This window comes from Faecalicatena orotica (assembly GCF_003149245.1).
Taxonomy (GTDB): domain Bacteria; phylum Bacillota; class Clostridia; order Lachnospirales; family Lachnospiraceae; genus Faecalicatena_A; species Faecalicatena_A orotica.
The window spans coordinates 115,344-213,078 of record NZ_QGDL01000001.1 but is presented as its reverse complement, the minus strand read 5'-3'; the positions used below and the strand labels follow the sequence as shown (position 1 = coordinate 213,078).

Here is a 97,735-nt window from a genome sequence, read left to right as displayed (position 1 = left end):
ATTATATCATTTTATCTTCCGGAAAAACAGTATGATGTTAAAAATCCAACACATACTAATATAAAAATGAAAGGAGATTTCAAAATGATAAATAATGAAGAACTTCCGATTGGTTTCACGATGGCCCTTGCACAACATTCAGATGCACTGAATCATTTTTCCCATCTTTCCAAATCAGAACAGGAAAAAGTCATTGACGGCGCAAAAGAAAAACACAGCAGGGAAGCAATGCGTGACTACGTGGAAAACATGTTCCAGGGATAGGAACAAAGGACTTCCGCCTGTGCAGGCAGTGCGGGAGTTTTTTTCTTGATTTTTCCTGATTCATATCGTAATATAATACGTGGGAAGTATAAATAATGGAAATTTATAAGGAGGACGCTATGGGAACCCGTACATATTATGACATTCTCGGTGTATCCAGAGAAGCAACTCTTGACGAGATTACGAGCGCTAAGAATGCTCTGGCTAAGGTATATCATCCGGATGCTAATATACATTCTAATATAGATACCACTGCTTATATGCAGGAAATTCTTGAGGCTTACCGGATTCTTTCAAACCCGGACAAGCGTAAAAAGTATAATCTAAAGCTTTCAGGCGGCAGAGAACGTGTTTTTAGGACTTATACAGTGGGGCCCGAGCCCGGGGAGGAGAAATCCACTTCATTTGTCACCTATTGGAATGCAGCCTGTAGACTGAATGAGATCGTATCAAAAAGCAGCAGTCTGATGGAACAGAATTCTAAACGGGAAGGACTTCCCCTTAAGATCTTTAAGAGGCTGGGGAGGCCGGACAAGATGGATGAAGATGTAACCGGGCAGTTGAACGCCCTCTCGCTTAAAGCGATCCAGTACATAACAACACTAAAAATGGCTGATATCCCTATGGCATACTGGCATCCGGATGCGATGAACTGGATTCTGGTACGCTGGGGGCAGAAACAGAATATGGACTACCGAACACTTTTTGCAAAGTATGACGCGCACATCGAGCATACGATGAGCAGTGCGGAAAAGATGAAGCTCCGCTCCCAGAGCAGGCAGTTTCACAACAGCTTAAAAAAACTGCTGAATTATGCCATTCAGTAGATAAATCTGATGAAAAAAGGATGAAATCTTGTATGAAAAGATTTCATCCTTTTTTGACCTGTTATTCTTCCACCTCGTGGTTTCTCAGACGGATATAATATATCCTGAGTTTTCCGACCAACGCCGTCAGATAACGAAGCACAGGTTCAGTCGCGATTGAGAATACGACAAACAGCATAATACATTTCGTTGACATTCCTGTAATGGCAAAGAGCTGGTGCAGGAAGATACTGCAGAAAAGAAGCCCTATGATACTTCCGCCAACCACTGCTGTGCGGAGCACATTCATCGGGGCGCTGATCTTATACAGGATCATAAATCCTACAATCGCCAGCAGCATGGTTGCAGCCGTTGATATATCTGCCGCCTGAACGCCAAATGTCTGACCAAATACAACCAGTGCGCCTACCGCCAGAACATCTGTCAGTGCCGCAGGGAGTGCCTTAAGGAATACATTCGTCAGGAAGTGCCCCTTGATGATATTCTTGTTCGGCTCCAGTGCCAGGAAGAACGCCGGAATACCGATAGTAAACATACTAATCAGTGAAACCTGTGACGGCTCCAGAGGATAGGTTGTCACAAAGAAGACTGAGAACAGGGAAAGCAGGAAGGAAAAAATATTCTTCACGAGGAACAGGCTTGCAGAACGCTGGATATTATTAACAACTCTCCTGCCTTCGAGCACAACCTGAGGCATGCATGAAAAATCTGATTCAAGCAGTACAAGCTGCGATGCCTGTGCAGCCGCCTCACTTCCTGATGCCATTGCAATACTGCAGTCCGCGTCTTTCAGTGCCAGTACATCATTGACACCATCCCCTGTCATGGCAACCGTTCTGCCTTCCTCCTTCAGAACCTGGACAAACTGACGCTTCTGGTTCGGGGTCACCCGGCCAAATACAGTATGTTCAAGTACCGCACTGCGCAGTTCCTCTTCGGATTTAAGTGTGGATGCATCTATATAATTCTCTGCATTCGCTATCCCGGCCTTTTTCGCAACTTCTGAAACTGTAACAGGGTTATCTCCTGATATGACTTTCACTTCCACGCCCTGTTCTTTGAAATAAGTAAAGGTTTCCTTCGCTTCCTTTCTGACCGGATTCGCAAGAAGAATATATCCGAGCGGTGTCACGGCATTTTCCAGCGCTTTACCATCGATCTCGCCATCATATGTTCCGAATACAAGTACACGGGCACCTTTCGAAGCATATTCCGTAATTTCTTCCTCATATTCTTCATACTGGTCACGGAGTACAAACTCCGGTGCCCCCATCACGTAGACTACATCCTCAAAGGTAACGCTGCTATATTTTGTCGCAGATGAGAAGCCGGTCTTACTCACGTACTTCTTCCCCGTCGTGGTCTGGAAATATTCCTTCACCGCCGCCATTGTAATGTTATCCTGGTCCATTGCCGCGGCGAAATCACCGATCAGCATGCTCAGAGGTTCCATCTTCTCACTGTCATAGCCGTCTGCCCTGACCACTTCCTGCACCTTCATCGTATTTTCCGTGATCGTCCCCGTCTTATCTACACAGAGCACATCCACACGGGCCAGTGTCTCAATACACTTCATATCATGCAGCAGTACCTTCTTCTGGGCAAGACGCACGGAACTCACCGCAAGCGCCACACTCGCCAGCAGATACAGGCCTTCCGGGATCATGCCGATTACCGCTGCGACCATAGAAGTAATGCTGGACTGAAAACCTTCCTGCTGGAAGAAAAATGCCTGAACAAAAAGCACGATCCCGATCGGGATAATCGCGATACCCACACATTTGACAAGCTTGTCCAGAGAACGGATCATCTCTGACTGTTCTCCCTCCTGCATCTCCTTCGCTTCTATGGTAAGCTTGGAAATATAAGAATCCATCCCTACTTTTTCCAGCCTTGCATGGCATTTTCCGGAAACAATAAAGCTGCCGGACATCAGTGAATCGCCTTTACGTTTGGTAATCTCATCGGCCTCTCCTGTCAGGAGTGACTCATTCACCTGCACTTCCCCTGCGCATACTTCTGCATCGGCACAGACCTGATTACCGGCCTTAAAGATAACGATATCATCCAAAACCAGTTCTTCCGCATCAATTACTGATTTTTTCCCGTCTCTGATAACCGCCGCATGCGGGGCATTCAGCATCGTCAGATTATCCAGAACCTTCTTGGCACGTACCTCCTGTATGATACCAATCAATGTATTCAGAATAATAACAGGCAAAAATGTCAGGTTCCTAAAAGACCCCGCAATGCATAAAAGCAGCGCCAGAATCGAAAATATTAAGTTAAAGTATGTGAATACATTATCGTGAATGATCTCCTTCGTGGACTTAGCCGGCGGATCCACCGCCTTATTGGTCCACCCGTGCAGCCTGTGTTCCTGCACCTGCTGGCTCGTAAGCCCTGCCTTATAATCCGGCTGGTACCTTGTGGTCGGAAGCCTCTTATCTTTCTTCTCCTCGACCACCTGTTGTCTTCTTTTTCTCTGCATATAATTTCATCCACCTCATTTTCAGCTGCTTGTCTTATGCAGTTGTTATATCTTACCAGAATCTTCTTCCGGTTTCTTTATTTTAACACACTGCTGTTTAATTTCCAGAGGCTTCATCAAATCTTTATAAATTCTTTTATAATTCGATATTTTTATGCCCGGTATCCTTGTTTTCTTACGCTTTTTCCATTATAATGATACGAGTATTTTAGAAAAGGATAAGTGTAGAATTAAAATTATGAGATTAAGAACTGTACTTGCAATTAAATGTGCCAAATGCACAAGCTATCTGATTAAAAAACTGAATAGGGGAAGCGGTGTGACTCTGCCGGGATATGTTGCCCGCATCATCGACCCGAAGATCCTCTCTGCCATGTCGGAGATGGTCCGGGAAAAGACAATTGTTACAATGGGGACAAACGGCAAGACTACGACTAATGCAATCCTGTACCACGCACTGAAGGCAGAAGGCAAAAAGGTTATCATTAACCGGACCGGCGCCAACATGCTCAACGGCATCATTTCTGCATTTGTTCTGTCGACAGACAAGCACTGCCGTCTGGATGCAGATTATGCATGTATTGAGGTGGACGAGATCGCGTCCGTAGGCGTACTGCCCCAGTTGAAGCCGGACTGCGCCCTGCTCACCAACATTTCCAGAGACCAGCTTGACCGTTTCGGGGAAGTCGACATCACATTCAATAAATTAAAGACAGCGGTCACAAGTGTCCCTGAGACTACCCTTGTCATCAATTGTGATGACGTCCTTTCCTATACGCTGGCGGCTGAAAGCAAGAATCGTTTTGTGACTTACGGTATCAGCGAGGAAATTTTTGACGATATTTCCCGTTCCGAAATCCGGGAAAGCATCTTTTGCCGGTCATGTGGCCAAAAACTGGAATATGAGTTTTTCCACTACGGGCAGCTCGGGATTTACCACTGTCCGAACTGCGGACTGAAGCGCCCTGAGCCGGATTTTACAGCCACCGGGATTGAACTTCACGACGAATTGTATACCTTTATGATGGATGGGATGCTGATCCATTCAACGGCCCGCACGCCATATAATATTTACAATACATTATCCGCTTACGCAGCCCTGAACGCCCTGCAGGCTCAGCGGACTCATTTTCAGGAAATGATCGAGTCCTTCGATTATGGCAATAACAGGGAAAGCATTTTCACAATCAACGGAGCCCGGGTACAGCTCCACCTCGCCAAGAACCCGATCGGGTTCCAGCAGAAGATTTCGCTGGTGCTAAAGGATAAAAAGCCGAAGGATATCATCATCCAGATCAATGACACCTACCAGGACGGCGAGGACATTTCCTGGCTCTGGGATGTGGACTTCCAGTATCTTGCAGATGCCCAGGCTGAATCAATTACAACCAATGGCACACGCCGGCACGACATGGGGCTGCGTCTGAAATACGAAGATATCCCCTGTGAGTCCACGACAGATATGCGTTCCACAATCATCGGACTTACCAAAAATGGCACAAAAAACCTGTACGTGATCGTAAATTATTCCGGTCTGTACAGAACCAACCACCTTTTGGCGGGTCTGGAAAAAGAAACACAAGGAGGGACACAGGCATGAAATTAACAATTGGACATTTATATCCCGACCTTCTCAACTTATATGGTGACCGTGGGAATATCCAGTGTTTCCGCAAGCGTCTCGAGTGGCGCGGCATGGAAGCGGAAGTCATTCCGTTTCTTTCCGGGGATTCCATTGACTTTTCAAAGCTGGATATCGTTCTGCTTGGAGGTGGTTCTGATCGTGAGCAGGAACTTGTCTGTGGACATTTAAAGAACATACAGCAGGATTTCAAGGAATATGTAGAAAATGACGGTGTTGTGCTTGCCGTCTGCGGAGGTTACCAGCTTCTAGGAAAGTATTATAAAACCGACAAAAAGCTGATCGAAGGGCTTTCCATCCTGAATATCACTACGGAATGGGAACCGGAACGGCTGATTCGTAACATCGTATTGAACAGCCCGCTTTTTGATACACCGGTCGTTGGATTTGAGAATCACGGCGGACGTACCATGATTGGGGACCACACGCCATTTGGAAAGGTATTTTATGGTCTGGGCAATACCGGTAAGTCCGGTTACGAAGGAGTTGTATATAAGAATGTGATCGGCACATACCTGCACGGCCCACTCCTCCCAAAGAACCCACACGTATGTGATTACCTGCTTGAGCGGGCACTGAAAAAGAAATACGGGGATGATATAGCACTTGCCCCCCTGCCTGATGAACTGGAACATCAGGCAAACAGCTACATCGTGGACAGATACAGTGATAAAAAATACATCCTCAAAGAAACAATCAAGAGACACACCTAAAGAGGGCACACAGGAGCATAGGAAGAATATGTTTCTGTGTGTCCTTGTCTGTCTTTCGCCTCATTTTATCCATTTTAGCCTGATTCTGGCTGCACAATTGAGCGATTTTAACATTTGGACTGAAATTAATACTAGAGTCTAAGAGTGATTTTGTGTATAATAGAACAATATTGTTGTATAAGTTGGATTTATACCCCGATCAGTCCCACTTATACAGCAATATATCTGGGGGATAAAAAATATTGATTGGAGTGATTAAATGAGTAGTCCCAAAACTCAAAAGAGTAAGTTTGACCGGGTCCTTGGCAAAAAAGATGTATTTTCCATAGCTTTCGGCGCAATGATTGGCTGGAGCTGGGTGGTCATGGCAGGACAGTGGATCATGAAAGCCGGTACGGCAGGCGCCATGCTCGCTTTCGTAATGGGTGGTATTATGATCATGTTCGTAGGCCTGACCTACGCGGAGCTGACTTCAGCAATGCCCCAGTGCGGCGGTGAACAGATCTTCAGTCTCCGCGCACTTGGCCCCAACTGGTCCTTTCTCTGTACCTGGGCAATTATCCTTGGTTATGTAGGCGTTGTTGCATTTGAAGCGTGTGCACTTCCTACCGTGCTGGAATATATAGCCCCGGGAATCATGAAAGGCTACATGTATTCAGTCGAAGGTTTCGAGATCTATGGCACCTGGGTAGCCATAGGTGTCGTAAGTTCCATCATCATTACGATTGTGAACTATATCGGGGTAAAACCGGCGGCTTTCATGCAGGGTGTATTTACATTTGTTATCGTAGGAATCGGTATTGTCCTGATGTTCGGCTCTGCCCTTAAAGGAGATATCACACACACGAAGCCTTTGTTTGACAACGGATTTGGCGGCCTGCTCTCCGTAGCAGTCATGACGCCGTTCATGTTTGTGGGTTTTGATGTAATCCCGCAGGCAGCGGAAGAAATCGCCATCCCGTTCAGGCAAATCGGCAAGGTAATCCTGATTTCCATCGCTTCTGCAGTCGCATGGTATGCATTAATCATCCTTGCAGTATCTTTGATGATGTCAAAAGGTGAAATGCAGAACAGCGTACTTGTAACTGCAGATGCCATGAAAAAAGCTTACGGCGGTTACAATATCATGGCAAATATTCTGATTATCGGGGGAATGGCCGGAATCCTTTCCAGCTGGAATTCATTCTTTATGGGTGGCAGCCGCGCCATATATGCCCTGGCCGAAGCAAAATGCCTGCCGGACTTTCTGACTAAGATCCATCCAAAATACAAAACGCCTTCCAATGCAGTCCTTCTAATCGGAACAATCTCCTGCATCGCCCCATTCTTTGGACGTGCCATGATGGAATGGCTGACCAACGCCGGAGGGGTAGGTGCCGTAACCGCTTATCTGATGGTATCTGTTTCTTTCCTTGTACTCAGGAGAAAGGAACCCCGCCTGAGCCGTCCTTATAAGGTCAGGACACCCCGTTTTGTAGGATTCATGGCAATTGCATTAAGCGGACTGATGCTGGTCCTCTATATGCCGGGAATGCCGTCAGGACTCAACGTCCCTGAATGGATTATCATCGGGATATGGGCCCTGCTTGGTATTGTATTCTATGCTTACGCCAAACGTAAATTCCCGGAATTCGGCCGTGTACTGAACATAGACCTGAAAGAAGTACAAACCGGCGATGATTAAGCACACGGCGTCTGAGGGCATATATTCATTTATCAGCTATCATACAGCCGCATAAAAAAAGACGTATGGATTCCTGCCCGGCAGGCAGTCCATACGTCTTTTTTATTTCGATGTAGGTTCTGATCTTATTTTCTTTTTCTATATGCCTGTTTTACAGCCTTTATGAGCTGTATAACCGGCAGGTTTACTACTGCCAGACCATACACAGTAAATAACTGTCCGATCGAAAGAGACTGTACTTTAAAGATACTGTGAAGCCCCGGAACCATCATCACACCGGTAATAAGCACCAGCCCGAGGACAAATGCCCCGATGAGGTAAATATTGTTGAAAAACCTCTTCTGAAACAGGACCGGATAATCCGATTTACAGTTAAACCCATGCACAAGCCTTGCCGTACACAGCGTTCCGAAAGCCATCGTGCTGGCCAGCAGGGCGTTCTGCCGGTATCCGATCATAAAAGCAATCATTGTTGTAATACCGATCGAAAGCCCCTCTGTACCGATCTTCAACAGAAAATCTTTCGTCAGGATGGATTCATTCATCGGACGCGGCTTCTCTTCCATCACATCCTCCGAATGAGGTTCCAGTCCCAGTGCAATCGCTGGCAGGCTGTCAGTCAAAAGATTGATAAACAGCAGGTGTACTGGTGCAAACGGAACCGGGAGTCCTGCGATTGATGCATACAGTACTGCCAGAATCGCACCAAAGTTACCAGATAGAAGAAACTGAATCGAATTTTTAATATTACGGTATACATTCCTTCCGTTTTCAACAGCCTTTACAATCGTTGCAAAATTATCGTCTGTCAGAACCATAGATGCGGCATCCTTTGACACTTCGCTTCCGGTAATTCCCATAGCAACACCGATATCGGCCTGCTTCAGGGCCGGAGCATCATTTACGCCGTCACCGGTCATGGATACGATATTCCCTTTTTCCTGCCATGCACGTACAATTCTGATCTTATGTTCCGGCGATACACGGGCATAGACTGAGATTCCTTCCACGAAATCTTTCAGTTGTTCATCTGACATATGGTCAATCTCGGCACCTTCACATGCCTCGGAGTCCTGTTCCAGTATGCCGATTCTCTTCGCTATTGCCGCAGCAGTGACCTTGTGGTCGCCGGTAATCATAATCGGCCGGATTCCTGCCTTCTTACATTCGGCAACTGCTGCTTTTGACTCCTCACGCGGCGGGTCCATCATGGAAATTAATCCTACGAATACCAAATCTGTTTCATCCTCAAGGGTCAGGTCACACCTGTCACCCGTCTCCTTATATGCAAATCCAAGCACGCGCAGGCCGCCCTTCGAAAACTCCTGATTCTGTGCTTCTATAATCCGGCGGTCTTCCTCTGTAAAGTCACGCACCTGATCGTGAATCTGAATAGACTTCATTCTGTTGAGAAGTACATCTACCGCCCCTTTTACGATCATAACATGGTTTCCGTCGATCGTGTGCAGGGTGGACATTAATTTCCTGTCACTGTCGAAGGGATTCTCGCTCTCCCTCGGGTATTTTTCTCTGGCATCCTGTGCAAATACGCCAAGTCTGCTTCCCAGATTAATCAATGCAGTTTCTGTAGGGTCACCAATTTCAACCCCATCCACATTTGTAGAATCATTACACAGCACACTGCATAAAAGCAGCATACTCTGTGCCGGACGCTTGATGTCGATCTGATCAACCGGTACTCTTGTCTCATTCACATAGTAATCTTCTACAGTCATCTTGTTCTGTGTCAGAGTCCCTGTCTTATCTGAACAGATAATGGACACACTTCCTAAACCTTCCACTGCCTGAAGCTTCCTGATAATTGCATGTTCTTTCGCCATCTTCTGTGTACCAAATGATAAGACGATCGTCACGATGGAACTCAGTGCCTCCGGTATCGCCGCTACAGCCAGTGCAACTGCAAAAAGGAAGGCATCGCCGATATTACCGCCGCGCAGTACATTGACGCCAAACAAAATAGCACAGAACACAAGGATAATAATAGATAATTTCTGTCCAAACTGGTCAAGGTTAATCTGGAGCGGTGTACGCTTTTCCGAGGTACTCTTCAGAAGGCTTGCAATCTTTCCTACCTCTGTCTCCATCCCAATCCCTGTTACAAGGAAAGAGCCTCTGCCGTAGGTAACAAAGCTGCCTGAATACACCATGTTAATCCGGTCCCCAAGTGGTACCTCGCCACAGATCGTCTCTGTATTTTTTTCAACACCCAGGCTCTCTCCGGTCAGTGCACTCTCATCTACCTTCAGGCTCGCGCTCTCCAGCAGGCGTCCGTCGGCAGGGATATAGTCTCCGGCATCGAGCATGACGATGTCCCCCACTGTCACTTTCGCCGATGGAATCGGTATAATATTTCCGCCACGCAGTACTTTTGCCTCCGGGCCGGACAGTTTTTTCAGGCTGGAAAGAGACTGCTCAGCCTTTACTGTCTGTACAGTTCCCAGAATCGCATTGATAGTGATCACAATCAGAATAACCGCTGCACTCTCTGCATCACCAAGGAAACCTGAAACGACAGCGGCCACAATCAGGATAATCACGAGAAAATCCTTGAACTGCTCAAGGAAAATCTGTATGGTCGTCTTCTTTTTACCCTCGACCAGTTCATTCGGGCCGTACTTTTCCTGATGTTTTTTCACTTCCTCCATTGTCAGCGGCTCGAGAGTCCCATTCACCCTCTGCTTGCTCTCTTCACCGGAAATCTGATAAAATTCCTTCATGTATAATCCTCCATTTCTTTTGCGCAATTCTGATTCTCCCGGCAGAAACATTATCTGCATAAAAAAAGAGACTCTTATTGCACTTTATGTAATGCAATAAAAGTCTCACCAATTTAATCACGATACGGATGGACGGCCATCGTACTGACGACATCGCGAACGCTGTATAAAAGCGCTAGTTACTCCCTTTTATTAAGCTTAACTATAATACACGTGGAAATTTATGTCAAGGGGAAATCCTTTATTTATCCTTTATTAGTCTTTATTTACCAAGGCGTTCCGAGATTTCCTTTGCTTTTGGCGTATTTGCAACACCGCCCTCGCCTGTCTCGCGCAGGGAAACATGCATGGATTCACCGACTTCTCTCATGGCGTCAATCACCTGGTCCGGCGGGATCCTGCTTGTAATTCCGGCCAGCGCCATATCTGCCGAGGATAAGGCATTCACGGCCCCGATCACGTTTCTCTTCACACAGGGAACCTCAACCAGTCCGGCCACTGGATCACATACAAGGCCGAGCAGGTTCTTCAGTGCCATCGCTGCAGCGTGTACAATCGCCTCGTTATCCCCGCCTTTTAAATAAACGAGTGCACCGGCAGCCATTGAAGACGCCGTACCGATCTCTGCCTGACAGCCTCCTGCCGCCCCTGCAATAAACGCACGAGAAGCAATCACCTGTCCGATACCGGCCGTCACATAAAGTGCTTCGATAATCTTATCTGCATTTATGTGTCCCTCCCTGTATAACGGCACCAGCACTGCCGGAATCACACCGCATGCCCCGGCCGTCGGTGCCGCAACGATACGTTTCATGCATGCATTAGACTCACCCATCTGGAGTGCCTGTACAATTACCCTTGAGACAAAATCCCCGCAGAGGGTGTCGCCCTTCTTCCTGTATTCTTCCATTTTCCCGCCCATGCCGCCTACCAGGCCACTGCCGGAAGATAACTTTTCGTCATAGTTATCACTGGCCCGCAGCATAGCGTCCCACATACCACGCATAGCCGAAAGGGATTCTTCCTCAGTAACCGTCCTCTCATTCATATCATCCAACAGCACGGCACGCCAGAACGGAAGCTTCTGTTCCCTGCAAAACTCATTGATTTCCTCCAAAGACTGATAAGCCATCTTAAGCGCCCTCCCCATCTATATACGTTACCCTCTGAATGCCCTCCTGCGTCTCCAGCCATCTTACTGCGTCCTCTGGCACCCTCTGGTCGATCTCAATCACCATAACGGCATGTCCGCCCTTCTTACCCCTGTACAACTGAAGTGTCGCAATATTGATTGACGCCTCCGCCAGCATAGATGTCACGGCAGCCACATACCCGGGCTGGTCCTGATTATAAATAATCAATGTCGGGCTCTCTCCTGTACAGTTTACCATGATTCCGTCCAGTTTATTCACCATAATTCGTCCGCCGCCCAGAGACGATGCCTGTACTTCCAAAGTCTTCCCATCTTCTCCCGTCACGTTCAGAAGCGCCGTATTCGGATGGGCCCCGACAATCTGTGTATTCTGAATGGTAAATTCCAGTCCTTCTTCACGGGCCGCCGAAAAACTGTCCGGTATCCGCATATCATCCGGCTTCATCCCCAGAAGCCCTGCGACAATCGCCCTGTCCGTCCCATGTCCTTTTCCCGTGGCCGCAAAAGACCCGTGCAGCCCGATAGAAGCCTTTACAGGCCTGCTCCCCAGCAGAGTCCTGGTAATATACCCGATCCGCACAGCACCAGCGGTATGCGAACTCGACGGCCCAACCATGACCGGCCCTAAAATATCAAAAATATTCATACAAAAACCTCCAAAAATACCTGTATTCTCTCTCACGATTCAGTATACCAGACTTCCCGGAAATTAACCACTGTGAAATTCCATCCAGACTCAAACCAGACTCAAAACGAAACTTAAAGCTGAAATCGAAAGGCTTTGAAGGACAGTACATTATTCATTTTTACTATTGAATAAAATATCAATAAGCCCATCCTTCGTAATAATGTCTATGCTTTTATTGCTGCCAGTTTTTATGTTTGTACGATTGTCTATATTCTTAGATTTCGTTTTAACGGTATATTCTGATTCTGTTCCACATAATGTTCCTTTTACTTCTCCATCCTTTGTTTTACACGATAAACTTTGTGTGACAGTCGTATCGTAAAAAAACACGTCCCCATCATTTGTATTTATAATCAGGTTTTTTAAAGTTATATCTTCAATTACTATACTTCCATCCATTGTCTGAATGGACAAATTACCATTATAATCATTAGGCAGAAACAATGTCAGCTTTACCTTCTTATACGAATCAGAAGAATATTGGTCACCAAAAATAAAAATCCCCTGATTCCTTTTTGACTCTTTTTCGACTGCCAGTACTCCTTTGCTTTCTTTGATTTTATATTTCTCATTCCCATCATCTGCGGAATAATAAGAAAGATATAGCTTTCCATTGTCAGAATTACAAATTTCAACAGGAACATCCTCATCCTGTAAAACAATATCCTTAACTTTTGAAGAGGTAATATATGTTTCTTCTTTATAATCCGGAATTGTACCTCTTAAAAGAACCCCCTCGCAGCCGCTTAACAGAACAGCGAAACCTAAACTCAATAGTAAAATTGCGTTTCTTTTCATAGTTATGTCTCCGTTTCTTATTAATACACCACTTTTGGATGCTTACATTATACAGAAACAACCGGTTAAGAACTTCCTCTTTGTAGTAATCAATAAGATTTTTGAAGTGTTTAAATTGGATTTCATAATTTTAATGATGTATAATAGAAAACGGAAGAGGTGACAGCATGGTCAAAATTGCAATATGTGATGATGAAATAAAAATAGCACATGAAATAGAATCTGCCATTCGACAGATGCCATTCAATGATATTGAAACAGAAGTCTTTTTGTCCGGCAGTGAATTAATTGAACATTACACATCCGCTGACAGATTCCATATTGTCCTGTTAGATATTGAAATGCCCTCTGCCAATGGAATTGAAACAGCTATGAGAATAAGAAAACTAGATTCCAATTTTATATTAGTTTTTGTTACCGCGTACAGGGAATACGTATATCAGGTCTTTGAGTCTCTTCCTTTTCGATTCTTAGAGAAGCCATTATCTTATGAAAAATTATTTGCTGTAATCAAAGATGCCCTTTATTATATAGAGGACACGAAAAGCTATTTCTTTTTTAAAAAAAGTGCCACTGTTCATCAATTATCTACAAAAGAGATTTTATATTTTGAAGCCGCAAACAGAAAAGTTAAAATATATACAGCAAACAGCGAAGAAGTCTATTATGGCAGGTTCAAAAATGTAATAGGGCAGTTAAACCCAAATTATTTTTTGCAAATCCATACTTCTTATATAGTTAATATGGAGTATATATCATCTTTTAGTGACAAAGCTGTAATTTTAACAAATCATATTTTGCTTCCTGTCAGCCTGAAGTATAAAGAAAATGCTCATTTAGGGCATCTTAAGTTCATAGAAAGGAGATGCGGGGAATGGTAGTATTTTTGCTGTTTTGTTATGACCTCTTATTATACTGCATCGATTTTCTTATCCTGGCAAAATTTATGGATGCTCAGTACGGAGAGCCACGATGTACACATACACAGAGAAATATCTTGCTGATCTTAATTGCCGGGGTATCTGCTGCATTATTATGGAACAGCCCGTTTGGCGGAACTTATCCATTTTTCAGTGTTATTTTTAGTTTTGCGTTTTTAATTTTTTACGAAGGAAACCAACAAAACAAACTATTATTTTCAGCAATCCAACTTGTAATATCCGGTTATTTGGTTATGCTTACCATTGCCTTATTGAGAAGTTTTGATGTAAATCTCAAATATATAAATATTAATTATTATATTTCTCTGGGTAGTATGCATCTTATTTTCTGGCTGCTCATTTTGCTGCTATGGAAATTAAGCCCACGAAATCCCACTATACTGCCAAACAGATTTTTAAGTGTCGTATTGGCAATACCTGTTTCCAGTCTGCTTGTACTTTTCTTTTTCTTAATTCGGATAAACAATAATGCTGATATATTGTTTTCCCTTGAAGTTCCGCTTCTTTGTGTTTTTATTTTTATAAACATTACGACTGCATTTATTTACTCTAAATTTTGTAATTTATTAAGCCAAAATAATGAAATCCTTTTATTGAAACAGCAATTAAATCTATCTGCACAGCATTTTCAGAATTTAACCGATTCTCAAGAAAAGCTGAAAGGGGTCCGGCATGATATGAAGAACCACCTACAGGCATTATTACTGATGTCAAAACAAACCCCTTTGCAGACAAGCGACATGCAGGTGTATATTAAAAAGCTCCTGTCAAATGTTAACGATACCTCACAAATCATTTCAACCGGAAATCTTGGAGTAGATTCAATTCTATCATTAAAAATTACACAAATAAAGGAAAAGCAAATCCCAATAAGCAGCAAAATCATACTGCCTAAAGGGATTCATATGTCTTTTGATGAAAGCATTATAGTGTTAGGTAATATTTTAGATAATGCATTAGAAGCCTGTGAAAAACTACCACCCGAAAACAGATGGATTCGTCTAGAAATTAATTATGTACAACAGGCTCTTTTCATTCGTATATCTAACCCACTTCCAACATGGAATCAAAAGATTCCCGTAGATGAATCCGGACATGGTTTTGGACTAAAAAATGTCCATACTGTTGTTCGAAACCATAATGGCACTATGAATATCAACCGTGATAATGAAGTATTTTCCATAAAAATTGTAATGTACAATATATGAATAAAAACAGAAACACAGAGAGCAAATTTTTGCCCTGAGAGTGAACTAGGATCGCTTTTTGCAAAACAGCCATAGCAGTGCCCTCCTCGAATTAATACGCTGCCCCGGCTGAGAACTTACTGGATGGGAATCTTTTCATCTGACTGGATGAACCAGCTTACCTGAGAAGGGGGATGGCCTCACACGGATGCGTCTTTTCGGGATTACTGCTCCTTGATTAAAATAAAAGCCAACACATGAACGTTCCGAAGGACTTCCAGTCCTGAGGATCAGCCGACTTAGCAAGAATGCATCAGTCATTCTTGCGTTTGTCGGCGGTGTTCATTGTGTTGACTTTTATTTTAATTTAGGAGCAGTTTTCCCGAAAAACCGTATCCGTGTGAGGCCATCCCCCTTCTCAGGTAAGCGTCCCTTTATCTATTACTGCAAAGATTCCGTTCTAAACTACCCCCTGTGCCATCATTGCATCTACTACTTTTTCAAATCCGGCAATGTTAGCCCCTACAACGTAGTTTCCTTTCACGTCATATCTCTCTGCAGCATCAGCCATGTTATGACAGATGTCTACCATGATTCTCTGGAGTCTGCTGTCTACTTCTTCAAATGACCAGCTCAGTCTTTCGCTGTTCTGTGACATCTCCAGTGCAGAGGTTGCAACTCCGCCTGCATTTGCAGCTTTTCCTGGAGCAAATAGAACTCCGTTTGCCTGCAGATATTCAGTTGCCTCTAATGTCGTCGGCATGTTTGCGCCTTCTGCTACTGCTAAACATCCGTTAGCTACCAGTGCTTTCGCATCATCAAGCAGCAGTTCGTTCTGTGTCGCACACGGGAGGGCAATATCGACTTTTACAGACCATAAGCCTCTTCCCTCATGATATTCTGAATTCGGGCGGTACATCTTGTATTCTGTCAGCCTTGCACGTCTTACTTCTTTGATTTCCTTTAATGTCTCTACATCGATTCCGTCCGGATCGTATACCCAGCCGTTGGAATCACTGACTGTTACCACCTTTGCACCTAACTGCTGTGCTTTCTGTGTCGCATAGATTGCCACATTTCCTGATCCGGAAACAGCTACCGTCTTGCCTGCAAGCTCGATTCCATTCAGTTTCAGCATTTCCTGTGTCAGGTAAAGAAGGCCATATCCTGTCGCTTCTGTACGTGCCAGGGAACCGCCGTAGCTTAATCCTTTTCCTGTCAGCACGCCTTCGGAAAGGCCGCGAATCCTCTTATACTGTCCATACATATAGCCAATCTCTCTTGCACCTGTTCCGATATCTCCGGCCGGTACGTCGGTATCCGCTCCAATGTATTTACATAATTCTGTCATAAAGCTCTGGCAGAATGCCATCACTTCCCTGTCTGATTTTCCCTTAGGATCGAAGTCGGAACCACCTTTTCCTCCGCCGATCGGAAGTCCTGTCAGAGAATTCTTGAAAATCTGCTCAAATCCTAAAAACTTTATAATCCCAAGGTTTACGGATGGATGAAGACGAAGTCCGCCTTTGTAAGGCCCGATCGCACTGTTAAACTGAACACGGTATCCTGTGTTAACCTGTACCTGGCCGTTGTCATCAACCCACGGCACACGGAACTTTAACTGTCTCTCTGGCTCTACAAGTCTTTCAAGAAGGGCATCCCTGCGGAATTTCTCCTCATTTGCCTCAACTACCACTCTTAAGGATTCCAGTACTTCCTTAACTGCCTGATGGAATTCAGGCTCTGCCGGGTTCTTCTTTACTACCAATTCGATTACTTCATCAACATATGACATCTTTCTTTACCTCCTGGAAAATAAAATCGGAAGGACAATGCCTACCGTAATTTGACTACATTGTCTACTCGTTATATTTTATATACTCAATGCAGTTTTGTCAATCAGGAATTTCATATTTTTTACAGCTTTATCACTTTATTCCAATAAACGCACTAATTATATTATGGAATGCCGTCAAATCCAACACATTGCTTTATCTGGACTTTTTCACTGAAATATGCTTAAAAAAAGACAGATCAATATCCTGATAAACGAAATTTCTTTTATGATATAAAAAATCCATTTTGCAGGAAATGTCTTTCAATTATTCATTTTCACTTTTTAGACTATTGAAAAAAATAAATCTGTACCGTACTTTTCCATTCCTGACCGGCCTGTCATCCGGGTCAGCGTGGTCTCTTCCCGGAGTTTTTATGACACCGCTCCTCCCGTATCACAAAAAGGCGCCATGAACCCTCGTTCATGACGCCTTTGCCATTACAGTTATATAGTATAAACCAGTTTATTCCTGCAGTCAAGAATTATTTTCCAGTTTATTCTCGCTTTCCATTGCTCTGTCTATTTCCTGTTTTTCCCTTTTTTCGCGGACAACTGTCCACATAAAATCCATTAGGTAAAGTATAATTAGCAGTGTTCCTGCAATGCGGCCAATACGGAACGGTATTGCATTTACTATCCGTACAACAAAACCGTGAAGGACTCCAAACAGCAGAACTGTATACAATCCCCATGCGAGTGTACTTTCCAGACAAAGAATGCCTTTATAATTGAAAGGCTTGTCCGTATAATCCCACCAGATCTCGCCAAATATCCTCTCCATAATCCTTGCTGTAATCCATTCTATCATTGTTGCCAGAACAGCTCCCAGTAAAAACAAAAGAAACTTGTTATGGCTATATGGACTCAGGAGCAGATACACAGTCAGGGCACCCACACCGTATATCGGGCAGATCGGCCCTCTTGAAAAGCCACGGTTCGTCAGCTTCCTGTTACAGATTGACATATAGACAGATTCTACAACCCATCCCAGGATGCTGTATGCAAGGAACCAAAGCACTATATGATACATGTCATATCCCAAAATCATCTTGTCCCACATTTTCATCACTCCATTTTATCGTTCTATATCATCCAGCTCTCTTACACGCATTATCATAGCACAGCTTTTTCTACATTGCTACGGACTTTGGAAAGTCTTAAGTAAATCTTAAAAAAATTGGGGAAAGTTCCCTGATACTCCCTATAGGGTATGAACATAAAAATAGAGTGTTTTTCAACACTCTATTTGTCTGCACATATTAATTATACTTACGTTTTCTAGCAGCTTCAGATTTCTTTTTACGTCTTACGCTTGGTTTTTCGTAATGTTCTCTTTTACGAATCTCCTGCTGAATACCAGCTTTGGCACAGTTTCTTTTGAATCTGCGTAAAGCGCTATCTAACGTCTCGTTTTCTTTAACGATTACATTTGACATAGTCTCACACCTAACCTCCCCTCCAGCCTTGTATTGTGCATCATACGACTGTTCGGGTATATTTATTGCACTACAAAAGATTATATCATATTTTCGCTAAACGTCAACTGTTTCCGGGAAAAAAACTAAGAAAGTTGTCCTTCAAGCGTCTCTTTTGCCTTTACAAGTGCATCTTTTATACCAGCCGGGTTCTTTCCGCCTGCCTGAGCCATGTTTGGGCGTCCGCCGCCGCCACCGCCTACCAGGCCGGCAATTGCTTTTACAAGATTTCCCGCATGTGCACCCTGCTTCATGGCGCCTTCTGTCGCCGTAACCATCAGGCTTACTTTGCCGTCATTGCCGGAAGCAAGGACCACGACACCTTCGCCAATCTTTTCTTTTAACTGGTCTCCCAGATCGCGCAGTCCGTTCATGTCTACACCGTCCACCTCTGTAGCAAGGAGCTTTATGCCTTTTACGTCCTGTACCTGATCCATCACATCGCCCATCGCATCCTGGGCCAGTTTACTCTTTAAGCTCTCCACTTCTGAATGCAGGGCCTTGTTTTCATTCATCATATGTGTAATCTTCTCTGTCAGGTTCTCTGGTGACGCTTTCAGAACCTTAGATGCCTCATTCAGCTTCTTTTCGAGCGCATCATAATACTTCAGAAGGCCCGCCGATGTGAGTGCCTCAATACGGCGCACACCTGCTGCTACCCCTGTCTCAGATATGATCTTAAGCGCCATGATCTCGCTTGTATTCTTTACATGGGTGCCTCCGCAGAATTCAATTGAAAAACCACCCATGTTGACAACACGCACGATATCACCATATTTTTCACCGAACAGCGCCTGAGCACCGGTCTTTCTCGCTTCTTCGATCGGCATGTTCTTTATCTCGACAGGAAGTGCTTTTGTGATATTCTCGTTCACGATTGCTTCTACTTTTTTTAGTTCCTCTTCTGTTAATGCTGAAAAATGAGTAAAGTCAAAGCGCAGACGGTCTTCATTCACACTGGAACCTGCCTGTTCAACATGCGTTCCGAGTACGGTTCTCAATGCCTTTTGAAGCAGATGTGTCGCACTGTGGTTACGTGCAGACAGAGCTCTCTTTTCAGCGTCCACGGTAAGTTCAGCCTTATCCCCGGTCTTGATCATTCCCTTTACAACATGGCCTACATGGCCGATTTTGCCCCCTAGGAGCTTAATGGTATCTTCTACCTTGAATTCCCCTTCTGCGGTACGGATGGTCCCTTTATCAGCCTCCTGACCGCCGCTGGTTGCATAGAACGGTGTCTCCTTTACAATGACAGTCCCGTTTTCGCCGTCGGAAAGAGCTTCTGTAATTTCTGTTTCTGTCGTCAGTACAATAATCTCAGACTCACAGCTTAATGTATCATAACCGACAAACGTACTTGTTATACCCGGGTCAATGGATTCATAAACAGTAACATCGGCTCCCATGTAGTTTGTCACGCCGCGGGCCGCCCTTGCGGTTTTACGCTGCACTTCCATTGCTGCATGGAATCCCTCTTCATCCACATCCATTCCTTTTTCTTCCAGTATCTCTTTCGTCAGGTCGATCGGGAAACCGTAAGTATCATAAAGTTTAAATGCGTCCTCACCGGATAAAGTCTTTGTTTTCTTTGCTTCCATATCAGCAATCATATCGGAAAGGATTCCGAGCCCCTGATCAATGGTCTTATTGAACTGCTCTTCTTCCTTTGCAATGACATTCAGGATAAAGTCTTTCTTTTCTTCCAGTTCCGGATATCCATCCTTCGATTCAGCAATAACAGTCAGGACGAGTTCCGGCAGGAAATTTCCTTCTATATTCAGCAGTCTTCCATGACGACATGCCCTTCTTAAAAGACGGCGCAGTACATAGCCGCGGCCTTCATTGGACGGCATAATACCGTCTGAGATCATAAAAGTCACGGAACGGACATGGTCTGTAATTACACGGATTGAAACGTCCCTCTGCTCGTCTTTGCCGTACTCTGCCCCTGCAAGGCGGCAGACATGGTCTCTGAGTGCCTTAATCGTATCCACATCAAAAATGGAGTCAACATCCTGAACGACAGATGCCAGCCTCTCGAGTCCCATACCGGTATCAATATTCTTTTGTTCCAGTTCTTCATAATGACCTTTTCCGTCATTGTCAAACTGTGTAAATACGTTATTCCAAATTTCCATATAACGGTCGCATTCGCAGCCGACTGTACAGTCCGGGCTGCCACATCCGTACTTTTCGCCTCTGTCATAATAAATTTCAGAGCAGGGACCGCACGGGCCTGAGCCATGCTCCCAGAAATTATCTTCTTTACCAAACTTAAAGATCCTTTCTGCCGGTATCCCCATCTTTTTATTCCAGATATCAAACGCCTCATCATCCTCCAGATATACGGAAGGATACAGCCTGTCCGGATCAAGTCCGACAACCTCTGTCAGGAATTCCCATGACCATTTGATTGCATCTTCTTTAAAATAATCTCCAAAAGAGAAGTTTCCGAGCATCTCAAAAAATGTACCGTGGCGTGCAGTCTTACCGACATTCTCGATATCACCTGTACGGATACACTTCTGGCAGGTTGTCACTCTTTTTCTCGGCGGAATCTCCTGTCCCGTAAAATAAGGCTTTAAAGGCGCCATTCCTGAATTGATGAGCAGAAGGCTCTTATCATTGTGCGGCACTAAAGAGAAGCTCTTCATCGCCAGATGCCCTTTGCTTTCAAAAAACTCTAAAAACATCTTTCTTAGTTGGTTCACTCCATATGGTTGCATAACCTTTATCCTCCCGGTTTCTTGCATTATACATTCAACAGAAACAGAGTGGATATATATCCACTCTGTGTGTCTAACCTATCATATCATAGCTGTAATGGTTTTTCAATATTATTTCAGTTCGATTTCAGCCAGTTCACTCGGCGGAATGTTGTTGGTTGAGTTCTTGACGTAATTTGCGAGAGCCTTCTTCGCCTTCGCTACCGGGATGTTCGTTCCCGCACCCGCAATGCATCCTCCCGGGCAGCCCATACCCTCGATCAGACAGCCGTTCATTCTGCCTGCTTTTGCAAGGGTCAGGATCTTCTTACATTCGGCAAGCCCCTCTGCGTGCTCAATGTTGACATCCACACCCGGATAATATTCATTGACACACTTTTCAATTGCTTCCGCAACACCTCCGGCGCATGCATAACCACGTCCGGCCCCCGTTGCATCATGGAAGGAAGACTCTGCGGAATATTTGGTCAGGTCAATCTCCTTCGCATCAAACATTGCCTGCAGTTCTTCGTAAGTCACAACAAAATCAACATCACTGCGCACGGTCCTTCTGGAAGCTTCCAGTTTCTTGGCTGCACATGGTCCAATGAAAACGACTCTTGCATTCGGATGCTCTTGTTTTATCGTTCTTGCCGTTGCAACCATAGGTGTCAGTTCCTGTGAAATCTGGTCGATCAGGTCCGGGAAGAACTTTTTCGCCATCATCGCCCAGGACGGACAACAGGATGTCAATAGGAACGGAAGCTCGCCGGACACCACCTTTTCCACATAATGGTGGGCCTCTGAAATTGCACCGATATCTGCACCCAGAGCCACCTCATAGACCTCTGAGAAGCCGAGTTCCTGCAGGGCAGCCTTGATGTTTCTCGGTGTGATATTGTCTCCGAACTGTCCTACAAATGCTGGTGCGATCTCGGCTACAATCTCTCCGCCTTCCTGAAGGGCACGTGTCAGCTGGAAGATCTGTGACTTGTCAGAAATCGCCCCAAACGGACAACTGACCATGCACATACCGCAGGATACACACTTATCCGTATCAATGTAGGCCCTTCCATACTTATCAGACACAATCGCACCGACTCCGCAGGCATTCTTACACGGTCTTTCTTTTTTCGCAATGGCGTCATACGGACAGACAGATTTACACTTCCCACACTTAATACACTTTTCCTGATCGATGAATGACTTCCCATTCACCATAGAAATCGCGCCCTTTGGACAGACCTCCTGGCATGGATGTGCCAGACATCCTTTACACATATTACTCACTTCATACTTATTCTCTTCACAGCGCTCACATGCAGATGGTATTACCTGCATAAGCGGCGGCTCATAATATTTTTCAGATATATTACTGGCTTCCACTCCGGCAGTCAGGTGCACCGGTTTATTCTCCGGGCGCAGGGACAGCCCCATCGCAAGCCTTAACCGCTCTCTTACAATCGCGCGCGCGCGGTATGTACTCTCGCGGTACTTCTCTTCTGTATCATCATTCACAATTTCATAAGGTATTGCTTCCATATCCGTCAGCAGTGTATCTGCGTCCGCTTTAAATCCCAGTTTTGCAACCTCTGTAAATACACGTCTCCTAATCGCCCTGACCGGTGTCTGCAGTCCTCTCATCATAGGTTCTCATCCTCCTGAATTCATAAAAAACAGCACATAATGCGCCATATCTTCTCTTTGCACTATCACTATACCCTTATGTTAAAAAATAGTCAATACAGTTCCTTGTATAAAAAGAAGTACATTATTTGCCCTGAAGCAGTTCCTGTGCATAGTAAACGGACTGCATTGCATCCCTGCCGTAAAAGTCTGCCCCGATCATATCCGCATACTCCTGGTTCAGCACGGCGCCCCCGACCATAACCCTGCAGGAAGGAGCCTGCTTTCTGAGCTGTTTGATTGTCTCTTCCATGCTTACAACCGTTGTTGTCATAAGGGCACTTAAACCAACCAGACGGACATCTTTCTTAAGCACCGTATCCACAATTAGTTCCGGTGCGACATCTTTTCCGAGGTCTATGACATCGAAACCGTAGTTCTCAAGGAGTACTTTTACGATATTCTTTCCGATATCATGAATGTCCCCCTTAACCGTTGCCAGTACAATTTTTTCTTTCTTTTCTTCTACCTCTCCATCAGATGCAAAAGCATCTTTCAATATGGCAAACGATGCCTTTGCAGCCTCCGCGCTCATCAAAAGCTGCGGGAGGAAGACCGTACCATTCTCAAACCCTTTGCCAACCTTATCCAGTGCAGGAATCAGGAATTCATTGATAATATCAAGGGGCTTTCTGTCTTTCACAAGCCCTGATGTAATATGATGGGCCTCTTCTTTCAGCCCTTTTTCAATGGCAGTATCAAGAAGCATACTCTGTCCGGCTGATGGTGCCGCCTGTGCCGGGGCTGCCATCTGCGCATATTGGGATATATAAGTTTCGCAGTTTTTATCCAGATTCATCAGTGCGTGATAAGCATAATAAGACTTCATCATGTCCTCGGAAGAAGGATTGATAATGCCTGCGCTCAGGCCGTTAAACATTGCCATCGTATAAAAATTCGCGTTCACAACCGGACGGCTTGGCAGGCCAAAGGAGATATTGGAAACTCCCAGAACTGTATTCACTCCCAGCCCTTCCCTTACTTTCTTTAATGCCTCCAGCGTGACTTTAGCCCCCTCAGGTTCGGAACTGATCGTCATGGCAAGAACATCAATGACAATATCCTTCTTCTGAATCCCATACTTTCCGGCTTCTTCGATGATGCGGCGGGCTACCTTGACCCTGCCGTCTGCTGTTGGAGGAATGCCGTCTTCATCGAGGGCAAGTCCGATTACGACTCCTCCATATTTTTGAATCAGGGGGAATACGGCATCCATCGACTCCTGCTTGCCGCTGACTGAATTCACCATTGGTTTTCCGTTGTAAATACGAAGCGCCGTTTCCATCGCTTTTACATCCACCGTATCAATCTGCAGCGGCAGGCTCGTCACACTCTGAAGTTCTGTCACTACCTCTTTCATCATAGCCGCCTCGTCAATATCGGGGAGTCCGACATTGACATCCAGAATATGCGCACCCTTGTCCTGCTGGGTAATTCCCTCTTTCAGAATATAATCCATATCATGCTCTTTTAAAGCCTGTTTAAACTTCTTCTTTCCGGTAGGGTTGATACGCTCCCCTATAATTTTGGAGCCTTCTCCCAGAAATACAGCCTGCCCATAGGAAGAAACAACCGTCCATTCCTTCGGCTTTAAAGCCACCGGTTCCATTCCCCGGCAAAGTCCGGTCATCGCACGGATATGATCCGGGGTTGTACCGCAGCATCCCCCGATGACAACAGCACCTTTTCTGACAATTTCCTGCATCGTAGAAGCAAACGCTTCGGGAAGAACATCATAAACGGTTTTCCCATTTACCTGTTTGGGAAGACCCGCATTCGGCTTTACAATCACAGGCAGGGAAGAATATCTCAGAATCTGTTCCAGAATCGGCATCATCTGTTCCGGACCCAGACCACAGTTAATCCCGAGTGCATCTACCCTGAGCCCTTCCAGAAGTGCCGTGACCGACGGAACATCTGCTCCGGTCAGCAGTTTCGCACGCTCATCAAAGATCGTAGTTACAAAGACCGGAAGGGAGGTATTCTCCTTAGCTGCCAGCACTGCAGCCTTCAGCTCGTAGGTATCACTCATCGTCTCAATATGGATCAGGTCAGCCCCTGCTTCCTCGCCATATATCACCACTTCTTTGAATGCTTCATAGGCCTCCTCGAAATCCAGATCCCCCATAGGCTTTAAAAGCTTTCCGGTCGGACCGATATCCAGGGCCGTATATACTTCACGGTCCACATCCGCAAGTCCTGCCGCCCTCTTCACATGCCCCACGGCTTTCTCAACAATCTCTTTCAGAGACATGCTGCCGTCATGAAACTTCAAGGCATTTGCACCGAATGTATTGGTCAGTATGATGTCGCTTCCAGCTTCTATATACTTTTTATGTATCCCTGTTACAATCTCTGCATGAGTAATATTCCATGTTTCAGGGAGTTCTCCGGGCTTCAGCCCCTCCGCCTGCAAAAGAGTTCCCATTCCGCCGTCAAAAAACAGCAGTTCTTTTCCTAATCTGTCTAAAATCATATGATGTCCTTTCCGCTTATTATCTTCTGTATATGCAATCCTTTTTTTCACAAACTTCACAGCCCTTTATATGGCATTTCTCCGCCGTATCACTTGCCCCAATCACGGCAGTTACAGATTTCGTCGGCGTCATCATGTAACTGTCCGTCATCGTAAGCCCGATCGTCTTCGCACAATTCAGCATCTGTATGAGCGGGGCCTGAAAGCGAATGTCGAAATCTCCATATCCGGGACTGAATCTCGGCCTTAAGTGAAGCCCTTCTTTTTCCATTTCCATGCCAATCTCAGTCTGGCACCTGTCACAGTATTCCTCAAGCAAAGCGGCCGCGCATGCCTGAAGTACAACAGCCCCCGCCATATCTGTGACAGATGCACGTGTAATCAGCCTGTCAACACCGGCACCAAGCGTAGCGCCAAACAGAATAACTTTCCTGCATCCTTTGAGATTCCTGCCGAGACTTGAACTCTGTATCGCACTCGTTCCTATTGTAAACTCATCATCCGCCGTCTGATTGAAATCAAAGATGCGATAGATGGATTTCCTGCCTGCCGTCTCCTCCAGATTCCGAAAAGAATCTGAAATCAAAGCAAGAGTTCTTTCATCTACCGCATGCTTTCCATACCCCAGATAACGGATGGCCTCTTTTGTCATATCATCCATCTGTTATAACTCCTAGCATTTTATTATTTCTGATAAATTGCGCATAATTGCTTCTGCTGTCTCTGGCTTATTCATGGAATAAATATGAATATTCTTCACACCATTCGCAAGCAGGTCGATAATCTGATCCGTTGCATATGCGATCCCGGCCTGTTCCATCGCATTCGGATAATCACCGAACCTGTCCAGAATTGCCTGAAATCTTCTTGGGAAAACTGTCCCGGATAATTCTAAGCTGCGCTTCATCTGCTTTGCACTCGTAATAGGCATGATACCCGGCAGCACCGGTACCGTGATTCCGGCTTCACGGATACGGTATAAAAAATTGTAATGAATATCATTGTCGAAAAACATCTGGGTCGTCAGAAAATCAACACCGCTGTCCACTTTCTGCTTCAGAAACTTGATATCATCTTCCTTGTGCTCATTCTCAACATGGCCCTCCGGATAACAGGCTGCGCCGATACAGAAATCACCTGACCTGCGAATCTCCTCAACCAATTCGTAAGCATAATGGAACCTGTCTTCTGTCGGGAACGGCTGGTCTGCAGGGATGTCCCCGCGGAGCGCCAGAATGTTCTCTATTCCCAGTTCTTTCAGATTCGAGATTACACCCCTCACCTCATCCTTTGTGGATGATGCACATGTAAGGTGTGCCAGACTCTCGACCCCCAGATCCTCTTTGATATGCTTCGCGATCTTCGCTGTATTCCTGCTGGTTCCGCCGCCGGCACCGTATGTTACGCTGATGAAATCAGGCCTAAGTTCAGCAATCCTGTCTGTAGCCCTCATTACATTATCAACCCCCGCGTCTGTCTTTGGCGGAAATACTTCAAACGATATATGTATCCTGTCTTCTTTCAGTCTGTCTATAATCTTCATGCCTTTACTCTCCTGTGTATCGTTTTCACGCAGCAGCCCCTTCTATTCACCGATCAGGCTCTTATATAAATCATTGTACTGCCTTGCAGAATTCTTCCATGAAAAGTCCATATTCATGGCGCGCTCTACAATTTTATTCCAGTCACGTTTCTTATCATAATAGATACGTTCTGCGTAACGGACGGTATTCAGCATCTCCTGCGCATTGTAATTGCTGAAGCTGAAACCAGTTCCGGTCTTTTCAAATTCGTTATAGGGTTCTACAGTATCTTTCAAACCGCCGGTCTCCCTTACGATCGGGATTGTTCCGTAGCGGAGGCTCATAAGCTGGCTTAACCCGCATGGTTCAAATAAGGAAGGCATAAGGAACGCATCACATGATGCATAAATTTTATGCGATAACTCCTCCGAATAAAAGATATTGGCAGAAACCTTTCCTGAGTATTTCCATGCAAAATGTCTGAACATGTTCTCGTATTTTGCATCTCCTGTGCCAAGTACGACAATCTGAACCGCATCCTGGCAAAGTTCATCCATAACATAGTCTATCAGGTCAAACCCCTTCTGGTCCGTCAGTCTGGATACCATTCCGATCAACATTACTTTATTGTCTTTCTCCAGCCCGAGTTCTTCCTGAAGAGCCGCCTTATTAAAAGGTTTGTTCTTTCTGAAAGTCTCTACGGTAAACTTTCTCGCAATCCTGGTATCTGAAAACGGACAATACTCTTCATAATCCAGCCCGTTCACAATACCGCATAAATCATTGGCTCTCGCCCTCATCAATCCATCAAGTGCCTCCCCGTAGAACGGAGTCTTAATCTCCTCCGCATAGGTCTGGCTGACGGTCGTTACTTTATCTGCATATACGATTCCGCCTTTGAGCAGATTCGCATCTTTGTATGCTTCCATCTTATCCGGAGCGAAATAATATTCCGGCAGCCCGGTGATCTGGCGTACAGTCTTCGTGTCCCATACTCCCTGGAATTTTAAGTTATGTATTGTCATTACAGACTTGATCCCCCGGTAATACTCCCCAAGATAACGGAAGTTATCCAGATAAACAGGAATCAGCCCTGTCTGCCAGTCATGACAGTGGATCAGATCCGGGCGGAAACCGATCACCGGAAGAATACTAAGCACTGCCTTTGAGAAAAATGCAAACTTCTCAATATTCCACTTAGGATCCCCGTCATACGGTGCAAAACCGCCAAAATAAAATTCATTGTCAATAAAATAAAAGGTGATCTTGTCATATACACACTTCAAGATTCCGACATACTGGTCGACTCCAGCGATGTCCATATAAAAATGACTTTCATACTCCAGCATATCTTTCCACTTCTGGTTCATGCATGTATACTTTGGCAGAACAACCCTGACATCATATTCCTTCTTGTCGAAATACTTTGGCAATGAGCCGACAACATCTGCCAATCCACCTGTTTTAATAAAAGGTACACATTCTGAAGATGCAAATAAAATGTTTTTCATAAATACATCCCTCCACTTTCCTTGAGTTCTCTTCGAAGCCTTATTACTGACTATTATACCTCATTTTCTGAGCAAAGGGAAGAATTATCTGTGCTTATACTCCAATTGGATCGTATCCGCAATCAAAGCTATGAATTCAGAGTTCGTCGGTTTCCCCTTTCCTGTGCTGACAGTATAACCAAACAATTCATCCAGCGTATCCAGTTTCCCGCGGTTCCACGCCACTTCAATTGCATGGCGGATTGCGCGCTCCACACGGCTGGATGTTGTCTGATATTTCTTTGCCACTGTCGGATATAGTACTTTTGTAATAGCATTCAGTACATCCATATCTTCAACAGCCATCATTATTGCATCTCTTAAATAATGGTACCCTTTGATATGTGCAGGAATCCCAATCTCATGAAGCATGTTAGTGACACGGTTTTCCAGGTCTTCTTCTCTGATATTGGTATTTCCAGTAATTTCATCATTTTTCTTATCGTGATTCCGGAACACTTTTCTTACAGTTTTTATACGATTCAACAACATCTCGTTATTAAAAGGTTTCATGATGTAGTAATTTGCGCCTTTGTTGAAAGCATCTTCTGTAATTTTTTCCTGTCCAACCGCTGTTACGACAATAAAATCAGGGCGTTTTGTCATAGTTTTATCCTGATTAATCTGCTCCATAACGGTTAATCCGTCCATTTTCGGCATAATCAGATCAAGTAAAACCACGTCTGGCTGTTGATTTCTGATGATTTGACACATCTCCTCACCGTTTTTAGCCTTTCCCACCACATTCAGTTCCTTGTCCATGTTGATAATTTCTTCCAGTAAATCCAGAATTCTCTCATTATCATCAGCGATGGCCACGTTTAAATGTTCCATAATCCCTCTCTCCTCTTAAGGACCCGGACTGAGAAACGCCACTCGATTATTATATCTGTCAATGATTGCAGAATCAAGGGTAATTTGTTGCTCTAATTCGACAAACTATGACTTGCAACATTCTCCAGCATATTTTCGATAAAAATGCCGTAACCTTTTGTGGAATCCTGCACGAATACATGGGTCACAGCACCGATCAGTTTCCCATTCTGGAGGATGGGGCTCCCGCTCATCCCCTGTATGATTCCCCCCGTCTTTTCAAGGAGTCCGGGGTCTGTCACCTGGATCACCAGTCCCTTGTTGGCTTCCCGTCCGGAATAGTCGATATCTGTCACCTTAATGTTATATTCCTTGACCTCATTGTCGACAAAGCAACGTATTGTCGCGTCGCCCACTTCCACCTCTTCTTTGGCCGCAGTCTGTACAGGAATCTGGTCGGTAAACAGTTCGTCGATTTTGTCAACCTTTCCATATATTCCTTCGTCTGTATTTTTTTCAATAGTGCCTAATTTGTTGTAGCCGTTATAGACAATGATGCCTTCCATGCTTCCCGGAATTCCATTTTCACCCTTTTTTATGGAATGGATGCTCGTCTTGTACAGGGTTCCGTCTGCAATTGACAGCAGGACATTCGTATCTGTGTCATGGATCCCATGCCCCAGAGCACCGAATTCACTGTTCCCTGTCAAAAACGTTACGGTTCCCAGCCCCTGTACATTGTCCCTCACCCAGATTCCCAGCTTGTACTCATCCGGTTCACATTCTACAGGCTTAACCTTCACATCAATCGTCTCATCATCTCTTCTTAACTGCAGTACGACTTCATCCTCATCGAGTTCTTTCAGTGATTCCATCAATTCTTTCTTATTATCAATCTTTTTCCCGTTAAATCCGGTAATATAATCCCCGCATTTTACCAGATGGCCTGCCGGTTCATAATCCACACCGTCTATTCCTTTGATATGGTCTGTATCCAGCACCATCACCCCGTCTGTCTCCATATAGATACCAACCGGCATTCCGCCAACCAGCACAGTATCTTCGCTGATTGCTTCTGTGCTGACCTCAGTCTGCTCCACAGCATCAGCCGCCATCCACCCAAAATATCCCGCCGCCGAAGACAAAAAAACAGCAGAAAATAAAACAAGCAGTCGATTCTGCCAGCGCTTATCCATGCATCCACACCCTTCCCGTGCTTCTGTCAATTAACTGACATGCACTTTTTAAAATGGAGTTTCCCTTATTAGAAAGAAAAACGGATACCATCTCTGGTATCCGTTTTAGTATGTGTACACATAGCAGTTTTCACTCTGGTATTATATTTCACGCTTTGCCATTTCTTTCATCTCCGCGGCGCTCTCCAGAATCTTGCCGGTAACTTTTGCACCGCCTAAGAGTCTCGCAAGCTCCTCGACAGACTCCTGTTCTCCAAGACAGGAGATTTCTGTTTTTGTGATATTAGACTTTGCTTCTTTCTGAATCAGATAATGGGCATCTGCCATTGCTGCAATCTGGGGAAGGTGTGTGATACAGATCACCTGCCGGCTGTTTCCGATCACGTGCATCTTCTCCGCGACTTTACCGGCCGTTATCCCGCTTATTCCTGTGTCAATCTCATCAAAAATCAGGGTCGGCGTATCCTCTTTATCCGCAAGCACCGTCTTGATTGCAAGCATAATTCTGGAAAGTTCACCGCCGGATGCCACATTTCCCAGCGGTTTTAGGTCTTCTCCCGGATTTGTCGAGATGTAAAATTCACCATCGTCCACTCCATTGGAAGAATAGGTTTCAAGACGGTTAAGCCGCATTTCAAACTTCACATCGAGAAAATTCAGGTCTTTCAGCCCCTGCGTGATTTCTTTCACAAAAGAAACGGATGCCTTTTGCCTCTCTTTACTTAATGCAACAGAATGCTTCTCCAATTCTTTTTCGCATTTTTTAAGGTTCTCTTCCAATTCAGCAATATAATTTTCATAATCTTTCAGTTCGTTTAGTCTTTCCTTCCTGATCTGGCAATATTCCTGGATTTCACTGACACTGTTCCCATATTTTGCCTTTAAATGGTTGATCAGGTTCAGGCGGTTCTCTGTCTCGTAAAAATCTTCCTCTGAAAAATCAAAGCTCTTTTCATATTCGGAAAGTTCCCGGTTAAAATCATTCAGAAGGCTGTCAATCTCTACAAGCTGTTCATACAGGGCAGCGCCCTTGTCATCACACTCACTGACATCCTGGAATGCACGTATTGCACGGCTTAGCAGGTCGCTGGCGTTCCCTGCGGCAGATTCACTTGTATACTGGTAAGTCTCCGAGATTCCTTCCGTAAAGCGTCTGCTCTCTGTCATACGCTGATAGAGTGATTCCAGTTCCTCATCTTCATTCATCCGAAGGCCTGCTTCTTCAATCTCCCTCACTTCAAACTCTGTCAGAGAAATTTCTTTCTGCCTGCTTTGTTCATCCATACCGGATTCTTCCACTGCCTTTTTACATTTCTGGTACTCCCTGTAAGCTCTGGAAATAGAAGCCTTCATCGGCTCTATTTTGTCCTTTGCGTAAACGTCCAGAAGGGCCAGATGGTTCTTTTTATGTAACAGCGCCTGGTGCTCGTGCTGCCCGTGAATGTCAATCAGAATACTGGCTACATCTTTCAACACACTCATATTGACCGTCTCGCCGTTAATCTTGCTTACAGAACGTCCTTCCATTAGTTTTCTGGACAGCACCAGCATCCCGTCTTCCGGGAAAATATCCAGAGCCTCCAGTTGTTTTACAACAGACTCATCCTCTGCGGTAAAGATCAACTCCACAAGGCCGAACTGTGCGCCGCTGCGAAGCATATCTGCGTTATACCTGCCGCCGAGGGCAAGGTTCACAGAGCCCAGAATAATAGATTTCCCGGCTCCTGTCTCTCCGGTCAGGATATTTAACCCCTGCCGGAATTCTACTTCAATTTCATCAATCAATGCTAAGTTTTTTACATGCAGATATTGTAACATATTTTTTTCCTAATTCCCTTTTGACACAATCTTCCGAATCTTGTCCATAACAGCTACTGTCTCATCTACACTGCGAATCGCACACATAATCGTGTCATCCCCTGCGATACAGCCCACTACTTCTTTCCATTTCATAGCGTCGATTGCCGCTGCAACTGCCATTGCCATGCCTGAGACCGTTTTAATTACAAGAATATTCTGTGCCATATCCATTGAAATATACCCGTCTTTCAGTACACGGATATACTTCTCACTCATCCCGTCTTCTTCGGGCCTCAGCACTACATATTTTTGCTTTCCGCCATCCACTGATACCTTGGTAAGCTTCAGGTCACGGATGTCTCTGGAAACGGTTGCCTGAGTTACTTTGAATCCCGCATTATTCAGACGCTCCGCCAGTTCCTCCTGTGTTTCAATATCATTCTGGCTAATTAATTCGATTATTTTTGCATGACGACTGACCTTCATTGTTCTAGTTTCCTTTCATTTTCTTGCGCATAGTCTTCATAAAACTCTCTTTACTCAGTTTTATCAGCTTTGTTGTCTCACGTGCCTTCCTGATCAGAATCTTGTCGCCTGTCACAAGTGGTATTGTACTTGCCCCGTCAAACGTCACGCTGGCATGTTCTGTCCTTCCGTAACGGCCTTCGCATATTTCCACTTCTATCGTATCCTCTGCGGAAAGAACGATGCTGCTCGTATTGAGCGCATGTGAACAGATTGGTGTAATCACAAACATGCTTGCAGTCGGTTCCACAATCGGGCCGCCCGCCGACAGGTTATATCCTGTAGTCCCTGTCGGTGTGGATATGATTACACCATCTGCCAGATAACTGTTCAGCATCTCCCCGTTGACATAGACATTGAAATGCACGACACGCAGACTTCCTTCCCTCGTCACCACGATATCGTTCATCGCCACATCATCTATGAGTCCCTCTACCGTACCATGCATCATCATACGCTGTTCAATATCCGGTACCGTAGTAAATAACCGGTCCAGTGCTTTTTGATAATCTCTAAGCTCTACTTCTGTAAGATACCCCAGCGTCCCAAGATTAATTCCAAGCAGCGGTATATTATGACCTTCCAGTTCCCGTGCGGCGCGGATCAGTGTACCGTCACCGCCAAGCACAAGTGCACACTCCATGCCCTTCGGCACCGTACCGGGGATGATATGGCCTTCCTCATCCTTTTCCGATAAAATGCACTTCCTGTTATTCCTTTCGATATAGCCCATGATCTCTTTTGTAATTTTGAGGTCACCGTCCTTGAGCATATTCGTTATCATATAAAAATTATCCATTCCCCACCTCTTACTTTGCCAGTGTTTCAAACGCCCTGTCCACTACAGACTGAAGATCAACTGCAATCTCAGGTGCACCTTCTGCACACTTTTTTAAATGAATCAGGTACTCGATGTTTCCCTCGGGTCCCTTGATAGGTGAAAAGTCGATATTTAAGATCTCAAATCCTATGGAATTTGCATAGGACGCCACTTTTTCTATGACCTCATGGTGCGTACTGCGTTCCCTCACGACACCCTTTTTTCCGACCTTCTCACGGCCTGCTTCGAACTGAGGTTTGATCAGCGCCACGATTTCCCCATCCTCTGTCAGATAATTGCGGATCGGTTCCAGTACCTTTGTCAGGGAGATAAAGGAGACATCAATGGATGAAAAATCCACCGGCTCGCCGATGTCCTCAGGTGTCACATAACGGATATTCGTCTTCTCCATACAGACCACCCGCTCATCCTGCCGCAGTTTCCAATCCAGCTGCCCTCTTCCCACATCTATGGCAAATACTTTCACTGCACCGTTCTGAAGCATGCAGTCTGTAAAACCGCCCGTGGAGGAGCCCACATCCGTACATACCTTTCCTTCCACTGTAACGTCAAAATTAGCAAGTGCCTTCTCCAGCTTCAGCCCGCCGCGGCTAACATAGGGCAGCGTATGCCCCTTCACCTCGATCCGGACTTCTTCCGGGAAGGAGGAACCCGCCTTGTCCTCTCTCTGCCCGTCCACGAATACATTGCCGGACATAATGATTGCCTTTGCTTTTTCTCTGGATTCTGCAAGGTTTCGTTTTACCAGCAGAACATCTAATCGTTCCTTCATGTCTATTCTTTCCTTATCGTCAAGTATTCTGTAATAATCTGTTTTACGATGGTCTCCTCGTCCAGGCCGACTTCCCTGCGCAACACATCTACATTGCCGTGCTCTACATAATCATCGGGTATCCCGATATTCAGCATATGCACACCCAGACGCGCCCTTGAGACATATTCCAGAACCTGTTCGCCATATCCGCCTGTTAGGACGTTTTCCTCGATTGTGACGAAAAGCTCATGTTCCGCAGCCAGCTGTTCCAGTACATCCTGATCCAGCGGCTTGACAAACCTTGCATTGACCAGACTGCAGCTGTACCCGATATCTTTTAACCGGATCCGCACCTTCTCAGCGATAGAAGCCATATGCCCTACAAAAAAGATTGCAATATCTTCTTCCTCATACAAGATCTCACTTCGGCCATACTGCAGCTTTTCACGGAACTCTTTCAGTCCCTCGTACGCTTCCCCGCGAGGATACCTCAGAGCAACCGGATAACCGAAGTCAACCGCAAAACGTACCATATCCGCCATCTCCCAGCGGTTCTTGGGAGACATAACCGTCATATTCGGGATGGTGGATAAAAATGAAAGGTCGAACAGTCCCTGATGGGTCTCCCCGTCACTTCCCACCAGGCCCGCACGGTCCACGGCAAGCACAACAGGAAGCTTCTGCAGGCAGATATCGTGGATCGTCTGGTCATATGCCCTCTGCAGGAACGAGGAGTACAGGGCAACCACCGGTTTCATTCCGCCTGCCGCCAGTCCTGCCGCAAAGGTAAGTGCATGTTCCTCCGCGATCCCCACATCAAAAAACCGGTCAGGGAAATACTTCTGGAAACGGTCCAGCCCGGTTCCCCCTGCCATTGCTGCAGTGATTGCAGTGACCTTTTCATCATGTCTGCCAATATCGCACAAAACCTTTGAAAATACATCCGTATAGCTGTCTTTTCCGCCGGAGGACTTAGCCTCCCCCGTTTCTATCACGAAAGGACCTGTCCCGTGGAATCTGGAAGGATTCTTCTCCGCTGGTTCATAGCCTTTGCCCTTTTTTGTCAGCACATGGACAAGGACCGCATGGTCAACACGCTTGGCCTCATTTAAGATTTTGTAAAGTTTTCTCACGTCATGTCCGTCCACAGGACCGAGATACGTGATCCCCATATCCTCGAAAAACATACCGGGAACGATTAGCTGCTTTAATCCGCTCTTCGTCTTTTTCATCTGGTGCACGATCTTCTCTCCCTGCACGGGAATTTTCATAAGCGTATCTTCCACGCCTTTTTTCAAGCCGACATATGCCTCTGCCGTACGCAGGCCGTTCAGATATCTGGACATGCCTCCCACATTCTCAGAAATAGACATATTGTTGTCATTGAGAACGATGATAAAATTACTTTTCAGGCGTGCGGCATTATTCAATGCCTCATAAGCCATCCCACCCGTCATGGAACCGTCCCCAATGATGGACACGACATGGTGTTCTTCTCCCAGAATGTCTCTGGCAGCCACATATCCGAGTCCCGCCGAGATGGATGTAGAACTGTGGCCCGTATCAAAGGCATCGCAGTCACTTTCCTTGCGCTTTGGGAACCCGCTCATGCCGCCATACTTCCGAAGATCATCAAACCCGGCCCTCCGGCCTGTCAGAAGCTTATGGGTATATGCCTGATGCCCCACATCCCAGATCAGCTTGTCGTCAGGCAGGTCGAATACCAGATGCAGGGCCATAGTAAGCTCCACCACGCCCAGGTTCGACGCTAGATGGCCCCCCGTATTACTAATTTTTTCGATTAGAAATTCCCTGATCTCTTCCGCCAGCGGCCCCAGTTCTTCCGGCTCCAGTTCTTTTATATCGTTTTCCTTTTGAATTTTCTCCAGTATCATAAGGAATCCCTCTCTCTTACTTAGTTTCAGCCCTAAAGCAGTCTGCCTGCTCTTTACGGTACTTTTTTATTTGTCACGGCTAATCAGTGACACCAGCAGTTCCTTTAGGTAGTCATCCTTTGGATTCAGGCCATCCAGCTTTAGTACTGCCTCTTGTGAAATCTGTTCCACAAGTTTTTTAGCCTCCTCAAGCCCTTTCCATGTGACGTAAGTAGTCTTCTCGTTCTTCTCGTCACTGTGGATTGGTTTACCAAGCACCTCGGCGGTGCTGGTGACATCAAGGATATCATCCTGAATCTGGAAAGCCAGTCCAACCTTGCCTGCTATCTCTTCTACTGTTTTAACCTGCGCCTCATCCGCACCGGAAAGCACCGCCCCGATCATCATTGACGATTCCATCAAAGCCCCTGTCTTTAATTGGTAAATGAAATCCAGTACTTCTCCGGAAACAGTTGTTCCGGCAGACTTTACATCTACCACCTGGCCGCCTATCATCCCGTAGATTCCTGCTTTACCGGCCAGAATCTGAATGGCCCGCCCAATCCTCAGACTGTCCTTGGCAGACAGGTCAAAGGCCTTCGCAGCAGTCTCAAACGCGTAATTCAGTAGTGCGTCACCGGCCAGAATACCCATGTCCTCCCCGTACACAACATGGGTCGTCTTTCTTCCGCGGCGGTAGTCATCATTATCCATCGCCGGCAGGTCATCATGAACAAGGGAGTAAGTATGGATCATCTCTATCGCCGCCATGAACGGTTCAATTACAACATCATTCCCGCCGAACAGCCTGTAAGTCTCCTGCATCAGCATGGGCCTGAGTCTCTTGCCGCCCGCCATCAGGCTGTATTCCATTGCTTCCATAATCACTTTCTGGAACCCTTCCTTCTCAGGGAGGTATTTTCTCAGTATACGTTCAATTTCTTCTACTTTTTTCTGGTATGCTTCTTTAAAATTCATGAGTCTCTCCATCCTCATCCAGTATCTGAACCTTTTTCTCTACAGTATCGATTGTTTCGTTGCACTCTTTTAGCATCTCCATCCCCTTCTGATAAAGCTGGAATGATTCTTCCAGAGATACATCCTCCCCTTCCAGTCTGGCAACAACCCCGTCCAGACTTTCGAACAATTCCTCCAGAGAGAGCTTCTTCTCCTGTTTGGCTTCTTTCGCCTTAGCGGCCGTCTTACCTGCCATCTTCTGTCACCTCCGCAATCTCTTTTACCTCTGCACGGATACTTCCATCCGTCATATAAATTCTTACTAGATCCCCCTGTTTTGTCTGATGCACAGACTTTATATTTTCACCGGCATTCCCTTCTACATAGGAATACCCCTGGTTCAGCTTTGCAAGGGGCGATAAACCTTTCATCTGTTCTACATAGAGTGCAAACCGGTGCCGCTTCTTCCTAAGGCAGTCTTCCATCAAAAACCGCAGTCTCTGCTCCGTATCTGCCGCACGTTGTCTCTGCTGAAGCAGCTTCTGCCTCGGGTGTGCCAGTTTTAACTTCAGTGCAGCCTGTCCTGCACGGCTTCTCTCCCTCGTAATCCGCTGCATCATACTGCGCCTCATGCGCGCCTCGTATTCCCGCATCACACCGGCCGTTCCAAGATATTCATAAACAGCCAGCTCCGCAGCGGCCGAAGGCGTCGGTGCACGTAAATCAGCAACATAATCGGCGATCGTTGTATCGGTCTCATGTCCGACCGCAGAAATCACCGGTACACGGCAGTCAAATATCGCCCTTGCAACCGCCTCTTCGTTAAAAGCCCAGAGGTCTTCGATCGAACCGCCACCGCGGCCGACGATCATGACATCCACGCCTCTTTCCTCCAGTGTCCTGATTCCGCGGACAATACTCTGTACCGCCCCCTCCCCCTGCACAAGCGCAGGGTACAGAATCAGCTGCACATAAGGGTTCCTGCGGGATGCAATATTAATAATATCACGCACGGCAGCACCCGTAGGCGCCGTCACAATCCCGACTGTCTTTACATATTGGGGAATAGGCTGCTTATAGTCCTTTGCAAACATGCCCATCTCTTCCAGTTCCTTTTTCAGTGCCTCAAACTTCTCATAAAGGAGCCCCGCGCCGTCAAGTATGATTTCTTTTGCATAGAGCTGGTACTTTCCGTCCCTCTCATATACACTGACAGATCCCAGCACAACCACCTGCTGGCCCTCCTGCATACGAAAAGAAAGCCCTGACCGCGAACCCGCGAACATTACGCAGGCTATCGTGCCGGACTCATCCTTTAACGAAAAATATATATGCCCTGACGTATGATATTTACAATTAGACACCTCACCCTTGATATATATCCTGTTCAGCATAAAGTCCTGGGTGAACATATTCTTAATATATGTGTTAACCTGCCTTACTGTATAGACATTACGCATCTTTCTGTTTATCCTTCTCTGACCTTTCATCTGTCAGCTTTGCAAGTACGCCATTCACAAATGCAGGCCCTTCTTCGCCGCTGAATCTCTTCGCCAGTTCCACAGCCTCGTTGATCGCAACCCCTGTCGGCACATCATCATCCCACTTCATCTCATAAACTGCAAGACGCAGAATCGTAAGATCAACCTTGCTCATCCTTATAGTCTTCCACCCGGTCGTCTTCTCATTCAAAATCTTGTCAATTTCTTCCACTCTGGACACAATTGCTTCGAACTTTGTCTTTATGTATTCTTTATCATCATCTGAAGCACTAAGCAGATTTTCAAAATAAAGCTCCAGGTGCTCCGGCATATCACTCATCTCATTAAATTCAATCTGGAACAGCATCTTAAAAATATGTTCCCGAAGTTCTCTTCTTACCATAGTGTCTCCTTTCCATTTACATCCGTTAGAAAATAAAGGATGTATTGCGACCTAATCATTATACAACACAATCCCCACCCATTGCAATTTAAAAATGCGTTATCTGGCGGCGTTATCTGGCAGTATAGTTAAAGGGCCGCTTGCCAGAAGGGGAAACGAGGGGCGGGGAAAGGGACCGGGATGGGTTTGGATTGCAGATCATTCTACTAAGCAGGTCTAAATAAAAAGCGGCCGGATCAGTGGAAATCCGAGGAATGCGCTCTGTTTGCCTGATGCAAACAAAGCTTAGCCCTCGTTGAAATTTGTTTTGGAAAACAAATTTCATTCCGCTGATCCGGCCACTTTTTATTAAGTCCTGCTAAGTCTCATTTATGCAAATCCACCCCCACACCGGTCCCTTTCCCCGCCCCTCGTTTCCCCTCCCGTCAAGCTCGGTTCATCCAAGTGCAGAAAACACGTTCCCCTGCGGGGGCTCACTGCCGTGAAGGCGTATGAATTCGCTGGAATTCTCAATGTCGATATCAATATCAGGCTAATGATTTAATTTCTTTAAAATTTGGCTCCATTTGGATTTTTCCAAAGTTTAACAATATTTTCCTTATTCTGAGACCTTCTTTCCAAACTGAATTTATTTCTCTAAAATGAAATATGACTCATATTCTGTTCCATCATGTCCTATTAGTTTTTCCGTTGTGTGTTTAAATCCTAACTTTTTCAATGCCGAGATACGTTCTGTCGCTGATGTAATAGCTTTTGTAGCGATTTTATCGCAATGAAACAGTATATATGCGGGTTCGATTATCAACTTTAGGATTTTAACAATTTCACTTTCAATTTCATAATCGCTTCGAATATCCAGTCTAAGCAAACCACAATCTGTAAAATAATCCTCGGCTTCTCTGTGGAAAAGCTCTATCGTACCTATTGCTTCATTTGTTTCCTTTGAAACAATCGTCCAACGGACGAATCCATGTCTATTATACTCCCAAAGCCAATATTCAATCGCCTGTTCCATTCTGTTTTCAGTTATATAGTGAAAATCATCCCCACCACAATTATCACTATTAAAGAATAGTAAGGATTTTTCATCAGAATACACTTTTAACAAATCTGCTTTATCCTCTTTATTTACCATTCTCAGCATATAAAATTCATTTTCATAGTTAGGACAATTTTTATATACATCAACTACCATGTTACTCCCTCCCCTAAAAATTCAAATTCGTTTATCTCACGTTCAAATAATTATACGATAATCTATCAGCCATTTCAATATACACCTTTGTACTTTCTTATGCGTAATTGTAATTTCCTCGTTCTGCTCCTCTTTCGTATTGTCTTTAAAAAGTATACCCTCCTGACCCCAATTCCGTTTCATCCAACCATAAAAATTCTGCCGCACCCCGCATCAGCTTCCGCAGGAAGCGCTATGCATACGGCCGGAAGAAGCCCAGCTTTGTGAGGGGGCGGGTGGTGAGCTGGGCTGGATGGGCCTGTGCCGTTGCAGAGTGCTTAAAGTGCGGCTTACGAATTCTTAGAATAAAAAAGCGGAAAACAGAGGGAGAAACGTGATTCCGAATCACGTTTCTGGCTGACCCAGAGCGGGAAAATATCAATTTTCCCGTGATGTGTCAGCCGTACCTCTGTTTTCCGCTTTTTTGTTCTTAGAATCCGTTAGCAAACGACGTGCACTCTGCAACGGTACAGGCCCATCCGGCACAGCTCACCGCCCGTCCCCTCACAAAGTGGACCCCTGTCGCCCACTTGCCATCCGCTATCCTACTCCTGATTCTCCATCTCGACGCCTGCTACTTTGATGTTGACGTCTGCTACTTCGAGTCCTGTCATGTTCTCGACAGCATTTTTTACTTTTTCCTGTACCTTGGAAGAGATCTCCATGATACTGTAGTTATATTTCAGGTTCAGTGCCAGTGATACGGTCACTACGCCCTCAAGCACGTCCACCTTTACGCCTTTGGAAAGGTTCTTCATGCCGAGCTTGCTGATCAGCTCGTTTGTGATATTCCCTGCCATTGATGCAACACCCTCTACTTCTGTAGCGGCCAGTGCTGCTATGATTGCAACTACTTCGTCTGCAATCTTAACTTCTCCTAAGCTGGAGTCGTTCTGTATTGAATAGGTATTTCTTTCATCCTTTGCCATTTGTAAAAACCTCCTGTCGGTTTGAATCTTTTTTCATCCTTTTTACATTATAACAAATATCCCTATGTTTGCAAAGGGAAATATCAGGAACGTCCGAATTCAGATAGCCTTAAGTCCTTGTTGCGGTCCAGTGTCATGCGAATGCTCCACTCGTGTGCAAACAACAAAAGCGGACGGTCTTTTAAGTCCTTGATCTTCTTCATGTCTGAGGTTCCTACCAGTTTATCCATGTTGATCTCTTCATTTTCAATCCATCTGATATATTCATACGGAAGGTTTTCCAGACGGATTTCAACATTGTATTCGTTCTTCAGGCGGTATTTCAGTACGTCGAACTGCAGAACGCCTACTACACCGACAATGATCTCTTCCATACCGGTGTTGTATTCCTGAAATATCTGAATCGCACCTTCCTGTGCGATCTGGTTGATTCCTTTTACGAACTGCTTCCGTTTCATGGTATCCATCTGCCGCACCCTTGCAAAGTGTTCCGGAGCAAAGGTTGGGATTCCTTCGTATGCAAACCGTTCTTTCGATGTTGTAAGTGTATCCCCGATAGAAAAAATACCGGGGTCAAAAATGCCGATGATGTCGCCGCCGTATGCATTTTCGATGATCTTTCTCTCGCTTGCCATCATCTGCTGGGGCTGGGACAGGCGCACTTCTTTCCCGCCCTGTATATGATAGACGGACATCCCTGCTTCAAACGCACCGGAACAGATTCTCATAAATGCGATTCTGTCTCTGTGTGCCTTATTCATATTCGCCTGAATCTTAAATACAAATGCAGAAAAATCCTCTTCTTTCATCGGATCAATCTCACCGTGATCCGACATTCTGGGAAGCGGGGAGGTTGTCATTTTCAGGAAGTGCTCCAGAAATGTCTCAACCCCGAAATTTGTCAGTGCAGATCCGAAGAATACGGGGGAAAGTTCTCCCTTATTAACCATCTCCTGATCAAATTCCGCTGAAGCGCCATCCAGCAGTTCAATCTCGTCCTCCAGAGCGATCTTCGCCTCTGTACCCAGTATCCAGTCGAGCTCCGGGTTATTGACATCAATCTTGCGCACTTCACCTGTTGTGGTGCCTTTATTTGTATCGGAAAAGAGTTCTACTTCCTTCTGTTCCCTGTCAAATACCCCTTTAAAAGCCTTTCCTGAACCAATCGGCCAGTTAATGGGGCAGGTTGCAATTCCCAGTTCCTTCTCGATCTCATCTAAAAGCTCGAAAGTATCCCTCGCCTCCCTGTCCATCTTATTGATAAACGTAAAAATCGGGATGTGCCTCATAACACAAACCTTAAACAGCTTCCTCGTCTGTGCCTCAACACCCTTTGATGCATCTATCACCATCACGGCCGAATCCGCCGCCATCAGCGTGCGGTACGTGTCCTCCGAGAAATCCTGATGCCCCGGTGTATCCAGGATGTTAATACAGAAGCCGCCATAATTAAACTGCAGCACGGATGATGTGACGGAAATACCTCTTTCCTTCTCAATCTCCATCCAGTCTGATACTGCATGCTTTGCAGTCGCTTTTCCTTTCACGGACCCCGCCTGGTTGATGGCGCCGCCATAAAGCAGGAACTTCTCCGTAAGAGTAGTCTTTCCGGCATCCGGGTGGGATATTATCGCAAATGTTCTTCTTTTCTTTATTTCATTCGTAATCTCTGACATATCTTTCAAATCTCCTATTCTGCTGCTGAACATGATGCATCATCGTAACTGTTCTGGACAGATACGAATAATTTTAACACAATAACAGGGACGCCGCAATTGTTTGCTGGAAATATTCTGCCCAATTTCCAGAATTTTTTACACGTTTGATTCTTTTTATAGTTGAATTGTGCAAAATATTTCCAGTATTTATGTAGCCTTCCTATTCCCCGCTTTCATGGATAGGAGTAATTACTATATTTTCCGGTGAAATTTCTGTCTTCCTTGTCACAATATCCTCGATCTGGGCGCGGTTCGCATCTGTCAGTTCTGCACTGTCTACGACGATATCGGCAGAATCAGCCGTCAGGCTTACCACTGCATCTGAAAATCCTTTGGAAGCCATCAGTGTTTCGATTGCCACTTCCTGCTCAGAAAGCTCTGTCATCTTGACCATCTGTGCAACTGCATCCTGTTTCTCCTCATCACTGATATTTGTATTGTCGATAATTGCCTGAAGAGTTTCTTTATTCTGGGCACGGACCTGTTCTCTGGCCACTTTAGCCTGCGCTACCGTCGTATCTGTTCCGCCGTTAGTCAGCACCGCTGCCCCCGGTGTTCCTTCCACCTCGGAATCATTGCTTGCAATGTCCCCTGTCCCTGTCTCAACATCTTCTTCCGAGATGTCCAAGAGCTCCTTGTTTGCCAGCTCTGCATTTGCTTCTGTAGTACTTTTCTCCGTTTCTCCGAACAGCCGCCCTGAATAATTCAGGTATCCGGCAATGGCAATCATAACTGCCAAAGTAGTAATGATGATCTGATTTTTCTTAAATAAACGCTTCACTTGGAATCCTCCTTTTATGTATCAGTCCTTTTCATTATTTTTATTTTATGCGCCTCTACACCGAATAATGCCTGTATTGCTTCAGTAATATTCTGTACTACGACTGCATTATCTCCCCCGTCCGCGATTACAATGACACCGGCTATTTCCGGTGTCATTTCCTTACTCACATAAGGCGACTGCGAACCGTCCGCCCCCTGCTCATAGATGCTTGTTTTATCACTCGAATTGTCCTGCACGGTCCTTGTGCCTCCCGAGCTGTCCTCCTCATCGGTCTTCTGGCTGCTCTGCTGCTGGTCCTTCTCTATGATTTTCTGTCCGGAAGATTTTAAGGTAATCATCACCTCTGTCTTTCCGACCCCCTCGACATATTCCAGCGCCCTGGCAACTCTGTTTTCCAGATATTCCTCATATTCCTCACTTGTATCCGGGTAGCCATTATCCGCCGTGCCCGCAGACGCGGCTGAATCACTGTCCCCTGCATTTTTCTTCTTATCCGGAGTTGGAATCGCAATCACCACAAGGAGGATTCCAACGAGCAGGAGAATCAGCAGCTGATTTTTTTTAGGGAGCATTTTTTTATCTTTAAGCTTACCCAGCAGGGCTTTCCACTTATTGTCCAACCTGTATATCCTCCACTTCTACCTTATTTTGAGACTCTTCCTCCTCATGGTCAGTCCCTTCCTGATATTCTTCAGGGAGAAAATCCAGAATGTCCAGATCCTTTAAATAATCTTTCTGCCTCTCAATTTCCTCTTTTTCCATCTCATATTCCTTGCTGTGATACAGGCTGTAGAAGGTGTCTTCCTTACCTGTCAGCTTCAGAACCGGTGTAAGCATAAGCAGAATCATTACCATGCCGGAAAAAAACTGGATATATCTCTTATAGTTCTTTCCCGGAAGAATCTGGAGCACTGCCGTAATAATGACCAGATAAAATGCCAGATTCTGTATCCATTCATATAAAAACTCAAACATCTCCATCCCCCGTCAGGTTGTCGTTGCTGTCACAACCGCAATGGTAAGCAGGAATAGGACCCCTGTTGAAAATACAACCTTTACCAGAAGCTCATACCCCTCGCTCACGCTGCTGATGCACCCGGTAATCCGTTTATCCGAAACAGGCTGGACCAGAGCGGCCGCCAGCTTATACATCAGTGTCATCACTGCCATCTGCAGAATAGGGACTGCACAGACCGCGATCAGAATGGCCGCCCCCGCCATACCGATTCCATTCTTAATCAGCACGGCAGTCCCCAGTACCACATCCGTCACACCGCCGATCGCATTGCCAATCCCCGGAATCGCTTCCGCCGCCTTTGTCAATGCACTCCTCTTAAGGGCGTCGATTGCCGGGGCCAGCATGCCCTGGATCAGATTGATTCCGATTACACAGGTTACAAGTGTCTTAAGGATCCAGGCGACCAGCTTTTTTAACAATTCCGCGAATTGGGACAAGTATTCCTCTCCCGCCAGATAGTTCATCACCTGTACCATAATATAAATGTTGACAATCGGAAGCAGGAATTTCAGAATCAGTACCTCTACAATATAGATCAGGAAAAGTACAATGTTGTAAAAAATTAGGGAACTGCTGCTTCCGGAGGCAATCGCCACAGCAAGAAAATAGCTTGGACACAGCACGCGCATAAAGTCCAGCAGGATCTCCAGATGCCCTTCGATCCCGGCCATTGCAATCCTGAATGCATTCAGGCACATCGTAATCAGCAGCATGTATAAGACATAAAAACTGATCTCGGATACCTGCTTATTCTGAAATGCATTGGAAAAATTCGTAAAGACTGCAGCTATGACCGCAATCAGCAGCATATACGCCAGATTCTGCCTGTTATAACGGAATTCATAACCCAGCTGGTCCTTTATGAACTCAAGGACCAGTTTCCCGGCACCTTCCCCTCCCCCGTCGATTAAGGAAGAAACCAGTTCCTGAAAACTCATTTTTTCATCTGGGAAGATTTTCTTAAGGCTGTCATCAATTTCCGTAAAATCAAACTCAGAGAACAGTCTGCTCTCTGTTTCACTCTCGACTTCACCGTAATCTACCTCTGTATCTTCCGTATCCACTTCTGCCGCATATACAATCAGCTGTCCCGGCCCCATTATGACGACGGCCAGAAAAACAAGACATAACATATATTTCCACTTTATCATCTTTTTTTTATGTTTCATGCCAGAAACTCCCTGATCGTCTCCAGAAGGGCAAGCAATACCGGCATCCCAAGGGCAAGAATCGTAAGTTTGCTGAAGATTTCGATCTGGACTGCAATTGTCTGGTATCCGGCATCTTTGCAGACACTGGAAGAAAACTCGGCTATGTATGTGATTCCGATCATTTTCAGCATCGTGGCGATATAGCTTGTATCAATCTTGATATACTGGCTTATCTGGGATACCGTCCTGACAAACAGCTCCAGCTTGTCTACAATACAGACAAAGATCAGAATACTGATTGCCACACTCATATAGACACCGTATTCTGATTTGCCGCTCTTAAACTGAATAGATAAAAGCGCCCCGATGACACCGATTGCCCCGATTTGAATCATACTCATAGACGTACTCCCCTCCTGCATTTTTTATTGCTTCGTTATGCTGTCCGTGTTCCTGTGTGTCACAGAGAAAATAACTGTTTGATAGATATAAACAGGTCATAGATATAAGGCAGCACCCAGGACAATACAAGGATCAGTCCCGCAAAACTTGTAAGAAATGCCTGCTCATCTCTTCCGCTGTGTTTCAGCACCTGGCTCAGAATCGAAACCAATATTCCGACTGCTGCAATTTTAAATATCAGATTTATGGTCATGGACTCCTCCCACTTGTAGTTATATCAGTATGACAACCAGAAAGATTCCCCCCATCACGCCAAGACAGTTGCTGATCCTTTTCTTTGCTGCCATTCCTTCTCTCACTTTTTCTATTTCCAGTTCCAGACGGTTCAGATAAAGCTGCATCGTCCTGCTGGATGTATCCGGGTCCAGCTGTCCCAAAAAGGTTCCAAGTTCTTTCAACTGGATGGAATGGACACTTTTCAGATGCAGTTCCTTCAAATATCTGTCAATGGAACGGTTCCATATCTTGGAAAACTCATCTTCTTCGCGGTACTCAACCTGCCTCTCCATAGCCTTAAGCCACTTCCGGTAAGGTTCCTTTGTTCTCACGGCAACTCGTCCGAACACTTCTCCCAGCGGCGCATTGGAATACTCAATCTCGCCCTTTAGCATGTACACAATATGCCGGATATACAGCAGTTTCTCCAGATACCGCTGCAATTCCGTGCCGTAGGCAATCCCTGCCCCCGTAGTCGCCGCTATAATAAGCAGGCTCCCTATAAATCTCTGCATAGCAGGCTCCCCCGTTCATCATAGATTGCCTTCACCTCTCCAGGCCGTTTTTCATTTCCCAGTACTATATAGCGTTCAAACCTGCGTTCTTTTATCAGCCTGCCAAGCACAGGCTTATCATGTGCCTCATCCATCGTAAGTCCATGTACGCTTGCAATCATCTTGCATCCGCACTGCATTGCATACTCAATCGCATGGATATCCTCCGCCGAACCGATTTCATCCACCGCAATCACCTGCGGCGCCATAGAACGGATCAGCATAATCATCCCCTCCGCTTTCGGACAACAGTCCAGCACATCGGTGCGCATTCCCAGCTCGTTCTGGGCTACTCCCAGATAGCAGCCGCCGATCTCAGACCTTTCATCAACCACGCCAACCGTACACCCTTTTACATAGGTATTTCCATCTGAAATCTGCCTTATCAGGTCCCGGATCAAGGTCGTCTTCCCGCACCTCGGCGGGGAAATAACAAGCGTATGGCACACCTGTGCATTCTTCGTAATGTAAGGCAGAATCTTATCCGCACACCCCAGCACCTCATGGGACATCCTTATATTCACGGAAGAAATGTACTGGAGATTCTTCACGTGGTCTCCTTCCAGTACTGCTTTTCCCATCACTCCCACACGGTGCCCTCCTTCAATGGTAATGAATCCCTGTCTCATCTCATGTTCATAGGCATAGAGTGAGTAATGACTGGTATATTCCAGTGTCTCCCTGATCTCATCTCTCGTAACAACGTGTCCTTCCGGCTGCCCATTTGGCAGTATCCGCTCCTCATTGTTATAAATGACCATCAGAGGCTTCCCAATCCGAAGCCGGATTTCCTGTACCTTTTTAAAATCCAGAGCCTCATTCTCAACAACTGAACGGACCGGACGCGCAAGTACCTGAAGCACCTGCTGTTTTCTGCTATTTTCATTCATCTTGTCCACCTCTTTAAACAATATATGAGGGGATCTATAAAATATGAGTAGTAATTGAGGGATTTATTTGATTAATTTAAGAACTGAGTAAGACTCCGCCAGACTGCGGAGGCTTACTCAGATTTATGATTAAAAATGCCCCGGTGCCAGAATGCACCCCTTCTTTGCTGGAATTTGAATCAAAAGTTTCCATTTTCAGGGAGGGACTCCTGATTGTGCCTGGGGGCACGCTTCTGGCTGGGCTGGAATATGGCGGTTATTAGATGTTTTCTGCTGACAGCTGGGCTGATATTACTGCATTGTACTTTCTCAGTTCGGATTCCGGCGGAATGATACGGGCCTCATCCGCAAGTCTTTGGATATCTGCCCTTATTTTTGTATATGTATGATCTGCCTCTTTGACTGCATTGTACAGCATGCTCTGGTTTTCCCCGGTCCGGCCCTGCCTTTCCTCCAGGTTATCTATATCCCGGGCAACGAGGCCCTGCTCTGATTCACTTTCGTACAGGTCACACGCTTCTTCCAGATTAAGGCATCTCCCATCTGACAGATATTGATAAATAGAAGCTATGGGAACCAGCCCACGGTACCGGTGGGCTATATCCAGGGTATTATACCGTGCCTCCAGTATTTGATTAGTCCGTATTAAATTCTGACGGCCAATATTGTATTGGAACTGGAGACTCGCTTTATAATCCTGAAAATGATTCTGGATCAGGATAACTCTATTCTTTTCTGCATCATCCCTGTCCTGCATAATTCTCATATAGCAGACAAAAACACAAACAATTATACAGAGCACAACCGTAATCTTATAGTATGTAGATATGGAACCGGCCAGCCCCGCCTCAACATTTTTCAACAATTCTTTACTGACACTATTGAACAGCGCCGTCACTGCCGATATGATCAGAATGATTAAAATGCATGGAACACACAGGAAAAATGCTGCCCGGAATGTCTCCGACAGACTTTTCTTTTTAACAGCTTCCCGGCCTGCCTCTTTTTTCAGATCAGGCGTATCATTTGTCAGATGATAAGTGATACAATCCAGTATTTTATTCTGTTCTAACACTGATATTTCCAATTCGTACAGCTCTTTTATATAACCTGCAGGATAGCTGCCTGCAGGTATTTTCTCTTTAGTCATTCTGCTTTTCTCCATAATTTCTCTTTGGTCAAGGCAATTTTAATCTAATGGATGTAATTTGTCAACATCTATTAGATTATTTTTTAAACTATTGGTTATGTTTAAAATAAATCTATTAGGATATATGAGGTAAAATAATCATGAAAAAAAACATAAATGTAGGCATTGGGAAAAGAATAAGAAGCCAGCGGGAATATATGCATCTCACCAGAGAGCAGTTCGCAGAAATGATTGAAATATCGCCTCAATTCCTTGCAGATATTGAAAGCGGAAAAAAGGGAATGTCATTTACTACTCTTCAGAAGCTGTGCAGCTCACTCGGTGTTTCCTGCGATTATATCGTACTCGGTAAAACAGCAGACAGTGACACTTCAAATTTAAAAGAAATGATCAACAATATTGATGCTGAATATCTCCCGCTTGCGGAAGAACTGTTGAAGACGTTTATAAAGACCATTGCAAAAGCCGAACATAAGTAACCACTACGCAAAAAGGAGTACAGAACTGCACGAATCATGCCGTTTCTGTACTCCTTTTTTGTGTTTTTCTCTATTCTGCTACATCTCTCATACTAAAGCTGAAGCGTCCCATTTTGTCCTTGCCTAAGCATACGACTTTTACGACATCACCCAGTTTTAGCACATCTTCCACTTTATTGATTCTCTGTTTGGAAATCTTGGAAATGTGTACCATTCCTTCTTTGCCCGGTGCAAATTCTAAAAATGCCCCAAATTCTTTGATGCTGATGACTTTTCCTTCGAAGATCTGCCCCGCTTCAAAATCTGTTGTAATTGTGGCTACGATTTTAGCAGCCTCGTCCATACTTGCTTTATCTGTTCCGCAGATGGATACGGCACCGTCATCTGTAATATCAATCTTCACGCCTGTCTGTTCGATGATTGCATTAATTGTCTTTCCGCGCTGTCCTACGACATCACCGATCTTCTGTGGGTCGATCTGCATCTGCATGATCTTCGGTGCATACTGTCCCACTTCTGCCCTAGGCTCTGCAATCGTCTTATTCATGACTTCATCCAGGATATAGGTCCTTGCCTTCTTCGTGTTAGCGATTGCTTCTTCAATAATCGGTCTTGTCAGTCCGTGGATCTTGATATCCATCTGGATCGCTGTAATACCCTTATGAGTACCCGCTACTTTGAAATCCATATCTCCGAAGAAGTCTTCCAGTCCCTGAATATCTGTAAGAACAAGGTAATCATCATCAGTATCTCCTGTTACCAGCCCTGCTGATATACCTGCTACTGCCGCTTTAATCGGCACACCTGCCGCCATCAGTGACATACTGGATGCACAGATACTTGCCTGTGATGTAGAACCGTTGGATTCAAATGTCTCTGAAACTGTACGGATAGCATACGGGAATTCTGCTTCATCCGGAAGAACCGGAATCAGAGCCCTCTCTGCCAGCGCACCATGTCCGATCTCACGGCGTCCCGGTCCTCTGGATGGTCTTGTCTCTCCAACAGAGTAAGACGGGAAATTATAGTGGTGCATATATCTCTTTGATGTCTCTGCCTCATCCAGACCATCGATTCTCTGTGAATCAGATAGCGGCGCCAAAGTTGTAATTGTGCATATCTGTGTCTGGCCACGCGTAAACATTGCAGAACCGTGCACTCTCGGGATCAGGTCTGTCTCAGCTGACAGGGCGCGGATCTGATCGATTGCACGTCCGTCCGGACGCTTGTGGTCCTTTAAGATCATCTTTCTTACAGTCTTCTTCTGGTACTGGTAAACAGCCTCTCCGAGGACAGCGAGCCATTCCTCATTTTCAGCAAATGCTTCTTCTAATTTTGAAGTAATGACACGAATATTCTCTTCTCTTGTCTGCTTGTCATCTGTGAAAACTGCCACTTCCATCTCTGACGGAGGTACAATCTCTTTGATTGCCGCGAATAATTCTTCCGGTACGGCACAGCTCTCATAAGAATGCTTCGGCTTTCCGCATTCTGCAACGATTGTTTCTACGAAAGCAATCACTTTCTGGTTCAGTTCATGAGCTGCAAAGATTGCATCAATCATCTGTGCTTCCGGTACTTCGTTAGCTCCGGCCTCGATCATGATAACCTTTTCCTTTGTAGATGCAACTGTCAGGGCAAGATCGGATATCTCTTTCTTGGCTGCTGTCGGATTGAATACAAATTCTCCGTCCACAAGACCTACCTGTGTTGTAGAAATCGGTCCGTCAAAAGGAATATCTGAGATACAGGTTGCAATCGCCGCACCTAACATAGCTGTCAGTTCCGGGCTGCAGTCCTGGTCAACTGACATAACCAGATTCTCCAGCGTTACATCGTTTCTGTAATCCTTCGGGAATAAAGGTCTCATAGGCCTGTCGATGACACGGCATGTCAGAACGGCATTCTCAGAAGCTTTTCCTTCTCTTTTATTGAATCCGCCCGGAATCTTGCCTACGGAATATAATCTTTCATTATATTCTACACTCAGAGGGAAGAAATCGATTCCTTCTCTCGGTTTTTCAGATGCTGTTGCCGTACAAAGTACTGTTGTGTCGCCGTAATGCATCAATACAGCACCATTTGCCTGCTTAGCCACTCTGTCCACGTCTACGCGCAGTGTTCTGCCTGCAAGCTCCATTTCAAACTTCTTAAACATATTGTTCTCCTTTATATATAATACATACTTCGGGACAGGAGACTCCGAAACTACTGAAAAACACATTATTGTACTAATATCCTTTTCAGTGGTCTCGGGTACTTGTTACCTGCCCACAATCTTTAATATTATAGCACAGGGCCATACCATAATCAAGAAAAAAGAACCCCGTTGGCAGTAATTATGCCGCCGGAGTCCTTTTATGTTCTGAATTATTTTCTTAATCCAAGTCTTTCGATCAAAGTACGGTATCTTTCGATATCTGTTTTCTTCAGATATGCAAGCAGTCCACGTCTCTGTCCTACCATTTTCAGAAGACCTCTTCTTGAATGGTGATCCTTCGGGTTTGCTTTGAAGTGGTCTGTCAGTTCGTTGATTCTTGCTGTCAGAATAGCGATCTGTACTTCCGGAGAACCTGTGTCTCCCTCACTTCTTCCATACTCTGCGATGATTGCCTGTTTTTTGTCCTTTGCGATCATGTTCATTTCCTCCTTTTTATTCTTTTATAAACCGCCAGGCATTAAGCAATGGTCGGAGTGATCCGATTACCGAACACCGGCTGAATTCATACTTGGATAGTATAGCATAAGAGTGCCGGGATGTAAAGCAGTATTTTTCATACTTCCTCTACTCTTCCTCTTCTTCCCCTTCATCTACATCCACGTCCTGCGGTTCCAGAATGGCGAACGCGATGTTAGTGGCATGGTCTGCCACTCGCTCGAGACCAGATATTGTATCAGAGAAGATCATTCCCGCTTCCGGAGTGCATTTTCCTTTTGTCAGACGCTTTACATGGGCTTTCTGGAGCTTCTTCTCACGGTCATCGACTTCGTCTTCCAGTGCAATCACTTCTGCCATATGTTCCTGGCTCCGGTTCGCAAACATATCAAAAGAATACTCCAGTGTTTTTTCTACCAGATCCATCATATCCTGCAGTTGTTTGACACCCTTTTCGCTGAAATCAAGGTTCTTTTCGATACGCACCTTTGCAGAATCCGCAAAATTTTCTGCATGATCCCCGATTCTTTCGATATCGTTCACCACATGGAACAGTCCCCCGACCAGCTCTGCGTCCTTCAGCGGGATATCCATCTCGTTGATGCGTACCAGATAGTTGGTAATTTCTTTATTCAGGTAATCAATGTAGCCTTCCTGCCGGTAAACTTCCGTTATCAGGTCACTGTTCATTGTACACAGTGCATCCATCCCCCGCTTCAGGTTTTCGATTGCCAGGTCCCCCATATGCTCCAGCTCATGGATTACCGCAATCACGGCCGTCGTCGGTGTAATGATTGTGCTTTTTCCGATATACTTCAGCTCATAAGCATCTTCAGGTGACGGGTCACTCCCCGGTATAAATACATACGTCGCTTTTACGACCCAGTTCATAAACGGGAATAAAAGGACTACTTCGCATATCTTAATCAATGTATGTGCATTTGCCACTGCTCTTCCTGCATTCCCGCCGGACACTCTCATGATTGCATCTGCAATCGGATTCAGCGCAAACATCAAAACTGCAAAAATGGCCACAGATCCTATGATATTAAACAGAAAGTGGATCCACGCCGCTCTTTTTGCATCCTTCTTTCCTCCAAGGCTTGCAAGCAGGGCTGACACACAGGATCCCATATTACATCCCAGAATCAGGAAAAAGCAAATGTTAAAATCCAAAAGCCCCTGTGATGCCATTAATATGATGATTCCGACCGTGGCCGATGAACTCTGCAGAACAGCCGTAATTCCAAAACCGACTAAAATTGCGGCAAGCGGATTCGTCAGTGACTTTAGAAGTGATACCATATGCGGCGACTCACGGAGTGTGGACATTGCGTCACTCATCGTACTCAGGCCCATGAAAAGAATACCAAATCCGAGGATCACTCCGCCTATTTTCTTCACATTCTGCTTTTTGCTGAACATAAACATAACGACACCGATAATGACGAACAGTGGAGCAATATCTGACAGATTAAATGCAATCAGCTGTCCTGTCACGGTAGTACCGATGTTGGCACCCAGAATAACCCCGGCTGCCTGATACAGGTTCATAAGCCCTGAGTTTACAAAGCTTACAACCATAACTGTAGTCGCGCTCGATGACTGCACCACGGCCGTGAATAAGATACCGACCAGCATACCTACAAATCTGTTCTTTGTAAAAAATTCCAATATGGAACGCATACGCGCACCGGCCACCCGCTCCAGTCCGTCGCTCATCATCTTCATTCCAAATAAGAATAATCCGAGCCCGCCTAACAGCAGAAAAATAGTTGTTATACTCATTTGTATCTACCTAATCTCTTTCTCTATACTTCCACGCATTTCTTCTGAAAAAATGCCCTTCCAAACGCAATGTCCTGATCTACCTGTGCTTTCAGTTCACCCACTGATGCAAATCTTGTTTCCGGACGTCCAAATGCACAGAATTCCACGGTTATCATCTTGCCATAAGCATCCCCCTTATAGCCGAAAACAAACACTTCTGTAAGAAGCCTGTGTGTCTCGGTAACCGTTGGCTTGATTCCAACATTCCCGATCCCGCAGTACCATTCCCCGTCAATCTGTACCCTGCAGGCATACACACCAAAACGCGGCATAATCTTCCTTTCTGCGGGAGCCACATTCATTGTCGGAAAACCAAGCGTTCTCCCCAGCCGGCGCCCATGCTCCACAATACCTGACATATGATAGGAATACCCCAGAAGTTCATTGGCACGTTCTACCTCTCCTGCTTCCAGAGACTCTTTTACAAATGTGCTGCTAATTTCCCTGCCTTCATACATTTCCTTTTCAAGCACGACCAGACGGTAATGGTATACACCGGCATATTGGGCCAGCATATGTATATCGCCGCGTTTTCCGTGCCCGAAATGAAAGTCTGTCCCAACCACGATACAGGATGCATGGAGCGTTTTGACCAGTATATTTTCAATAAAGGCTTCCGCTTCCATCTCCCTGATTTCTTTTGTAAAAGGACACTGTATCATACAGTCCACCTGCTGTTCCAGGTGTCTTTTTCGTTCTTCGTTTGTAAGCAGTGATTTACGCTGCATGTCAAAGGAAAACACGATGCTCTCGATGTGTTCTTCCAGCGCTAATTCCCGTACTTTGCTTATCAGTTTCTGATGCCCCCTGTGAAGGCTGTCAAATTTTCCCAGCGTAACAGCTGTCTTTTTGTCTCCCTGATAAGAATTAATATCTGTGTAATACTGCATGTCTATCCCCGCAATTCTTCCTGATCCAAAAACATTTTTTCCAGCCTGTATTCTTTGCTGTTCTGGCAAAAGCTGTAAATTCCTATAAACCGCCCTGCCTCATCGTACATCCTGAATCTCCGGGTATCTTCCCTCCCGTCAGTCCCTTCCAGAATGCCGGAACCCGGGTTCTCCAGAAAATGCTCCGGAACTGGATTACCGTTGTAAGCAAGTGCTGCATGCTCCTCCAGAACAGTCAGTGCCCCTAATTCAGAAAACATTTGATCCACCGGGATCACAGCTTCCATGAGGCAGCCGCCTTTTTTCATTTCCTCTATCTGTGCCAGTTTAAGACTGTCTTTTAATTCGAAACGGCTCACCTTTGTACGCAGCAGCGACTCCATGCACGCCCCTGTTCCCAGATCCTGTCCGATATCATGGCATAACGTTCTGATATAAGTTCCTTTCGAGCAGGACACTTCCATCCATACACGTGGTATCTCTGTCTTTTGGATCCGGATGTCATGAATCTGTACACGCCTGGGCTTACGCTCTATTTCTTTGCCTTCTCTGGCAAGCTCGTACAGCTTTTTCCCGTTTACTTTCAGCGCAGAATACATCGGTGGAATCTGTTCGTATTCACCGATGTATCTTTTTATACAATCTTCAATTTTTCCGGCAGCCAGCATGCCTGTATCCGTTTCCTCAAGGACTCTGCCGGTAATATCCTGCGTGTCCGTTGTTTTGCCGAGCAGAAGTACAGTCTCATAGATCTTGTCTTTATCTGTAAGCATATCACACAATTTCGTTGCTTTTCCCAGACAAACCGGGAGAACCCCCTCGGCATCCGGGTCAAGAGTACCTGTATGCCCGATCTTCTTCTGTCCGAGGATCCCTCTGAGTTTGGCAACTACATCGTGCGATGTAAACCCTTTTTCTTTATATACATTAACGACTCCGTTTATCATGTCTGTTCTTCCCGCTAATTATCTGCATCCAGCTGAAGTGCAATCTGCCGGCTCACATTATTTATAACGTCATGGCTGGACCCGTGCATACTGAATCCGGCCGCCCTTGCATGGCCGCCCCCGCCAAAATACTTGGCGATTACGCTGACATCTACTTTTCCTTTTGAACGCAGGCTGACTTTAAACTGGCTGCTTTCTAATTCATACATAAACATCGCCACTTCCACGCCTTTTGTCTGGCGAAGCTGGCTTACAATGCCTTCCAGATCACTGGAATCTGCCCCGTAGAACTCCAATTCCTTTTTGTCTACAACAGAAACAATACACTGTTTATCCAGAATCAAAATACTTTCAAGCAGCGCCCTTCCGAGAATCTGGATCTGTACGTAAGTTTTTTCATAATATGTCCTGTCTATAATATCATTGCCGTCAATACCTTTTCTCATCAGCTCCGCTGCAGCCTCCATTGTTTCCGGAGAGGTGCATGAATACTGGAATACCCCTGTATCGTGTGCAATCCCCATATAGAGGGCTTCTGCCACAGGACGGCTGATTTTAGCACTGTCAATCATACGGAAGACAAGTTCTGATGTAGAGCTTGCATCCGGCACAATGTAATTCTCATCTGCAAATGCCTCATTGCTTACATGATGGTCGATACACAGTGTCTGCTTTGCCCTGCTGAATAAGGGTGCAGAAAATCCGAGTCGTTTTTCATCACCGCAGTCCAGACAGATAAACAGGTCATACTGTTTATCTGCCGGTATCTGGTGTTTCACCTCATCTGTCTTCTCAATCATCTGATAGGCTTTCGGCACTTCTTCCAGATAGACATCTGTCTCCAGATTTGGATACTGCTCCTTTAAATACATATACAGGCCCATACAGGAACCGACACAGTCCCCGTCCGGGCGGATATGCCCGCCCAGCGCTATAGTCTGCTTATCTTTCAGTATATCAGATAACTGTATACTCATTTTATTCATCCCCGTCTTTCAAATCTCTGGTCAATTCGTCAATTTTTTTGCTCATATTTACTCCGTATTCGATAGACTGATCCATAATGAATTTAATCTCCGGAGTGTTTCTCATATTAATTGTCCTTGCCAGTTCGCGTCTGATAAAGCCTTCCGCGCTCTGGAGACCTTTGATCGTATCCTCCTGTGCCTTTTTATCGCCCAGCACACTGATATATGCTTTACAGGTTTTCAGGTCAGGAGCCACCTCTACAGCCACGACAGAGGTCATAGGGGCCACACGTGGGTCCTTGATTCCTCCGCGCAGGATGTTGCTTAATTCACGCTGCACTTCTGTATTGATTCTTGTATTCTTGATACTGTTTTTTCTCATAAATGCTCCTTCACATAACCGCTGTAAAAACTACGGTCTTATTTTCTTTCTATTTCTACCATCTTGTAGGCTTCTACAAGGTCACCCTCTTTGATGTCATTGAAATTCTCAAATACGAAACCACATTCATATCCTGCCCTTACTTCCTTTACATCATCCTTGAAACGCTTCAATGATGCAAGAGGGCCGTCAAACATTACGACACCGTCACGTGTCAGGCGTACGGAACAGTTTCTTTCAAAAGTACCGTCCTGAACATAGGAACCTGCAATGGTTCCGACGCCGGAGGCTTTGAATGTCTGGCGCACTTCCGCGTGTCCGAGTACCTTTTCTTCGAAGATCGGATCAAGCATACCCTTCATGGCTGCCTCAACATCCTCAATTGCATTATAGATGACTCTGTAAAGTCTCAGGTCAACGCCTTCATGGTCGGCAATTTCTTTCGCGGTAGCATCCGGACGTACATTGAATCCGATGATGATTGCATTGGATGCAGAAGCGAGGATGACGTCTGATTCATTGATCGCCCCAACACCGGCATGAATGATCTTAATAACCACTTCCTCATTGGAAAGCTTCAGGAGGCTCTGCTTCAGGGCTTCTACAGATCCCTGCACGTCTGCTTTTACAACAATGTTCAGTTCCTTTAAGTTTCCTTCCTTGATCTGGGTAAACAGATCATCCAGAGACATCTTGGCTTTTGTATCGTCAAGCAGTTTTACTTTATTCTGTGAAATAAATGTCTCCGCAAAGCTTCTTGCTTCTTTCTCTGTATCGCATCCGACGAAAACTTCTCCTGCATTCGGCACATCGTTCAGTCCGAGGATCTCTACCGGCTGTGAAGGTCCTGCTTCCTTTACTCTGCGTCCCTTGTCATCCATCATGGCTCTTACCTTACCGTGGGCTGAGCCTGCCGCAATGGCATCACCTACGTGAAGCGTACCTTTCTGTACGAGCACTGTTGCAACAGAACCTTTTCCTTTATCCAGTTCGGCCTCGATCACAAGACCTCTTGCCGCACGGTCCGGATTTGCTTTTAGTTCCATCACCTCTGCTGTCAGAAGAATCATTTCCAGAAGATCTTTGATACCTTCTTTTGTGTGTGCTGAAACCGGTACAAAGATTGTGCTTCCGCCCCAGTCCTCAGGAATCAGTTCGTATTCCGCCAGTTCCTGTTTTACTCTGTCAATATTAGCACTTGGCTTATCAATCTTATTAATTGCAACAATGATCTCAATCCCTGCTGCTTTTGCATGGTTGATCGCTTCTACAGTCTGAGGCATAACCCCGTCGTCTGCTGCTACAACAAGGATTGCGATATCTGTTGAACTGGCCCCGCGCATACGCATTGCAGTAAACGCCTCATGTCCCGGAGTATCCAGGAATGTGACTTTTTCCCCGTTTGCTTCTACAACATAAGCACCGATGTGCTGTGTGATGCCGCCGGCCTCACGGTCAATGACATTTGTGTGGCGGATTGCATCCAGAAGGGAAGTCTTACCGTGGTCAACATGACCCATAACGCAGACTACCGGAGGACGTTTTACCATTTTGGTTTCATCTTCATCTTCCTCTTTCAGAAGTTCTTCGATGACATCTATAACCGGTTCTTTCTCGCAGAGTACTTCAAATTCCATTGCGATTTCTTCTGCTGTCTCGTAATCAATCTCCTGATTCACAGTAACGATTTTGCCCTGAAGGAATAGCTTTTTCACAATTGCAGAAGGTACAAGTTTCATCTTGTCAGCAAGCTCCTTGATTGTAAGGACTTCTGGAATAACGATCTGTTTGATCACTTCTTCCTTCTTTTCAACCTGTTTTGGCTGTGGCTTCTGAACTTCAGCCGGTTTGGTTTTCTTGCCTTTTTTCTTGTTGTCGAAATCGCCGTCTTTATATTCTTTTTTCTTATAGTCTTTTTCTTTATCTTTTGCCTTGTTTCTGGATGCCTTCTGCTGCTCTACCAATGGTGTTGGAATCGCATCTCTGTCATCTCTTCTGTTGTCACGGCGTTCCCCCGGACGTGATGCATTATTGCCTGCATAACCGCCCTGACGCTGGCCGTTATTTCCTTGATAGCCGCCTGTACGCTGGCCATTACCCTGATAACCTCCACCTGTGCGCTGGCCGTTGTTTCCCTGATAACCTCCGGTACGCTGGCCGTTATTTCCCTGATAACCTCCGGTACGCTGACCGTTATTTCCCTGATAGCCGCCTCCGGTGCGCTGGCCGTTATTTCCCTGATAGCCGCCTCCGGTACGCTGGCCGTTATTTCCCTGATAACCTCCGGTACGCTGGCCGTTATTTCCCTGATAGCCGCCTCCGGTGCGCTGACCGTTATTTCCCTGATAACCGCCGGTGCGCTGGCCGTTACCCTGCTAGCTGCCTCCGGTACGCTGGCCGTTATTTCCCTGATAGCCGCCTGTACGCTGGCCGTTTCCCTGATAGTTCCCGCTTCCCTGACGCTGGTCATTTCCTGCATAACGGTCCTGTCCGCCGCGGTTATTATTGTATCTCTGGGAACCATCCCCTGTCCTCTGATTCTGAGAATTATATGGTCTCTGTCCGGAAGGCTGGTTCTGTCTCGTTTCCTGAGATGATACTGGCTGTCTGGCTGTATCCTGTGTTCCTGCGGTTCCCTGTGGGCGCTGGTTTGAAGCACCCGCTGTCTGGCTCTGGGCCGGAGCTGCATTTACCGGGCGCTGACCTGCAGGGCCTCCCACTGTCTGCCCCTGTGCTGTTCCCTGTGGACGGTGTCCCCCCACATTTCCTGCCGGACGCTGGCCTGTTGCCCCTTGTGGGCGCTGGCCTGCGGTTCCCTGTGGGCGCTGGCCTTTTGTCCCGCCTGACATGCGTCCTCCGCTCTTGGAGTTCTGCGGGCGGAAAACCTGAACAATATTTTTCTTTTTCGGCGCTGTTTCTTCTCCCGGCTTATCTGCTTCCGGCGCTTTTGCCGCAGGAGTACTCACCTTTTTCCCGCCTTTTCTTAACTCGTCAACCACATCGTCAGATAAAGAACTCATATGGCTCTTCACCTCTACGTTCTTTTTCACTAACACATCCATCAGTTCTTTATTTTCCATCCCCAGCTCTTTAGCCAGTTCATGTACTCTCATTTTTGTCATACTAACTACCTCCTCTATGCAATTGTATTGTCTTTCGTTTCTAAATGTTTTTGAATTCCCTTTGCAAATCCTTTGTCCAATATCGCCAGAGATGCACGGAATTCTTTTCCCATTGCATGCCCTAAGGTATCTTTATCTACGTAAAAATAAATTGGAACCTTATAAAATTCACACATATCCCGAAACTTCTTTTTTGTATTATCTGATGCATCGTCTGCAACGATCACCAGCGCGGCTCTCCCTGACTTTACTTCTTTCTCCGTCATGAATTCCCCGCTCACTGTCTTTCCTGCTTTCGTGGCAAGCCCGACCAGAGATAAGACTTTATTTTGTATCAATCTCATTCATCTCCTTTTCCAGACGCTCGTATACATCCGCCGGAATGGCCTGCTTGAAAGAACGTTCCAGCCCTTTGTTCTTCACTGCCTTCTGGAAACAATCCAGCGAACAGCACAGATAAGCGCCCCGCCCGTTCTTTTTTCCAGTTGCATCTAATACAAATTCCTCTTCTGTTGTACGCAGGATGCGCAGCATTTCCTTTTTCGGCTTCATCTCGCCGCAGCCAACGCATTTACGCATCGGTATTTTTTTATTACTCAATAATTACACCTCTCATATGGTTATTATTCACCATCTGTCTCGATGAATTCTATCTCTTCTATATTTTCATCCTCCGGCGCCTCGTAAATCTCTTCGCTATCCTGTGGATATGCTTCTTCATAACCGTTCTCAAAACCGTCCGAATAGCCATCTTCCATCATTGCCATCTGCTCCATATAGTCTTCAGGAAGTTCACCGGACTCGATCGCCTGAGTTTCGCTCTTGATATCAATCTTGTACCCTGTCAAACGGGCTGCAAGTCTTGCATTCTGACCTTCTTTACCGATTGCCAGTGACAACTGGTAATCAGGTACAATGACACTCGCTGCCTTCTCATCAGGATCTGCCATAACAGAAATGACTTTTGCCGGGCTGAGTGCATTTTCAATCAAAAGCGCCGGATTGTCACTCCAGTTGATGATGTCGATCTTCTCCCCGCGCAGTTCATTCACAACTGCATTAACTCTGGACCCGTTCATTCCTACACAGGCACCTACTGGATCAACATTCTCATCATTGGACCATACTGCCATCTTAGTACGGGAGCCTGCTTCACGGGCTATACTCTTGATTTCTACAGTTCCGTCCTTTACCTCGGCAACTTCTGCCTCGAACAGACGCTTCACAAGTTCCGGATGTGTACGGGATACGAGGATCTTTGGTCCCTTCGGCGTATTCTTTACTTCCACAACATATAATTTGATACGTTCTGTCGGTTTGAAGACTTCACCCTTTACCTGTTCATTCTCTGTCAGCATTGCATCCGCTCTTCCAAGGTTAATACTGATATTTCTTCCCACATAGCGCTGGACAATACCTGTTACGATATCTTTCTCTTTTTCAAAATACTGGTCATATACGACTTTACGTTCTTCTTCCCTGATTTTCTGAAGGATCAGGTTCTTTGCATTCTGCGTTGCGATACGCCCAAAAGACTTTGATTCGATCGGTATCTGTGCAACATCGCCGATCTGAAGTGCGCTGTCCAGCTTCTCTGCATCCTCCAGACTAATCTCAATCGCAGGATCAAATACTTCCTCAACGACTTCCTTCTCTGCATAAACCGCGTAATCACATGTCTCATGATCCATGATTACCTTAATATTATCTGATGTTCCGAAATGATTCTTGCATGCGCTGATAAGTGAATTCTCGATCGCATCCATCATTGTTTCTTTACTGATGTTCTTTTCCTGCTCAAGAATATTCAATGCTTCCAATAATTCTGTATTCATTATTATTTCCTCCTAAATTAAAAATCCAAAGCTAAGCGAATAAGCGCAATCTCACTTTTATCGAATGTCTGAATAGACTCATCCTCGTATTCTATCGTTACAGTGTTCTTGTCATAATCCTTCAATATTCCTACGAATTCTTTCTGGCGGTCGATTGCCCGGTATGTCCGGATCTCAACTTCTTCTCCCAGGCTTCTTTTGAAGTCCTTCTCTTTTTTCAACGGTCTCCCAAGTCCCGGAGAACTCACCTCAAAGATATAAGTATCTTCAATATAATCCTTTTCATCCAGAATATCCGAGAATTTCCTGCTTACTATCTCACAGTCATCCACTGTAATCCCGCCCGGCTTATCAATATAAGCCCGCAAATACCAGGTACCAGCCTCCTTCACATATTCCACATCTACCAGTTCAAACTCCAGATCCTTCACAATCGGCTCTAAAAGTTCTTCTGTCTGCTGTTCATACTGTTCTCTTCTTGACACGCTATACTCCTTTTCTCTGCATTTACTATACTATTATAATCGTTATAATAAGCTGACCGGCTGGCATTGCCCTTAGCAACAAAGAAGAGTGAACTTTCGTTCACTCTTCTGCCGGGTTCCTATGTAACTGTTGTCAAGTATAGCACCTTTTTCCAGTAATTGCAAGAGGTAATTCTCAATTATACAGACAATTGCATCTGCTGAATCACTGCTGTCATACTTCAACAGCACACTGAAACGTTTTTAATTCTTTATGTAGATATACCGCCATGAATACGGCGACAACTGCGGACATCACATCCGCGATTGGCTGGGCATACAAAATCCCGCCTATTCTCCAAACAAGGGGAAGGAACAAGATAACCGGTACAAAACAGATTCCCTGCCTTAAGGCTCCCAGAATGAAACCTTCCCTCGCTTTTCCCAGCGCGAGGAAAAGCGAAGAATATACAGTATAAAATCCGAAAAATATAAACGATATTCCGTTTGCTGTCAATGCTTTTCGTCCTACACGGATCATCTCTATATCATTTTTCGTAAATTGTTCCATTATTTTACCTGAAAAAACCGCCGCCATGATTCCATAAAATATGCAAAAAGCTGTTGACCAAAGAATCATTGTTTTAATTGCCTCCTGCAGCCTTTTGTACTTCCCTGCCCCGTAATTATAACCCGCAATTGGCTGGAACCCTTTGATAAACCCGAACACCATCAGGCTTCCCATAGAAATGATCCTTGTTACATCCCCCATACCGGCAATCACAGAATCGCCATATTCATATCTTTTCGCCTGCATGCTGATCAGCGCGATCGAAAGACTCGTCAATAGCTGGAAAACCAATGTCGGAATTCCGATTTTAAATATCTCAGACATAATCTGCCTTGAAAAACAGCATTTTCTTAAGCTGAAACTGAAATTGCTTTTTTTACTATGTATATAAAAGATATATACCAGTGAGGATATAATCTGCGAGATTGCCGTCGCCACTGCTGCACCCGCAATGCCTAAATGGAATGCATAGATAAAAACCGGATCTAGAATTATATTCAGCAGTGCTCCTGCAAGTAATGCACACATTGTCGTTTTTGCAGCGCCTTCGCTTGTCACAATATTATTCATTGTAACGTTAAAAACATTGAATATAGACGAAATAATATAGATACTCGTATAAGTTACGGCATATGGCAGTATGCTCTCTGTTGCACCTAAAAGTCTTAAAATTGGATTCAGAAACATAACTGTCACCAAAATTATAACCGCTCCGACAGCAATACTGCTGTACAGAGCTGTACTTGCCACCCGGTCTGCCATTTCCTTATCGCCAAGTCCCAGCAGTCTGGATATATAGGACGCTGCCCCATTACCGAACAGCAGCCCTAAGCCGACCACTACCTGCCCGATCGGAAATGCAACAGTAATCGCCCCTGTCTGGCTTGTGCCCAGCCCTCCGACAAAGTAGGCATCTGCAAGGTTATATAAGGCATTTACCATCATACCTATCATCGTAGGAAGACCCAATGCCAGAAGTGCTCTTGGTATCGGTGCACATCCCAGCAGTTCCGTTTTTTTATTACATTCACTCATATTTACTTCTCCTTCTCTTGACATGGAAAATAGAATATAGTACTATATTTTATAGTATTCGGCCGTACGGCATATACTACTATAATTTATAGTACTTGTCAAGAAAAAAGGAGAACCTTATGGCAACAATAGACCTAATCGTATTGGGAATGATAAAAAAAGATGCTTTAAGCGCTTATGATATTCAGAAATTAGTGGAATACCGAAATATATCGAAGTGGGTAAAGATCAGCACACCGTCCATTTATAAAAAAGTAATCCAGCTTGAAGAAAAAGGATATATCAAAGGCAGCATAGTAAAAGAAGGGAAAATGGCTGAAAAGACAGTCTATACCCTGACAGACAGCGGGGCAAATGAATTTGAAAGGCTTATGTTGGAAATAGCCTCCAAACCCATTCATATATTTTTAGACTTTAACGCCGTAATAGTAAATCTAACCAGCCTTTCACCTGAAAATCAAAAGTCATGCTTAACAGAAATAGAGGATCAGGTAAAAACACTAAAGACATATCTGAAAGAAAACATCAGCATAAAAGAAAACCTTCCAGAAATACCTGAAACGGGTATGGCGGTCCTGAAACAACAGTTTATGCTTACACAGGCAATCGAAACCTGGATTACTTCACTGAAACAAGATTTGCATACCTCCTGACATCACGTATCCATTCACACTTTTTTCCGTGAATGGATACGCTGTTCTATCTGGGATTTCATTTCATACATGCAGGCATATTCTTTATAAGACAATTGCTTCCAATCGTTCCACTCTATATCTTAAACCTTCTACATTCATTGACCTGACTTCCCTCCTGAGCTGACAAATATCCTCTTTTAACTCATGATAATGCATGTTGGATTTTTCCTGAACACGGTCTACTTCTGATAAAATAACATTTTCCGCGTACCTTAAATCTTCCTTTGTAACCAAATCTGCGATGTCGTCCTTCGTCACCATATTCCGAATATCTTCTTTCGTCGCCATATTCAGCATGTCTTCCTTTGTTGCCATGTTCTGAATATCTTCTTTCGTCGCCATATTCCGAATATCTTCTTTCGTTGCCATATTCAGCACAACATCTCTCTTTAGTGCCTCGAATTTAGAGTCCATCATCTCCGATAATGCATTTAATAATTCTTTTTCTGCCATAAAACCTCTCCCTTTCTGAATAGTTCCTGCTTTTGAAACACTGCATTTCTCTCCCTGCCATGCTTCATAGCCTGATTTTTTGCCCTGTATCCTGGATTACCCTATCCTTCTCTTTGGGCAGCCCTCCCTGTCAATGTATATATTATAATATGGTCAGACTATCTGCGCAATCAGTTACAACTTCAATTTCAGCAGGAAGCTGATGGATAATACCGTCAGGCGCACATAAAAAGGAGCATAAAACAGCCGGATTACAACTGTTTCATGCTCCTCCTTATATTTTCTTATAAACACACCCAGCCTATTTTAAACCTGTTCTAAAACTTCCGGCTAATTACGTGTTTTCGTCCCCAGAGTGTCTCTGCGCCCTTGTCTTAAACGGTTCAGGGTTACTTCTTTTTCTCCGTATGTTACCTTCGATTCCGTTCCTTCTTCAAATAAGTAGATGTTCTCCAGTTCATCGTTCTTCTGGAGCTTAATTCCTCTAACTCCCACTGCGCCCTTTTTCTTTTCCGGAATCTCTTCCACCGGAAATCTCAGGAAATATCCGCCTTTTGTCTGGAGTACCACATTCTGGTTCTCTGTTACAACGTTTACACTGATCAGGGTGTCTTCTTCCTGCAGTTTTGTTGCAGCAATCGTCCGCTTTGCCACCTGGAACTCTGTTCCTTCCACTTTCTTAATCATTCCCTGTTTTGTTGCAAACAGAAGCTTTGCAAAGCGCATCTGCTCCGCATCACAGACCATGATGATCTGTTCCTCGCTGCTGGAGTAGTTGCTTACATTATCTATCGGTGTTCCTTTATCACGGAACTTTCCATATGGCAGATCCAGCATCTTTACCTGATGCATTCTTCCTGAATCTGTAAAGATACAGATTTTTCCGGTATTCATACAGTGGACAACATATTTATTTTCACTGTCTGCAGCCTCTTTATTTCTCTCATATGCAGCCACGTCAATTGTCTTGGCATAGCCGAAACGATCCATCAGAAAAACAACTTCCTGTTCTTCGATCTTCTTCTCTTCAAAAACGGCTTCTTCCGCATTCTCAATCGCAGTGCGGCGCTTTCTTCCATATTCTTTCTTGTAAGACTCCAATTCTCCGATGATCAGGTCCGCCATAGAGTCATAATTATTCAGGATATCTTCATAGCGGGCAATATTCTTCACTGTCTCGTCGTGTTCTTTCTGGAGAGCCTCAATTTCCAGCCCGATCAGTTTATACAGACGCATCTCCAGGATAGCTGTCGCCTGACGTTCTGTAAATCTGAGGAGGGATGCCATTTTTTTTGAAATCCTTGACTTAAAAGTGATGTTGTCAGTCACACCATTCACAAGACATGCCCGGGCGTCTTTTACAGATTTACTTCCCCTCAGGATTTCGATAATCAGGTCGATGACGTCACATGCCTTGATCAGCCCTTCCTGTACCTCCCGCTTTTCCTGTTCCTTCGCAAGCAGTGTCGTGTACTTTCTGGTCATCAGCTCAAACTGGAAGTCCACATGATGTTCAATGATAGCCTTTAGCCCCAGTGTTTCCGGCCGGTTATCCGCAACTGCGAGCATATTCACACCAAAGGTGTCTTCCAGCCTTGTTTTCTTGTAAAGCATATTTTTCAGATTCTCTACATCAGCACCTTTTTTCAATTCTATGACAATTCGGATTCCTTCTTTAGATGACTGGTTGGAAATATCGACGATATCATTCGTCTTTTTGGTTTCTACCAAATTGCAGACATCGTTGAGGAACTTCCCGATACCGCTTCCAATCATCGTATATGGTATTTCCGTAATGACAAGCTGCTTCTTGCCGCCTTTTAGCTCCTCTACTTCCACCTTGCCGCGCAGCTTGATCTTTCCCTGCCCGGTCTCATAAATATTCAGCAGGTCGTCCTTGTTGACTACAATGCCCCCGGTCGGGAAATCCGGCCCTTTGATATATTTCATCAGCTGTTTAGTACTGATCTGGTCGTTCTTCATATATGCCTTCACAGCGTCGATCACTTCACACAGGTTATGCGTAGGGATACTGGTCGCCATACCCACCGCAATCCCCTCTGCGCCATTGATCAGCAGGTTCGGCACGCGGACAGGCAGGACAATCGGTTCTTTTTCCGTCTCATCAAAGTTCGGGCCAAAATCAATGATATTTTTATCCAGATCTGCCAGATATGCTTCCTGCGTGAATTTTGTGAGCCTTGCCTCTGTGTAACGCATGGCAGCAGCTCCATCCCCCTCAATGGAGCCAAAGTTACCATGTCCGTCTACGAGGATCATTCCTTTTTTAAATTCCTGAGCCATGACTACAAGCGATTCATAGATGGAGCTGTCACCGTGGGGATGGTATTTACCCATCGTATCCCCGACTATACGGGCACACTTTCTGTAAGGCCTGTCATAACGGATGCCAAGCTCGTACATATCATACAGAGTCCTGCGCTGTACCGGCTTTAAGCCATCCCTTACATCAGGCAGTGCTCTTGCGATAATAACACTCATGGCATAATCTATATAAGATTTCTTCATAACCTCTGAATATTCGGTTCTGATAATCTGTGATTCACTACTCATTCTTTTTTCTCCTGTTTCTCAAATACGCCCCTGCTTTTAGATATCTAACTCTGCATCTGCAGCATTTTCATATATAAAACTACGCCTCGGCGGCACCTCTGTCCCCATCAGCATCTCAGTTACACTCGATGCCATGCGTGCATCCTCGATCTCTACGAGCCTCAAAAGCCGTGTCTCCGGGTCCAGTGTCGTCTCCCAGAGCTGGTCCGCATCCATCTCACCAAGACCTTTATATCTCTGGAGTGTAAACGGGCCTTCATGTGTTTTCCTGTATTTTTCCAGAGCCTTGTCATCGTACAGATACTCTTCCTCCCCCTTTTTAGGCATGACCTTATAAAGAGGCGGCATGGCAATATAGACATGACCCTCATAGATCAGCTCCGGCATAAAGCGGTAAAAAAGTGTAAGGAGCAGTGTGGAAATGTGAGCGCCGTCCACATCGGCATCGGCCATAATGATAATTTTATCATAGCGGAGTTTACTGATATCGAAATCGTTACCGTACCCCTCGGAAAATCCACATCCAAACGCATTGATCATCGTCTTGATCTCCGCATTTGCAAGTACCTTATCAATACTCGCCTTTTCCACGTTCAGGATCTTCCCGCGGATCGGGAGGATTGCCTGAAACATACGGTTTCTGGCCGTCTTCGCTGAACCTCCGGCAGAATCTCCTTCGACGATGAAGATTTCACATTTTTTCGCATCCCTGCTCTCACAGTTAGCCAGTTTTCCATTACTGTCAAAAGAATACTTCTGTTTTGTCAGAAGATTCGTCTTTGCCTTTTCTTCTGTCTTTCTGATCTTGGCCGCCTTTTCCGCACAGGACAGCACCTTTTTCAGTGTATCCAGATTCCGGTCAAAATACAGTACAATCTCATCACCGGTCACTTTGCCAGCTGCCTTTGCTGCATCAGGGTTGTCCAGCTTCGTCTTTGTCTGCCCCTCAAACCGCGGGTCCGGGTGCTTAATCGATACAATCGCCGTCATACCGTTTCTGATGTCCGCCCCCGTAAAATTTGGATCCTTTTCTTTCAGGATTCCGAGTTCTTTCGCATACTGGTTCATCACCGTTGTAAAGGTTGTCTTAAAACCGGTCAGATGGGTTCCCCCTTCTGCATTGTAAATATTATTGCAGAATCCCAGCACATTCTCATGAAATTCATTGACATACTGAAGCGCCACCTCAACTTCAATGCCCTCGGAAGTTCCTTTATAATAAATCGGTTCATGGATCGTCTCCTTTTTCTGGTTCAGATCCTTGATAAACCCGATGATGCCATCCGGCTCATGGTATACAATATGCTCCTGTGTCTCCGCCCTCTTATCGTCAAATGTAATCGTAAGCTCCGGATTCAGATATGCTGTCTCATGAAGGCGGCTCTTCACTTCCTCCGAGCGGAATCTGGTCTTTTCAAAGATCGTATCGTCCGGGAGAAAATTCACCTTGGTCCCGGTCTTTCTCGTCCTGCCTATCACAGGGAGTAAACCATCCTCCAGCTCGATCACCGGTATACCGCGCTCAAACCGGTCATGATGGATTTCCCCGTCCCTGAAAACCTGTACGTCCATATAAGCGGAAAGTGCATTGACGACAGATGAACCTACGCCGTGGAGTCCGCCGCTTGTCTTATAAGCGGAATCGTCGAACTTCCCACCCGCATGAAGGGTAGTATAAACGATACGCTCTGCTGATACACCCTTTTTGTGCATGCCGACAGGGACGCCCCGGCCATTGTCCTCAATGGTTGCCGAGCCGTCCTTCTCCAGTGTCACATGAATCTGGGAACAATGCCCTGCCAGATGTTCATCCACGGCATTGTCCACGATTTCATAAATCAAATGATTCAGACCTTTTGTCGAAACACTTCCTATATACATACCGGGTCTTTTCCTGACTGCTTCGAGTCCCTCCAATACAGAAATACTGTCTGCATCATATGTATTTTTATTTCCCATAGTCCCTCTCCTTTTTCATTCATCTCATATTAGCACAAAATGTTAGGGCATTCAAGAATCGAATTATCAAACTCCCCCGGGACCATCACGGAACATTATTCTGTCAATACATGCTGCAGTGTATCCGCAAGGACTTCCATCGCGTTTTTCATCTCTTCCACTGTATTTGTCTGTGCCCCCGCCTCGATCAGAAGTGATTTAGGCAGCAAATGCAGGTTGTACCTGTAGCCTCTAAGGTAGATATGCCTGACAAAACCGGGATGCAGACTCTCGGAAGCCAGTTCCATCTGAAGTGAAAACGCCAGATTATCCTGAATATACGGATTGTAAAGATAAGAAATATCTCCATTCGTTCTCGTCCGGCTTAATCCGTTAAAATACATGATCTTGGCGGTCGGTTTCCCGTTTACCTCGGTAACAAGGTGTGTACCCTCCGCCACACCATCCCTGTGCAGGTCTATCGCCACTTCCAGTGTAGGGTTCGCTTCAATAAGCGGACGGACCGATGCCTCTGCATTTTCGTATGCATTACTCCTGTCGAGCTGTCCGTTGATGATATCATAAACACCGGTATCATGTATAGTCTCTATCCCTTTTTCATTCAAAAGCTGGCATAAATAATCTCCGACCCCTACAATGCTCGTACTTGGATCACCGGGAGTTGAATCGGCAAATTCTTCCTGAGAATGTGTATGGAAAATCAGCACCTTGGGACCGCCCGTACTCTTGTCTATTTTCATACTCCTGCTAAGCAGATCATCAACATTCAGCTGGTCAGGACCAATCATAGTCGAACTGTCCACGGTATAAAAATTACTGAGCAGATAGTCAAAATCCCTCAGTTTCTCAATCGACATATCAATAGGCGACTGTCCCTGCTCCACAGAAGGTTCCTGCTTTGCCAGTGTATCATCCCCTATCAGCTTTCCATTCTCATCTACCATATTTTCATCATCTGCCTGGCTTTTCAGAATCTTTGCTATCGTTTCCTCATCCTCCATCGCAGATTCATAGGGCTTTTTCTGCTCCACATATTTCACAAGGGGAATCCATGAAAGTGCCCTCTCTTTTATCCATTCCGCCGCCGTTGGCCCCGGCTCCTTTTTCAGATATGCCAGACCCGGCATGTACATCTCTTCTGTATATTTCAAAACCATTTTCTGGCTTTCATATTTGAACTCATTCATCCTGTTTTTACTGCATATGTAAAACATACTGAGACAAGCCAGCACGCCAAAAGCAGCCAGAACAATGCGGAGAACTGCTGTTTGTTTCATATACCGCCTTCTTTCCAGAGGAATCCGGGCAAAGGCCGCCTTACAGAGAAGGGGGAAATGCCCTTCTCCATATATATGACCTTCCAATGCTTATTATGCCTGCCCGGCATTGTTAAACAGCAGATTAAGCCCCTCTGATATTGTATAGCTGATCTGTTTCACCATCTCATCCACATCTTTCGGCGTTACAAACATACCATTCAGGTGCGGGGATATCAGTTCTTTTACAAGTTCATACTTCTCCGCAGCATTATAAGTACGCAGAACGTCCCCTACACCTTTAAGCATCTCGGATGTTTCAAGAGCGTTAATCAGATTTTCCATCGTATCATTTACAATGGTTGCGGCATCCACAACCGTAGGCACACCGATTCCGATAACAGGGACCCCCAGCGACTCCTTTGTCAGCCCATTCCTGTGGTTTCCCACACCGGACCCGGGATGTATCCCCGTATCGGCAATCTGAATTGTCCGGTTCAGTCTCCGGCTGTTTCTGGCTGCCAGCGCATCAATCGCAATCACCAGGTCCGGATCCGTTTCATCCACAACCCCCTTCACGATTTCCACCGTCTCCATACCAGTCTGCCCCATAACACCGGGTACTATGGCACTCACCAGATTCGCATGCTCCATCCCCATCGCATATTTTCCATATTCCTTCACAATATGCCTTGTCACACAGAGGTTATCTACGACATGCGGGCCCAAAGCATCCGGCGTCACCTGACGGTTGCCGAGCCCGACAATCAGAACCGACAGGTCTTCTTTATCCATCAGGCCCAGCTTTTCAATGAGTTCCTGGATATAACCCGCCAGCTCCTCAGAAATCTCTCTGTGATACCCTTCATCCGGCACAGCCATGTTCGGAGCCTCCACCGTCAGATAGGTGCCCACCGGCTTGCCCATGACCTTGGCCCCCTTCTCCGTCTCAATGCGTACTCTGGAAATCCGGATCTCCCGTTCCTCATCGTACTCCTCTTCAAGAACAACTCCCTGCACTTCCACGTTGTCTGACTCAAACCGCTCCTTTTCTTCCAGAGCAAGGTCTGTTCTTACACTATACTTTTCCAACATCTTCAAATCCTCGCTTTTCCTTTACCTCATTTTCATTTATTGCTAGTTTTTACAATAATTTAGGAAATATGTATTGACAACCTTTGTTCCTTATCATAAAATGAATGAGTATGTTCCGCTAAGAACGTCCGTGTCCGATTCTTACGGAATCATGAAAATCACTATTTGAAAATTTCACATATTTGGAGGTGTACAGATTGGCTAACATTAAATCTGCTAAAAAGAGAATTTTAGTTAACGAAACAAAAGCTGCAAGAAACAAAGCAATCAAGTCCAGAGTTAAGACTGCCGTAAAGAAAGTAGAGGCTGCAGTAGCACAGAAGGACGCTGCAACAGCAAAGACAGCATTACAGGCTGCCATTAAAGAGATTTCTAAAGCTGGAAGCAAAGGTGTTTATCATAAAAATACCGTTTCAAGAAAAATCTCCCGTTTATCAAAAGCTGTAAACGAGATTGCTTAATTTTTGAAATAATAGAATCAAAGCACCCACTCCCGTCAGGTGGATGCTTTTTTTATTTCATAGGAAAGTACGTCCTATGAAATAAAAAACCCTCCGGGGGACGCGCACTGCGGCGTATAAGGCAGATGTCGCAGAGCGAACGCCGCAGGCGCGAGTTTCGCAAGCGAAACTCTATTTTATGTCAATCTTTATAGTTTCGCATATCCGAAACTGTTAATTAGTCCTTCGATCTTCTGCCCTGCCTTGCACATCGGACATTCATTGGGGGCATATACCTGATAATTCGGCAGGTCTGAGCTTGTAAAGATCGTCTTTACTTCCATCCCGGCTACCTTGGAAATCGCGCTGAACACACAGCAGATCCCACAGACAACGCCGCCGTAATAGAGAACCGATTCGATTGCCTGATAAGCCAGTGCGCCTGTCGCCATCGAATCTGTGAGTATCAGCACCTGCTTTCCCTGGATCATCCTCTGATTGTTATCCCTGAACAGAATCTGGCCGGAAGAATCGAATTCCGGAGTTACCACGGAAATATTATTCCCCCCGCTCATAGACGCATTCGTACTGTCAGCAAGAGCCTCTGCCATGAAAGTACCGATCACCTCGGTATTCTTCAGGCAGACTATTGTATCCACCATCGTATTCATCAGATACTCCGAGGCCAGAGTCCTTGCAGTCTCCCGGGCATTATTGTGGCGTGTTTTAACAGTAGACATGTCAATATAAGTATTCACATGTGAGTGTCTGGTTGCAAAGTGGCCGCTCATAATCTTAATACGGGCCTTGGGGTTCTTCGTTGAGCGAAGATTCATTAATCTTTCATCCATACTGCCATCTCCCTTCTGGTAAAAACAAAAAGCTTTTCCTCAAATCTTACTAATCTTATTTTACCATATACAGGAAGAAAAGTGCAGTTAAATTATTTTTTTCGGGTCCTTCACATCTTTCAGCGCCGGCCAGACTGTAATCAGCATCGTGACAAAGCTGGCAGTCCCCCCGATCGCATTCGATACCGGCTCAGCCCAGAATACGCCTGCGGTCCCCATCCCATTGATCATTGGAAATAAGAGCGTCAAAGGGATGACTATAATCACTTTTCTAAACAGAGAAAAGAAAACAGCCTGCCTGGCACGATTCAGTGCCACATAGGTCGACTGTCCGGAAAACTGCAGCGCCATCATAAAGATACCGCAGAAATAGATCCTCATTGCAGGCACACCAGCCTGAATCAGTTCCGGTTCACTTGTAAACAGGCCCAGAAAGAATGACGGTGCAAAGAAAAGGACAGCCCACATCAGGCAGGTAAATATGATACAGCTCCCTGACATGAATTTGATCGCCTTTTTTACTCTGTCATAACAGCCTGCCCCGTAATTGTAACTAATCACCGGCTGTGCACCGGATGTCAGGCCAGTCACAGGCATAGTGATGATCTCCCTCACAGAATTGATGACCGTCATAATCCCCACATATAAGTCTCCCCCGTACCGGGACAGGGTCGCATTGCAGACAATCTGGACGGCGCCGTTCGTCACGGACATTACGAAACCAGAAGTTCCCAGTGCGGTTATTTCTTTCACAAGAGACTTACTCAGCCGCATAGAACTGCGGTCCAGTGTCAGTATCGCCTTTTCCCCTGTCAGGAATTTCAGAACCCAGACGGCAGAGAGTCCCTGCGAAATAACCGTTGCAATTGCAGCTCCCCTGACCCCCATATGAAAAACAAAAATCAAAAGCGGGTCCAGAATGATATTCGTTACAGCTCCGAGAATGACCGTCAGCATCCCCATCCTGCCAAATCCCTGTGCATTGATAAAATTATTCATGCCCAGACTGATCATGACAAATATCGTTCCGAACAGATAGATTGTGATATAAGAATCCGCATACGGGAAGGTCACATTACTTGCCCCGAACATGTAGAGAAGCGGCTTCTTGAATACAAGGCAGAGAAACATCAGTACTACACCCGTAAGAAGCAGCATGGAAAAAGAATTTCCCATGACTTTCTTTGCCTTCTCTTCCTCATGGGCGCCTCTTGCAATGGAGCACAGAGGTGCCCCGCCCATCCCGAACAAATTTGCAAAAGCCGTGATGACCGTAATAATTGGGAGAGTCAGCCCGATGCCTGTCAGAGCCTCTGCGGATGTATGGGGGATATGACCAATGTAGATTCTGTCTACAATGCTGTAGAGTACATTAATCAGCTGTGCCAGCGTCATAGGGAGTGCGAGCCCCAAAATATTACCGGCAATACTGCCCTGGCTGAAATCATTTTTTTCTGTCACATAAACCACTCTTTCATGCAAGGAAACCCCAGCGCCTGTTATAAGGCGCCGGGGTTCCACGTATTTTTCTAATCTCCCGTCATTCCTGAAAAGATTAGTTATTGATCAGCTTATCTTCATCACTCCAGCTGTAAAGCTTTCTTACTTCCTCGCCGACTTTCTCCGCCGGATGCTCAGCTGCAAGCTTTCTCATCGCTCTGAAGTGAGCCTGGCCGCCTGCTTCTGACATATCAAGCAGGAAGTCTTTTGCAAATGTACCGTCCTGAATGTCGCTTAAGATCTTCTTCATGTTCTTCTTAGTCTCGTCTGTAATGATCTTAGGTCCTGTTATATAATCACCATACTCAGCTGTGTTAGAGATAGAATATCTCATTCCTGAGAATCCTGACTGATAGATCAGGTCAACAATCAGCTTCATCTCATGGATACATTCAAAGTAAGCATTTCTCGGATCATATCCTGCTTCTACCAGAGTCTCGAATCCTGCCTGCATCAGTGCACATACACCACCGCAAAGAACTGCCTGCTCTCCGAAAAGGTCTGTCTCTGTCTCTGTTCTGAATGTTGTCTCTAATACACCTGCTCTTGCCCCACCGATTCCGAGTGCATATGCCAGTGCCTTATCAAGAGCCTTTCCTGATGCATCCTGCTGTACAGCTACAAGACAAGGAACACCCTTTCCTGCCTGGTACTCACTTCTTACAGTGTGTCCCGGTCCCTTAGGCGCGATCATAGTAACGTCTACATACGGAGGCGGTACGATCTGTCCGAAGTGGATTGCAAAGCCGTGTGCGAACATCAGCATATTGCCTTCTTCCAGATTTGGCTCAATGTCTTTTTTGTACATTGCAGCCTGTTTCTCATCGTTGATCAGAATCATGATGATATCTGCTTTCTTAGCAGCCTCTGCTGCCGTAAATACCTCGAATCCCTGTTCTTCTGCTTTCTTCCATGACTTGCTGCCCTCATAAAGACCGATGATAACGCTGCATCCTGATTCTTTTAAGTTCAAAGCATGTGCGTGTCCCTGGCTTCCGTAACCAATAACTGCGATTGTCTTGCCTTCTAACATGGAAAGGTTACAATCTTCCTGATAATAAATTTTTGCTGCCATTTTAATCTTCCTCCTAATTCTTTTTCATCAGAGCTTTTGTCTGATGATACATTACTTTGTATTGAACATCCCCTGCCCAATAGATTTATGAGTTAAAGGCGCTCTGCCTCTAGCTTCCGGTAGTCTTACCTGCACTTTTCCACGGTACCGGCCATACTCAGTCGATGAATGTGACGTCCTTGATGCCTCTCGCCAGACCGGTGATTCCTGTTCTTGCCAGTTCCAGAATCTCATATCCGTCCAGAAGATTCAAAAATGCTTCCAGCTTGGACTGGTTCCCTGTCAGTTCGATGATCATGGACTCCTTCTCGACATCTACAATCTTGGCCCTGAAGATATCTGCGATAGAGATTACTTCCGGACGCTGTGCAGCGTTGGCGCGGATCTTCACCATAATCAGCTCCCGGTAAACGGATTCCCCGTCTTTGAGGACTTTGATTTCAATGACATCCTCCAGCTTGCGGACCTGCTTCTCAATCTGGGAAAGGATCAGCTCATCTCCGCTTGCCACTACAGTGATTCTTGTAAATCTTGGATCTGCAGTCATGCCTGCAGTGATACTGTCAATGCTGTAGCCTCTTCTGCTGAAAAGACCCGCAATCCGGCTCAGTACACCTGGATTGTTATCAACCAGCAATGAATAAACCTGTCTTCTCATATGCTTCCCTACTTTCTTAAACAACTTCAGAAATGCAAAAACAGAGTGCGTTCTGTTTTTTAATCATATCAAGTTCCATTTTCTTTGTCAAGAGCTTTTCAGAATTTCTTATTTTTTATCTGCTTCCCATTTCTTCATATACTGAATAACATCTCTCACTACCATAAGGTTGCGGACATCCTTCATCGGTATCTCCGCCTGAAATCTTTCTTCAAATGCACATACAAGGTTTGCTACATCCATTGAATTCAGCGCCAGGTCCTTCACAAACTCTGTATCCATCGTCAGGTGCTGTACGCCTGTCACCTCATCTACAATTTCTTCTACGATGTGCAGCATTTCCTCCTCTGTCATAGGCTCACCTTCCTTCTCTGGATTTTCTGCATAGACGTTTTCTGAAACTCTGACTCTGAGAGTTTCACAGACTGGATCCTTTTGTAGACAGGCAGTCTGCTGTTCAGTCTTGTAATCTCCTCCTGAATATTTTCCAAAATTTTGTAGTTGTCCGTCTCATCCGTTTTACTCATATCTACACAGATCAGTGCGGACAGTCTCACTTCGTCCGGCGCATTTCCCGTACTTTCTCCATATACCATGACTTCCTTTACAAGAGGAATCTGGTGGATATAGGCTTCCAGTTCCTCAGGCACGACTTTTTTTCCGTTGTTAAACACAATCAGATTCTTTTTTCTTCCACAGATGAACAGGAATCCTTTCCTGTCCAGATAGCCGATATCTCCGGTATGGAACCAGCCGTCCGTAAAACTCTCTTCCGTAATTCCGGGATTTTTATAGTATTCTTTAAACACGCAGGGGCCTTTCACAAGAATCTCCCCGTCTGCAATCTTCATTTCGATTCCCGGAAGCAGAAGTCCTACAGAGTTGATTCTGTTTTGTCCGCGGATACTGTTGCTGATCAGCGGACTGCACTCTGTAATCCCGTATCCCTGAAGCAGGTCGATGCCATAGGCTGTGTATTCCTCCGCTATCTTTTCGTTCAAATGTGCGCCTCCACAGCAGATTGTTTTGAGAGAATCCCCCATGATTTCTTTCATCCCGTTTACAAGGACCGGCTTTTTCAGAAATACACTCTTACGGAACCTCTCCACGGCCTGTTCTGTCTGTTCCCGGATCCCCAGTTTTTCCTGCACACGGTGTATCTCTTTTAAGAGGTTTTCCAGAACAAGCGGCACTGCCATGATAATTTCCGGGCTATATAACTTAATATCGCGGAACAAAGTCTTCAGATTGCCGTTGATACAGATATTCTGGCCGTGGGCAAGTATGTTCAGTATGCCACAGCCCAGCGAATAGGTATGGTAAAGCGGGAGCGGGTTGAACATCCGGTCTTCCAGCTTTACGGAAGCCTGACAGCAGCAGGCATCATACATCATGTTGTAATGGCTTAAGACTACCGCTTTGGACACACTCGTCGTACCCGATGTGTAGACGATCGCAAGCGGCGTCTCTTTCTCCACCCTTTTCCCAAAGCTAAAATCCCGGATTCCTGCCACTGATACAGCGTCACGCCCTTCCCGGATCATCTGCACGAAATCACTCTCCATCGGAATGGCGAATCCATTCTGCCAGCCATCGAATGCCGGCAGGAACTCCTTCTGGGCAATAACAAAGGAAGCGTCTGCAAAATCAGCCAGATTTACAATTTCATTCTCCGGCTGCTCAACATCAATCGGAACTCCAACGGAACCGATGCAGCCGGCAGCACAGAATGCAACGATCCATTCATAGGAGTTTTCCCCTACAATCCCGATATGCTTTCCGGCCATTTTTCTCTGTGCCATCATATATGCGGCGCCCTGCACGTCTTTAACGAATTCCCCGTATGTAACACTCAGCTCTTCCCGGTCTCTCCCGAACATAGTAATAGCTTTCTTTTCTGTATAGAGGTCCTTTACCTCCAACAGACATTCCGGAAGGGTTTCATATACTTTTACATCTCTATATAATGTCTTCTGTTCCATAATCCGCATATCTCCCTTTGTTATTTTCTTCATAAGTCCACTGCAGTTCCCCACATATCGTATCGTAATCTTCCAACACTTCTAAAAATGCATCCACAAGGCATGGGTCAAACTGACTGCCTTTCCCTGTCCTGAGCTGTACCACCGCCTGATCAAAAGAAAGCCTCTTTCTGTAATGCCTGTCTGACATCATTGCATCAAAGGCATCTGCAATCGATATGATCCTTGCCTCCTTCGGAATTCCTTCCCCCATCCGCTTTTTCGGATAACCGGTCCCGTCGAAACGCTCGTGGTGGGCACAAACGATATCACCGATTGCATTAAACATGTCCATGCAGGCCAGAATATTTGCCCCGATTCCCGGATGCTTCTTTATTTCCGCAAATTCGTTTTCCGTCAGCCGGTCCGGTTTGCTTAAAATAGCATCAGATACACCAATCTTCCCGACATCATGCAAAAGCCCGGCGATACGGACTCTGTTAATAAACACTTTGTCGTCAGATACTTTCTTTGCAAGTTCCACCCCGTAAAATGATACTCTGTCGGAATGCCCCCTCGTATACAGATCCTTCGCATCCACCAGAAGACGCAGCGCCTCTACTGTCTGCATAAAACTGTCCCGCAGTCTTTTATTCATGCTCGAAAGTCTGACATTATTTGCGTTCAGCAGGATTTTCAACAGTGCATTGCGAAGCGCAGTTGTAACCTGTTCCGCATAAACCGAAAGCAGAGCCTCCATCGTGATATCAGGACGTTCTTCCATCTCCGCCCCGAGCACACCAAGTATCATCTCATTTTTTCCAAGAAGCGGTACCAGCAGTACATGTTTTTCATCCTGAAAAATAATTCTGCGCTCATTCAGACTCTGTCTGATCACCCCCACCACTTCAGGATAATTTTCTCTTTCAAATTCGAAAAAAGACATCTCATATTTTCCGGCCCCCCGGTAAATATCCGCAGGCAGCTCAGCTGTATCAATATCAGTCAGTATGCTGTCCGGTTTCACCCATACAAAGCAGTCCTGAGATCTTGTCAGTTCCTTTAATTCAGTCAGGACCTGTCTGCACAGTTCATCCACCGGGAGCATCTGGTGCAGATGCGGGATTGCTGTCAGAATGCTGGACAATCCATCCTGGTAGCGGTAAATGGTATTAATATGGCGGATACATTTTACACAGCTTTCCACAAGCAGTTCCAACTGGTCATACCTGCTGCTTTTTTCACAATATCCCTGAATTTCCAACTCCCGGATCGTATTAAGGGGCGGTGCCAGTTCCTTGTGGCCCGTCAGCATGATCACATAGATTCTCTGATCGAATTTCCTGAGCCTCGCCACCACTTCGTCCCCACAGACTGGTGTCATAATAAAATCCAGAATCAGAATATCATAATGCTCTTCTTCCATCTGCCTCAGCGCTTCCAGTGGGTTCTCCTGTGTCACCACCTCATAGCCCTTTGTCCGGAAATTAGCCCCCAAAGCCTCCAGGATATTCCTGTCATCATCAAGAATAAACATTTTAAATCCATTTTTTTCTTTTCCAGCTCTATTCTTACGCATGTTTCCTATCCTCTCTCCTCATCAGGAAGCTCGACAAAAAAGCTTGCCCCGCCGTCCTCATTGTCCTCAACCCATATTTTTCCTCCAAATCTTGCCCGGATGATTTCCGCCGAGCTGTACAGTCCCAGTCCCGTACCCTTCGTTCCTTTTGTCGTATACATGGATCGGAAAAGCTTCTCCTTCACATCATTCGGAATACCGCACCCCTGGTCCCTTACCATCATACAGATGCTGTGTTCTGTCCGAAAGGCTCTCAGCTTTATTTCCCCGCCTCTTCCTTCCATCGCATCACAGGCATTATCAATCAGGTTATTAATTACCTGGACCATATTATTGATATCCCCGTGTATTACATTCCCCTCGGGCAGCTCGTTCGAAACGATGAGCCGGCAGCCGTTCTTTCCCAGTTTTCCCTTTAAAAACATCTGGACTCTCTTTATCAGCTCGTCAATGGTAAATTCACCTTCCGAAGACGTGCTCAGATTTGCTGCCATTCCTTTTACCGTAGTAATAATATCGGACATATAAGCACAGCATTCTTTAATTCTTTGAAGCCAGCCGGACATTTCATCCGCAATCTCCTTATGGTCCTCTACGGTCACATCCTGATCTCCGATACTATCCTTATATTCTCTAACCAGATCCTCCAGAAGCGCCACATCACCAGACACGGCCATAATAGGAGTCTTCAGGTTATGTGAAATACTTCCGATCATCTGGCCGAGGGAGATCAGCCGTTCCCGCTCCATTGCCCGGCTCAGGTTCTGCTGTTTCCTGCGCATCTCTTCCTTTAATTTTGTCACGTCCCTGAACATGGCCAGTACCCCTGCCAGCCTGTGTTTGACCAGAATCGGGGTTAGTTCTACAGAATAATAAAATTTTCCTTCCTCACAGAGGATGGCCTGCTCATAAGATATAATATTAACCGACTGCTTACATACATCAAAAAAATTGAGCAGATTATAGATGACATCCTTTTTCCGGTCCTCCAGTTCTTCCACAATCCTGTTCAGGTAGCTGTTAATCCTCATATGGTACTTGTCCCCGAATATCTCCTCAAAAGCCGTATTGCTGTAAATGATGCAGCTGTCCGCAGACAGGATTGCATATCCTTCCGAAATATTGTCCACCATATTTTCCAGCGCCGCCGGCTTGATATTAAGGAAATTAAAATAATAGACCGCGATCCCGTGGCATATAATCGTGACCAGAAAGGCAAGCGGTGTTGCCGATATTGGCAGATTCACCACCTTCAGTGTTGCCAGCAAGTTGGTGAAAAGCGGAACCAGAAGCCCGCCGATAAACAGGCCAACCTGCCCCCACACCCTCCTCACACGGCTTTTTAAACCGAAACGTATCATGATTATAAGGACAAACAGGGAATAAATATAATACTGCAGCCCTGAAATAATAAACAGAGGTCCAAAACGCACCTCAGAGGCATAGATGGAAAACCTGCGATAGAACAGGTGGTGCAGCGGATTTGTAAATACAATCAGGGATGACAGGGCCGGCAGCAGATACAGCAGCCAGTAATTCCGCGGTACTTTCACAAGATTTTTTGTAAAAATAAGCGAGATCATCAGTATTGTCATAATAAGCAGTGCAGAACATGCACATGTAATGGCATCCAGCACCTGCCAGATGCCCACCTTTTTCGTATGCTCCATACCGATGATCGCCATAAGCCAGACGAGCAGGAAGGCCGCCGAAGACAGGTACAATTTCTGCACTGCACTGAGTCTGCCCTTCAAAAAGCAGCTGACTATAAAAAATGCAAGAACCGCAGCAGATACATCCAATATGTGGCCGACAATTGTCATACCTTTCCCTCACTTCCTTCCTGTAAAAAACACATCTTTTGTTTATCAATATCTGGTTTCTGCCACCAGAAATCCAGTTCCGCCAATTTTTTTAGTGTCTTGTCCTGACGAAGCTGCACCATACTCCCGTCTGTTTTTCCTTCATACCACACCTGTGCCAGTGCCTGTATATATGGTGAATCAGACTCTGTCATACGTTTCTCAAGCATATGCTCAAAGTCATCGGCAGACACTCGCTCTATGGGTGCACAGGCTTTGGCAAGCGGTCCGATCTCAGTCTCGTACGGGCAGTATATGTGGTATGTTCCGCCTGTTGAACCACTTAATCTGACCACGGCCTCCGCGGCCTGATTGACAGGTGTCAGCTCGATCGGCTGATGATAGAGGGCCTCCGGCATCATTCCCAGTTCCAGAATGCCTTTGATCAGCCGGTAATATGCATTTGACTGTGGGTTCTTCTGGAATTTTCCATTATAAGAATTAGCCGCCAGCCTTCCGATCCTGAATATTCTTGCATGCGCTCCTTCTTTCACGGCATCATCTACCAGCTTTTCTGCAAGGAGTTTGCTCTTGACATAAGGATTATCCTGCCAGTTCTGCCCGGCATCCAGATCTTCTTCATGAAAGGTATATGTCCGGCCCGGTTCCTCCAGAAGCCTGTTTCCGGCCACACTGACAGTCGACATGTGCATCATTGCCGCACCTGCCTTTTTCACAAAATGCAGTACCTCCGCGGTCCCCTCTATATTTGTACGGTTCAGCTCCTCCGGCGGCGCATAGTGCCTGACATCCGCCGCACAGTGGAATACGCGTGTCACTTCCTGTACCATTTTGTCATAGATATCCTGTGGCAGCCCGAACCCTTCCTTTGTTATGTCACCAGTGGCAATTTCAATGCGCCCCGCGTACTTCTCATAAAAACCGGAATCAAAATATGTATCCAGAACCTCTTTCAACCGTTCCCCGTTCCCTCTGACCAGGCAGTATACTTTCTCACCACCATACTCCAGCAGTTTTTTTAGAATATAACTTCCCAGATATCCGGATGCACCGGTCAGGAGTATGGCTCCCAGTGAACAGATACATTCATCCACCCCCGCTGATTTACGTGGAATTTCCGGCGTCACTGTCTGCTCCTGTGCCGTTTTCTGCTCCCCATCCCGCTTTTTGCCAGATAAAAGCTTTTCCTGAGCATCAAGTGTCGGATAATGATAAAAATCATTGATGCTGAAATCGTACTGTTTCTGATGATACCTGTTCAGAATCAGGATAGCCATAAGAGATGTTCCTCCCTGCTCAAAAAAAGAAACTTCCGGGTCGGGGTCTTTTCCGAGCACTTCCCGCCACAATGCAGCGATTTCACTCATTTCTCTTTCTCCTGCTTCTGCAGCAGATTTTATATCCGGCAGTGCAAGTTTCTTCAAATCCGTTTTACCGCTTGCCGTTCTCGGCATTTCTGTTAATGTCAGGATTTCAGAAGGAATCATATAATCTGGGAGTCTTTCTAACAGAAATTCTCTGAGTGCCCCTTCCTGATAACCGGGGGCCGCTACCGCAGCACCTCTTAAATACTCCGGAATCCCGTCCCTTAGCACGGGAACAACTGCAGCCTCTTTCACCATCCCTGACTGCTGCATAGCTTCTGCAATTTCCAGAGGTTCAATTCTGTGTCCATTCAGCTTCAGTTGTGTGTCAACACGCCCCAGACACTGCCAGTTTCCATCCGCCCTGAGTCTGCCGAGATCTCCGGTGCGGTACATCTTCTCTTCTTTTGAGTAACAGTCCGGCACAAATACCTCCTCTGTCAGTTCCGGCTGACCAATATAACCGGCTGACAGGCATTCCCCGGCTATATATATTTCCCCCACCGCAGTCGGCGGCAGCGGCTTTCCTTTTTCATCCAGCAGGTAGTAGCGGCAGTTTCCGATAGGCTTTCCTATATGGATGCTGTCCTCATCCGTAATATCTCCCTGGCAGTTATGGACAGACGTTTCCGTCGGGCCGTAGATATTGAAGATTCTGGCATCTGTGAGGTCCTTCAGCCTCCTTTTAAGCTCCATCCCCCACGGCTCACCGAGAAGGATAATCCTGTGTATGCCGCTCAGGCTCGCACAAAAGCTTTCATCACCCAGACACATCTGCAGTCTGGACGGAGTCAGCTGGAGGATCGTTACCCGGTCCCTCCTGATCCGCTCTGCCATCTTCCACGGGAGCAGCATTTCTTCTTCATCCGCAATACTGACCGGATACCCCTTCCCCAGCGCCAGAATTGTTTCTGTTGTAAACACGTCAAATACACAGTTGGATGCACAGAGGATTTTTTCATCCCACGTACCAAGCAGTGGTTCCAGATGCGCTGACAGATTCGACAGCGCCCTGTGAAGCATGACAGCCCCCTTCGGCTTTCCTGTTGTACCGGATGTAAAGATCACATTTGCCGCATCGGATGACTGGTGCTTCCTGTGAAACACTGAATCTCCCTTTAAACGGAGCAGCTCCTCCTCATCCCAGACCAGTGCCTCACAGGGCATCCCGTCCAGAACGAGTTCCTCATGCCCGTAAACGGCCAGCCGGACCCCCGCCTGCTCAAGCATGTACCTGATCCGCTCTTTCGGAAAAGACGGGTCTACCGGCACATAGGCTGCCCCGGCTTTCAAAATACCGAACATAAGGACTGGCATCAGCCCCGTCCGTTTCGTCAAGAAGGCGACCTTGTCCCCTGCTGTAATCCCTTTGTTTTCCAAAACAGAGGCAAGTAGATCGCTTTTTTCCTTTAATGTTCCGAACGTGTCAAACTGCCCATCGCCCCACTGTACCGCTATTCTATCCGGGTTGGCTGCGGCTGTTTCGTCCAACAGGCAGTCCACGGGTGCCGCATCATAGGGCGTGCGGATTCTCCTCGGCTGCTCCAGAAGGCGGATTCTGTCCGCCGCATCCAGCATCTCTATGACGCCCAGCCTCTTTTCAGGATGTTTCAGCACCTCTTTGAGTCCCTGCACACAGCATCTTCCATAAAAAGCAATGGTTACCTCGTCGAACAGGCTCTTCGCATACTCGAAACGGAAACGGTACCCGCCCTTCATGTAAGTCACTTCCAGATTCAGGTCCATCTTGACTGCATGTGTATCATAAGGCATGTAAATAAGGTCTGCACCCCCAATAGTAACATCCTCCTTCTGCAAAGGAGTCATGGTAAACAGAATGTCAAACAGTGTATTTCTATCTCTTGATCTCTCTGCACCGGAAAGCCCGGTCAGCTCTTCCAGCGAAATTTCCTGATGATCCAGCATTCCGGACACTGTATGACGGACATTATGCAGATACGTTTCAAAAGTCAGCTCCGGGTCCGCATGGATGAACACAGGAAGTGTATGTACAAAAACACCTGTCATTTCCTCCATGTTCTGTTCATGCCGCCCGGAAACAGGGGTTCCGGCCACTACCTTTTCTGATCCAGAATACCGGCTGACCAGAAGGCCGTAAACTGACAAAAGAAGAATGAACGGTGTCACCTCATGCTCCTCGCAGAATTCTTTTATGCTGCCGCTTAAGGCTTCCGGAAGAACAAAGCAGTGCTCCGCCCCCTTTCCGTCAAACACTGGCGGTCTTGGCCGGTCAAGGGGAAGTGTTTTCTCCGGCAGGGAGTTCCTCATCTGTTCCATCCAGAATTTCCTGCAGGAATCCCTCCCCTGACCGGAATTTTCCTTCACCCACCATGCATAATCGGCATATGTAAGTTCCGGTACTTTTACTTCGCCGCCCCGGTAGTACAGGTCGAGCCTGTGAAGCAGAATCTGCATGCTGATTCCGTCAGAGATAATGTGATGCATATCCAGAAGAAGCCCCGGCTCATTTTCCGGGAGCTTAACCATTGCCGCCCGGAACAAAGGTCCCTTCTCCAGGTCAAACGGGCGCACAAAATGATGCATAGCCTCTTCAAATCCGGCCGCTTCCATCCATTCCATCCGGAAGTCACTCTGGGGGAGCACTCTGGCCGTCACCTGCCCGCTTTCAATCATAAAAACAGTCCTAAGTACCGGATCCTGTTCTGCCATTTTGCGGAAAGCCTGTTCCAGTCTCGGGAAATCCAGCCATGTACCAAGTCGGAAGGCCATCGGCATATTATAGCTGATCTTTGTCTCATCCAGCTGCTGGAGAACATAAAAACTTTCCTGAGAAGGCGTCAACGGATAAAATGCCTGCTCTTGAGCCTTCTTTATGCCTGCTTTCCGGTTCCCACTTTCAACCGCCTTCCCACGGATCAGGTTGCCGAGTCTTCTCAGTGTGGAACAACCATATAATTCTGTAACCGATATACTCCTTGAAAATTCTTTTTCTACCTCCAGAAGCATCAGCACCGCATTCAGGGAATCGCCGCCTGACCGGAAGTAATCCGATTGTACTCCCAGTTCTTCCCGCTTAAGTACCCGTTTCCAGATATCGAGAAGGACTTCTTCCACTTCATCGGCCGGATGTACCTGCTCATTTGTAATAACCGGTTTTTCCAGCAGTCTGAAATCGACTTTTCCATTTGTGGTAAGCGGCAGTTTTTCTACCCTTACCGCTGCAGCCGGTATCAGATACCGCGGCAGGTAATTTGCGGCGTAGGTAAGTAATGCTTCCTCTGTCAGTTCTTCATCTCCCGCAAAATACGCAGTCAGCATCCCTTCTGATACCGTCACTGCCGCCGTCCAGACTCCGGGATGGAGCATGAGCACGGATTCTATCTCGGAAAGCTCAATTCTGTGTCCAAGCAGTTTTACCTGGTCGTCTTTCCTTCCCAGATAAAAGATTCTCCCGTCTTCCGACCATTTCCCATAATCACCGGTGCGGTATATCCGCGCCCCCTTTATAAACGGGTCCGCAAGGAAACTCTCCTTTGTCAGTTTCTCCCGGCTATGATACCCTCTTGCCAGACATTCACCTCCGATATAAATCTCACCGGCTGAACCGGGCGGCAGCGGGTTCATATATTCATCCAGTATATAGATCCTGCAGTTCTGCAGGGGGGCACCGATATTGACGGATTCCCTGCCGTTTACTGCTGCATGGCTGACTGCCACTGTCGCCTCGGAAGGTCCATACTGGTTGTATACCACCGCTGATGTAAGGCCTGAAAGAGTTCTGTAAAGCTGCAGAGGAAAACTCTCTCCTCCGCATATGATCGTTTCCAGATGAGACAGTGCTTTTCTAAATTCTTCTTCTGCCATATAAGCGGATAATCTGGACGGCGTCAGCGCCATAAACCCAGCATCGTAATTCAGAATCAGCCTGCCGATCTTCCGGGGATGATTCATTTCCTGACCGGAAGCCATAACGATCGTCTTTCCGTTTAAAAGTGCGGACACACTTTCCAGCAGAAAGGCATCGAATCCCACATTACAGATCGAAAGGACCGCGCCCTTTGGATATAGTGGCTGCATGGCTGCGGCCAGATTCACAACACTGTGCTGTTCCACTTCTACCGCCTTCGGAAGACCTGTGCTGCCGGATGTATAAACCAGATATGCCAGATCATCCGGTTGTGATAATACAATGGGATCAGTGGAAACCGGGCTGTCCTTTCCAGAAATAAGCGCGGTAAACTCCAGTACATGTACTGCAGTGTCCTGCCCCCATAACATTACTTTTCGGGCGTCTTCCCCATCCAGTGCCTGACTGTCATCAGTAATGACAAACAGCGCATGGCTGTCTGCCAGCAATTCCTCTTTCCTCATGGATGGCAGCTCTGTATCTATAAAAAGCCAGCTGTTACCTGAAAATATGATACCTGTAAGCGCGGCAAACAAACGGTCACTGCGTTCCATCAGCAATGCAACCGTTCCTTGTTCATCCCCTGTTATCTCCCTGATTCTTTCGGAAATGATTCCCGCCTGTCTTCCCAGCTCTTTATATGATATTCTTTTTCCTTCAAATATAACGGCTGCCCGGTCCGGATACAGCTGCATCATCTCATCCAGCTTTTGTGCAATACATTTTTCACGTTCATACCATGTATCCGTCTGGTTAAAATCAAAGATGACCCTCTCCTCGGTCTCCTCGCCAAGCAGGGAGAGGCAGGATATCGGCTTGTCCGGTTCCCGGAGGGCTTCTTTTAGGATGCGTGAAAGCGTTTCATGGAGCTTCTCTATTTCCTGTTCACTGAAAATCTGTGTCAGATAATCATAATCTACCGTAAACTGGTTTTCTCCGTCGCGGCTGCTTAAATGAATGCACAGCGCTTCGCTCTGGTAACCACTGTACAGCCACCGGCCTTCCAGAAAAACACGGGCCCCTCTTAAATGGTCCATCTTACCGTTCTGATAGGACAGCACAATGTGGAACAAAGGCTCGTTTCCTTCGTGGCCGCCTTCCTGAGCCAGTTTTTTTATATATTCAAACGGGATTCTTTGATGGCACAATAAGGAAAACCAGTCAGACTGAAGCTTTTCATTAAACTGGTTCCATGACATCGAAATATCAAGTTCATTTACAAACGGCAGTGTATTGACAAACATCCCGCCGGCCTGCTTTTCCCTGTAATTGAGTCTGTTGATTGTCGGCACACCGATGCAGAATCTCTCCTGCCCTTTCATGCGCCTTAAGTAAATCGCCAGACCCATGTAAAAGACCGCAAACGGAGAAACCTTCTCTTTCTCACAAAAACTGCCAATCAGACGGTTCAGGCGATTGGATAACCGGTATGATTTACGATAACCGACAGGGCTTACGAGAGCACACTGGTACTCTTTTGCCAGTCCCGGTGAAATATTTTTCAAAGCCTCTTTCCAGTACCTTTTATCTTTCTCAAAGGCTTTGGATTGTAAATAATTTTGTTCATTTATGATATGCTCCTCATAAAACGGGACAGCCTCATGATCAGGCTTAAGACCGCTAAGGAGCCGGAAATAATTATGAATGATATGATTGGTAACCAATGCGTGAGACCATGCATCGGCGATGATGTGGTGTACTCTTGTAAGGATCCCGCCACTGCTCTCAGATGTCTTAAATAATAACATCTCACACAGGGAATGGTCCTCGAGCATAAAATGCTCTCTGGCAACAGAATGGAACCAGGTCGTAAGCCCTTCCTCATCCGTTTCCGTGAAATCGAATAAAGCTGTCCTTCCCGGCAGTTCCTCTGTAATATATTGTCCGGGCTTTCCGTCCCTCACTGTGATTCTTGTGCGAAGAGACGGAAATGCCCGGAACGCAAGTTCCATGCACGTCTGAAGATACTCCAGATTTAGATTCCCTTCTATTTTCAGTGCTGTACATATGTTGTTCATGGGGAGTCCCGGGTGTGCCATTTCCAGGTTCCAGATATTCATCTGGCTGGAGGATAATGGCAGGCAGTTCATATCTGACAATTTATCTTCTCCGTACATTTTGCTTTCTCCTATTTACTTTTCTGTCTGGCCGGCAGTTCTGTAACCGTCCGGGTTCATGGACTGCCATCTCCAGGAATCCTCACACATTTCCTCGATTCCTCTTTCGGCCGTCCAGCCGAGTTCTTCTTTTGCTTTTGAGGCATCACAGTAGCAGGTGGCAATGTCTCCCGCACGGCGCGGCTTGATCTGATATGGTATTTCCCTGCCACATGCCTTCTCGTAGGCCTTTACCACATCCAGCACACTGTATCCAACTCCTGTTCCAAGGTTATAAATGTGGACGCCTTTGCTGGTCTTTAGCTTTTCAATTGCCTTGACATGTCCGACAGCCAGATCAACTACATGGATATAGTCACGCACCCCTGTGCCGTCCGGTGTGTCATAATCATCCCCGAATACCCCCAGACAGTTCAATTTCCCGACTGCAACCTGTGCGATATAAGGTACAAGGTTATTCGGGATTCCTTTCGGATCTTCTCCAATCAGCCCCGATTTATGTGCCCCAATCGGGTTAAAATAACGAAGGAGCATCACATTCCACTCAGGATCTCCGGTATGCAGATCTGTCAGAATCTGCTCCAGCATCCCCTTCGTCCGTCCATATGGGTTTGTGATCTCTCCCTTCGGGCAGTTTTCAGTAATTGGAATCTCTGCAGGATCCCCATAAACTGTCGCGGATGAACTGAAAATAATGTTCTTACAGCCATGCTTCCTCATCACATCGCATAGGATTAACGTCCCGGTAATGTTATTGTGATAGTACTCCCAGGGCTTCTCCACGGATTCCCCGACCGCCTTCAGTCCCGCAAAGTTGATGACAGCTTCAATATCTTCCTTTTCAAAAACCGGGTCCAGATCTTCCCTGTTCAGAATGTCCCCTTTATAGAACTTGAGAGTCCTGCCTGTGATATTCTGGACTCTTTCCAGTGCCGTCTCGCTTGAATTATACAGATTGTCCACTACGACAACCTCATATCCTCTCTCCAACAGTTCCACACATGTATGACTCCCTATATATCCTGCTCCGCCTGCTACTAAAATTGCCATGATTTACTTCCTTTCTCTACTGATGTCCTGTTACCGGCGCCTGCTGCGCCTCTATCCTGCTGATTCCTTATTTCCAGAGATGCATCGGATATGTACCGTTTTCTTTCATCCCGGCAACAGCATCCACAACGCTCTGCTTATCTTCCTTATAGGTAATACCGTACCATCTGTCTTTTGACTCCAGTACTTTCACGGTTGCCTTTCCTTCTTCAATGAGTTCGCCTACAACCGTCGGGAGGAAATATTCGCATTTCAGCGGATTCTCCTTCAGATTCTTTTCAAGGAACTTTGGAAAACGCATCTGGAGCTCCTTGATCATGCTTGCAGTAAAGCCAAACATGTTCAAAGATACAATACATTCCGGGTCAATCTTCGTCCAGCTCTTACCGCCGTCTTCTGTAAATGCCGCGCCATCCTTTGTCTTTTCTATCTGCGTACGTTCTGTAATTCCTGTCAGATACCCCGCTTCATCAGTCTCACAGACACCGCGTGACACAGAACCGTTCTCTGTCATCGTCTTAATCAGGTGATATCCGACCATAGCATACCTGTATTTGTCATCATCTTCATTCTGTGAAAGATAATTGTATATTTCCTTTAATGCATGCACTCCATAGTAGTCGTCCGCATTGATAACCGCAAAAGGTCCGTCCACAACATTCCGGCAGCTTAAGATGGCATGACCTGTACCAAATGGCTTCACACGGCCTTCCGGAACAGAAAATCCTTCTGGCAGATCTTCAAGCTTTTGATATACATAATCCACTTCCATGAATTCGCTGATTCTATCTCCTATGCTGGAGCGGAATTCTTCGTCAAACTCTTCCTTAATAATAAAAACAACCTTCTCAAACCCTGCCCGTCTGGCATCATAAATGGAAAAATCCATGATGATATGCCCTTCTTCATCTACAGGATCAATCTGCTTCAAGCCGCCATAACGGCTGCCCATTCCCGCAGCCATAATCACTAATACTGGTTTTTTCATATCCAAACACCTCTTTCCGATTTGATTACGACCCCGTATAATCACATACGAATTTAATATAGTCACATCTTTCGATTTTTTTACTTCATTTTCGTTTTTAAAATCACATGACTATTATACATCTTAATATTCCTGGGGTCAATGTACTAAATTATTATATCATATAAGTGCCGCTTAGGCCACTTGATAAACAAAAAACAGGCGGTTCACTCCGCCTGTTTTTTATTCTAATTTCCGCCTGTTTTCTGTGCCTCAATTTTTTCCGCAAGATCATTCAGATAGACCCAGCGTTCCATTTTCTCTTCCAGTTCCTTTTCTGCCAGTTCTTTTTTCTCAAGCAGCTCATTTAATTTTGCTGAATTTGTGGCATTTTTAAGAACTTCGTCCTCCAGAGATTCTATTTTCTCTTCAAGTGCGGCAATCGTCTCATCGATTGTTTCATATTCTTTCTGCTCTTTATATGAGAACTTCAGCTTTACCGGGCTGTTCTGCTTCCAGTCCCTGCTGCTCTTCTTTTCTTCAGGAGCATCCACTGGCCCGGCCGTTGCCGCACCGGATGCAGCATTTCGCTGCCTTGCCTCTATGTAATCCGTGTAGCCGCCTTCGTACTGCACAAGCCGGCCATCCCCCTCAAACGCAAAAACCCTGTCCACAACATTATCAAGGAAATACCTGTCATGTGAAACTGTGATTACGATTCCCGGAAAGCTGTTCAAATAATCTTCGAAAATCGTCAGCGTAGGAATATCAAGATCATTGCACTCATCTATCAGCAGGCAGTTCGGCCCTGCCTGAAGGATTCCGAGCAGATACAGCCGCTTCTTCTCCCCTCCCGAAAGCTTTTCAATAGGGGAATACTGCATATCAGGGGTAAACAAAAACCGTTCCAGCATTTGCGAAGCAGTAATCCTGCCCTGTCTGGTCGGAATATATTCCGCAATATCGCGTACATAATCAATGACTCTCTGGCTTGTATTCATATCCGGTACTTCCTGGGCGAAATAACCGATCTTTACCGTCTCACCGATTTCTATACTTCCGGAATCCGGCTGGAGTATTCCGGCAATCATCTTAATCAGGGTTGACTTTCCGCAGCCGTTGGGGCCTACGATACCAAGGCGCTGGTTCCTCAAAACGATATAGTCAAAATCTTTTACCATGATTCTGCTTCCATAACTCTTACTCACATGGTGAAGCTCTATCGTCTTTTTGCCCATGCGTGTTTCGACGGAATCCATCTCTACCAGCTGGGGCTGGACCGGGGCATTACCGTTTTTCAGTGCTTCCAGTCGTTCCAGTCTGGCCCGCTGCTTAGTGCTCCTCGCCCGGCAGCCTCTGGCTGCCCACTCGAGCTCCATCCTCAGGACGCTCTGGCGCTTTCTTTCGCTCGCCTGCTCCATCTCTTCCCGCTGTGCCTTCATCTCAAGGAACCTTGAATAGTTTGCTTCATAGGCATAGAGCTTCCCATAGCTGATCTCCAGAATCTTATTCGTCACTTTATCCAGAAAATATCTGTCATGGGTCACCATCAGGACGACGCCCCTGTACCTCTTCAGATAGTCCTCCAGCCAGTTTATCATGTCTTCGTCCAGATGATTGGTCGGCTCGTCCAGAATCAGGACGTCCGCAGGTTCTACCAGAACCTTTGCGAGCGCCGCCCTCTTCTTCTGGCCGCCGGATAAATGCCCCATGACTGCCTCATGGTCAGTAAGTCCCAGATGGTTCAATATACTTTTCGCATCACTCTCTACATTCCAAACATCCTGCTTCTGTCCTGCAAGCACATAAGATAAAACAGATGCCTCCTCCGGGAATTTCTGGTTCTGCGGCAGATAACCGGCTTTCATCCCATTCTGCCTGACCACCTGCCCGTCATCTGGTTCTTCCAGCCCGGCTATGATTCTCAGTAAGGTGGTCTTGCCGGTCCCGTTAATTCCGATGATCCCGATCTTATCTCCCTCATGGATTCCGCAGGAAACATCATCAAAGATGACTTTTTCTCCGTAAATTTTACTGATATGCTCTATATTTAAAACATTCATAAGAATATTCCTCCCTTTTCGACCTTTCTATCATAAGGGATTTTCCTAAAAACGTCAACTTGCCGGAGCTTAATTCTACTTCATCAATTTGATTTCGCTGCACCCAGATATTCTTCAAGGCAGATTCCCTGCTTCATGATTTCTTTGGCCGCCTTTTTCCCGACATATCTGTAATGCCACGGTTCGTAGCCAATCCCCGTGATATCACTTTTATCAGTGGGATAACGCAGTATAAAGCCGTACTCCGCGCAATGCTTCATCAGCCACTTCTGTTCAGCAGTCTCTTCCTGTGCCTCGTCGAGCCCTTGGTAGGAACTCGACACAATGTCAAGGGCCAGTCCCAGCTGGTGTTCACTCGTACCGGGAGGGGCCACCCATACCGCCGCCTGTTTCTCTGCCTCTTCTCTGGAAGCGCCATTTGACATGTTCATGCTGACCTGCTCCTCAAATAATGTGGTCTGCTTTTCCAGTGACCTGTATGAGGAACATATAACCGGGGACAGCCCTTCGCCTTCGGCTGCATCCAGCATTGCCTTCAGGTCATCATAAATCCTCGAATCCACGGCTTCACCATCTGTTAATTCTGTCAGCTCCACGGAATACCCATCCGGAACAAGATGGCTGCTATTTACAAGGATCAGATTCCATGCAGATGCATCTATCTCATATTCCGCAGTATCTGAATTCACACCTTCCTTATCATTTGCAGATACTTTCTTCTGTGAATTATCAATATCGGCTGATGTCTCTACCACTTTCTGCTTTTTCTCCGCACGTACCACCTGATGTTCAGATGCGGTATATTTCTGTGCGAACAGAACCGTACCCATAAGGACAATACTGCCTGTAAATACAAGGATCCTGATACGCCGCTGCCTTCTTCTCCTTGCCATCCAGTGCCTTCTCTTCATTTCACTTTTATATAAAGCAGGGTCCTCTGCCTCTGAATAAAAATCTTCCTGCATAGAGCTCCTTTCCCATAACAATTCCCGTTCTATGTCATTCACATTTCTCTAAAGCTTATATCATCGTATTAGCATATTTATTTTACCAGATAAATTTGAGAAGTCGACACTATTTTACAATTTTCATTCTTTTTTAATAAAATAGGATTCCTCTTCCAGACTATACTTTAAATGTCCTGCACCTCATGATAAATCTTACTCAGGGCTGCCGCAGACTCTTTCAGTTTCTCCTTCTCCTGTGCATTCAGGGGGATTTCTATGATGTCTTCTGCCCCGTTAACGCCGAGCACGGTCGGCAGGCCAATGCAGACATGGTTGATTCCATAATGTCCCTGGGCAAGGCTTGATACAGTCAAAATGGAATGCTCATCCCTGACAAGTGCCTGTGCGATTCGTTTTACAGCCATCGCAACCGCATAGAATGTGGAACCTTTTCGATCTATAATCTCATATGCACTGTCTCTGACTTCCTCATAAATCTCATTCAACTGGAGACTGTCCCTTGTTCTCCCGTGCTGGCGGCAGTATTCATCCACAGGGAGTCCTGCCACAGTCGCACTGCTCCATGCAGCCAGCTCGCTGTCGCCGTGCTCACCGATCATCCATGCATGTATATTCCGGTAATCCAGATTAAACTTCTTTCCCAGAAGATATTTCAGCCTCGCCGTATCCAGTACCGTCCCACTCCCAATCACACGTCCTGCCGGAAATCCCGAAAGTTTCAGTGCAAGGCTTGTAAGGACATCCACCGGATTTGTAACAATTAAAAGAATACATTCAGAATTGTATTTTACTATCTCCGGAATGATCTGGCGGAATACTTTCGCATTCTTTGCCGAAATATCGAGCCTTGTCTCTCCCGGCATCTGGTTCGCCCCTGCCGTGACAACGACCAGATAGGCATCCTTCAAATCTGAGTAATCCCCTGCGTAGATGTCCGAAGGTACGGTAAAAGGAATTCCGTGCCCGATATCCAGCGCTTCCCCCTCCGCCTTTCGTTTGTCAATATCAATCAGAACCATTTCATTAAAAAGACCGCTCTCGACCAGTGTATAGGCGGTTGTGGCACCTACACCGCCGCATCCGATAATTCCGCATTTCTGAATATTCATCTCATAATCTCCTTTTCAAATGTGTATGTCATTCTCTGTACACAGGTTATTATTACCAAATTCTTTTATTTTCTATTCCCCTATTGACAAATATATCTTCCGGGCTTAATCTGTATATATAGACATATACAGATTATATACAGTCATAGGCGCCTATACACAGTACACGTCAGGAGGGATTTTATGGATAATCTGCTGGAAATCCGCAAATTGAACAAGTCCATCGGCAGTCTGCAACTTCTCGATATTAATCTGTCACTGGAACCGGGATATATCATGGGACTGATTGGCAGGAACGGGGCCGGCAAGACATCACTGATTAAGACGATCCTCCGGCTGTATCAGAAGGACAGCGGTGATATTTATGTCAATGGGTATAATATGGAAACAGAAGAAAAAGAGGCAAAGAATGAAATCGGATTTGTGCTGGATGAATCACTGTTTGAAGACAATCTCAGTATAGAAGCCAACGGCAGGCTCTTTGGTTCGCTTTATTCCCGGTACGATCATTCCCTTTACCTCCAGTTCTGTGAACGCTTCGGGCTGCTTCCGAAGCAGAAGGCCGGAAAACTGTCTAAGGGACAAAAAAACCGCTTCCAGCTTGCCTTTGCCTTATCACACGATGCAAAGCTCTTTCTGATGGATGAACCGGCCGCCGGGCTGGACCCGCTCTTTCGCAGAGAGCTTCTGGGCTACATGCAGGATATTGTGGAAAGCGGAAAGCGTAGCATCCTCTTCTCCACACACCTGACGAATGACCTTGACCAGATTGGGGATTATATCATTCTTTTAGACGAAGGCAGCATATGCCTGGAGCTGGATAAGGAAGAACTGGGGGACCGTTTTTACATTGCCTCCGGAACGCGTGAGCAGATTGAACATACCTTCGGGCCCAATGTCATCTGCCGGCTCTATGAACCTTATAAAAGTTCTCTCCTGATTGAATTTCCAAAGGATGGACAGTTAAAAGGACTGGCCGTAACCAGACCGTCACTGGAAGACCTGATGTATTATCTCAGCAAAGGAGGGTTCATAAAATGATCCGTATTATTCTGAATGATTTATGGCTGGATATCAAAAAGAATTTTTTAAGTATCCTGATTTACTTCATCATTTATTGTATCGGTATGAGCATGATTGTGCACATCACCCTTCTTCAGTACTTAGGGGATATGGTGCGCCCGGACGGCACTTATCCGCAGGCTGCGCTGGATCACTTTTTCAGTTCTGACAGCAGCGGAATCATCCTTTTATCTGCCGCCTCTGCAGCTGCAATCATACTTCTGTGGGTTTTGCTTGAAAAAATGCCAATCCGTCTTTCCAGACCGCTGTATGTCTGTGCGGCAGGGGAAAAAGAAAAAATGAAGTACTTAAGACTGCATCTAATGATAAAAGTAATTCTGAGTATTGTATTTACATATATACTCCTCCGTTACGTCGTAATAGGACAGTTCTTTGTCTCCCAAAACTGGACGGAAATTCTCGTACAGCTCAGTCTCTGGTTTTTCCTGCTGATTGACCTGAACCTCCGCACAGATCCGGGCAACAGAAAAGAAGCACTTATTGCAGAGCCTGATATAGTCAGTGAAAAGAGCAGCGAGGTCATTGCCGGCGTCTACTGGTTTGCACTGCTGCTCTTAGAGATTATTATTTTCTATTCCCTTGCCGCAGCCCGGATCACATGGACATGGTGGATATTCCTTATCTGGTGCATTGCCTTTGCCGTCAATATCCTGCTGGCAAAGTATTGCATTACTCCTGTTTTGTCCTACATGCTTTCCTATGAAAAAATATATTACCCTATTCCGGATAAAAAGGAGTGAAACGATTGAATATATTCATCAGGGAAGACTCAAGTCTCCCTATTTATGAACAAATTATACAGGCTGTTAAAAATGCCATCCTAAAAGGAGAGCTCAAACCAGGAGATATGCTTCCTTCCATCCGCTCACTGGCAAAAGACTTAAGCATCAGTGTCATCA

84 protein-coding genes and 1 pseudogene (1 of these 85 running past the window's edge) are annotated in these 97,735 nt (G+C 45.8%); 14 read left to right on the top strand and 71 right to left on the bottom strand.

All coding sequences use genetic code 11. The annotated features are described in order from the left end of the window. The first annotated feature begins 84 nt into the window (after positions 1–84). Positions 85–264 (top strand): hypothetical protein, encoded by a 180-nt coding sequence (locus A8806_RS00960; protein WP_109729289.1) that lies wholly within the window; start codon positions 85–87, stop codon positions 262–264. 95 nt (positions 265–359) lie between these two features. Continuing rightward, positions 360–1,091: a J domain-containing protein gene (locus A8806_RS00955; RefSeq protein ID WP_330405212.1), complete on the top strand. Its 732-nt coding sequence runs from the start codon at positions 360–362 to the stop codon at positions 1,089–1,091. Positions 1,092–1,152: 61 nt separating this feature from the next. Here A8806_RS00955 and A8806_RS00950 read toward each other — a convergent pair whose 3' ends face one another. Beyond that, positions 1,153–3,582, bottom strand: a complete 2,430-nt coding sequence (locus A8806_RS00950) for a cation-translocating P-type ATPase (RefSeq protein ID WP_109729287.1) — start codon at positions 3,580–3,582, stop codon at positions 1,153–1,155. 238 nt (positions 3,583–3,820) lie between these two features. Here A8806_RS00950 and A8806_RS00945 point away from each other — a divergent pair, with 238 nt between their 5' ends. The 3 genes from A8806_RS00945 (at position 3,821) to A8806_RS00935 (ending at position 7,621) form a co-directional block, all read left to right on the top strand. Further along, on the top strand, positions 3,821–5,182 hold the full coding sequence (locus A8806_RS00945) for a Mur ligase family protein (RefSeq protein ID WP_109729286.1): 1,362 nt from the start codon (positions 3,821–3,823) through the stop codon (positions 5,180–5,182). Beyond that, positions 5,179–5,937, top strand: a complete 759-nt coding sequence (locus A8806_RS00940; RefSeq protein ID WP_109729285.1) for a type 1 glutamine amidotransferase — start codon at positions 5,179–5,181, stop codon at positions 5,935–5,937. Before A8806_RS00945 ends, A8806_RS00940 begins: the two co-directional genes overlap by 4 nt. A gap of 259 nt (positions 5,938–6,196) precedes the next feature. After that, positions 6,197–7,621, top strand: a complete 1,425-nt coding sequence (locus A8806_RS00935; protein ID WP_109729284.1) for an APC family permease — start codon at positions 6,197–6,199, stop codon at positions 7,619–7,621. A 125-nt stretch (positions 7,622–7,746) separates the two neighbouring features. Here the strand turns inward: A8806_RS00935 and A8806_RS00930 are convergent, their stop codons facing one another. From A8806_RS00930 to A8806_RS00915, 4 genes are all read right to left on the bottom strand, one after another. Continuing rightward, complete coding sequence (locus A8806_RS00930; RefSeq protein ID WP_109729823.1) at positions 7,747–10,359, bottom strand: cation-translocating P-type ATPase; 2,613 nt, start codon at positions 10,357–10,359, stop codon at positions 7,747–7,749. 262 nt (positions 10,360–10,621) lie between these two features. Beyond that, positions 10,622–11,491 carry an L-serine ammonia-lyase, iron-sulfur-dependent, subunit alpha gene (gene sdaAA / locus A8806_RS00925; RefSeq protein WP_109729283.1) on the bottom strand — a complete coding sequence of 290 codons (870 nt, stop codon included), beginning with the start codon at positions 11,489–11,491 and terminating at the stop codon, positions 10,622–10,624. Position 11,492: 1 nt separating this feature from the next. Further along, the gene (gene sdaAB / locus A8806_RS00920) at positions 11,493–12,158 is read right to left on the bottom strand and encodes an L-serine ammonia-lyase, iron-sulfur-dependent subunit beta (RefSeq protein WP_109729282.1); all 666 of its coding nucleotides are present in this window, start codon (positions 12,156–12,158) and stop codon (positions 11,493–11,495) included. A gap of 150 nt (positions 12,159–12,308) precedes the next feature. Next, the gene (locus tag A8806_RS00915; protein ID WP_109729281.1) at positions 12,309–12,998 is read right to left on the bottom strand and encodes a DUF4097 family beta strand repeat-containing protein; all 690 of its coding nucleotides are present in this window, start codon (positions 12,996–12,998) and stop codon (positions 12,309–12,311) included. 167 nt (positions 12,999–13,165) lie between these two features. Between A8806_RS00915 and A8806_RS00910 the strand changes: the two genes are divergently transcribed. Both A8806_RS00910 and A8806_RS00905 read left to right on the top strand, forming a co-directional pair. After that, positions 13,166–13,879: a LytR/AlgR family response regulator transcription factor gene (locus A8806_RS00910; protein WP_109729280.1), complete on the top strand. Its 714-nt coding sequence runs from the start codon at positions 13,166–13,168 to the stop codon at positions 13,877–13,879. Then, on the top strand, positions 13,873–15,147 hold the full coding sequence (locus A8806_RS00905) for a sensor histidine kinase (protein ID WP_181368531.1): 1,275 nt from the start codon (positions 13,873–13,875) through the stop codon (positions 15,145–15,147). The genes A8806_RS00910 and A8806_RS00905 overlap by 7 nt, the downstream gene beginning before the upstream one ends. 439 nt (positions 15,148–15,586) lie before the next feature. Here the strand turns inward: A8806_RS00905 and gdhA are convergent, their stop codons facing one another. From gdhA to spoIIIAA, 31 genes are all read right to left on the bottom strand, one after another. Then, positions 15,587–16,921: an NADP-specific glutamate dehydrogenase gene (gene gdhA / locus A8806_RS00900; protein ID WP_109729278.1), complete on the bottom strand. Its 1,335-nt coding sequence runs from the start codon at positions 16,919–16,921 to the stop codon at positions 15,587–15,589. A gap of 517 nt (positions 16,922–17,438) precedes the next feature. Then, on the bottom strand, positions 17,439–18,023 hold the full coding sequence (locus tag A8806_RS00895; RefSeq protein ID WP_109729277.1) for a putative ABC transporter permease: 585 nt from the start codon (positions 18,021–18,023) through the stop codon (positions 17,439–17,441). Positions 18,024–18,222: 199 nt separating this feature from the next. Beyond that, positions 18,223–18,399, bottom strand: coding sequence for a 30S ribosomal protein S21 (gene rpsU, locus A8806_RS00890; protein WP_004054229.1), 177 nt, complete (start codon positions 18,397–18,399; stop codon positions 18,223–18,225). 125 nt (positions 18,400–18,524) lie between these two features. Next, positions 18,525–21,164 carry an alanine--tRNA ligase gene (alaS, locus tag A8806_RS00885; protein WP_109729276.1) on the bottom strand — a complete coding sequence of 880 codons (2,640 nt, stop codon included), beginning with the start codon at positions 21,162–21,164 and terminating at the stop codon, positions 18,525–18,527. A gap of 111 nt (positions 21,165–21,275) precedes the next feature. Beyond that, positions 21,276–22,790: a 4Fe-4S dicluster domain-containing protein gene (locus A8806_RS00880; protein ID WP_109729275.1), complete on the bottom strand. Its 1,515-nt coding sequence runs from the start codon at positions 22,788–22,790 to the stop codon at positions 21,276–21,278. A gap of 124 nt (positions 22,791–22,914) precedes the next feature. Beyond that, complete coding sequence (locus A8806_RS00875) at positions 22,915–25,305, bottom strand: homocysteine S-methyltransferase family protein (RefSeq protein WP_109729822.1); 2,391 nt, start codon at positions 25,303–25,305, stop codon at positions 22,915–22,917. Positions 25,306–25,324: 19 nt separating this feature from the next. Next, positions 25,325–25,966, bottom strand: coding sequence for a vitamin B12 dependent-methionine synthase activation domain-containing protein (locus A8806_RS00870; RefSeq protein WP_109729274.1), 642 nt, complete (start codon positions 25,964–25,966; stop codon positions 25,325–25,327). Between the two features lie 12 nt (positions 25,967–25,978). After that, positions 25,979–26,848 (bottom strand): methylenetetrahydrofolate reductase [NAD(P)H], encoded by an 870-nt coding sequence (gene metF / locus A8806_RS00865; protein WP_109729273.1) that lies wholly within the window; start codon positions 26,846–26,848, stop codon positions 25,979–25,981. Between the two features lie 42 nt (positions 26,849–26,890). Then, positions 26,891–28,339 carry a glycogen synthase GlgA gene (glgA, locus tag A8806_RS00860; RefSeq protein ID WP_109729272.1) on the bottom strand — a complete coding sequence of 483 codons (1,449 nt, stop codon included), beginning with the start codon at positions 28,337–28,339 and terminating at the stop codon, positions 26,891–26,893. An 84-nt stretch (positions 28,340–28,423) separates the two neighbouring features. Then, the gene (gene spo0A, locus A8806_RS00855; protein ID WP_109729271.1) at positions 28,424–29,212 is read right to left on the bottom strand and encodes a sporulation transcription factor Spo0A; all 789 of its coding nucleotides are present in this window, start codon (positions 29,210–29,212) and stop codon (positions 28,424–28,426) included. A gap of 92 nt (positions 29,213–29,304) precedes the next feature. Then, a complete protein-coding gene (gene spoIVB / locus A8806_RS00850) occupies positions 29,305–30,387 on the bottom strand; it encodes a SpoIVB peptidase (protein WP_109729270.1) in 1,083 nt (360 codons plus the stop codon). A 141-nt stretch (positions 30,388–30,528) separates the two neighbouring features. Then, positions 30,529–32,205, bottom strand: coding sequence for a DNA repair protein RecN (recN, locus tag A8806_RS00845; RefSeq protein WP_109729269.1), 1,677 nt, complete (start codon positions 32,203–32,205; stop codon positions 30,529–30,531). A 9-nt stretch (positions 32,206–32,214) separates the two neighbouring features. Next, a complete protein-coding gene (argR, locus tag A8806_RS00840) occupies positions 32,215–32,673 on the bottom strand; it encodes an arginine repressor (RefSeq protein WP_109729268.1) in 459 nt (152 codons plus the stop codon). Between the two features lie 4 nt (positions 32,674–32,677). Continuing rightward, positions 32,678–33,511: an NAD(+)/NADH kinase gene (locus A8806_RS00835; RefSeq protein WP_109729267.1), complete on the bottom strand. Its 834-nt coding sequence runs from the start codon at positions 33,509–33,511 to the stop codon at positions 32,678–32,680. Positions 33,512–33,521: 10 nt separating this feature from the next. Next, entirely contained in the window at positions 33,522–34,325 is an 804-nt protein-coding gene (locus A8806_RS00830; protein ID WP_109729266.1) for a TlyA family RNA methyltransferase, read from the bottom strand. A gap of 2 nt (positions 34,326–34,327) precedes the next feature. Beyond that, positions 34,328–36,202 (bottom strand): 1-deoxy-D-xylulose-5-phosphate synthase, encoded by a 1,875-nt coding sequence (gene dxs / locus A8806_RS00825; RefSeq protein ID WP_109729265.1) that lies wholly within the window; start codon positions 36,200–36,202, stop codon positions 34,328–34,330. 66 nt (positions 36,203–36,268) lie between these two features. Further along, positions 36,269–37,159: a polyprenyl synthetase family protein gene (locus tag A8806_RS00820; protein ID WP_109729264.1), complete on the bottom strand. Its 891-nt coding sequence runs from the start codon at positions 37,157–37,159 to the stop codon at positions 36,269–36,271. Then, entirely contained in the window at positions 37,149–37,394 is a 246-nt protein-coding gene (gene xseB / locus A8806_RS00815) for an exodeoxyribonuclease VII small subunit (RefSeq protein WP_109729263.1), read from the bottom strand. The genes A8806_RS00820 and xseB overlap by 11 nt, the downstream gene beginning before the upstream one ends. Then, complete coding sequence (xseA, locus tag A8806_RS00810) at positions 37,384–38,598, bottom strand: exodeoxyribonuclease VII large subunit (protein WP_109729262.1); 1,215 nt, start codon at positions 38,596–38,598, stop codon at positions 37,384–37,386. Before xseA ends, xseB begins: the two co-directional genes overlap by 11 nt. Next, a complete protein-coding gene (gene nusB / locus A8806_RS00805) occupies positions 38,591–39,022 on the bottom strand; it encodes a transcription antitermination factor NusB (RefSeq protein WP_109729261.1) in 432 nt (143 codons plus the stop codon). The genes xseA and nusB overlap by 8 nt, the downstream gene beginning before the upstream one ends. Positions 39,023–39,650: 628 nt before the next feature. After that, positions 39,651–40,217, bottom strand: coding sequence for a GNAT family N-acetyltransferase (locus A8806_RS00800; RefSeq protein ID WP_109729260.1), 567 nt, complete (start codon positions 40,215–40,217; stop codon positions 39,651–39,653). A 584-nt stretch (positions 40,218–40,801) separates the two neighbouring features. Beyond that, entirely contained in the window at positions 40,802–41,185 is a 384-nt protein-coding gene (locus tag A8806_RS00795) for an Asp23/Gls24 family envelope stress response protein (protein WP_109729259.1), read from the bottom strand. Positions 41,186–41,268: 83 nt separating this feature from the next. Then, on the bottom strand, positions 41,269–42,861 hold the full coding sequence (locus A8806_RS00790) for a peptide chain release factor 3 (protein ID WP_109729258.1): 1,593 nt from the start codon (positions 42,859–42,861) through the stop codon (positions 41,269–41,271). 202 nt (positions 42,862–43,063) lie between these two features. Then, positions 43,064–43,684, bottom strand: coding sequence for a SpoIIIAH-like family protein (locus tag A8806_RS00785; RefSeq protein ID WP_109729257.1), 621 nt, complete (start codon positions 43,682–43,684; stop codon positions 43,064–43,066). A gap of 14 nt (positions 43,685–43,698) precedes the next feature. Beyond that, on the bottom strand, positions 43,699–44,307 hold the full coding sequence (locus A8806_RS00780) for a stage III sporulation protein AG (RefSeq protein WP_242995914.1): 609 nt from the start codon (positions 44,305–44,307) through the stop codon (positions 43,699–43,701). Then, positions 44,297–44,662, bottom strand: coding sequence for a stage III sporulation protein AF (locus tag A8806_RS00775; protein WP_109729256.1), 366 nt, complete (start codon positions 44,660–44,662; stop codon positions 44,297–44,299). The genes A8806_RS00780 and A8806_RS00775 overlap by 11 nt, the downstream gene beginning before the upstream one ends. A 12-nt stretch (positions 44,663–44,674) precedes the next feature. Next, positions 44,675–45,874: a stage III sporulation protein AE gene (locus A8806_RS00770; protein ID WP_242995913.1), complete on the bottom strand. Its 1,200-nt coding sequence runs from the start codon at positions 45,872–45,874 to the stop codon at positions 44,675–44,677. Next, positions 45,871–46,257, bottom strand: a complete 387-nt coding sequence (locus A8806_RS00765) for a SpoIIIAC/SpoIIIAD family protein (protein ID WP_109729255.1) — start codon at positions 46,255–46,257, stop codon at positions 45,871–45,873. The genes A8806_RS00770 and A8806_RS00765 overlap by 4 nt, the downstream gene beginning before the upstream one ends. Before the next feature lie 59 nt (positions 46,258–46,316). Beyond that, complete coding sequence (gene spoIIIAC / locus A8806_RS00760; RefSeq protein ID WP_109729254.1) at positions 46,317–46,511, bottom strand: stage III sporulation protein AC; 195 nt, start codon at positions 46,509–46,511, stop codon at positions 46,317–46,319. A gap of 19 nt (positions 46,512–46,530) precedes the next feature. Then, positions 46,531–47,049 (bottom strand): stage III sporulation protein AB, encoded by a 519-nt coding sequence (locus tag A8806_RS00755; protein ID WP_109729253.1) that lies wholly within the window; start codon positions 47,047–47,049, stop codon positions 46,531–46,533. Further along, positions 47,034–47,978 carry a stage III sporulation protein AA gene (gene spoIIIAA / locus A8806_RS00750; RefSeq protein WP_109729252.1) on the bottom strand — a complete coding sequence of 315 codons (945 nt, stop codon included), beginning with the start codon at positions 47,976–47,978 and terminating at the stop codon, positions 47,034–47,036. Before spoIIIAA ends, A8806_RS00755 begins: the two co-directional genes overlap by 16 nt. A 125-nt stretch (positions 47,979–48,103) precedes the next feature. Here spoIIIAA and A8806_RS26040 point away from each other — a divergent pair, with 125 nt between their 5' ends. Beyond that, a complete protein-coding gene (locus tag A8806_RS26040; protein WP_181368530.1) occupies positions 48,104–48,241 on the top strand; it encodes a hypothetical protein in 138 nt (45 codons plus the stop codon). Here A8806_RS26040 and A8806_RS00745 read toward each other — a convergent pair. Continuing rightward, complete coding sequence (locus tag A8806_RS00745) at positions 48,238–49,128, bottom strand: hypothetical protein (RefSeq protein ID WP_146203242.1); 891 nt, start codon at positions 49,126–49,128, stop codon at positions 48,238–48,240. The two genes, A8806_RS26040 and A8806_RS00745, sit on opposite strands and share 4 nt — an antisense overlap. A 140-nt stretch (positions 49,129–49,268) precedes the next feature. Here A8806_RS00745 and A8806_RS00740 point away from each other — a divergent pair, with 140 nt between their 5' ends. Further along, positions 49,269–49,607 carry a helix-turn-helix domain-containing protein gene (locus A8806_RS00740; protein ID WP_109729250.1) on the top strand — a complete coding sequence of 113 codons (339 nt, stop codon included), beginning with the start codon at positions 49,269–49,271 and terminating at the stop codon, positions 49,605–49,607. Between the two features lie 70 nt (positions 49,608–49,677). Here the strand turns inward: A8806_RS00740 and A8806_RS00735 are convergent, their stop codons facing one another. The 15 genes and pseudogenes from A8806_RS00735 to A8806_RS00675 all read right to left on the bottom strand — a co-directional run bounded on the left by A8806_RS00735 (position 49,678) and on the right by A8806_RS00675 (position 64,307). Continuing rightward, the gene (locus A8806_RS00735) at positions 49,678–51,765 is read right to left on the bottom strand and encodes a polyribonucleotide nucleotidyltransferase (RefSeq protein ID WP_109729249.1); all 2,088 of its coding nucleotides are present in this window, start codon (positions 51,763–51,765) and stop codon (positions 49,678–49,680) included. Between the two features lie 212 nt (positions 51,766–51,977). Then, positions 51,978–52,244: a 30S ribosomal protein S15 gene (gene rpsO, locus A8806_RS00730; protein WP_047774844.1), complete on the bottom strand. Its 267-nt coding sequence runs from the start codon at positions 52,242–52,244 to the stop codon at positions 51,978–51,980. 148 nt (positions 52,245–52,392) lie between these two features. Continuing rightward, positions 52,393–54,051 carry a Na/Pi cotransporter family protein gene (locus tag A8806_RS00725; RefSeq protein ID WP_109729248.1) on the bottom strand — a complete coding sequence of 553 codons (1,659 nt, stop codon included), beginning with the start codon at positions 54,049–54,051 and terminating at the stop codon, positions 52,393–52,395. Between the two features lie 23 nt (positions 54,052–54,074). After that, on the bottom strand, positions 54,075–54,983 hold the full coding sequence (locus tag A8806_RS00720) for a bifunctional riboflavin kinase/FAD synthetase (protein ID WP_109729247.1): 909 nt from the start codon (positions 54,981–54,983) through the stop codon (positions 54,075–54,077). Between the two features lie 2 nt (positions 54,984–54,985). Further along, a complete protein-coding gene (gene truB / locus A8806_RS00715) occupies positions 54,986–55,930 on the bottom strand; it encodes a tRNA pseudouridine(55) synthase TruB (protein WP_109729246.1) in 945 nt (314 codons plus the stop codon). A 14-nt stretch (positions 55,931–55,944) separates the two neighbouring features. Next, complete coding sequence (locus tag A8806_RS00710) at positions 55,945–56,907, bottom strand: DHH family phosphoesterase (protein ID WP_109729245.1); 963 nt, start codon at positions 56,905–56,907, stop codon at positions 55,945–55,947. Position 56,908: 1 nt separating this feature from the next. Next, the gene (gene rbfA / locus A8806_RS00705; protein ID WP_109729244.1) at positions 56,909–57,280 is read right to left on the bottom strand and encodes a 30S ribosome-binding factor RbfA; all 372 of its coding nucleotides are present in this window, start codon (positions 57,278–57,280) and stop codon (positions 56,909–56,911) included. A 38-nt stretch (positions 57,281–57,318) separates the two neighbouring features. Next, positions 57,319–59,256, bottom strand: a pseudogene (gene infB, locus A8806_RS27105) (translation initiation factor IF-2); the annotation flags it as partial. Next, positions 59,238–59,759 carry a hypothetical protein gene (locus tag A8806_RS27100; RefSeq protein ID WP_330405205.1) on the bottom strand — a complete coding sequence of 174 codons (522 nt, stop codon included), beginning with the start codon at positions 59,757–59,759 and terminating at the stop codon, positions 59,238–59,240. The gene A8806_RS27100 and the pseudogene infB, both read right to left, overlap by 19 nt. Further along, a complete protein-coding gene (locus tag A8806_RS27095) occupies positions 59,656–60,402 on the bottom strand; it encodes a translation initiation factor IF-2 N-terminal domain-containing protein (protein WP_330405204.1) in 747 nt (248 codons plus the stop codon). The genes A8806_RS27100 and A8806_RS27095 overlap by 104 nt, the downstream gene beginning before the upstream one ends. Before the next feature lie 14 nt (positions 60,403–60,416). Beyond that, a complete protein-coding gene (locus A8806_RS00695; protein WP_347559293.1) occupies positions 60,417–60,746 on the bottom strand; it encodes a L7Ae/L30e/S12e/Gadd45 family ribosomal protein in 330 nt (109 codons plus the stop codon). Then, positions 60,727–60,981 carry an RNase P modulator RnpM gene (gene rnpM, locus A8806_RS00690; protein WP_109729819.1) on the bottom strand — a complete coding sequence of 85 codons (255 nt, stop codon included), beginning with the start codon at positions 60,979–60,981 and terminating at the stop codon, positions 60,727–60,729. The genes A8806_RS00695 and rnpM overlap by 20 nt, the downstream gene beginning before the upstream one ends. Positions 60,982–61,025: 44 nt before the next feature. Beyond that, positions 61,026–62,237, bottom strand: a complete 1,212-nt coding sequence (gene nusA, locus A8806_RS00685; RefSeq protein WP_109729242.1) for a transcription termination factor NusA — start codon at positions 62,235–62,237, stop codon at positions 61,026–61,028. A 17-nt stretch (positions 62,238–62,254) separates the two neighbouring features. After that, on the bottom strand, positions 62,255–62,722 hold the full coding sequence (rimP, locus tag A8806_RS00680; RefSeq protein ID WP_109729241.1) for a ribosome maturation factor RimP: 468 nt from the start codon (positions 62,720–62,722) through the stop codon (positions 62,255–62,257). Between the two features lie 214 nt (positions 62,723–62,936). Further along, on the bottom strand, positions 62,937–64,307 hold the full coding sequence (locus A8806_RS00675) for an MATE family efflux transporter (protein ID WP_109729240.1): 1,371 nt from the start codon (positions 64,305–64,307) through the stop codon (positions 62,937–62,939). A gap of 119 nt (positions 64,308–64,426) precedes the next feature. Here A8806_RS00675 and A8806_RS00670 point away from each other — a divergent pair, with 119 nt between their 5' ends. Next, a complete protein-coding gene (locus A8806_RS00670) occupies positions 64,427–64,960 on the top strand; it encodes a PadR family transcriptional regulator (RefSeq protein WP_109729239.1) in 534 nt (177 codons plus the stop codon). 84 nt (positions 64,961–65,044) lie between these two features. Here A8806_RS00670 and A8806_RS26035 read toward each other — a convergent pair whose 3' ends face one another. The 5 genes from A8806_RS26035 to gpr all read right to left on the bottom strand — a co-directional run bounded on the left by A8806_RS26035 (position 65,045) and on the right by gpr (position 72,339). Then, entirely contained in the window at positions 65,045–65,455 is a 411-nt protein-coding gene (locus A8806_RS26035) for a hypothetical protein (protein WP_181368529.1), read from the bottom strand. Positions 65,456–65,785: 330 nt separating this feature from the next. Further along, a complete protein-coding gene (locus tag A8806_RS00660) occupies positions 65,786–68,029 on the bottom strand; it encodes a DNA gyrase/topoisomerase IV subunit A (protein ID WP_109729238.1) in 2,244 nt (747 codons plus the stop codon). A 36-nt stretch (positions 68,030–68,065) separates the two neighbouring features. Further along, complete coding sequence (locus A8806_RS00655; protein WP_109729237.1) at positions 68,066–69,988, bottom strand: DNA gyrase/topoisomerase IV subunit B; 1,923 nt, start codon at positions 69,986–69,988, stop codon at positions 68,066–68,068. A gap of 95 nt (positions 69,989–70,083) precedes the next feature. Then, positions 70,084–71,265 carry a stage II sporulation protein P gene (locus A8806_RS00650; RefSeq protein ID WP_109729236.1) on the bottom strand — a complete coding sequence of 394 codons (1,182 nt, stop codon included), beginning with the start codon at positions 71,263–71,265 and terminating at the stop codon, positions 70,084–70,086. 93 nt (positions 71,266–71,358) lie between these two features. Further along, positions 71,359–72,339: a GPR endopeptidase gene (gene gpr, locus A8806_RS00645; RefSeq protein ID WP_109729818.1), complete on the bottom strand. Its 981-nt coding sequence runs from the start codon at positions 72,337–72,339 to the stop codon at positions 71,359–71,361. A 197-nt stretch (positions 72,340–72,536) separates the two neighbouring features. Between gpr and rpsT the strand changes: the two genes are divergently transcribed. Continuing rightward, entirely contained in the window at positions 72,537–72,800 is a 264-nt protein-coding gene (rpsT, locus tag A8806_RS00640) for a 30S ribosomal protein S20 (protein WP_148481948.1), read from the top strand. A gap of 188 nt (positions 72,801–72,988) precedes the next feature. Here the strand turns inward: rpsT and A8806_RS00635 are convergent, their stop codons facing one another. From A8806_RS00635 to A8806_RS00570, 14 genes are all read right to left on the bottom strand, one after another. After that, complete coding sequence (locus A8806_RS00635; protein WP_109729234.1) at positions 72,989–73,630, bottom strand: type I phosphoribosyltransferase; 642 nt, start codon at positions 73,628–73,630, stop codon at positions 72,989–72,991. Positions 73,631–73,717: 87 nt separating this feature from the next. After that, entirely contained in the window at positions 73,718–75,091 is a 1,374-nt protein-coding gene (locus A8806_RS00630; protein ID WP_109729817.1) for an MATE family efflux transporter, read from the bottom strand. 94 nt (positions 75,092–75,185) lie between these two features. Continuing rightward, positions 75,186–76,205, bottom strand: coding sequence for a ketol-acid reductoisomerase (gene ilvC / locus A8806_RS00625; protein ID WP_109729233.1), 1,020 nt, complete (start codon positions 76,203–76,205; stop codon positions 75,186–75,188). A gap of 157 nt (positions 76,206–76,362) precedes the next feature. Continuing rightward, a complete protein-coding gene (ilvN, locus tag A8806_RS00620) occupies positions 76,363–76,863 on the bottom strand; it encodes an acetolactate synthase small subunit (protein ID WP_109729232.1) in 501 nt (166 codons plus the stop codon). A 108-nt stretch (positions 76,864–76,971) separates the two neighbouring features. After that, complete coding sequence (locus A8806_RS00615) at positions 76,972–77,217, bottom strand: acyl carrier protein (RefSeq protein WP_242995912.1); 246 nt, start codon at positions 77,215–77,217, stop codon at positions 76,972–76,974. Continuing rightward, positions 77,214–78,845, bottom strand: a complete 1,632-nt coding sequence (locus A8806_RS00610) for an AMP-binding protein (protein ID WP_109729231.1) — start codon at positions 78,843–78,845, stop codon at positions 77,214–77,216. Before A8806_RS00610 ends, A8806_RS00615 begins: the two co-directional genes overlap by 4 nt. Continuing rightward, positions 78,823–80,403 carry an HD domain-containing response regulator gene (locus A8806_RS00605; RefSeq protein WP_109729230.1) on the bottom strand — a complete coding sequence of 527 codons (1,581 nt, stop codon included), beginning with the start codon at positions 80,401–80,403 and terminating at the stop codon, positions 78,823–78,825. The genes A8806_RS00610 and A8806_RS00605 overlap by 23 nt, the downstream gene beginning before the upstream one ends. A 5-nt stretch (positions 80,404–80,408) precedes the next feature. After that, entirely contained in the window at positions 80,409–82,226 is a 1,818-nt protein-coding gene (locus A8806_RS00600) for an ATP-binding protein (protein WP_109729229.1), read from the bottom strand. Next, positions 82,223–89,596, bottom strand: a complete 7,374-nt coding sequence (locus A8806_RS00595; protein ID WP_109729228.1) for a non-ribosomal peptide synthetase — start codon at positions 89,594–89,596, stop codon at positions 82,223–82,225. Before A8806_RS00595 ends, A8806_RS00600 begins: the two co-directional genes overlap by 4 nt. Before the next feature lie 15 nt (positions 89,597–89,611). Then, complete coding sequence (gene galE / locus A8806_RS00590) at positions 89,612–90,646, bottom strand: UDP-glucose 4-epimerase GalE (protein ID WP_109729227.1); 1,035 nt, start codon at positions 90,644–90,646, stop codon at positions 89,612–89,614. A 67-nt stretch (positions 90,647–90,713) separates the two neighbouring features. Continuing rightward, a complete protein-coding gene (locus tag A8806_RS00585) occupies positions 90,714–91,634 on the bottom strand; it encodes a sugar phosphate nucleotidyltransferase (RefSeq protein ID WP_109729226.1) in 921 nt (306 codons plus the stop codon). Between the two features lie 227 nt (positions 91,635–91,861). Continuing rightward, positions 91,862–93,676: an ABC-F family ATP-binding cassette domain-containing protein gene (locus A8806_RS00580; RefSeq protein ID WP_109729225.1), complete on the bottom strand. Its 1,815-nt coding sequence runs from the start codon at positions 93,674–93,676 to the stop codon at positions 91,862–91,864. A gap of 83 nt (positions 93,677–93,759) precedes the next feature. Next, entirely contained in the window at positions 93,760–94,569 is an 810-nt protein-coding gene (locus tag A8806_RS00575; protein WP_109729815.1) for a M15 family metallopeptidase, read from the bottom strand. 239 nt (positions 94,570–94,808) lie between these two features. Next, on the bottom strand, positions 94,809–95,753 hold the full coding sequence (locus A8806_RS00570; RefSeq protein ID WP_109729224.1) for an L-lactate dehydrogenase: 945 nt from the start codon (positions 95,751–95,753) through the stop codon (positions 94,809–94,811). A 183-nt stretch (positions 95,754–95,936) separates the two neighbouring features. On the opposite strand from A8806_RS00570, the gene A8806_RS00565 reads away from it, so the two are divergent. The 3 genes in view from A8806_RS00565 to A8806_RS00555 are tightly spaced (at most 5 nt apart) and all read left to right on the top strand, a layout consistent with a single transcriptional unit that may run on beyond the window. Then, positions 95,937–96,794 (top strand): ABC transporter ATP-binding protein, encoded by an 858-nt coding sequence (locus A8806_RS00565; RefSeq protein ID WP_109729223.1) that lies wholly within the window; start codon positions 95,937–95,939, stop codon positions 96,792–96,794. Further along, on the top strand, positions 96,791–97,576 hold the full coding sequence (locus A8806_RS00560) for a hypothetical protein (protein WP_109729222.1): 786 nt from the start codon (positions 96,791–96,793) through the stop codon (positions 97,574–97,576). Before A8806_RS00565 ends, A8806_RS00560 begins: the two co-directional genes overlap by 4 nt. 5 nt (positions 97,577–97,581) lie before the next feature. Next, a protein-coding gene (locus tag A8806_RS00555; RefSeq protein WP_109729221.1) for a GntR family transcriptional regulator crosses the window boundary here: on the top strand, positions 97,582–97,735 show its 5' end (the start). The gene runs 227 nt beyond the window's last position; 154 of the gene's 381 nt are visible here — the first part of the coding sequence; the start codon lies at positions 97,582–97,584; the stop codon falls past the right edge of the window.

Excerpts from the sequence above, each read along its gene's own strand:
- A8806_RS00610 (WP_109729231.1), bottom strand. The coding sequence starts at position 78,845 with ATGGAACAGAAGACATTATATAGAGATGTAAAAGTATATGAAACCCTT.
- gpr (WP_109729818.1), bottom strand. The coding sequence starts at position 72,339 with ATGTTGGAAAAGTATAGTGTAAGAACAGACCTTGCTCTGGAAGAAAAG.
- A8806_RS00795 (WP_109729259.1), bottom strand. The coding sequence starts at position 41,185 with ATGGCAAAGGATGAAAGAAATACCTATTCAATACAGAACGACTCCAGC.
- A8806_RS00720 (WP_109729247.1), bottom strand. The coding sequence starts at position 54,983 with ATGCAGTATTACACAGATATTAATTCTTATCAGGGAGACAAAAAGACA.
- A8806_RS00880 (WP_109729275.1), bottom strand. The coding sequence starts at position 22,790 with ATGATGAGAGGACTGCAGACACCGGTCAGGGCGATTAGGAGACGTGTA.
- A8806_RS00710 (WP_109729245.1), bottom strand. The coding sequence starts at position 56,907 with ATGAGTATACAGTTATCTGATATACTGAAAGATAAGCAGACTATAGCG.
- spoIIIAC (WP_109729254.1), bottom strand. The coding sequence starts at position 46,511 with ATGACCATAAATCTGATATTTAAAATTGCAGCAGTCGGAATATTGGTT.
- spoIIIAA (WP_109729252.1), bottom strand. The coding sequence starts at position 47,978 with ATGAATGAAAATAGCAGAAAACAGCAGGTGCTTCAGGTACTTGCGCGT.
- truB (WP_109729246.1), bottom strand. The coding sequence starts at position 55,930 with ATGATAAACGGAGTCGTTAATGTATATAAAGAAAAAGGGTTTACATCG.
- A8806_RS00755 (WP_109729253.1), bottom strand. The coding sequence starts at position 47,049 with ATGCAGAGATTTATAGGGAGCCTGCTTATTATAGCGGCGACTACGGGG.
- rpsU (WP_004054229.1), bottom strand. The coding sequence starts at position 18,399 with ATGTCAAATGTAATCGTTAAAGAAAACGAGACGTTAGATAGCGCTTTA.
- A8806_RS00955 (WP_330405212.1), top strand. The coding sequence starts at position 360 with ATGGAAATTTATAAGGAGGACGCTATGGGAACCCGTACATATTATGAC.
- A8806_RS00775 (WP_109729256.1), bottom strand. The coding sequence starts at position 44,662 with ATGTTTGAGTTTTTATATGAATGGATACAGAATCTGGCATTTTATCTG.
- A8806_RS00635 (WP_109729234.1), bottom strand. The coding sequence starts at position 73,630 with ATGGATGAAAGATTAATGAATCTTCGCTCAACGAAGAACCCCAAGGCC.
- recN (WP_109729269.1), bottom strand. The coding sequence starts at position 32,205 with ATGTTACAATATCTGCATGTAAAAAACTTAGCATTGATTGATGAAATT.
- A8806_RS00650 (WP_109729236.1), bottom strand. The coding sequence starts at position 71,265 with ATGAAACAAACAGCAGTTCTCCGCATTGTTCTGGCTGCTTTTGGCGTG.
- spo0A (WP_109729271.1), bottom strand. The coding sequence starts at position 29,212 with ATGGAACATTTAAACGTGGCCATCGCTGATGATAATGAGAGAATTCTG.
- A8806_RS00570 (WP_109729224.1), bottom strand. The coding sequence starts at position 95,753 with ATGAATATTCAGAAATGCGGAATTATCGGATGCGGCGGTGTAGGTGCC.
- A8806_RS00895 (WP_109729277.1), bottom strand. The coding sequence starts at position 18,023 with ATGTGGGACAAGATGATTTTGGGATATGACATGTATCATATAGTGCTT.
- A8806_RS00585 (WP_109729226.1), bottom strand. The coding sequence starts at position 91,634 with ATGAAAAAACCAGTATTAGTGATTATGGCTGCGGGAATGGGCAGCCGT.
- A8806_RS00930 (WP_109729823.1), bottom strand. The coding sequence starts at position 10,359 with ATGAAGGAATTTTATCAGATTTCCGGTGAAGAGAGCAAGCAGAGGGTG.
- ilvC (WP_109729233.1), bottom strand. The coding sequence starts at position 76,205 with ATGGCAGCAAAAATTTATTATCAGGAAGATTGTAACCTTTCCATGTTA.
- A8806_RS00770 (WP_242995913.1), bottom strand. The coding sequence starts at position 45,874 with ATGAAACATAAAAAAAAGATGATAAAGTGGAAATATATGTTATGTCTT.
- A8806_RS00605 (WP_109729230.1), bottom strand. The coding sequence starts at position 80,403 with ATGCGTAAGAATAGAGCTGGAAAAGAAAAAAATGGATTTAAAATGTTT.
- A8806_RS00935 (WP_109729284.1), top strand. The coding sequence starts at position 6,197 with ATGAGTAGTCCCAAAACTCAAAAGAGTAAGTTTGACCGGGTCCTTGGC.
- A8806_RS00655 (WP_109729237.1), bottom strand. The coding sequence starts at position 69,988 with ATGGGAAATAAAAATACATATGATGCAGACAGTATTTCTGTATTGGAG.
- A8806_RS00580 (WP_109729225.1), bottom strand. The coding sequence starts at position 93,676 with ATGAATGTTTTAAATATAGAGCATATCAGTAAAATTTACGGAGAAAAA.
- A8806_RS00875 (WP_109729822.1), bottom strand. The coding sequence starts at position 25,305 with ATGATTTTAGACAGATTAGGAAAAGAACTGCTGTTTTTTGACGGCGGA.
- A8806_RS26040 (WP_181368530.1), top strand. The coding sequence starts at position 48,104 with ATGATTAAAAATGCCCCGGTGCCAGAATGCACCCCTTCTTTGCTGGAA.
- A8806_RS00950 (WP_109729287.1), bottom strand. The coding sequence starts at position 3,582 with ATGCAGAGAAAAAGAAGACAACAGGTGGTCGAGGAGAAGAAAGATAAG.
- alaS (WP_109729276.1), bottom strand. The coding sequence starts at position 21,164 with ATGCAACCATATGGAGTGAACCAACTAAGAAAGATGTTTTTAGAGTTT.
- A8806_RS00945 (WP_109729286.1), top strand. The coding sequence starts at position 3,821 with ATGAGATTAAGAACTGTACTTGCAATTAAATGTGCCAAATGCACAAGC.
- A8806_RS00800 (WP_109729260.1), bottom strand. The coding sequence starts at position 40,217 with ATGGTAGTTGATGTATATAAAAATTGTCCTAACTATGAAAATGAATTT.
- rbfA (WP_109729244.1), bottom strand. The coding sequence starts at position 57,280 with ATGAGAAAAAACAGTATCAAGAATACAAGAATCAATACAGAAGTGCAG.
- galE (WP_109729227.1), bottom strand. The coding sequence starts at position 90,646 with ATGGCAATTTTAGTAGCAGGCGGAGCAGGATATATAGGGAGTCATACA.
- dxs (WP_109729265.1), bottom strand. The coding sequence starts at position 36,202 with ATGATACTGGAGAAAATTCAAAAGGAAAACGATATAAAAGAACTGGAG.
- A8806_RS00735 (WP_109729249.1), bottom strand. The coding sequence starts at position 51,765 with ATGTTTAAGAAGTTTGAAATGGAGCTTGCAGGCAGAACACTGCGCGTA.
- A8806_RS00675 (WP_109729240.1), bottom strand. The coding sequence starts at position 64,307 with ATGAGTGAATGTAATAAAAAAACGGAACTGCTGGGATGTGCACCGATA.
- metF (WP_109729273.1), bottom strand. The coding sequence starts at position 26,848 with ATGAAGATTATAGACAGACTGAAAGAAGACAGGATACATATATCGTTT.
- ilvN (WP_109729232.1), bottom strand. The coding sequence starts at position 76,863 with ATGAGAAGACAGGTTTATTCATTGCTGGTTGATAACAATCCAGGTGTA.
- A8806_RS00835 (WP_109729267.1), bottom strand. The coding sequence starts at position 33,511 with ATGGATAATTTTTATATGATAACGAATATGCTCAAGGACGGTGACCTC.
- A8806_RS00790 (WP_109729258.1), bottom strand. The coding sequence starts at position 42,861 with ATGTCAGAGATTACGAATGAAATAAAGAAAAGAAGAACATTTGCGATA.
- A8806_RS00870 (WP_109729274.1), bottom strand. The coding sequence starts at position 25,966 with ATGGATGATATGACAAAAGAGGCCATCCGTTATCTGGGGTATGGAAAG.
- A8806_RS27095 (WP_330405204.1), bottom strand. The coding sequence starts at position 60,402 with ATGACAAAAATGAGAGTACATGAACTGGCTAAAGAGCTGGGGATGGAA.
- A8806_RS00745 (WP_146203242.1), bottom strand. The coding sequence starts at position 49,128 with ATGACTAAAGAGAAAATACCTGCAGGCAGCTATCCTGCAGGTTATATA.
- A8806_RS00575 (WP_109729815.1), bottom strand. The coding sequence starts at position 94,569 with ATGGCAAGGAGAAGAAGGCAGCGGCGTATCAGGATCCTTGTATTTACA.
- xseB (WP_109729263.1), bottom strand. The coding sequence starts at position 37,394 with ATGGCAGGTAAGACGGCCGCTAAGGCGAAAGAAGCCAAACAGGAGAAG.
- glgA (WP_109729272.1), bottom strand. The coding sequence starts at position 28,339 with ATGAAAAACATTTTATTTGCATCTTCAGAATGTGTACCTTTTATTAAA.
- A8806_RS00820 (WP_109729264.1), bottom strand. The coding sequence starts at position 37,159 with ATGAATTTTAAAGAAGCATACCAGAAAAAAGTAGAAGAAATTGAACGT.
- sdaAB (WP_109729282.1), bottom strand. The coding sequence starts at position 12,158 with ATGAATATTTTTGATATTTTAGGGCCGGTCATGGTTGGGCCGTCGAGT.
- A8806_RS00830 (WP_109729266.1), bottom strand. The coding sequence starts at position 34,325 with ATGAAGGAACGATTAGATGTTCTGCTGGTAAAACGAAACCTTGCAGAA.
- rnpM (WP_109729819.1), bottom strand. The coding sequence starts at position 60,981 with ATGCGTAAATGCGTTGGCTGCGGCGAGATGAAGCCGAAAAAGGAAATG.
- A8806_RS27100 (WP_330405205.1), bottom strand. The coding sequence starts at position 59,759 with ATGCAGGAAATGACCAGCGTCAGGGAAGCGGGAACTATCAGGGAAACG.
- A8806_RS00595 (WP_109729228.1), bottom strand. The coding sequence starts at position 89,596 with ATGTACGGAGAAGATAAATTGTCAGATATGAACTGCCTGCCATTATCC.
- A8806_RS00560 (WP_109729222.1), top strand. The coding sequence starts at position 96,791 with ATGATCCGTATTATTCTGAATGATTTATGGCTGGATATCAAAAAGAAT.
- xseA (WP_109729262.1), bottom strand. The coding sequence starts at position 38,598 with ATGCGTAATGTCTATACAGTAAGGCAGGTTAACACATATATTAAGAAT.
- A8806_RS00600 (WP_109729229.1), bottom strand. The coding sequence starts at position 82,226 with ATGACAATTGTCGGCCACATATTGGATGTATCTGCTGCGGTTCTTGCA.
- A8806_RS00695 (WP_347559293.1), bottom strand. The coding sequence starts at position 60,746 with ATGAGATTGATACAAAATAAAGTCTTATCTCTGGTCGGGCTTGCCACG.
- A8806_RS26035 (WP_181368529.1), bottom strand. The coding sequence starts at position 65,455 with ATGGCAGAAAAAGAATTATTAAATGCATTATCGGAGATGATGGACTCT.
- A8806_RS00670 (WP_109729239.1), top strand. The coding sequence starts at position 64,427 with ATGGCAACAATAGACCTAATCGTATTGGGAATGATAAAAAAAGATGCT.
- A8806_RS00565 (WP_109729223.1), top strand. The coding sequence starts at position 95,937 with ATGGATAATCTGCTGGAAATCCGCAAATTGAACAAGTCCATCGGCAGT.
- spoIVB (WP_109729270.1), bottom strand. The coding sequence starts at position 30,387 with ATGGATAAGCGCTGGCAGAATCGACTGCTTGTTTTATTTTCTGCTGTT.
- rpsO (WP_047774844.1), bottom strand. The coding sequence starts at position 52,244 with ATGATCGCAAAGGACAAAAAACAGGCAATCATCGCAGAGTATGGAAGA.
- A8806_RS00660 (WP_109729238.1), bottom strand. The coding sequence starts at position 68,029 with ATGAGTAGTGAATCACAGATTATCAGAACCGAATATTCAGAGGTTATG.
- A8806_RS00905 (WP_181368531.1), top strand. The coding sequence starts at position 13,873 with ATGGTAGTATTTTTGCTGTTTTGTTATGACCTCTTATTATACTGCATC.
- A8806_RS00940 (WP_109729285.1), top strand. The coding sequence starts at position 5,179 with ATGAAATTAACAATTGGACATTTATATCCCGACCTTCTCAACTTATAT.
- A8806_RS00740 (WP_109729250.1), top strand. The coding sequence starts at position 49,269 with ATGAAAAAAAACATAAATGTAGGCATTGGGAAAAGAATAAGAAGCCAG.
- argR (WP_109729268.1), bottom strand. The coding sequence starts at position 32,673 with ATGAAGGTCAGTCGTCATGCAAAAATAATCGAATTAATTAGCCAGAAT.
- A8806_RS00915 (WP_109729281.1), bottom strand. The coding sequence starts at position 12,998 with ATGAAAAGAAACGCAATTTTACTATTGAGTTTAGGTTTCGCTGTTCTG.
- nusA (WP_109729242.1), bottom strand. The coding sequence starts at position 62,237 with ATGAATACAGAATTATTGGAAGCATTGAATATTCTTGAGCAGGAAAAG.
- A8806_RS00765 (WP_109729255.1), bottom strand. The coding sequence starts at position 46,257 with ATGAGTATGATTCAAATCGGGGCAATCGGTGTCATCGGGGCGCTTTTA.
- A8806_RS00725 (WP_109729248.1), bottom strand. The coding sequence starts at position 54,051 with ATGAGTATAACAACTATTTTTCTGCTGTTAGGCGGGCTCGGATTATTC.
- A8806_RS00960 (WP_109729289.1), top strand. The coding sequence starts at position 85 with ATGATAAATAATGAAGAACTTCCGATTGGTTTCACGATGGCCCTTGCA.
- A8806_RS00615 (WP_242995912.1), bottom strand. The coding sequence starts at position 77,217 with ATGACAGAGGAGGAAATGCTGCACATCGTAGAAGAAATTGTAGATGAG.
- sdaAA (WP_109729283.1), bottom strand. The coding sequence starts at position 11,491 with ATGGCTTATCAGTCTTTGGAGGAAATCAATGAGTTTTGCAGGGAACAG.
- A8806_RS00910 (WP_109729280.1), top strand. The coding sequence starts at position 13,166 with ATGGTCAAAATTGCAATATGTGATGATGAAATAAAAATAGCACATGAA.
- nusB (WP_109729261.1), bottom strand. The coding sequence starts at position 39,022 with ATGGTAAGAAGAGAACTTCGGGAACATATTTTTAAGATGCTGTTCCAG.
- gdhA (WP_109729278.1), bottom strand. The coding sequence starts at position 16,921 with ATGTCATATGTTGATGAAGTAATCGAATTGGTAGTAAAGAAGAACCCG.